Source organism: Tsukamurella paurometabola, from assembly GCF_900631615.1.
Classification (GTDB): domain Bacteria; phylum Actinomycetota; class Actinomycetes; order Mycobacteriales; family Mycobacteriaceae; genus Tsukamurella; species Tsukamurella paurometabola_A.
This window is the reverse complement of sequence record NZ_LR131273.1, coordinates 2,297,471-2,409,489: the sequence shown is the minus strand read 5'-3', so window position 1 is coordinate 2,409,489 and position 112,019 is coordinate 2,297,471. Positions and strand designations below refer to the sequence as shown.

The 112,019-nt window shown below is 71.5% G+C and carries 107 protein-coding genes, 1 tRNA gene and 3 pseudogenes (2 of these 111 running past the window's edge); 54 read left to right on the top strand and 57 right to left on the bottom strand.

The annotated features are described in order from the left end of the window. The 3 genes from ELY19_RS11940 to ELY19_RS11930 form a co-directional block, all read right to left on the bottom strand. Positions 1-785: the 5' portion of a GGDEF domain-containing protein gene (locus ELY19_RS11940; protein WP_126196394.1), read on the bottom strand. The gene continues 508 nt to the left of window position 1, outside the view; only the first 785 of its 1,293 coding nucleotides appear in the window; the start codon lies at positions 783-785; its stop codon lies off the left edge, out of view. A gap of 3 nt (positions 786-788) precedes the next feature. After that, positions 789-861: transfer RNA gene (locus ELY19_RS11935), tRNA-Lys, on the bottom strand. A gap of 52 nt (positions 862-913) precedes the next feature. Next, positions 914-1,330, bottom strand: a complete 417-nt coding sequence (locus ELY19_RS11930; RefSeq protein WP_126196393.1) for a VOC family protein — start codon at positions 1,328-1,330, stop codon at positions 914-916. Between the two features lie 108 nt (positions 1,331-1,438). On the opposite strand from ELY19_RS11930, the gene ELY19_RS23815 reads away from it, so the two are divergent. Continuing rightward, complete coding sequence (locus ELY19_RS23815) at positions 1,439-2,734, top strand: glycosyltransferase (protein ID WP_126198814.1); 1,296 nt, start codon at positions 1,439-1,441, stop codon at positions 2,732-2,734. Here ELY19_RS23815 and ELY19_RS11920 read toward each other — a convergent pair. From ELY19_RS11920 to ELY19_RS11895, 6 genes and pseudogenes are all read right to left on the bottom strand, one after another. Further along, positions 2,715-3,245: pseudogene (locus tag ELY19_RS11920) on the bottom strand (TetR family transcriptional regulator); the annotation flags it as partial. The gene ELY19_RS23815 and the pseudogene ELY19_RS11920 sit on opposite strands and share 20 nt — an antisense overlap. Then, positions 3,196-4,728 (bottom strand): MFS transporter, encoded by a 1,533-nt coding sequence (locus ELY19_RS11915; RefSeq protein WP_126196391.1) that lies wholly within the window; start codon positions 4,726-4,728, stop codon positions 3,196-3,198. The pseudogene ELY19_RS11920 and the gene ELY19_RS11915, both read right to left, overlap by 50 nt. Positions 4,729-4,817: 89 nt before the next feature. Further along, positions 4,818-5,888: an ABC transporter ATP-binding protein gene (locus tag ELY19_RS11910; protein ID WP_126196390.1), complete on the bottom strand. Its 1,071-nt coding sequence runs from the start codon at positions 5,886-5,888 to the stop codon at positions 4,818-4,820. A 45-nt stretch (positions 5,889-5,933) separates the two neighbouring features. Next, positions 5,934-7,250, bottom strand: a complete 1,317-nt coding sequence (locus ELY19_RS11905) for an ABC transporter substrate-binding protein (protein WP_126196389.1) — start codon at positions 7,248-7,250, stop codon at positions 5,934-5,936. A gap of 38 nt (positions 7,251-7,288) precedes the next feature. Continuing rightward, a complete protein-coding gene (locus tag ELY19_RS11900) occupies positions 7,289-8,092 on the bottom strand; it encodes a carbohydrate ABC transporter permease (RefSeq protein ID WP_227967319.1) in 804 nt (267 codons plus the stop codon). A 26-nt stretch (positions 8,093-8,118) separates the two neighbouring features. Next, complete coding sequence (locus ELY19_RS11895) at positions 8,119-9,051, bottom strand: carbohydrate ABC transporter permease (protein ID WP_126196387.1); 933 nt, start codon at positions 9,049-9,051, stop codon at positions 8,119-8,121. Between the two features lie 192 nt (positions 9,052-9,243). On the opposite strand from ELY19_RS11895, the gene ELY19_RS11890 reads away from it, so the two are divergent. The 8 genes from ELY19_RS11890 to phoU all read left to right on the top strand — a co-directional run bounded on the left by ELY19_RS11890 (position 9,244) and on the right by phoU (position 16,449). Then, on the top strand, positions 9,244-9,525 hold the full coding sequence (locus ELY19_RS11890; RefSeq protein ID WP_126196386.1) for a hypothetical protein: 282 nt from the start codon (positions 9,244-9,246) through the stop codon (positions 9,523-9,525). After that, on the top strand, positions 9,522-10,484 hold the full coding sequence (locus tag ELY19_RS11885) for an ABC transporter ATP-binding protein (protein ID WP_126196385.1): 963 nt from the start codon (positions 9,522-9,524) through the stop codon (positions 10,482-10,484). The genes ELY19_RS11890 and ELY19_RS11885 overlap by 4 nt, the downstream gene beginning before the upstream one ends. Beyond that, a complete protein-coding gene (locus ELY19_RS11880) occupies positions 10,481-11,311 on the top strand; it encodes an ABC transporter permease (RefSeq protein WP_126196384.1) in 831 nt (276 codons plus the stop codon). The genes ELY19_RS11885 and ELY19_RS11880 overlap by 4 nt, the downstream gene beginning before the upstream one ends. Continuing rightward, complete coding sequence (locus tag ELY19_RS11875) at positions 11,308-12,519, top strand: sensor histidine kinase (RefSeq protein ID WP_227966775.1); 1,212 nt, start codon at positions 11,308-11,310, stop codon at positions 12,517-12,519. Before ELY19_RS11880 ends, ELY19_RS11875 begins: the two co-directional genes overlap by 4 nt. Next, positions 12,516-13,154: a response regulator transcription factor gene (locus ELY19_RS11870; RefSeq protein WP_126196383.1), complete on the top strand. Its 639-nt coding sequence runs from the start codon at positions 12,516-12,518 to the stop codon at positions 13,152-13,154. The genes ELY19_RS11875 and ELY19_RS11870 overlap by 4 nt, the downstream gene beginning before the upstream one ends. Before the next feature lie 157 nt (positions 13,155-13,311). After that, on the top strand, positions 13,312-14,298 hold the full coding sequence (locus ELY19_RS11865; RefSeq protein ID WP_126196382.1) for an acyl-ACP desaturase: 987 nt from the start codon (positions 13,312-13,314) through the stop codon (positions 14,296-14,298). A gap of 223 nt (positions 14,299-14,521) precedes the next feature. Then, complete coding sequence (dusB, locus tag ELY19_RS11860) at positions 14,522-15,721, top strand: tRNA dihydrouridine synthase DusB (RefSeq protein ID WP_126196381.1); 1,200 nt, start codon at positions 14,522-14,524, stop codon at positions 15,719-15,721. Between the two features lie 65 nt (positions 15,722-15,786). Further along, complete coding sequence (gene phoU / locus ELY19_RS11855; RefSeq protein ID WP_126196380.1) at positions 15,787-16,449, top strand: phosphate signaling complex protein PhoU; 663 nt, start codon at positions 15,787-15,789, stop codon at positions 16,447-16,449. A 63-nt stretch (positions 16,450-16,512) separates the two neighbouring features. On the opposite strand, the gene ELY19_RS11850 is transcribed toward phoU, so the two are convergent. From ELY19_RS11850 to ELY19_RS11820, 7 genes are all read right to left on the bottom strand, one after another. Then, entirely contained in the window at positions 16,513-17,649 is a 1,137-nt protein-coding gene (locus ELY19_RS11850) for an FHA domain-containing protein (RefSeq protein ID WP_126196379.1), read from the bottom strand. A 49-nt stretch (positions 17,650-17,698) separates the two neighbouring features. After that, complete coding sequence (pstB, locus tag ELY19_RS11845) at positions 17,699-18,475, bottom strand: phosphate ABC transporter ATP-binding protein PstB (protein WP_126196378.1); 777 nt, start codon at positions 18,473-18,475, stop codon at positions 17,699-17,701. 14 nt (positions 18,476-18,489) lie between these two features. Continuing rightward, positions 18,490-19,404 carry a phosphate ABC transporter permease PstA gene (gene pstA, locus ELY19_RS11840; protein WP_126196377.1) on the bottom strand — a complete coding sequence of 305 codons (915 nt, stop codon included), beginning with the start codon at positions 19,402-19,404 and terminating at the stop codon, positions 18,490-18,492. Continuing rightward, a complete protein-coding gene (gene pstC / locus ELY19_RS11835) occupies positions 19,401-20,309 on the bottom strand; it encodes a phosphate ABC transporter permease subunit PstC (RefSeq protein WP_227967317.1) in 909 nt (302 codons plus the stop codon). The genes pstA and pstC overlap by 4 nt, the downstream gene beginning before the upstream one ends. 219 nt (positions 20,310-20,528) lie before the next feature. Next, the gene (gene pstS / locus ELY19_RS11830) at positions 20,529-21,614 is read right to left on the bottom strand and encodes a phosphate ABC transporter substrate-binding protein PstS (RefSeq protein ID WP_126198812.1); all 1,086 of its coding nucleotides are present in this window, start codon (positions 21,612-21,614) and stop codon (positions 20,529-20,531) included. A gap of 168 nt (positions 21,615-21,782) precedes the next feature. After that, positions 21,783-22,688 carry a mycothiol synthase gene (gene mshD / locus ELY19_RS11825; RefSeq protein WP_126196375.1) on the bottom strand — a complete coding sequence of 302 codons (906 nt, stop codon included), beginning with the start codon at positions 22,686-22,688 and terminating at the stop codon, positions 21,783-21,785. Then, positions 22,688-23,422: a winged helix-turn-helix domain-containing protein gene (locus ELY19_RS11820; protein ID WP_126196374.1), complete on the bottom strand. Its 735-nt coding sequence runs from the start codon at positions 23,420-23,422 to the stop codon at positions 22,688-22,690. The genes mshD and ELY19_RS11820 overlap by 1 nt, the downstream gene beginning before the upstream one ends. Positions 23,423-23,531: 109 nt before the next feature. Here ELY19_RS11820 and ELY19_RS11815 point away from each other — a divergent pair, with 109 nt between their 5' ends. From ELY19_RS11815 to ELY19_RS11775, 11 genes and pseudogenes are all read left to right on the top strand, one after another. Further along, a complete protein-coding gene (locus ELY19_RS11815) occupies positions 23,532-24,347 on the top strand; it encodes an LmeA family phospholipid-binding protein (protein WP_126196373.1) in 816 nt (271 codons plus the stop codon). Positions 24,348-24,419: 72 nt separating this feature from the next. Further along, entirely contained in the window at positions 24,420-24,503 is an 84-nt protein-coding gene (locus ELY19_RS24125; RefSeq protein ID WP_369123335.1) for a putative leader peptide, read from the top strand. Between the two features lie 132 nt (positions 24,504-24,635). Then, on the top strand, positions 24,636-25,469 hold the full coding sequence (locus ELY19_RS11810) for a sulfurtransferase (protein ID WP_126196372.1): 834 nt from the start codon (positions 24,636-24,638) through the stop codon (positions 25,467-25,469). A 6-nt stretch (positions 25,470-25,475) separates the two neighbouring features. After that, positions 25,476-25,781, top strand: coding sequence for a DUF1416 domain-containing protein (locus tag ELY19_RS11805; RefSeq protein WP_126196371.1), 306 nt, complete (start codon positions 25,476-25,478; stop codon positions 25,779-25,781). A 164-nt stretch (positions 25,782-25,945) separates the two neighbouring features. Then, positions 25,946-26,989, top strand: coding sequence for an alpha/beta fold hydrolase (locus ELY19_RS11800; RefSeq protein ID WP_126196370.1), 1,044 nt, complete (start codon positions 25,946-25,948; stop codon positions 26,987-26,989). 83 nt (positions 26,990-27,072) lie between these two features. Next, complete coding sequence (locus tag ELY19_RS11795; protein ID WP_126196369.1) at positions 27,073-27,606, top strand: methylated-DNA--[protein]-cysteine S-methyltransferase; 534 nt, start codon at positions 27,073-27,075, stop codon at positions 27,604-27,606. After that, the gene (locus ELY19_RS11790; protein WP_126196368.1) at positions 27,603-28,073 is read left to right on the top strand and encodes an RNA polymerase sigma factor; all 471 of its coding nucleotides are present in this window, start codon (positions 27,603-27,605) and stop codon (positions 28,071-28,073) included. Before ELY19_RS11795 ends, ELY19_RS11790 begins: the two co-directional genes overlap by 4 nt. Further along, positions 28,070-28,669: a methylated-DNA--[protein]-cysteine S-methyltransferase gene (locus tag ELY19_RS11785; protein WP_126196367.1), complete on the top strand. Its 600-nt coding sequence runs from the start codon at positions 28,070-28,072 to the stop codon at positions 28,667-28,669. The genes ELY19_RS11790 and ELY19_RS11785 overlap by 4 nt, the downstream gene beginning before the upstream one ends. Next, on the top strand, positions 28,666-29,373 hold the full coding sequence (locus tag ELY19_RS11780; RefSeq protein WP_126196366.1) for a 2OG-Fe(II) oxygenase: 708 nt from the start codon (positions 28,666-28,668) through the stop codon (positions 29,371-29,373). The genes ELY19_RS11785 and ELY19_RS11780 overlap by 4 nt, the downstream gene beginning before the upstream one ends. After that, positions 29,370-29,531: pseudogene (locus tag ELY19_RS23625) on the top strand (hypothetical protein); the annotation flags it as partial. The gene ELY19_RS11780 and the pseudogene ELY19_RS23625, both read left to right, overlap by 4 nt. A gap of 162 nt (positions 29,532-29,693) precedes the next feature. Continuing rightward, positions 29,694-30,347, top strand: coding sequence for an alpha-ketoglutarate-dependent dioxygenase AlkB family protein (locus ELY19_RS11775; protein ID WP_197716050.1), 654 nt, complete (start codon positions 29,694-29,696; stop codon positions 30,345-30,347). A gap of 12 nt (positions 30,348-30,359) precedes the next feature. Here ELY19_RS11775 and ELY19_RS11770 read toward each other — a convergent pair whose 3' ends face one another. Continuing rightward, positions 30,360-31,001 carry a TetR/AcrR family transcriptional regulator gene (locus ELY19_RS11770; protein ID WP_126196364.1) on the bottom strand — a complete coding sequence of 214 codons (642 nt, stop codon included), beginning with the start codon at positions 30,999-31,001 and terminating at the stop codon, positions 30,360-30,362. A 144-nt stretch (positions 31,002-31,145) separates the two neighbouring features. Between ELY19_RS11770 and ELY19_RS11765 the strand changes: the two genes are divergently transcribed. Further along, on the top strand, positions 31,146-32,747 hold the full coding sequence (locus tag ELY19_RS11765; protein WP_227966773.1) for an MFS transporter: 1,602 nt from the start codon (positions 31,146-31,148) through the stop codon (positions 32,745-32,747). Positions 32,748-32,771: 24 nt separating this feature from the next. Here ELY19_RS11765 and ELY19_RS11760 read toward each other — a convergent pair whose 3' ends face one another. Genes ELY19_RS11760 through ELY19_RS11740 form a run of 5 tightly spaced genes read right to left on the bottom strand, consistent with a single transcriptional unit; the run spans position 32,772 to position 36,945 of the window. Continuing rightward, positions 32,772-33,395: a nucleoside/nucleotide kinase family protein gene (locus ELY19_RS11760; protein WP_126196363.1), complete on the bottom strand. Its 624-nt coding sequence runs from the start codon at positions 33,393-33,395 to the stop codon at positions 32,772-32,774. Further along, a complete protein-coding gene (locus tag ELY19_RS11755) occupies positions 33,377-34,204 on the bottom strand; it encodes a PfkB family carbohydrate kinase (RefSeq protein WP_164711586.1) in 828 nt (275 codons plus the stop codon). Before ELY19_RS11755 ends, ELY19_RS11760 begins: the two co-directional genes overlap by 19 nt. Further along, a complete protein-coding gene (locus ELY19_RS11750) occupies positions 34,194-34,988 on the bottom strand; it encodes an ATP-binding cassette domain-containing protein (protein ID WP_126196361.1) in 795 nt (264 codons plus the stop codon). The genes ELY19_RS11755 and ELY19_RS11750 overlap by 11 nt, the downstream gene beginning before the upstream one ends. Then, complete coding sequence (locus ELY19_RS11745) at positions 34,985-35,974, bottom strand: ABC transporter permease (RefSeq protein WP_126196360.1); 990 nt, start codon at positions 35,972-35,974, stop codon at positions 34,985-34,987. Before ELY19_RS11745 ends, ELY19_RS11750 begins: the two co-directional genes overlap by 4 nt. Further along, positions 35,941-36,945 (bottom strand): substrate-binding domain-containing protein, encoded by a 1,005-nt coding sequence (locus tag ELY19_RS11740; RefSeq protein ID WP_126196359.1) that lies wholly within the window; start codon positions 36,943-36,945, stop codon positions 35,941-35,943. The genes ELY19_RS11745 and ELY19_RS11740 overlap by 34 nt, the downstream gene beginning before the upstream one ends. A 133-nt stretch (positions 36,946-37,078) precedes the next feature. Between ELY19_RS11740 and ELY19_RS11735 the strand changes: the two genes are divergently transcribed. Together ELY19_RS11735 and ELY19_RS11730 are read left to right on the top strand one after the other, a co-directional pair. Next, positions 37,079-38,098 carry a LacI family DNA-binding transcriptional regulator gene (locus tag ELY19_RS11735; RefSeq protein WP_126196358.1) on the top strand — a complete coding sequence of 340 codons (1,020 nt, stop codon included), beginning with the start codon at positions 37,079-37,081 and terminating at the stop codon, positions 38,096-38,098. A gap of 115 nt (positions 38,099-38,213) precedes the next feature. Beyond that, a complete protein-coding gene (locus ELY19_RS11730; RefSeq protein ID WP_126196357.1) occupies positions 38,214-38,858 on the top strand; it encodes a heme-binding beta-barrel domain-containing protein in 645 nt (214 codons plus the stop codon). 226 nt (positions 38,859-39,084) lie between these two features. Here ELY19_RS11730 and ELY19_RS11725 read toward each other — a convergent pair whose 3' ends face one another. Then, on the bottom strand, positions 39,085-39,771 hold the full coding sequence (locus ELY19_RS11725) for a DUF899 family protein (RefSeq protein ID WP_126196356.1): 687 nt from the start codon (positions 39,769-39,771) through the stop codon (positions 39,085-39,087). 55 nt (positions 39,772-39,826) lie between these two features. Between ELY19_RS11725 and ELY19_RS11720 the strand changes: the two genes are divergently transcribed. Beyond that, positions 39,827-40,423, top strand: a complete 597-nt coding sequence (locus ELY19_RS11720; protein ID WP_227966771.1) for a TetR/AcrR family transcriptional regulator — start codon at positions 39,827-39,829, stop codon at positions 40,421-40,423. Positions 40,424-40,480: 57 nt separating this feature from the next. Here the strand turns inward: ELY19_RS11720 and cydC are convergent, their stop codons facing one another. Genes cydC through ELY19_RS11700 form a run of 4 tightly spaced genes read right to left on the bottom strand, consistent with a single transcriptional unit; the run spans position 40,481 to position 46,176 of the window. Beyond that, positions 40,481-42,046 (bottom strand): thiol reductant ABC exporter subunit CydC, encoded by a 1,566-nt coding sequence (cydC, locus tag ELY19_RS11715; protein WP_227966769.1) that lies wholly within the window; start codon positions 42,044-42,046, stop codon positions 40,481-40,483. Then, the gene (gene cydD, locus ELY19_RS11710; RefSeq protein WP_227966768.1) at positions 42,039-43,643 is read right to left on the bottom strand and encodes a thiol reductant ABC exporter subunit CydD; all 1,605 of its coding nucleotides are present in this window, start codon (positions 43,641-43,643) and stop codon (positions 42,039-42,041) included. Before cydD ends, cydC begins: the two co-directional genes overlap by 8 nt. After that, on the bottom strand, positions 43,636-44,670 hold the full coding sequence (cydB, locus tag ELY19_RS11705; RefSeq protein ID WP_126196355.1) for a cytochrome d ubiquinol oxidase subunit II: 1,035 nt from the start codon (positions 44,668-44,670) through the stop codon (positions 43,636-43,638). Before cydB ends, cydD begins: the two co-directional genes overlap by 8 nt. A gap of 9 nt (positions 44,671-44,679) precedes the next feature. Next, positions 44,680-46,176: a cytochrome ubiquinol oxidase subunit I gene (locus tag ELY19_RS11700; protein WP_126196354.1), complete on the bottom strand. Its 1,497-nt coding sequence runs from the start codon at positions 46,174-46,176 to the stop codon at positions 44,680-44,682. A gap of 329 nt (positions 46,177-46,505) precedes the next feature. Between ELY19_RS11700 and ELY19_RS11695 the strand changes: the two genes are divergently transcribed. After that, positions 46,506-47,156 (top strand): chymotrypsin family serine protease, encoded by a 651-nt coding sequence (locus tag ELY19_RS11695; RefSeq protein WP_126196353.1) that lies wholly within the window; start codon positions 46,506-46,508, stop codon positions 47,154-47,156. Between the two features lie 28 nt (positions 47,157-47,184). Here ELY19_RS11695 and ELY19_RS11690 read toward each other — a convergent pair whose 3' ends face one another. Together ELY19_RS11690 and ELY19_RS11685 are read right to left on the bottom strand one after the other, a co-directional pair. Further along, positions 47,185-48,555: an amino acid permease gene (locus ELY19_RS11690; RefSeq protein ID WP_126196352.1), complete on the bottom strand. Its 1,371-nt coding sequence runs from the start codon at positions 48,553-48,555 to the stop codon at positions 47,185-47,187. Between the two features lie 60 nt (positions 48,556-48,615). After that, entirely contained in the window at positions 48,616-49,479 is an 864-nt protein-coding gene (locus ELY19_RS11685) for an aminodeoxychorismate lyase (protein ID WP_126196351.1), read from the bottom strand. Positions 49,480-49,571: 92 nt separating this feature from the next. On the opposite strand from ELY19_RS11685, the gene ygfZ reads away from it, so the two are divergent. The 3 genes from ygfZ to ELY19_RS11670 all read left to right on the top strand — a co-directional run bounded on the left by ygfZ (position 49,572) and on the right by ELY19_RS11670 (position 51,559). Continuing rightward, positions 49,572-50,588, top strand: coding sequence for a CAF17-like 4Fe-4S cluster assembly/insertion protein YgfZ (gene ygfZ, locus ELY19_RS11680; protein ID WP_126198807.1), 1,017 nt, complete (start codon positions 49,572-49,574; stop codon positions 50,586-50,588). Beyond that, the gene (locus tag ELY19_RS11675) at positions 50,585-51,223 is read left to right on the top strand and encodes an MOSC domain-containing protein (RefSeq protein WP_126196350.1); all 639 of its coding nucleotides are present in this window, start codon (positions 50,585-50,587) and stop codon (positions 51,221-51,223) included. Before ygfZ ends, ELY19_RS11675 begins: the two co-directional genes overlap by 4 nt. Before the next feature lie 135 nt (positions 51,224-51,358). Further along, a complete protein-coding gene (locus tag ELY19_RS11670) occupies positions 51,359-51,559 on the top strand; it encodes a DUF3073 domain-containing protein (RefSeq protein ID WP_126196349.1) in 201 nt (66 codons plus the stop codon). Positions 51,560-51,631: 72 nt separating this feature from the next. Here the strand turns inward: ELY19_RS11670 and purM are convergent, their stop codons facing one another. Continuing rightward, on the bottom strand, positions 51,632-52,708 hold the full coding sequence (purM, locus tag ELY19_RS11665) for a phosphoribosylformylglycinamidine cyclo-ligase (protein ID WP_126196348.1): 1,077 nt from the start codon (positions 52,706-52,708) through the stop codon (positions 51,632-51,634). Positions 52,709-52,806: 98 nt separating this feature from the next. Next, on the bottom strand, positions 52,807-54,372 hold the full coding sequence (gene purF, locus ELY19_RS11660; RefSeq protein WP_126196347.1) for an amidophosphoribosyltransferase: 1,566 nt from the start codon (positions 54,370-54,372) through the stop codon (positions 52,807-52,809). Between the two features lie 131 nt (positions 54,373-54,503). On the opposite strand from purF, the gene ELY19_RS11655 reads away from it, so the two are divergent. Continuing rightward, positions 54,504-55,037, top strand: coding sequence for a frataxin family protein (locus tag ELY19_RS11655; protein WP_126196346.1), 534 nt, complete (start codon positions 54,504-54,506; stop codon positions 55,035-55,037). Then, positions 55,037-55,417, top strand: a complete 381-nt coding sequence (locus ELY19_RS11650) for a sterol carrier family protein (RefSeq protein WP_126196345.1) — start codon at positions 55,037-55,039, stop codon at positions 55,415-55,417. Before ELY19_RS11655 ends, ELY19_RS11650 begins: the two co-directional genes overlap by 1 nt. Before the next feature lie 2 nt (positions 55,418-55,419). Here ELY19_RS11650 and ELY19_RS11645 read toward each other — a convergent pair whose 3' ends face one another. Then, on the bottom strand, positions 55,420-56,121 hold the full coding sequence (locus ELY19_RS11645) for a hypothetical protein (protein ID WP_126196344.1): 702 nt from the start codon (positions 56,119-56,121) through the stop codon (positions 55,420-55,422). A 206-nt stretch (positions 56,122-56,327) separates the two neighbouring features. Here ELY19_RS11645 and ELY19_RS11640 point away from each other — a divergent pair, with 206 nt between their 5' ends. Further along, a complete protein-coding gene (locus ELY19_RS11640; RefSeq protein ID WP_126196343.1) occupies positions 56,328-57,836 on the top strand; it encodes a glutamate-cysteine ligase family protein in 1,509 nt (502 codons plus the stop codon). Between the two features lie 16 nt (positions 57,837-57,852). Here the strand turns inward: ELY19_RS11640 and ELY19_RS11635 are convergent, their stop codons facing one another. Both ELY19_RS11635 and ELY19_RS11630 read right to left on the bottom strand, forming a co-directional pair. Then, positions 57,853-58,392, bottom strand: a complete 540-nt coding sequence (locus tag ELY19_RS11635) for a DUF4334 domain-containing protein (RefSeq protein ID WP_126196342.1) — start codon at positions 58,390-58,392, stop codon at positions 57,853-57,855. Between the two features lie 37 nt (positions 58,393-58,429). Beyond that, on the bottom strand, positions 58,430-59,776 hold the full coding sequence (locus ELY19_RS11630; RefSeq protein ID WP_126196341.1) for a TIGR01777 family oxidoreductase: 1,347 nt from the start codon (positions 59,774-59,776) through the stop codon (positions 58,430-58,432). A 95-nt stretch (positions 59,777-59,871) separates the two neighbouring features. Between ELY19_RS11630 and ELY19_RS11625 the strand changes: the two genes are divergently transcribed. From ELY19_RS11625 to ELY19_RS11595, 7 genes are all read left to right on the top strand, one after another. Further along, positions 59,872-61,134 (top strand): NAD(P)/FAD-dependent oxidoreductase, encoded by a 1,263-nt coding sequence (locus ELY19_RS11625; RefSeq protein ID WP_126196340.1) that lies wholly within the window; start codon positions 59,872-59,874, stop codon positions 61,132-61,134. 14 nt (positions 61,135-61,148) lie between these two features. Beyond that, positions 61,149-61,871, top strand: a complete 723-nt coding sequence (locus ELY19_RS11620; RefSeq protein WP_126198806.1) for a DUF1365 domain-containing protein — start codon at positions 61,149-61,151, stop codon at positions 61,869-61,871. Next, the gene (locus ELY19_RS11615; protein WP_197716019.1) at positions 61,868-63,154 is read left to right on the top strand and encodes a class I SAM-dependent methyltransferase; all 1,287 of its coding nucleotides are present in this window, start codon (positions 61,868-61,870) and stop codon (positions 63,152-63,154) included. The genes ELY19_RS11620 and ELY19_RS11615 overlap by 4 nt, the downstream gene beginning before the upstream one ends. Further along, complete coding sequence (locus ELY19_RS11610) at positions 63,151-63,942, top strand: DUF1295 domain-containing protein (protein ID WP_126196339.1); 792 nt, start codon at positions 63,151-63,153, stop codon at positions 63,940-63,942. Before ELY19_RS11615 ends, ELY19_RS11610 begins: the two co-directional genes overlap by 4 nt. After that, on the top strand, positions 63,939-64,535 hold the full coding sequence (locus ELY19_RS11605) for a lipocalin family protein (protein WP_126196338.1): 597 nt from the start codon (positions 63,939-63,941) through the stop codon (positions 64,533-64,535). Before ELY19_RS11610 ends, ELY19_RS11605 begins: the two co-directional genes overlap by 4 nt. A gap of 80 nt (positions 64,536-64,615) precedes the next feature. Further along, positions 64,616-65,182, top strand: coding sequence for an ECF RNA polymerase sigma factor SigK (sigK, locus tag ELY19_RS11600; RefSeq protein ID WP_126196337.1), 567 nt, complete (start codon positions 64,616-64,618; stop codon positions 65,180-65,182). Next, positions 65,179-65,934, top strand: a complete 756-nt coding sequence (locus ELY19_RS11595) for an anti-sigma factor (RefSeq protein WP_126196336.1) — start codon at positions 65,179-65,181, stop codon at positions 65,932-65,934. The genes sigK and ELY19_RS11595 overlap by 4 nt, the downstream gene beginning before the upstream one ends. A gap of 11 nt (positions 65,935-65,945) precedes the next feature. Here ELY19_RS11595 and ELY19_RS11590 read toward each other — a convergent pair whose 3' ends face one another. Then, on the bottom strand, positions 65,946-66,773 hold the full coding sequence (locus tag ELY19_RS11590) for an SAM-dependent methyltransferase (protein ID WP_126196335.1): 828 nt from the start codon (positions 66,771-66,773) through the stop codon (positions 65,946-65,948). Positions 66,774-66,845: 72 nt separating this feature from the next. Here ELY19_RS11590 and ELY19_RS11585 point away from each other — a divergent pair, with 72 nt between their 5' ends. Next, positions 66,846-68,165, top strand: a complete 1,320-nt coding sequence (locus tag ELY19_RS11585) for a diguanylate cyclase domain-containing protein (protein ID WP_126196334.1) — start codon at positions 66,846-66,848, stop codon at positions 68,163-68,165. Here ELY19_RS11585 and ELY19_RS11580 read toward each other — a convergent pair. The 5 genes from ELY19_RS11580 to ELY19_RS11560 all read right to left on the bottom strand — a co-directional run bounded on the left by ELY19_RS11580 (position 68,135) and on the right by ELY19_RS11560 (position 75,648). Next, the gene (locus tag ELY19_RS11580; protein ID WP_126196333.1) at positions 68,135-69,532 is read right to left on the bottom strand and encodes an amino acid permease; all 1,398 of its coding nucleotides are present in this window, start codon (positions 69,530-69,532) and stop codon (positions 68,135-68,137) included. The two genes, ELY19_RS11585 and ELY19_RS11580, sit on opposite strands and share 31 nt — an antisense overlap. Continuing rightward, the gene (purL, locus tag ELY19_RS11575) at positions 69,532-71,811 is read right to left on the bottom strand and encodes a phosphoribosylformylglycinamidine synthase subunit PurL (RefSeq protein WP_126196332.1); all 2,280 of its coding nucleotides are present in this window, start codon (positions 71,809-71,811) and stop codon (positions 69,532-69,534) included. Before purL ends, ELY19_RS11580 begins: the two co-directional genes overlap by 1 nt. Before the next feature lie 22 nt (positions 71,812-71,833). After that, positions 71,834-73,666, bottom strand: coding sequence for an adenylyl-sulfate kinase (cysC, locus tag ELY19_RS11570; RefSeq protein ID WP_126196331.1), 1,833 nt, complete (start codon positions 73,664-73,666; stop codon positions 71,834-71,836). A gap of 61 nt (positions 73,667-73,727) precedes the next feature. Further along, positions 73,728-74,660, bottom strand: a complete 933-nt coding sequence (gene cysD / locus ELY19_RS11565) for a sulfate adenylyltransferase subunit CysD (protein WP_126196330.1) — start codon at positions 74,658-74,660, stop codon at positions 73,728-73,730. A gap of 67 nt (positions 74,661-74,727) precedes the next feature. Then, positions 74,728-75,648, bottom strand: a complete 921-nt coding sequence (locus tag ELY19_RS11560; RefSeq protein ID WP_126196329.1) for a helix-turn-helix domain-containing protein — start codon at positions 75,646-75,648, stop codon at positions 74,728-74,730. 92 nt (positions 75,649-75,740) lie between these two features. On the opposite strand from ELY19_RS11560, the gene ELY19_RS11555 reads away from it, so the two are divergent. Genes ELY19_RS11555 through ELY19_RS11540 form a run of 4 tightly spaced genes read left to right on the top strand, consistent with a single transcriptional unit; the run spans position 75,741 to position 79,404 of the window. After that, positions 75,741-76,907, top strand: a complete 1,167-nt coding sequence (locus ELY19_RS11555; RefSeq protein WP_126196328.1) for a hypothetical protein — start codon at positions 75,741-75,743, stop codon at positions 76,905-76,907. Then, positions 76,907-77,692, top strand: a complete 786-nt coding sequence (locus ELY19_RS11550; RefSeq protein WP_126196327.1) for an SDR family oxidoreductase — start codon at positions 76,907-76,909, stop codon at positions 77,690-77,692. The genes ELY19_RS11555 and ELY19_RS11550 overlap by 1 nt, the downstream gene beginning before the upstream one ends. Beyond that, positions 77,685-78,854 (top strand): sulfotransferase family protein, encoded by a 1,170-nt coding sequence (locus ELY19_RS11545; RefSeq protein WP_126196326.1) that lies wholly within the window; start codon positions 77,685-77,687, stop codon positions 78,852-78,854. Before ELY19_RS11550 ends, ELY19_RS11545 begins: the two co-directional genes overlap by 8 nt. 31 nt (positions 78,855-78,885) lie before the next feature. Then, positions 78,886-79,404 carry a SecDF P1 head subdomain-containing protein gene (locus tag ELY19_RS11540; RefSeq protein WP_126196325.1) on the top strand — a complete coding sequence of 173 codons (519 nt, stop codon included), beginning with the start codon at positions 78,886-78,888 and terminating at the stop codon, positions 79,402-79,404. A gap of 40 nt (positions 79,405-79,444) precedes the next feature. Here the strand turns inward: ELY19_RS11540 and ELY19_RS11535 are convergent, their stop codons facing one another. Then, complete coding sequence (locus ELY19_RS11535) at positions 79,445-80,785, bottom strand: cation:dicarboxylate symporter family transporter (protein ID WP_227966764.1); 1,341 nt, start codon at positions 80,783-80,785, stop codon at positions 79,445-79,447. 101 nt (positions 80,786-80,886) lie between these two features. On the opposite strand from ELY19_RS11535, the gene ELY19_RS11530 reads away from it, so the two are divergent. Both ELY19_RS11530 and ELY19_RS11525 read left to right on the top strand, forming a co-directional pair. Further along, positions 80,887-82,440: a sensor histidine kinase gene (locus ELY19_RS11530; protein WP_227966762.1), complete on the top strand. Its 1,554-nt coding sequence runs from the start codon at positions 80,887-80,889 to the stop codon at positions 82,438-82,440. Continuing rightward, entirely contained in the window at positions 82,437-83,123 is a 687-nt protein-coding gene (locus ELY19_RS11525) for a response regulator (protein WP_126196323.1), read from the top strand. Before ELY19_RS11530 ends, ELY19_RS11525 begins: the two co-directional genes overlap by 4 nt. A 1-nt stretch (position 83,124) precedes the next feature. On the opposite strand, the gene ELY19_RS11520 is transcribed toward ELY19_RS11525, so the two are convergent. The 7 genes from ELY19_RS11520 to ELY19_RS11490 all read right to left on the bottom strand — a co-directional run bounded on the left by ELY19_RS11520 (position 83,125) and on the right by ELY19_RS11490 (position 92,096). After that, a complete protein-coding gene (locus ELY19_RS11520) occupies positions 83,125-84,663 on the bottom strand; it encodes an ABC transporter substrate-binding protein (protein WP_126196322.1) in 1,539 nt (512 codons plus the stop codon). Then, positions 84,660-86,213, bottom strand: coding sequence for an ATP-binding cassette domain-containing protein (locus ELY19_RS11515; protein WP_126196321.1), 1,554 nt, complete (start codon positions 86,211-86,213; stop codon positions 84,660-84,662). The genes ELY19_RS11520 and ELY19_RS11515 overlap by 4 nt, the downstream gene beginning before the upstream one ends. Further along, positions 86,210-87,001 (bottom strand): ABC transporter permease, encoded by a 792-nt coding sequence (locus ELY19_RS11510; protein WP_126196320.1) that lies wholly within the window; start codon positions 86,999-87,001, stop codon positions 86,210-86,212. Before ELY19_RS11510 ends, ELY19_RS11515 begins: the two co-directional genes overlap by 4 nt. Then, positions 86,998-87,936: an ABC transporter permease gene (locus tag ELY19_RS11505; protein ID WP_227966760.1), complete on the bottom strand. Its 939-nt coding sequence runs from the start codon at positions 87,934-87,936 to the stop codon at positions 86,998-87,000. The genes ELY19_RS11510 and ELY19_RS11505 overlap by 4 nt, the downstream gene beginning before the upstream one ends. Before the next feature lie 87 nt (positions 87,937-88,023). Continuing rightward, positions 88,024-89,901, bottom strand: coding sequence for an SDR family oxidoreductase (locus ELY19_RS11500; RefSeq protein ID WP_126196319.1), 1,878 nt, complete (start codon positions 89,899-89,901; stop codon positions 88,024-88,026). A gap of 79 nt (positions 89,902-89,980) precedes the next feature. Then, positions 89,981-91,018, bottom strand: a complete 1,038-nt coding sequence (locus ELY19_RS11495) for a proline racemase family protein (protein ID WP_227966753.1) — start codon at positions 91,016-91,018, stop codon at positions 89,981-89,983. Further along, positions 91,005-92,096: an alcohol dehydrogenase family protein gene (locus ELY19_RS11490; RefSeq protein ID WP_126198801.1), complete on the bottom strand. Its 1,092-nt coding sequence runs from the start codon at positions 92,094-92,096 to the stop codon at positions 91,005-91,007. Before ELY19_RS11490 ends, ELY19_RS11495 begins: the two co-directional genes overlap by 14 nt. Before the next feature lie 188 nt (positions 92,097-92,284). Between ELY19_RS11490 and dinB the strand changes: the two genes are divergently transcribed. Beyond that, a complete protein-coding gene (dinB, locus tag ELY19_RS11485) occupies positions 92,285-93,496 on the top strand; it encodes a DNA polymerase IV (RefSeq protein WP_126196318.1) in 1,212 nt (403 codons plus the stop codon). Positions 93,497-93,502: 6 nt separating this feature from the next. Here dinB and ELY19_RS11480 read toward each other — a convergent pair whose 3' ends face one another. Then, on the bottom strand, positions 93,503-94,975 hold the full coding sequence (locus tag ELY19_RS11480; RefSeq protein WP_126196317.1) for an amino acid permease: 1,473 nt from the start codon (positions 94,973-94,975) through the stop codon (positions 93,503-93,505). Between the two features lie 1,898 nt (positions 94,976-96,873). On the opposite strand from ELY19_RS11480, the gene ELY19_RS11475 reads away from it, so the two are divergent. Next, on the top strand, positions 96,874-97,617 hold the full coding sequence (locus tag ELY19_RS11475; protein WP_126196316.1) for an MspA family porin: 744 nt from the start codon (positions 96,874-96,876) through the stop codon (positions 97,615-97,617). A gap of 57 nt (positions 97,618-97,674) precedes the next feature. Here the strand turns inward: ELY19_RS11475 and ELY19_RS23810 are convergent. Next, positions 97,675-98,307, bottom strand: a pseudogene (locus ELY19_RS23810) (transposase family protein); the annotation flags it as partial. 146 nt (positions 98,308-98,453) lie between these two features. Here ELY19_RS23810 and ELY19_RS11465 point away from each other — a divergent pair. Genes ELY19_RS11465 through ELY19_RS11455 form a run of 3 tightly spaced genes read left to right on the top strand, consistent with a single transcriptional unit; the run spans position 98,454 to position 101,737 of the window. Then, positions 98,454-99,914, top strand: coding sequence for an MFS transporter (locus tag ELY19_RS11465; protein ID WP_126196315.1), 1,461 nt, complete (start codon positions 98,454-98,456; stop codon positions 99,912-99,914). Between the two features lie 9 nt (positions 99,915-99,923). After that, complete coding sequence (locus ELY19_RS11460) at positions 99,924-100,694, top strand: SDR family oxidoreductase (protein WP_126196314.1); 771 nt, start codon at positions 99,924-99,926, stop codon at positions 100,692-100,694. Then, the gene (locus tag ELY19_RS11455; protein WP_126196313.1) at positions 100,691-101,737 is read left to right on the top strand and encodes a zinc-binding dehydrogenase; all 1,047 of its coding nucleotides are present in this window, start codon (positions 100,691-100,693) and stop codon (positions 101,735-101,737) included. Before ELY19_RS11460 ends, ELY19_RS11455 begins: the two co-directional genes overlap by 4 nt. A 10-nt stretch (positions 101,738-101,747) precedes the next feature. Here the strand turns inward: ELY19_RS11455 and ELY19_RS11450 are convergent, their stop codons facing one another. From ELY19_RS11450 to purS, 3 genes are read right to left on the bottom strand one after another with little or no spacing between them, the layout of a single operon-like run. Beyond that, positions 101,748-103,025, bottom strand: a complete 1,278-nt coding sequence (locus ELY19_RS11450) for a M18 family aminopeptidase (RefSeq protein WP_126196312.1) — start codon at positions 103,023-103,025, stop codon at positions 101,748-101,750. Beyond that, positions 103,025-103,699 (bottom strand): phosphoribosylformylglycinamidine synthase subunit PurQ, encoded by a 675-nt coding sequence (purQ, locus tag ELY19_RS11445; protein WP_126196311.1) that lies wholly within the window; start codon positions 103,697-103,699, stop codon positions 103,025-103,027. Before purQ ends, ELY19_RS11450 begins: the two co-directional genes overlap by 1 nt. Further along, the gene (gene purS, locus ELY19_RS11440; RefSeq protein ID WP_068522811.1) at positions 103,696-103,935 is read right to left on the bottom strand and encodes a phosphoribosylformylglycinamidine synthase subunit PurS; all 240 of its coding nucleotides are present in this window, start codon (positions 103,933-103,935) and stop codon (positions 103,696-103,698) included. Before purS ends, purQ begins: the two co-directional genes overlap by 4 nt. 81 nt (positions 103,936-104,016) lie before the next feature. Between purS and ELY19_RS11435 the strand changes: the two genes are divergently transcribed. Both ELY19_RS11435 and ELY19_RS11430 read left to right on the top strand, forming a co-directional pair. Continuing rightward, complete coding sequence (locus tag ELY19_RS11435; RefSeq protein ID WP_126196310.1) at positions 104,017-104,664, top strand: MBL fold metallo-hydrolase; 648 nt, start codon at positions 104,017-104,019, stop codon at positions 104,662-104,664. A gap of 90 nt (positions 104,665-104,754) precedes the next feature. Next, positions 104,755-106,119: an SLC13 family permease gene (locus ELY19_RS11430; protein ID WP_126196309.1), complete on the top strand. Its 1,365-nt coding sequence runs from the start codon at positions 104,755-104,757 to the stop codon at positions 106,117-106,119. 20 nt (positions 106,120-106,139) lie between these two features. Here ELY19_RS11430 and ELY19_RS11425 read toward each other — a convergent pair whose 3' ends face one another. After that, a complete protein-coding gene (locus tag ELY19_RS11425) occupies positions 106,140-106,838 on the bottom strand; it encodes a DUF2334 domain-containing protein (protein WP_126196308.1) in 699 nt (232 codons plus the stop codon). A 67-nt stretch (positions 106,839-106,905) separates the two neighbouring features. Next, on the bottom strand, positions 106,906-107,397 hold the full coding sequence (locus ELY19_RS11420; protein ID WP_126196307.1) for a glutathione peroxidase: 492 nt from the start codon (positions 107,395-107,397) through the stop codon (positions 106,906-106,908). A gap of 80 nt (positions 107,398-107,477) precedes the next feature. Here ELY19_RS11420 and ELY19_RS11415 point away from each other — a divergent pair, with 80 nt between their 5' ends. Next, positions 107,478-107,972 carry a MarR family winged helix-turn-helix transcriptional regulator gene (locus ELY19_RS11415; RefSeq protein ID WP_126196306.1) on the top strand — a complete coding sequence of 165 codons (495 nt, stop codon included), beginning with the start codon at positions 107,478-107,480 and terminating at the stop codon, positions 107,970-107,972. Continuing rightward, on the top strand, positions 107,969-109,576 hold the full coding sequence (locus tag ELY19_RS11410; protein ID WP_126196305.1) for a DHA2 family efflux MFS transporter permease subunit: 1,608 nt from the start codon (positions 107,969-107,971) through the stop codon (positions 109,574-109,576). The genes ELY19_RS11415 and ELY19_RS11410 overlap by 4 nt, the downstream gene beginning before the upstream one ends. 67 nt (positions 109,577-109,643) lie before the next feature. Here the strand turns inward: ELY19_RS11410 and ELY19_RS11405 are convergent, their stop codons facing one another. Next, the gene (locus ELY19_RS11405) at positions 109,644-110,141 is read right to left on the bottom strand and encodes a hypothetical protein (RefSeq protein WP_068522818.1); all 498 of its coding nucleotides are present in this window, start codon (positions 110,139-110,141) and stop codon (positions 109,644-109,646) included. 9 nt (positions 110,142-110,150) lie between these two features. Beyond that, a protein-coding gene (locus tag ELY19_RS11400; protein WP_126196304.1) for a S9 family peptidase crosses the window boundary here: on the bottom strand, positions 110,151-112,019 show its 3' portion. It continues 246 nt past the right edge of the window; only the last 1,869 of its 2,115 coding nucleotides appear in the window; its start codon lies off the right edge, out of view; the stop codon is at positions 110,151-110,153.

The window sequence follows — 112,019 nt, the reverse complement described above, 5'->3', positions numbered from 1 at the left end:
ATCCGGGTCATCGCGCGACGTCCCATCTCGACGAACACCTGGATCACCAGCGGCAGGCCCACGACCGTCGAGATCGCGGGCGCCGTGTAGATGAACAGGTCCATCTGGGTGCGCCCCTCCACCAGGATCGCGTGCTGGGTGAACGCCGCGATCAACAGGAGGGTGTACGCGCAGTGCAGGAGGAGGATCCGCCACCCGAGGAGGAACGCGGCGTACATGCCGAGCATGGCCAGGTGGATCGTGCCGCAGATGCGTGCTTCCGGGGCGCTCAGCATCGACAGTGTGACGCCGATGACGATGTCGGAGAGGACGAGGAAGCCGATCGCCCCGCGCAGGCTCGGCCACGGGCGAACGAGCCACCAGGCGCCGAGCGCCACCCCGGCGGAATTGGCGACGAAGTGCACGACGTGGGCCACCGTGCCCTCGGGCCCGACCGGATTGAACTGCATGACGATGCCGAGGGGCACCATCGAGAAGGCCAGCCCGGCGACGACGATCCCGAACATGGTGTGCCCGCCCTCCCGCCCGACGGACTGCGTGGCGAACGCGAACTCCGAGCGACCGGCGTTCGCCCAGGCGTGCGCGTCGGTCAGCACCGTCCAACCGCGACGGACGGTTCGACGGATCGTGCGGCCCGGCGAGCGGCGCGACGGGGCGCCGTGCGGTTCCGTGGCATCTGCGGCCAGTTCGACCCCCTCGCTCGGTGCTGTCCTGCGCTCGCCCGCTCGGTCCCGGTGGCCGACGCGGCTCGACAGCAACGCCGCGGCGGCGGGGAGGAGACACAAGGGTGGGCCCCGTGGGACTCGAACCCACAACCAACGGATTAAAAGTCCGGAGCTCTGCCAATTGAGCTAGAGGCCCTAGCGCCGGTCAGTCTAACCGCCCGACCGGCGCATCCGCCCGCAGGGCGGGATCAGGAGGCCGCGGCGTTGACCATCCAGTGCACGCCGAAGCCGTCGACGCACATGCCGAAGGTGTCGCCCCACGGTGCCTGCACGAACGGGACGGTGACGGAGCCGCTCGCGGAGAGCTTCTCCCACCAGCCGGTGAGCTTGGCCAGGTCGTCGCCCGACAGGGACACGGAGACGTCGTCCCCGACGTTCCGCGGCATCCCCGCCGGGGTGTCGGCGCACATGAGGGTGAAGCCGTCCGGTGTGGTGAGCTGGCCGTGCATCACCTTGGTGACCTCGGACGGGTCGACGCCCATCTCGGGCGGCATGCCCTCGAAGGTGGAGATCTCGAGCTCGCCACCGAAGACGTCCCGGTAGAACTCGAGTGCCTCGCGGGCGTTGTCGGAGAAGCTGATGTAGGGGTTCAGGCGTACGGTCATGCCGCGATTGTGCTCCCACCGACCGACGAGTTCACACAGTTCGCCGAACCGCCCCCGCTCGTTCACCCCGCCGTCCGTCCTCCCATGCACGCTGGCGGCATGCAGCCGATGCACATCGTCCAGCTGGCGAACTTCTACGGGCCCCGCTCCGGCGGCCTGCGCACCGCCGTCGACCAGCTGGGCGCCGGCTACGTCGCCCGCGGGCACGCCGTCACGCTCGTGGTCGCGGGCCGCGCGCACGACGACGAGGTGCTCGACTCGGGTGTCCGCCGCATCACCGTGCCCGGCCGCAAGTTCTTCCGGGTGGAGGGCTACCGGGCGGCGAGCCCGGTGCTGATCCGTCGCCTGCTCCCGACCCTCGGCGCCCACAGCCTCGAGGTCTCCGACCGGCTCACGCTGCGCGGCATGGGCCCCTGGGCGAAGGCGCACGGCATCGGGTCGATCATGATCAGCCACGAGCGCCTGGACCGGATGATCGAGCTGGGCGCACCGTCGGGCCTGGCGACGTGGGCCGCCGACGTGGCGAACCTCGGGACGGCCCGCAGTTACGACACCGTCGTGTGCACCACGGCGTTCGCCGGTGAGGAATTCGCCCGCGTCCACGCGCCGAACGTCGAGACGGTCCCCCTGGGGGTGGACCTGGCGACCTTCCGCCCGGACCGCGCCACGGCGCAGGCGCGTCGGCGCTGGGCCACCGGGGCCGGGAGCGGAGCGGGCGGGCCGCAGGAGCGTCCCGCCGACGTCCTCCTCGTGCAGTCCTGCCGGCTGTCGATGGAGAAGCACCCCGGGCGCGGGATCGAGGTGGTCCGGGCCCTCGTGGCCGACGGTGTGCGGGCCCGCCTCGTCGTCGCGGGCGACGGTGCGATGGCGGACGAGCTGCGCCGCCAGGCGCGCGGTCTCCCGGTCACGTTCACCGGTCACGTCACGGACCGCGACGACCTGGCCGATCTGCTCGCGGCGGCGGACGTCGCGATCTGCCCCGGCCCGCACGAGACCTTCGGCCTCAGCGCGATGGAGGCCCTCGCATCCGGCACGCCGATCGTGGTGTCGCGCAGCAGCGCCCTCGCCGACGTGACGCGGGCGGATTGCGGGCTGCCGGCCGCGGACACGGGCGCGGCGTTCGCGGCGGCGGTGCGCGCGGTGCTCGGCGGCGATCACCGCGCCGCCGCCCGGGCGTGCGCCGAACAGTACACCTGGGACAGCGCCGTCGAGACGATGCTCAGCCTGCACCGGGCGACGGCGGATCGCCGGCGGTTCCTGCGAGACCGTCCCGCAGCGCACCCCATCGCCCTGCCTCCGCGGTCGGCGAGACGGGCAGCCCGGCCTCGAACAGGTCCGCGACGGCTCGCATGGACTCCGGCATCACCGCCACCGTCGACGGATCGTCGCGAGCGAGCGCGGTGATCGCCCCCACCACGGCACCGACCGCGGCGCGCACGGAGAGCCGGTCGATGGGGCCGGTCGCCCGCTCGATGATGGCGTCCTCCATCGCCGCCATCGTGGCCTCGAGGTCGCGCGCCTGCGCCGCGCGCAGCGCGGGCGAGGAATAGAGCAGCCGGCCGCGTTCGACCTCCGTCGCGCGGGTCTCGGGGTCGAGCGCCTCGAACTGATCGGCACCGCCCCGCAGGATCTGTGCGGGCAGGTTCTCGGTGGGATCGATCGGCGGGACGTTCGCGAGCAGGATCGCGTCGTAGTCGTCCTCGAGGATCAGCGCCTCCTTGGTCGCGAAGTACCGGAAGAAGGTGGCCGGCGATACCTCCGCCGCCGCCGCGATCTGCGCGACGGTGGTCGCCTCGAAGCCCTGCTCGCGGAAGAGGTCGTAGGCCACCCGGCGCAGTGTGAGGCGGGTCTTGAGCTTCTTGCGCTCACGCAGGCCGAGCTGCTGCGGCACCGCGTTCCGCCTCGTCTCGCTCATCCCCCGATTCTGCCGGAATCAGGCGGCACAGCGCCAACACCACGACGGACAGCACGAGGCCGACGACGGCGCCCACGGCGAGCCCGTGCGCGTACGCCGCCAGCACCCCGTCGATCGCGCCGGGGTCCGCCGCACGCACCGCGGGAACGCCCACGACGGGGTTGTCCCGGGCGAGCCGCTCCAGCGGCCCCGGCAGCCCGACGACGCCGAGACGCTCCCCGTAGGCGGCGGTGACCACCGACCCGAAGACGGCGACACCGAGCGCCGAGGAGATCTGCCGGATCGACTGCATGAGCGCCGAGCCCGCACCCGCGTCGTCGGCGTCGAGGTCGCCCATCGCCAGCGACATCACGAGCGGCATCACCCCGCCGAGCCCGAGGCCGAGCAGCACCGTCGTCACGGTGTAGACGGCGAGCGGCCCCTCCGGGAACGCCGCCTGGACGGCGAAGGTGAGCGCGAGCAGGCCGATCGAGCCGGCGGCCACCGCTCGCCGTCCGAATCGGCGGACCAGCACCGGGCCACCGCGGGCGCCCACGATCAGGCCCGCGATCACGGGCAGTAGCCGGAGCCCGATTCCCAGCGAATCCGCCTGGAACAGCACGGAGAAGACCTGCGCGAGCTGGAACACCGAGCTCGCGAGGAGCAGCATCGTCGCGGACGCCAGGACGGTGCCGGCGAGGAAGCCCTTCCGCCGCAGCAGGGTCAGCCGCACCAGCGGACGTTCGGCGGTCAGCTCCCGCCACCCGAACAGGGCCAGCGCCGCCACGGCGACGCCCAGGAGTACCAGGAAACGTCCGGACGTCCACCCCGACGCACCGGCCTCGGTGAACGCCCAGACCAGTGCTCCGAAGCCGGCGACGCAGGTCACGACCCCGATGACATCGAGACCGGCGGGGCGTTCGGCCTTGGACTCGGGGATCATCCGGTGTACCGCCACCGCCGCGACGACCGCGATCGGCACGTTGATCAGGAACACCGAGCCCCACCAGAAGTGCTGCAGGAGTACCCCTCCCAGGATCGGCCCGAGGGGCATCCCGGCGGCGGAGGAGGCCATCCAGACGCCCATGGCGCGCTCCCGGGCGGCCTTGTCCGGGAACAGCGTGGGGAGCACGCCCATCGACAGCGGCATGGCCGCGGCGGCGCACACGCCGAGCAGCACTCGCCCGGCGACCAGCAGCTCCGTCGATCCCGCGAACGCGCACAGGGCCGATGCCGCACCGAAACCGAGGAGCGCGAGGCTCAGCACGCGGACCCGGCCGATGCGGTCGCCGAGAGCGCCCATCGGAATCATCAACGCGCCCAGCGCGAGCGGGTACGCGGTGGTGATCCATTGCAGCGCCGTGGTGGATGCGCCGAGCTCCCGCGCGAGCGACGGCAGTGCGACCGTGAGGACCATCGTGTCGAGGCCGATCACGAGCATCGCGAGCGCGAGCACCGTGAGCGCCGCCCACGGCGATCGCGCACGGTTCCGGTTCTGCGGCATGACGCCACCTCCAAGTAGAGAGTCAATCTAATTTGAGAGTGACTCTCAGAACTTGGTTTGTCAAGGGCCCCGACCGGCACCGGCCGTGGTCAGCGGAGCCGGTCGCCCGACTCCGCGTGGAAGAACAGCGCCTGCTCCGGCGCCGGGACCAGCCCCGTCTCCTCACCGGCCCGCAGCGACGTCGCCCGGTCGGCACGGGCCACCACGGGCTTGTCCTGCCCCTCGACGCTCACGTAGACGAGCGCCTCGGCGCCCAGCTCCTCCACCAGCGCGACGGTGCCCTTCGCCGCGCCCGGCGTGCCGGTGGGGACGATCTCGAGCCCCTCGGGCCGGAGGCCGACAGTCACCGTCGCACCGGAGTCCACGGTGCGCGGCACCGGCACCGTCGCGCCCGCGACGTCGGCGCCCGCGTCGGTCCGCGGCACCGTGAGCAGGTTCATGCCGGGCGATCCGAGGAAGCCCGCGACGAAGGTGTTGACCGGATCGTCGTAGAGCTCGCGCGGCGGCGCGACCTGTTGCAGCAGGCCGTCCTTGAGCACCGCGACCCGGTCGCCCATGGTCATCGCCTCCACCTGGTCGTGCGTCACGTAGAGGGTGGTGACGCCGAGCCGCCGCTGCAGCGCGGAGATCTGTGAGCGGGTCGAGACGCGCAGCCGCGCATCGAGGTTCGACAGCGGCTCGTCCATCGCGAAGACCTTGGGGTGACGCACGATGGCGCGGCCCATCGCGACGCGCTGGCGCTGCCCGCCCGAGAGGCGTGCGGGCTTGCGGTCGAGCAGCGGCTCCAACTCCAGCATCGCCGCGGCCTCGGCCACCTGCTTCGCCGTGTCCTCTTTGGAGACACCGGCGTTGCGCAGCGCGAAGCCCATGTTCTGCGCCACCGTCATGTTCGGGTAGAGCGCGTAGTTCTGGAAGACCATGGCCACGTCGCGCTTCTTCGGCGAGACCGCCGTGACGTCCACGTCGTCGATGAGGATCCGGCCCTCGGTGACCGCCTCGAGCCCGGCCAGGGCCCGCAGGCTCGTCGACTTCCCGCAGCCCGACGGGCCGACCAGCACGACGAACTCGCCGTCGGCGATGTCCAGGTCGAGCGAGCTGACCGAGGGCCGCTCGGCGCCCGGGTACTGGACGGACGCACCGTCGAAACGCACCGTTGCCATGGTCTTCCTTGACTCCTAGTTCCTACGAAACCGACTGCGCGCGGACTACTTCGGCAGCTTGGGCTTGATCTGCGAATCGATCTTGCCCTGGATGGTCTTCTGCAGGGCGCCGAGCACGGCCGCCGCATCACCGCCCGTCGCGATCTGCTGCAGCGCGCGGCCGATGTCCTCGCCACCGCCGGGCACGAAGACGCGGGCGTTGTCCTGGCTGCGGGTGAGCGGCAGCTGCTTGACGGCGGTGCCGAAGTTCGGGTTCTTCTCGATGAAGGCCTTCATCGACGGCTCGTCGACCGCGGCCTTGCGCACCGGCATGTAGCCGGTCGCCTGCGAGAACTTCGAGGTGTTCGCGGTATTGGTGAGGAACTCGATGAACTTCACCGCGGCGGCCTTACGCTCCGCCGAGATGCCCTCGGCGACCGCGACACCCGCGCCGCCGGTGGGGCACGACTTGCCCGCCGGACCGGGCAGGAATGCGGTGCCCAGCTCGAACTTGGCGGTGGTGGTGATCGTCTTGAGCGAGCCCGTGGACTGCAGGGTGACGGCCGCCAGGCCGGCGCCGAAGTCGTTCTCGGGCGTGGTGACCAGGCGGCCCCACTTGCCGATCACGTCCTTGAGCTGGTTCACCGCGGCGATCGTCTCGGGGCTGGTGAACTTCAGGTCCCAGCCGTCGGAGTAGGCGCCGCCCTTGGACCAGTTCCAGCCCTCGAAGACCCAGTCGATGTAGTTCTCGCCGTCGGCGATGACGATGGCCTTCTTGTCGCCGCCGATCGCCTCCTGGATGCGGGGCGCCCACTGCGCGAACTCGTCCCAGTCCTTGGGGCCGCGGTCCTCGAGGCCCGCCTTCTTCCACACGTCCTTGTTGTAGTAGAACAGCGGCGTCGAGCGGGCGAACGGCACCGCGTAGTGCTTGCCGTCGAACGTCGTGTCGGCGAGCAGGGAGTCGACGTACTCCTCGGGCTTGAGGCCCGCGCCCGCGAAGAGGTCGTCGAGCGGCGCGATCTGCTTGTTGAGCGCGAAGTTGAACCAGGTGACGTCCGAGACGACGACGATGTCGGCCTTCTCGCCGCCGGTCAGCGAGGTCTGGAACTTCTGCGCCACCTGCTCGTAGTTCTTGCCGCCGTCGAGCAGCTCCACCTTGATGCCGGGGTTGGCCTTCTGGAACTCGTCGATCAGCGCCTGCTCGGTGGCCTTGGAGCTGCCCGGGTGGTTCGACAGGAAGCGCAGCGTGATGTCGCCGCCGCCCCCGCCGCCGCCCGAGTTCGACGAGCCGCCGCCCGAACCCGAGCCCGCGCACGCCGCCGCCACCGCCGCGGTCGCCGCGAGGCCGGTGACGAGGAATCCGCGCCGTGTGAAGTCGCCCATGAGTTTCTCCCTTGGTGTTTCTTCTGTGGTGGTCCCGGTCAGCCCTTGACGGCGCCGGAGGTGAGGCCCTTGATCATCTGCCGCTGCAGGATCAGGAAGACGATGAGCATCGGCAGCGCCGTGAGCAGGGTGGCCGCCATGACCGGCCCCCAGTTCACCCCCTGCTCGGTGTTCTGCAAGAGGGTGAGGCCGACGGGCAGCGGTGCCACAGCGGCGTTGTCCGACATCAGGAACGGCCAGAGGTATTCGTTCCACTCGTTCACCAGGGTGATGACCGCGAAGGCCACCATCGTCGGGATCGAGACGGGCAGGATCACCCGGAACAGCAGCCGCAGGTGGCCCGCGCCGTCCATGCGCGCCGCCTCCACGATCTCCTTGGGCAGCGAGAGGAAGTGGTTGCGCATGAGGAAGGTGCCGAAGGCGACGCCCGCGAGCGGCAGGATGATGCCGACGAAGGTGTTGCGGTAGTCCGCCATGAGCGCGTAGTTCGAGATCACCGTGATCTGGTTGGGCACCATGAGCGCCGCGATCACCACGAGGAAGATCACCTTCTTGAACGGGAAGCGCAGGAAGACCAGCGCGTAGGCGGTGCTCACGCCGAGCACGAACTTGATGCCGCCGGTGACGAGGGTGATGATCGCCGAGTTCCGCAGGTACTGCCAGTACGGGATCTCCTGCGTCACATAGCTGTAGTTCTCCGGGTACCAGGACGGCGGCCACCACGTCGCGGGCGAGACGAAGATGTCCGGCCGGTCCTTGAACGAGGTGATCACGATGAAGTACACGGGCACGGCGACGAGCAGCAGCGTGCCGAGCATGCCGAGGTAGCCGAGCACCTTCATTCCGGTGTTGCCCGTGGGCGATCCGCTCACTTGTCGTCCCCCCGGTCCATCATCCGCACCTGCACCACGGTCACGATCAGGAGCACGAGGAACATGATCGTGGCGATGGTGGCGCCGTAACCGGCGCGCTGGTTCCGGAAGGTCTGCCAATAGATGTCGAAGACCATCGTCGTGGTGCCGCCCTGCGGCCCGCCGGCGGGGAACATGATGTTGATGATGTCGAAGACCTGGAGGCTGTTGAGCAGCACGGTGATCGACAGGAAGTACGTGGCCGGCCGCAGTTGCGGCAGCGTGACGCGCCAGAACTTGCGCCACGCGGGCGTCCCGTCGATCGCGGCGGCCTCGTCGAGGTCCTTGTTGAGGCCCTGCAGCGCAGCGAGGTAGATGACGAAGGTGTAGCCCAGGTTCTTCCAGATGTAGGTGAAGGTCACCAGGAACAGGGCCCACGCGGGATCCTGGTAGAAGTCCGGGCTTTCGATGCCGAACCACGCCAGGATCGACGCGGCCGCGCCGAACTGCGGGTTGAAGACGAAGTAGAAGGCCGCGCCGATCGCCGCACCGGAGATCACGAACGGGGCGAACACCGCGGACCGGACCAGGTTGCGACCCTTCAGGTTCTGGTCCAGCAGCATGGCCAGGGCCAGGCCCAGCACCATCGAGAAGACCACCGCGCTCACGGTGAAGATCAGTGTGACGGTGACGACCTGCCAGCTCTCCGCCTTGGTGAAGAACTCGCGGTAGTTGTCCAGCCCGATCCACTTCGCCGGATCCACGCCGGCGAGCGACCACTCCTGGAAGCTCAGCCGGACGTTGTCGATCAGCGGTCGGTACGTGAAGACGGCCAGCAACGCCAGATTGGGCACCACGAACAACAGGAACAGCAGATTGTCCTTGGGCACCAGGTTGGCGGCCAGCCCCGTCTTGGGTGATGGCTCCACCCGTTCGGTCGTGGCGGTCACTGCCGTAGCGTGCTGTACTTCCCCGTCCTGCGGACGAAAACCGGGAAAAGATTCGGTAACGAATTCGTGATCGCACGGGGCCGACGCCGTCCGCCGACATGACAGATGTCACGGCGCATCGATGACGCCCGGCGGAAAACCCCTGACTGCGCGCACTACTGCGGCGCCCGGATCGCGGCGACGCTGGATCACATGAACGCCAACGATCTCCACACCGCCCACCGCCCCGACCATCCGACCGCGGCACCGTCGACCGGAGGACTGCACGACCTCTTCGTCGACTCCTGCCGGCTCGGGCCGGCCCCGACCCGGGCCCGCGAGGGCGCCGTCGTCGTCACGACGGTGCTCCTCATCGCCCTCGTCGTGGTGCTCGTGCAGCCACCGGTCCTCCTCGCGTCGATCCTCGCCGGACTCGCCGCGCTGCACCTCGCGATCCGCTGGGTGCTCGGCATGCGGAAGTGGGACCGTCGATGAGCGCCCCGGTCGATCCCACCGCCGACCCCGTCATCGCGGCCACCGGCCTGCGCCGCACCTACGGCACCGGCGCGAGCGCCTTCGAGGCCGTCCGCGGCATCGACCTGACGGTGCACCCCGGCGAGGTCTTCGCGCTGCTCGGCACCAACGGCGCCGGGAAGACCTCGACGCTCGACCTGCTCGAGGGCCTCGCCCAGCCCAGCGCCGGGGAGCTCGCCGTCTTCGGTCTCGACCCGCACGCGGACCGGGGCCGGGTCCGCCCGCTCTGCGGCATCATGCTGCAGTCCGGCGGGCTGCCCGCCGAGCTGACGGTGCGCGAGACGCTCGAGATGTGGCGCGGCACCTGCAGCAATCCCACGACCGCCGACGCCGTCCTCGACCGGGTGAACCTGCGCGAGCGGGCCGACGTGCGGGTACGCGCCCTCTCCGGTGGCGAGCAGCGTCGCGTCGACCTGGCGTGCGCCCTGATCGGGCAGCCGCGCCTGCTGTTCCTCGACGAGCCGACGACGGGCCTCGACCCCGAGAGCCGTCGGTCCACGTGGCGCCTGCTCGATGAGCTCAAGCGCGACGGCGTCACGATGGTCCTCACCACGCACTACCTCGATGAGGCCGAGGCGCTCGCCGATCGCATCGCGATCATGCACCGCGGCGAGATCGCCCGGCTGGGCACGCTCCGCGAGATCGTCGGCGGGCACCCCGCCGAGATCGCCTTCGACGATCCCGGCGTCCCCCTGCCCGCGCTCACGGGCGACTGGACCGCCGGGGCCGACGGTGCCGGCCGCGTCGCGCTGCGCACCCATCGCCTGCAGGACGATCTGCACGCGCTGCTCGACTGGGCCGCCGACCGCGGCCTCGCCCTGTCCGGGCTGCAGGCCCGGCATCCCTCCCTCGAGTCCGTCTTCCTCACCGTCGCGAGCACGGACGAGACCCCCGCCGATCCGATCGGAGCCCCCGCATGACCGCCGACACCGCCGCCCCCGCGGCCGCGCCCACCGTCGGGTACGGCCGGCACCCCCTGCGCGCCCTCGCGCACGCCGAGTTCCTGCAGTTCCGGCGCAACAAGACGCTGCTGTTCATGGGCACCGTCTTCCCCATCGGGACACCGCTGCTCCTGTTCTTCCTCGCCCGGGGCGACGCTGCGCCGAAGCCGCTGGGCGTGGCGATCACGATGGAGATGTTCGCCGTGTTCGCGCTGCTGTTCGTGCAGTACTACTCGGTGCTGTCGATGGTCACGACCCGGCGCTCCGAGGGCGTGCTCAAGCGGCTGCGCACGGGCGAGTCCTCGGACCTGCAGATCCTCACCGCCCCCGCGGTGCCGGGTATCGCCCTCACCCTGCTCGGCGCGGTGATCGTCGCCGGCGCGGTGTACGGGTCCGGCGGCCCCCTGCCCGTGAACGCCCTGCTCATGCTCTTCGCCCTCGCCGCGGGCCTCGTGATCTTCACCCTGCTGGCCCTCGCGACCAGCGCGATGACCAAGAACGCCGAGGCAGCGCAGATCACGTCCATGCCGGTGATGGTGCTGTCCATGGTCGGCATGGCGAACATCCGCCAGATCCTCCCGGACCGGCTCGCGCTGCTCGCCGACTGGACGCCGTTCGCGGCGATCTCCGACCTCATCCGGCTCGGCCAGGCGGGGATCGCCCCCGGTGCCGCGGAGGACGCCGCGCCCCTCGGCTTCGGCGCCACCTTCGGCGAGACGGGCCGCCCGCTTGTCACACTGGCGGTATGGACCGTGATCGCTCTGATTCTGGCGAGGAAGTGGTTCCGCTGGGACGATCGCGGGTGACGGCCGACGCCGGCCCCGCCGCGGCGGTGGAGCCGCCGGCACGGACGCGGTTGATCCCCGCGCCCGTGCGCCGGGCGGTGGCGTGGTGGCGCGCCATGCCGGGGGTGGAGCGGTACCGGCTCTACACCCGGCTCGTCCTGCAGAGCGTCATGGTGGGGGTCGTCGCGGCGCTCCTGATCAGCGGAGCCCGCACCTGGCCGACGGTCCTCATCATCCTCGCCGGGCTGGCTGCCGTCGCGGGGATCGAGGCGCAACCCGACCTGGCGATCCGTGCCACCGAACGGCAGCGCCGACTGGCCTGGCGGTTCGCGGTCTGCGGCATCACCGCGGTCTGGGTGGCCGCCGTCGCCGCCGCCCGGGTGGGCGGCGCGGTCGACGAGCGGGAGGCCGCGGTCACGGCCTCGATGGTCTTCCTCATGGCGTCCGCGGGCGTCATCCCGTTCCTGCGGCGCCGCTGGCTCGTCCTGGTACCGGTCGCGATCCTCACCCCTGCCCTCGCGCGCGGGCCCGAGGCCCTGCCGATCGGCCTGCTGCTGCTCGCGGTGGGGGCGGCCTTCATGTGGACCTCGCGCAGCACCGTGTGGGGCATGCAGATCCTCACCGAACTGGAGAACGGCAAGCGGCTCGCCGCCGAGCTCGAGGTCGCGGAGGAGCGGCTGCGCTTCTCCCGCGACCTGCACGACGTCGTGGGCCGGGCGTTCTCCGCCATCTCCGTCAAGAGCGAACTGGCCGCCACGCTCGCCCGGGCCGGAGCCGTGGACCGCGCCGCGGGCGAGATGGACGAGGTGAAGGCCCTCGCGGTCTCCTCGATGGAGGACGCCCGCGCCCTGGTCCGCGGCTACCGCGGCATCGACCTCGCCACCGAGCTGGCCGGCGCCCGCTCCCTCCTCTCCGCCGCGGGCTGCACGCTCCGCATGATCGGCGCGCCGGAGGACGTCCCGCCGGCGTTGCACGAGGCCGCCGCCTGGGTCGTCCGCGAGGGCACCACCAACATCGTCAAACACTCGGCGGCGTCGCAGGCCGTGCTCACGCTGCGCCCGTCGGGCATGGTCCTGCGCAACGACGGTGCGCGCGTACGCTCCGGGGGCGAGGGCGCACCGTCGGGCATCGACGGGCTGCGCGCGCGGCTCCGGGCCGTGGGCGCGGACCTCGACGCCGCCCACGACGGCGACGAGTTCGTCCTCACCGCGACCTGGGAGGCGGCATGACGGACGCAACGTCGATCGAGGTGATGATCGCCGACGACGAGCACCTGATCCGCACGGCCGTCGCCGCCCTGCTCGACCTCGAGCCGGACATCACGGTGGCCGCGGAGGCGGCCTCCGGCACCGAGCTGATCGCCCTCTGGGAGCGCCGCGCGGCGGAGGGTCGCGCGCCCGCGGTCGCGGTGATCGACCTGCAGATGCCCGGACCCGACGGGATCGACACCGCAGCGGAGCTGCTGCGGCGCACGCCCGGTGCCGCCACGCTCATCGTCACCAGCCACGGCCGCCCCGGGTACCTCAAGCGCGCCCTCGCCACCGGGGTCCGCGGATTCCTGCCGAAGACGGCGCCCGCCGCCACGTTGGCGCAGGTCATCCGCACCGTCCACGACGGCGGCCGGTACGTCGATCCCGAACTCGCGGCGGAGGCGATCAGCGCCGGCGACTCCCCGCTCACCGCGCGTGAGGCCGACGTGCTGGAGTTCGCGGTCGACGGGGCCTCGGTCGACGAGATCGCGAAACGCGCGCACCTGAGCGCGGGCACCACGCGGAACTACCTGTCCTCGGCGATGGCGAAGCTGGGCACCGCGAACCGGTACGAGGCGGCGGTGCGGGCGCGCGAACTCGGCTGGATCCTGTGACCCTCGCCACGGTGTAACGTTCCCGGGGCCTGCGGCGATGGACGAGGGTGCGCGCCATACTCGAAAGCGTCACTTTCCGCAGCGGACGTTGAGTCCGCGGTCCGAAGTGCGTAGACTTTCGGGATAATCTGGAACTGATCCAAACGTCGAAAGAGGAATGATGTCGACCCGCCAACTGACCCAGCTGGAGCTTCTGAAGGAGCTCTCCGGTGTCGCCGAGGACAACGTCAACCGCCATCTCTCGATGACGAAGGACTGGAACCCCCACGACTACATCCCCTGGTCGGACGGCAAGAACTACGCCGCACTCGGCGGGTCGGACTACGACCCCGAGGAGAGCCAGCTCGACGACGTGGCCAAGGCCGCCATGATCACCAACCTCCTCACCGAGGACAACCTCCCCACCTACCACCGGGAGATCGCCGCCAACTTCTCCATGGACGACGCCTGGGGCCACTGGGTCGGCCGCTGGACCGCCGAGGAGAACCGCCACGGCATCGCCATGCGCGACTACCTCGTCGTCACCCGCGGCGTCGACCCGGTCAAGCTCGAGCAGGCCCGCATGATCCACATGACCAACGGCTGGGACCCGCAGGGCAAGGTGGCGGCGCACACCGAAGAGAAGATGACGATGCTCCACTCGGTGGCGTACGTGACCTTCCAGGAGCTCGCCACCCGCGTCAGCCACCGCAACACCGGCAAGGTCTGCGCGGATCCGATCGCCGACAAGATGCTCCAGCGCATCGCCGCCGACGAGAACCTGCACATGATCTTCTACCGCAACATCTCCGCCGCCGGCCTCGACCTGGTCCCCGACCAGGCCATCCGCTCGATCACCGACACCATCAAGCACTTCGAGATGCCCGGCGCCGGCATGCCCGACTTCCGCCGCAACGGCGTCCTCATGGCCAAGCACGGCATCTACGACCTGCGCCAGCACAAGGACGAGGTCGTCATGCCCGTCCTGCGCAAGTGGAAGATCTTCGAGCGCACCGACTTCGGCCCCGAGGGCGAGAAGACCCGCGAGGAGCTCGCCACCTTCCTCGACGAACTCGAAGCCGCCGCCGTGAAGTTCGAGGAGATGCGCGACCGCTCCCTGGCCCGCGAGGCCGCGAAGCGCGAGAAGGCCGGCCTGGCCGTCTAGGCACCCGACGCACACGGAACCCGCTGCGCCCTCCGGGCACGGCGGGTTCCGTCGTTCCGCCCACGCGCCGCGTCCGCGGACCGTTCCGCGTACCGGGCGCGACTATGCGCACGCGCCGCGTGCGCACCGGCGCGGTACGTGCGCGGGTGCGGGTTTGCCCTGGCACGACAGGGCCGCGATCATGGAGGGCGGCGAGACGCCGCACGAGCACGGGAGAGAATCGATGACCACAGCCACGACGCAGCCCAAACTGCGCATCGGCCGGTTCGAGCTGGACTCCCCCGTCGTGCTCGCGCCGATGGCGGGCGTCACCAACGTGGCCTTCCGCAGCCTGTGCCGCGAGCTGGAACGGGAGCGGTCGGGCACCGTCGCCGGGCTGTACGTGTGCGAGATGGTCACCGCCCGCGCGCTCGTCGAGCGGCACCCGGTCACGATGCACATGACCACCTTCGCCCCCGACGAGGACCCGCGCAGCCTGCAGCTGTACACCGTCGACGCGAAGTGGACCTACGAGGCCGCCCGGATGATCGCCGAGGAGGGCCTCGCCGACCACCTCGACATGAACTTCGGCTGCCCCGTCCCCAAGGTCACCCGCCGCGGCGGCGGTTCCGCGCTGCCCTACAAGCGCAACCTGTTCGCGAGCATCGTCGACGCCGCTGTCCGCGGCATCGCCGACGGCTCCCCCGCGGGCGCCCCGGAGATCCCCGTCACCGTGAAGTTCCGCGTGGGCATCGACGACGAGCACCACACCCACCTCGACGCCGGCCGGATCGCCGCCGAACAGGGCGCGGTCGCCGTCGCGCTGCACGCCCGCACGGCCGCGCAGCGCTACTCGGGCCAGGCCGACTGGGACGAGATCACCCGGCTCAAGGAGCATGTGCACCACCACTTCGGCGACACCGTTCCCGTGCTGGGCAACGGCGACATCTTCGCCGCGGAGGACGCCGTGACGATGATGGAGCGCACCGGCTGCGACGGCGTCGTCGTGGGCCGCGGCTGTCTGGGCCGGCCGTGGCTGTTCTCGGAGCTCTCCGCCGCGCTCAACGGCACCCCGATGCCGACGCCGCCGCACCTCGGCGAGGTCACCGACATCATGTACCGCCACGGCGAGCTGCTGGCCGCGCACCACGGCGAGGACAAGGGCATGCGGGAGATCCGCAAGCACGTCGCCTGGTACCTCCGCGGCTTCCCCGCCGGCGGCGAACTGCGCACGCGCCTCGCCACGGTCAAGACCCTCGCCGACCTGCGCGCACTGCTCGACACGTTGCCTCACGACGTGCCCTTCCCCAAGGACGCCGAGGGTCCCCGCGGCCGGCAGGGCACGCCCGGCAAGGTCGTGCTGCCCGACGGTTGGCTCGACGACCCGTGGGAGACCGGCGCCGCGGCGATGCCGGGCGCCGAGGAGGAGACCAGCGGCGGTTAACCGTCGTTCACCCGTCGTTCATCCAACGCTGCGGTGATGTACGAAATGGCGCATATACTGCGCACATGCGTAATGCGTACATCCAGCAGATGGCTGCTTTCAACGACATCCTCGGTGATATCTGCGACAAGTCGGGTATCGCCATGGAGAAGGCGACCAACTCGCTGCTCCAGGCCGACCTCGCACTCGCCGAGGAGGTCATCACCGAACACGACGAGATCGTCCGGCTGAGCCGCCGCGCCGAGGAGGAGGCGTTCTCGCTCCTCGCGCTGCAGGCGCCCGTCGCCAGCGATCTGCGCGTCGTGGTCTCCGGCTTCCAGATCGTCGCCGACGTCGACCGGATGGGCGCGCTGGCGCTGCACGTCGCGAAGGTCACCCGCCGCCGGTTCCCGAACAAGACCCTCCCCGAGGAGGTCAACGGCTACTTCGCCGAGATGGGCCGCCTCGCGGTCGAGCTGGCGAACTCCGCGCGCGAGGTCCTGGTCACCCAGGACCCGAAGCAGGCCGCGGAGATCGAGGAGCAGGACGACGCGATGGACGACCTGCACCGCCACCTGTTCACCGTCCTCATGGACCGCGGGTGGAAGCACGGCGTCGCCGCCGCCGTCGACGTGACGCTGCTGGGCCGCTACTACGAGCGCTTCGCCGACCACGCCGTGGAGATCGGCCGCCGCGTGATCTTCCAGGCCACCGGCAGCCCCGAGCCCACCGCGGACATCTCCAAGTAGCGCACGTCCGAACGGCCGCCCTCCGGGGCGGCCGTTCCGCTGTCCCGGACCGCCCGGGCCGAGTCAGGAACCGACGCCGTCCTGGAGCTGCAGCATCCGGCCGCCGAGGTGGATGTCGGAGCCCACGCCCAACGGCACGGGCTGCCCCGGCGGCAGGCGGAGCGGCTGCGCCGCGCCCGGGGGCCGCACCCACGTGCCGTTCGCCGAGCCCACATCGACGGCGAGCACCTGCCAGCCGTCGATGCGGATCTCCAGGTGCGCGCGCGACAGTGCGCCCGTACGGTCCGGCAGTACGACGGGCGCGAGCCGCCCGCCGCCCGGCGGGCGCCCCGCGCGCTGCGCCACGAACGCGGCCGGGTCGCGGCCGATCACCATGTCGTTCTCCACGACGAAGGCGGTGCCGTCGTCGGCGACCAGCAGTCCGAGGGGCGGGCGGGGGCCGGTCTCCAGCGGCAGCCGGCGGTCGACGAGCGCGCCGCACCGCGTGCAGTAGGCGGCGACCGGCGCGTTGAGGTGCCCGAAGGCGCAGCGCCGCCCCTCCACCAGCGGCCCCGCGGCCACGGCCGCACTCACGTCGCCGACCTCCACGTCGTACTCCGTGGCGGCGAACAGGGGGCTCACGCCGGTCGGTTCCTCGTTGGTCGGCGCATCCGCGGGGAAGACGTCGGTCGCGATCTCCCCCTCCGCCTCGGGCCGCAGCGAGGCCTCGGACCACAGCACGACACCCGCGCCCGGCACGGCGCCGTCGTCGAGGCGCAGGGCGGCCGGCCCGCACACCGGGGCGGGCGGGGGCGGCGGCCCGACGGTGACGGTGACGACCGAGCCCGGTGCGAGGGGGGCGACGCGCTCGGCGAAGTCGGCGCCGGCGTGCAGGACGTGCTCGGGCGCGGCGGCCGTCGCGGACCCGAAGATCGCGACGGTGATGGACCGCTCCTCGTCGGCGCCCGCGACGCCCCGGAGCAGGGCGCGCGCCGTGCCGTCCCCGAACTCGACCACGGCGAAGGCCGGACCGGTGCGGCCGCGCAGGACCGGGGCGCGGTCACCGTCGGCCTCGAGGGCGGCGCGCAGCTCCGCGACCGCGGCGGGGCCGCCGACGGCCGGCGCGTCCACGAACAGGACCGCCTCGCCGACCCGCGCGACCACGCGGTCGCCGGGCAGCACGGTGCTGTACCGGTCGCCGGTCGGGGGCTGCGATGTCATCCCCATAGGATACGGCCGATATCCGACGACACCGCGACGGTGTGACCCGTCAGCCGAAGCGGCCCGAGATGTAGTCCTCGGTGGCCTGCTCGTCCGGGTTGGAGAACATCTTCTCCGTCGGGTTGATCTCGATGAGCCGGCCGGGCTTGCCGGTGGCCTCGAGGTTGAAGAAGGCGGTCTGGTCGGAGACGCGGGCCGCCTGCTGCATGTTGTGCGTGACGATGACGATCGTGTACTTCTGCTTGAGCTCGCCGATCAGGTCCTCGATGGCGAGCGTCGAGATCGGATCGAGCGCCGAGCAGGGCTCGTCCATGAGCAGCACGTCGGGGCTGACGGCGATCGCGCGGGCGATGCACAGGCGCTGCTGCTGACCGCCGGAGAGGCCGCCGCCCGGCTTGTTCAGGCGGTCCTTGACCTCGCCCCACAGGTTCGCGCCGCGCAGCGACTGCTCGGCCACCTCGTCGAGCTTGGACTTGCTGCGGATGCCCTGCAGCTTGAGCCCCGCCACCACGTTGTCGCGGATCGACATGGTCGGGAACGGATTGGGCCGCTGGAAGACCATGCCGATGGTCTTCCGCACGCCCACCGGGTCCACGCCGGCACCGTAGATGTCGGCACCGTCGAGCGTGATGTGCCCGTCGACGCGGGCGCCCGGGGTCACCTCGTGCATGCGGTTGATCGACCGGAGCACCGTCGACTTACCGCAGCCGGACGGCCCGATGAACGCGGTGACGGAGTTCGGCGGCACCGTCAGGGAGACGTCCTGCACCGCGTGGAACGCGCCGTAGTAGATGTTCAGGTCCTTGATGTCCAGGCGCTTCGCCATGTCGGTTCTCCTTGTTACTTCGTCTTGGGGGCGAGCAGCCGGGACATGAGGGCGGCGAGGCCGCTCGCGATGCCCACGAGGATCACCAGGGTGAGGGCGGCGCCCCACGCCCGGTACTCGCCGACGGCGCCGGGGTTGTTGCGGTACTGGTCGTAGATGAACAGCGGCAGCGACGACATGTTGCCGTTGAACAGGTCGTAGTTCATCCGGTCGCTGATGCCGACGAGCAGCAGCACGGGCGCGGTCTCGCCGACCACGCGGGCGATGGCGAGGAAGACACCGGACACCATGCCGGACGCGGCGGTCGGCAGCACGATCCGCACGATGGTCTTCCACTTCGGGACGCCGAGCGCGTAGGACGCCTCGCGGAGTTCGTTCGGCACCAGCTTGAGCATCTCCTCGGTGGAGCGCACCACGACCGGCACCATGAGCAGGATCAGCGCGAGGCTCACCGCGAACGCGGACTGCGGCATGCCGAAGGTCGTGATCCACACGCCGAAGATGAAGAGCGTGGCGACGATCGACGGGATGCCGGCGAGCACGTCGACCATGAAGGTGGTCACCTTGCCCAGGCGGGTGCCCTCGGCGTACTCGACGAGGTAGATGCCCACCATGACGCCGATCGGCACCGAGAACAGCGTCGCGACGCCGGCCTGCACGAGCGTGCCGTAGAGCGCGTGGCGGATGCCGCCCGCGTAGGAGTCGGGGGCCACGCGGACCATCGACTTGGTCCACCACTCGGGGCTGACGATCGCGGGGACGCCGTTCGCGATCACCATGTACAGCAGGGAGACCAGGGGCGCCAGCGCCAGCAGGAAGCATGCGCCGAAGACGATCGCGGCGGCGTTGTTCTTGATCCGGCGCGCGGCCGACGTGCGGTGGAAGACGGTGCCGCTCTTGGCGACGTCGTCGAGCTCGGTGGCGGTCATCCGTTCACCCGTCCCCCGCCGATCCAGCGCGCGATCGCGTTCACGATGAACGTGAGCACGAACAGCACGAGGCCGGCGGCGATGTAGGCGCCGCGCTGGTCGACGTTGTCGAACTCAGCGGCGGCGGAAGCGATCTTCGAAGCGAAGGTGTAGCCGCTGTCGAACAGCGACCAGATGGAGGTCTTGGTGGCGGCGAACAGGATGATGAGCACCGCGATGGTCTCGCCCAGGGCGCGGCCGAGGGCCAGCATCGAGCCGGCGACGATGCCCGACCTGCCGTAGGGGAAGACCGTGAGGCGGATGACCTCCCACTTGGTGGCGCCCAGGGCCAGCGCGGCCTCCTGGTGCGCGACGGGGGTCTGTCGCAGCGCCTCGCGCGTGATCGACGTGATGATCGGCAGGATCATGATCGCGAGCACGATGCCGGCGGTGAACACCGTCGAGCCGAGGGACAGCTCGACGTTGCCGGTCTTGAACAGGAAGAACCAGCCGAGGTTCTCGTTGAGCCACTGCTGCAGCGGCACCAGGAACGGTGCGAGCACGAAGATGCCCCACAGGCCGTAGATGATCGACGGGACCGCGGCCAGCAGGTCGATCACGGCGCTCAGCGGCCGGGAGAGCCGCGGCGGGACGTACTGCACGAGGAACGTCGCGATGCCGACGGCCACCGGCACGGCGAGGATCAGCGCCATCACCGAGGAGAGGACCGTGATCTTGAGCAGCTCGAGGATGCCGAACCGCATGTTGGACGGGTTCGTCTGCCACTCGGAGCTGGTGAGGAAGTTGACGTTGTTCTTGGTGAGCGCCGGGACCGCCTGCACCACGAGCTGCAGGAAGATCAGCCCGATCACGACCACGAGCAGCAGGCCCGAGGCGTACGCCGCCCACTTGAAGATCTTCTCCATGCGGTCGTGACCGCCGGCGAAGGTGGTGCGCGTGGTACCCGCGGCGGTGGCCGCCACGGCACTCGCCGCGCCGTCCGCGTCGCGGTCCGTCGAATCCTCAGTCGCCATGTTTCCCCGTTGTTCCGCCACGCGAAGTCGTCCTTCCGGCTGAGCCGGACGTCGTGCGAGTGCCATTGTGCCTGGCCGCTCGCACGACGCCCGGTGCTTCAGCTGTGTCTCTTACTGGATCGAGTCGATCGACTCGGTGAGCGTGGTGCGGAAGGACTCGGGGATCGGGGCGTAGCCCTGGCCCTCGAGCTGGTCCTGCGCCTGCTTGCTGGCGGCGACCTTGAGGAAGGTCTTCAGGCCCTTGCCGACCTCGGCGTCCGCGTACTTGGAGCACACGATCTCGTAGGTCGCGAGCACGATCGGGTAGGCGCCGGCCGTCGACGGCTTGTAGAAGCCCTCGGTGTCGATGACGAGGTCCTTGCTGCCGGGGGTCTTGAACTTGGCGGCCTCGATGGTCTTGCCGACCGACTCGTTCGACAGCTTCACGGCCTCGGGGCCGGCCGAGGTGATGATGTTCGCGACCTGCAGCTTCTGCGCCTTGGCGAAGCTCCACTCGGCGTAGGTGATGGTGCCCTCGGCCTTGTTCACGGTCGCGGCGACGGCGGCGTTGCCGCTCGCGCCCTGGCCGGTGCCGCCCTTGAAGGCCTTGCCCTTCTTGTCGGCGGACCACTCGGCCGGCGCGGCGGACGCGAGGTACTTCTGGAAGTTCTCGGTGGTGCCCGACTCGTCGGAGCGGAAGACCACGGTGATCGGGAGGTCGGGCAGCGTGGCGCCCTTGTTCTCGTCGGCGATCTCGGGGGCGTTCCACTTGGTGATCGCGCCGCTGAAGATCTTCGCCAGGGTCGGCGCCGACAGGTTCACCGACACGTCGCCGGGCAGCTTGTAGGCCACGGCGATGGGGCCGAAGACGAGGGGGAGGTTCAGGGCCGGCGCACCGCACTTCTCCTCGGCCTTCTTGGCCTGGTCGGCGTTGAGCGGCGAGTCGGAGCCGCCGAAGTTGGTCAGGCCGGAGGTGAACTCGGTGATGCCCTGGCCGGAGCCGTTGCCGCTGTAGTCGACGTTGGCGCCGGTGCAGTCCTGCGCGAAGGTGTTCTTGAAGACGGTCATGGCGTTCGCCTGCGCCGTCGAGCCGCTGCCCTTGAGCTGCAGCTTGCCGTCGCACTGCACGCCGGAGCCGCCACCGGCTGAGCTGCCGGCGGCCTCGCTCGACTCCTCGCCGCCGCACGCGCTGAGGGTCAGGGACAGGGCGGCCACCATGGCAAGGGCCGATACGGATCCACGCTTGAAGTTCACCGAGATTCCTCCGGGTTCGAGTCAGGACTGATCACCCCGGCAGTGCGGGTGTCATCCAGCAACATAGGGAGGCCGGGTGTCCGAATCGGGTGTCCCGGGTGAACGGACGGGAAACTCGCCCGGTCGAGTGGATTACCGTAGCGCGTACGCGACGTGTCTTTCGCGTTCCTCAAAACCTAGGCCGGTATAGGTGCGCAGCGCCGCGGTGTTGTCGCCCTCGACGTACAGCTCCACCTCCGCGAGGCCCCGTCCGGCGAGGTACTCGATCCCGACGGCCGTCAGCAGCCGCCCCAGCCCGCGCCCCTGGCCGGCGGGGTCGACCGCCACGATGTACACCTCGCCGAGACCGGCGGCGGGGTCCGCGACCTTGGTCCAGTGGAAGCCCACCAGCCGGCCGTCGGCGACCTCCGGTCCGCTCCCGGTGCCGGATTCGTCCACGGCCAGGAACAGCCCCGCCGGGTCGAACCAGTCGGCGGAGGTCCGCTCGTCGACCTGCGCGTGGCTCCAGCCGCCCTGTTCGGGGTGCCAGGAGAAGGCGGCGTTGTTCACCGCGAGGAGCGCGTCGTCGTCGGCCGGCCCGGCGTACGTGCGCACGGTGACGCCCTCCGGCGCCGGCGGGGCCGGATCCGGGCCGGCGAGCGGGCGACGCAGGTTGAGCAGGGTGCGCACGGCCGTGAGGCCGAGGTCCGCGGCGAGGGCGCGGGCGGCGGGCAGGTCCCCGTGCGCCCAGACGGTGCCGCCGTCCCCAGCGAGGTCCAGTGCCGCGGAGACGAGCGCACGCCCCAGGCCCCGTCGGCGCGACGACGGTGCCACGACCGCCTCGGCCGCGCCGGGGCCGCCCGCGGGCGGGACGACGATGCCCGCGTAGCCGGCGGGCGCGCCGTCGGCGCCCGGCGCGATGACGTGCGGGCCGTCGCCCGTGACGCCGAGGCGGAACTGCTCGGAGAGGGGGCCGATGCCGTCGGCCTCCGCGGCTGCGGCGGCGAGGGCCAGCACGGCCTCCGGGTCGGCGACCGGGCCGCGCACCACGTCGACCATCAGGCCTCCTCGAGATCCTCGTCGGTCGGTTCCATGTCCTCGACGGGGCGCTCCCCCTTGCCGCGCACGGGCCGCACCGCCTTGTAGCCCACGTTACGGACCGTGCCGATCATGCCCTCGTGCTCGGCGCCCAGCTTGGCGCGCAGGCGCCGGACGTGCACGTCGACGGTGCGGGTGCCGCCGAAGAAGTCGTAACCCCACACCTCCTGCAGCAGCTGGGCGCGGGTGAAGACGCGGCCCACGTTCTGCGCGAGGAACTTGAGCAGCTCGAACTCCTTGTAGGTGAGGTCGAGCGGCTTGCCGCGCAGGCGCGCGGTGTAGGTGCCCTCGTCGATGACGAGCTCGCCGAGCGTCACCTTGTCCGCGACCTCGTCCTCGCCGCCGGCGTCGCGGCGCGCCACGACGAGCCGGAGTCGGGCGTCGATCTCGGCGGGCCCGATCGTCGGCAGGAGGAAGTCGTCCAGCCCCCAGTCCGCGTTGGCGGCGACCAGGCCGCCCTCGGTGAGCACCGCGACCACGGCCATCCGGCCCCCGCCCGTGCTGCCGAGCAGCCGGCACAGCCCGCGCGCGGTCACCAGGTCCGAGCGCGCGTCCACGAGCGCGACCTCCGCCGGGCCGACATCCAGCAGGGAGGAGACGTCCGCGGGCAGCGTCCGCACCGTGTGCGGCAGCAGCGACAGCGACGGCAGCACCGTGTCCGGCTCCCGGTCGGATGTGAGCAGGATCAGATCCACATGCCCTCCCCACAGTGCGCGGCGGTCTCGATGAAAAGGTCGAATGTCAGAATAGCGGTGGTCAGAACGCCGCGCGTGACGGCGTCGGAGTGGACGAGAGGGTGCGAGCGTGGCGCAGGGGCAGGGACGGGCGTGGATCAGGCGGGTTCTGATCGGCCTGGCGGCCCTTCTCACGGTCGCGCTGCTGGCCGAACTCGGCTCCGCGGCAACGGCGGAGTACCGCCTGTCGCGCGAGCTGCGGGCGGGCGCGGGCCTGTCCGACGATCCCGAGGTGACGATCGGCGGCTTCCCCTACCTGACCTCGGGCGGCGAGCATCCGAAGCTGACGATCGCGGTGCCCGCGACGGTGCGCGACCGCAACGCCCGGCTCGAGGCGGAGATGGCCGACGTCGAGATCCCCGGCGGCCTGTTGCCGACGTTCGCCCCGGACACCCCGATCGCGGCGGGCCACATCGAGTCGCGGGTGCGGCTGGACCAGAAGACGGTCGGCCGGTACATGGACATCGTCGACCTGCAGGTGCACACGCCCGCCCCGAAGCGGCCCGGCGCGGGCAGCCCCGCGGACGGCTACGTGAAGGCCTCGACGGGCATCGTGCTCACCGGCACCGTGCCGCTGCCGACCCCCGCCGATCCGAGGCGCACGGTACTGGTCTCGGTCGCGGCGGACTTCGCGGCCGAGGGCGACGCGATCTCCGTGCGCGCCACCGGCATCTACTCGGGCCCCGAGGACCACGCGAAGGCCGATCTGCTCCCGGGCGAGGACCGGGCGGTCCTCGCCGCGTTCACGCGGGTACTGCCGCGGATGGCGCTGCCCTTCGGTATCGCGCCGACCGGCGCGCGGGCGGAGAACGCCGACGTCGTGCTGCTCGGGGAGGCCGACGGGGTCACCGTCACACCCGGGGCCTTCTACCGACCGCTCCCCTGACGCTCGGCGCGCGTCGAACCGGCCCGCGACCCTCCCGTGACGCACGGGCGCGGGTTGGGTATTCTCGGTCTCATGCGCAACCGCTGTGAGCTGCTGCTCACCCGCCGACTGGCGGTCGATCTGTGCCGTATGGCCGGTTGTTGCTGTCTGGGCTAGTCCCGCCTCTCTCCGGGCCGGGTGCCCTCGTCATCGGTGCATCCCCATGCCCTCCCAGCGCATCCGCGCACCCTTCGAAGTAGCGATTTCGCTCTCACTTCACGTCCATAGGAATCAACGAAAGGGATCCTCATGGCTCGCTCCGACGTCCTGGTCTCCGCAGACTGGGCTGAGCAGAACCTCGACACCCCGGGTGTCGTCTTCGTCGAGGTCGACGAGGACACCAGCGCCTACGACGACGGCCACATCGCCGGCGCCGTGAAGCTGGACTGGAAGAAGGACCTCCAGGACCAGGTCCGTCGCGACTTCGTCGACGCCGAGCAGTTCGGCAAGCTGCTGTCCGAGCGCGGCATCGGCAACGACGACACCGTCGTGCTCTACGGCGGCAACAACAACTGGTTCGCCGCCTACGCCTACTGGTACTTCAAGCTGTACGGCCACCAGGACGTCAAGCTGCTCGACGGTGGCCGTAAGAAGTGGGAGCTCGACGCGCGCCCGCTGTCGACCGATGCCGTCTCGCGCCCCGCGACCACCTACGTCGCGAAGCCCGCCGACAACTCGATCCGCGCCTTCCGCGACGAGGTCGTCGAGGCCATCAACGTCAAGAACCTCGTGGATGTCCGTTCGCCCGACGAGTTCTCGGGCAAGATCCTGGCGCCGGCGCACCTCCCGCAGGAGCAGAGCCAGCGTCCGGGCCACATCCCCGGCGCGATCAACGTGCCGTGGAGCAAGGCCGCCAACGAGGACGGCACCTTCAAGTCCGACGAGGACCTCGCCGCGCTGTACGCGGAGGCGGGCCTCGACGGCGAGAAGGAGACCATCGCCTACTGCCGCATCGGTGAGCGCTCGTCGCACACCTGGTTCGTGCTGCAGGAGCTGCTGGGCCACAAGAATGTCAAGAACTACGACGGCAGCTGGACCGAGTACGGTTCGCTGGTCGGCGTGCCCGTCGAGCTGGGAGCGTAAGAGAATATGTGTGGAGCACCGAAGCAGGGCCAGGTCCTGCCCGCAGGAGTCGACGTCGAGAAGGAGACCGTGCTGACCGGTCAGGTCCTCGACGGTGCCGGTAACCCCGTCGCGGGCGCGTTCGTGCGCCTGCTCGACGGCACCGGCGAGTTCACCGCCGAGGTCGTGGCCTCGGGCACCGGCGACTACCGCTTCTTCGCGGCGCCGGGCACCTGGACGCTGCGCGCGCTGTCCTCCGTGGGCAACGGCGACATCCAGGTCTCGCCCGAGTCGAACGGCGTCTACAACCAGGACATCACCGTCTCGAAGTAGCCCCCTTCCCGATTGAACGCTGTTCTGGAGAGTAAAACCCCAGGTGGGAATCTCCGGAACAGCGTTCAATTCGTTTCCGGGGTCGTTGCGTCCGTTCCCGAGTAGCGTCGACATCAGTACCGAATCGGTATTACATCGCGAATCCGCTACCCGAGGAGTCCCCCGTGCCCGCTCCCACCGACGCCGAGTACTTCGAGCTCGGCGACCTCACCCTGCAGTCCGGCCACACCCTGCGCGGCGCCCGCCTCGCGTACAAGACCTTCGGCACCCTGAACGCCGACAAGTCGAACGTGATCGTCTACCCCACCTGGTACTCCGGCTGGCACACCGACAACGAGTGGCTCGTCGGCACGGACAAGGCCCTGAACCCGGACGAGTACTTCATCGTCATCCCCAACATGCTGGGCAACGGCCTGTCGACGTCCCCGTCCAACGCCGCATCGCCCTACGACCACGCCCGCTTCCCGCTGGTCACCTTCTACGACCAGGTCGAGGCCCAGCACCGGCTTCTCACCGAGAAGTGGGGCATCTCGACGATCGCGCTGGTCACCGGCTGGTCGATGGGCGCGGGCCAGACCTACCAGTGGGCGGTGAGCCACCCCGAGATGGTGCAGCGGGCCGCCCCGTTCTGCGGCTCCAGCCGCACCGCGCCGCACAACCAGGTGTTCCTCGAGTCGCTGCGCGAGGCGCTGCGGGCCGACGCCGCGTGGGCCGACGGCGACTACGACCCCGCGCGCCCGCCGATCAAGGGCCTGCGCGCGTTCGCGCGGATCTACTCGGGATGGGGCTTCTCGCAGGCCTTCTACTGGCACGAGACGTGGCGCGAGCTGGGCTTCACCTCGCTCGACGACTTCCTCTACGGCTTCTGGGAGCAGTTCTTCCGCGACGGCCGCGATCCCAACAACCTCATCGCGATGATCGGCACGTGGCACGCGGGGAACGTCGGCAACACTCCCGGGTTCGACGGTGACCACCGGGCCGCGCTCCGCTCCATCCGGTGCCCGCTGCTCGCGATGCCCGCGGAGAAGGACCTGTACTTCCCGCCGGAGGACGAGGCCTGGGCCTCGCAGTTCATCGAGCACGGCGAGGTGCGGGTGATCCCCGGTGTGTGGGGCCACTTCGCGGGCGGCGGCGCCAACCCCGTCGACACCGCGTTCATCGACGCCGGGCTGCGGGAGCTCCTCGCCCGGCCCGGGCGCACCGGGTAGCCGTTCGAATCCTCTCACGATCCGCGTCTCACGTTCCGCCCGCCCGCGGCGTCTACAGGGCAGGATCGAGACGAGGAGAGATCATGAGCACCAGGCACATCGTGGCGGAGACCGCCCTCGGCGAGCTGACGCTCGTCGCCGCGGGCGGCGCCGTGACCGGCGTCTACTTCCGCCACCACGTCCGCCGGCCGGCGGAGTCGTCGTTCGGGGAGCGGGTGGCCTCGGACGTCCTGCTCGACGAGGCGGCGCGGCAGGTCCGTGCCTACCTCGCCGGCGAACGCCGAGACTTCGAGCTGCCGCTCGCCACCGCCGGCGACGACGTCCAGGAGGCCGTCTGGACCGCGCTGCGCGAGATCCCGTACGGCACGACCACGACGTACGGCGCCCTGGCGGAGCGGCTCGGCTTCGTCACGTCGGCGTGGGGCGTCGGGCGGGCCGTCGGCGCGAATCCGCTGTGCGTCCTCGTCCCCTGCCACCGCGTGGTGGGCTCGACCGGCACGCTCACCGGCTACGCGGGCGGCCTGCGCCGCAAGCGGTTCCTGCTCGACCTCGAGGCCGCCGCCGACGGCGAGCCGTGGCTGCCCGGTATGGGCGCGCACCACGCGGGGGCCGCGTGAAGCCACCGTTCGAGCGCCTCGTCGACGCGCATGCCGGCACGGTGCTGCGCGTCTGCCGCGCGATCCTCGGCCCGCACGACGCCGAGGACGCGTGGTCGGAGACCTTCCTCTCCGCGTTGTGCGCCTATCCGGACCTGCCGGAGTCCGCGAACGTCGAGGCCTGGCTCGTCACCATCGCGCACCGCAAGGCGATCGACCAGGTGCGGGCGGCGCAGCGCCGGGCCGTCCCCGTCGAGGCCGTTCCGGAGCGCCCCGTCGCCGCCGCCCTGCCCGACGGTGACCTCTGGGTCGCCGTCGCGGCCCTCCCGGACAAGCAACGGCAGGCCGTCGCCTACCGCTACGCGGCGGACCTGCCCTACGCCGAGATCGCCGAGATCCTCGGCGGCACCGTCGAAGCGGCGCGCCGCGCGGCCGCCGACGGCCTCAAGAAACTCCGTGCCACGCGCACGAGGGAGGAACTCTCATGAGCGAGAAGATCACCGAAACACTCTCCGCCCCCGCCGATACCGACGCCCTCGCCCGGCTCCGCGACCGGCTCACGGCGAGCGCCGAGGCCGATGGACTGCTCGACATCGCCTACACCACCGTCGATTCGCCTGTCGGCGGCCTGCTCCTCGCGGCGACCGAGCGCGGCCTGCTCCGAGTGGCCTACGCCCGCGAGGATCACGATGCGGTGCTGGAGGCGCTGGCACAGAAGGTCAGTCCCCGGGTGCTGCGCGCGCCGCGGCGGCTCGATGCGGCGGCCCGCGAGCTCGACGAGTACTTCGCCGGCACGCGCACCGCTTTCGATCTTCCGCTGGATCACGCTCTGTCGCACGGCTTCCGGCAATTGGTGCAGAGCCGGCTGCCCGATATCGGCTACGGCACCACGCTGAGCTACAAGCAGGTGGCCGAGCTCGTCGGGAGCCCGGCGGCGGTCCGCGCCGTCGGCACCGCGTGCGCCACGAACCCGCTGCCGGTCGTGGTCCCGTGCCACCGCGTGGTGAAGTCCGACGGCGGCATCGGGCAGTACGTCGGCGGCGTGGAGGCGAAAGCCGTCCTGCTGGAACTGGAGTCGGCATGAGCACCACCCGGGATCTGGATCACGCCGACTGGGACGCGATCGCGGCCGAGCTGGACGCCGTCGGCGGGGCGCTGCTCCCCCGCCTGCTGTCGGACGAGCGCACGAGAGAACTGCGGGAGCTGTACCCGCGGGACGAGCTCTTCCGCAGCACGATCGACATGGATCGGTACCGGTTCGGCGCCGGCGAGTACCGCTACTTCGCGAGGCCCTACCCGGAGCCGATCGAGGAGCTCAAGCACGCGCTCTACCCCCGCCTGCTGCCCATCGCACGAGCCTGGTGGGAGCGGCTGGGGCGGGAGGCGCCGTGGCCCGACGACCTCGACGAGTGGCTCGCGCTGTGCCACGCGGCCGGCCAGCGGAAGTCGACGGCGATCCTGCTCAAGTACGGCGCCGGCGACTGGAACGCGCTGCACCGGGATCTGTACGGCGACCTGGTCTTCCCACTGCAGGTGGTGATCGCACTGAACGATCCGGGGGTCGACCACACCGGCGGCGAGTTCCTGCTCGTCGAGCAGCGGCCGCGCGCGCAGTCCCGCGGCACGTCGTTCACGCTGCCGCGCGGGCACGGCTTCGTCTTCACCACCCGCGACCGCCCGGTCCGCTCGACCCGGGGCTGGTCCGCGGCGCCGGTGCGGCACGGCGTCTCGACGGTGCGCTCCGGCTCGCGCCACACGCTGGCCCTCGTCTTCCACGACGCGGCATGAGCTACCGGCTGCTGGACGCATCGGGGCGCACCTACGCCTCCGCGGTGCGCGGCGCGTGGGGCGGGCACCGTCGGTCACGGATCTACGGCCGCCTCGACTGCCCGTCCGCGCTCCGCGCGATCGCCAGGGGCGGGTACGCGGCGCAGCGCGTCTTCTTCGCCGACGAGCGGACGGCCGTCGCGGCGGGTTTCCGCCCCTGTGCGGTGTGCTGCCCCGATCGGTACGCCGCCTGGAAGGCTGGAGCCCGACCGCCCGACGGGCACGACGAGAGGAGGTGGACCGTGGTCGCACGACCGCCCGAGGCGGATGGAGGTCCGACGCTGTTCCCGCCCGACCGGCGCCCCGTGACGCTCGCTCCCGGTGCGCATCTCGTCCGCGGCTGGCTCGACCTGCGGCAGCAGGAATGGATCGTCCGGCGATTCCGCGAGTGGACGGCGGGTCCGGTGCCGATCCGTGCCGCGACGGTGCGCGGTCACCCGATGTCGGTGCGGACGGTGTGCCTGGGCTGGCACTGGCAGCCGTACCGGTACACCCGCGTCGCCACCGATGTGAACGGCGCGCGGGTGCTGCCGTTCCCGGACTGGCTGGTGCGGGCCGGGCGGCGCGCCCTCGCCGACACCGGGCACGACGCCGGCGAGGTTGCGCGGTACACACCCGATACCGCGCTCGTGAACTTCTACGACGCGGCGGCGCGGATGGGGATGCACCAGGACAAGGACGAGGTGTCCCGCGCGCCGGTGGTCTCCCTGTCGATCGGCGACACCTGCACCTTCCGGCTCGGCAACACGGAGAACCGGAACCGCCCGTACACCGACGTCACGCTCGAATCGGGAGACCTCGTGGTCTTCGGCGGCCCGTCCCGGCTCGCCTTCCACGGCGTCACCGCGGTGCACGCCGGAACCGCGCCGCCGGGCTGCGGCCTCGACGCGGGCCGGATCAACCTCACGCTCCGCGAGACCGGCCTGACCGACTGACGCCCGCCGCCGTCACGCCCCGCCGTCCCCCGGGAGCGGCAGGGCGCAGATCCGCTCGGCCTCGCCGGCGTCGACACCGAACGCGCCCAGGAGGGTGCGGGTCATGGCGTCGGCGGCGGTGGCGTCGTCCCGGTCGGGTTCGTCGGCGAGGAGCTGCCCCAGCATGAGCATCGCGCCCGCCGTCGCGGCGAGCGCCAGATCCGGATCGGCCACCGCGAAGCGCCCCCGCTCGATGCCGTCGAGGAGGTCTCGACGGGGGAACTGCATCAGCTCCCCGCGGACGCTGAGCATCGGCGCACCCGAACGCAGCAGGATGCCGCTGAGCTGCGGGAGCCGGCGATGCATCCGCCCGACCAGACGCAGGCACGCTGCGAACCGTTCGACCGGATCGGTGACCTCCGCGGTGAGCTCGTCGAGGCCGGCCACGATCTCCTGCGCGGCCGTCGCGGTCGCCGCGGCGAACAGCTCGTCCTTGGTGGCGAAGTGGTTGTAGAACGACCCCAGCCCCACGTCCGCGAGGTCGGTGATGACGGACACCGCGACGTCCGTGCGGCCCTCGGCGAGCAGTTGCTGCCCCGCCGCGACCAGCGCCGCGCGCGTCCTCACCTTTCGCTGCTCGAGACGGCTGGGCGGCGCCGCACCCGTGTCACTCATCGTCCCTCCTCGACACTCACTCATGACGATTGCGTCATTTCTGATGTCTCATGCGCCACAAGTCTTGCACACACCGCTCGAAGCATGTGATGATTTCTTCAGTTATGAACTGATCGTCACGTCAATCGTTCGGAGGAAGCCCCCGTGACCACCCATTCACCCGCCGACGGCGCACGTCCCGGCGACCGCGCCGGGACCACCGGCGTCCTGTTCTCCATGTGCCTGGCACTCGTTCTCGTCGTCGCATCGGTGTCCGCGATCAACCTGGCGATGCCCGAGCTCGCGATCACCCTGGGCGCGAGCAACGCGCAGCTGACGTGGATCGCCGACGCGTACACGGTGGCGCTCGCCGCGCTCGTGCTCCCCCTCGGCGCCCTCGGCGACCGGGTCGGCCGCCGCAACGTCCTGGTCGTCGGCACGGTCGTCTTCGCGATCGGCTCGCTGTTCGCGGGCCTGGCGGACTCCGCCGATCAGCTGATCGGCTGGCGGATCGTGATGGGCCTGGGAGCGGCGATGATCATGCCCGGCACCCTGTCGACCATCACCGCGACCTTCCCCGCGGAGCAGCGGGCCCGCGGCGTCGCCGTCTGGTCGGGCTTCGCCTCCGCGGGAGCCATTCTCGGCCTGGTCGGCGCCGGCGCCATGCTGGAGGTGTGGTCGTGGCGCTCGACCTTCCACGTCAGCGCGGCGACCGCCGTCGCCGCCGGGATCGCCGCACTCCTCCTGGCCCGGAACACCCGCGAGGAGGAGGCGCACCGCCCCGACCTCCTCGGTGCCCTCTTCACCACGGTCGGCATCGGGACGCTCGTCTTCGCGATCATCGAGGGCAACGAGACGAGCTGGACCGAACCGATCGTCCTCGCGTCGCTGGCCGTCTGCGTCGTCGCCTTCGCCGGCTACGCGATCGCGGGGCTGCGCACCGAGCACCCCCTCCTCGACCCGCGCCTGTTCCGCATCTCCGGGTTCCGGGCGGGAGGCGTGGTCGTGGTCGTGCAGTTCATGGCACTGTTCGGATTCCTGTTCGTCGGCCTGCAGTACCTGCAGCTCATCCTCGGCTACAGCCCGTTGGTCAGCGCGGTGGCACTGATCCCCGTGGCGGTGGTGGTCGTTCCCGTCTCCCTCGCCACGCCGATGATCGTCGACCGCATCGGTATGAACACGACCATGGGCCTGGCGCTCGCGCTCCTCGCTGCGGGATTCGTCACCGTCTCCCGCATGGACACCGACTCCGGGTACCTCCCCTTCCTGTGCGGATTGATGATCGCGGGGGTGGGCATCGGACTGGCCAGCTCGACCGGCACCACCGCCATCGTCGGTTCCCTGCCGATCGAGAAGCAGGGCGTGGCCTCCGCCATGAACGACACCACCCGCGAGGTCGGATCGGCGATCGGCATCGCCCTCATGGGCGCGGTGTACAGCTCGACGTACACGGCGAACCTGCCCGATCTCGACGGCCTTCCGCCGGAGGCCGCCGAGGCTGCGCGCGAGTCGGCCGCGGGCGGCCTGGCCGTGGCCGACCGGCTCGGTGCCGCCGGGACCCGGCTCGCGGACGCCGTGCGGGCCGCCTTCATGGACGGCCTGTCGAGCTCGATGATCGTGGTCGCGGTCATCGTGGCCGTCGCGGCGGTCACCTCGGTCCTGTTCGCGCCGCGCAAATCCGCAGCCCCGGTGCCCGCAGGCCCGATCGCCGCAGGCCCGGCCGGCGCGGTGTCGGTCGCCGCGCCGGCGCAGGACGCGCTCACGTGATCCGGGGCGAGGACGCCCGCGCGGCTACGTCCCGTCGACGATGCGGTCCGCGCGGGGGGCGGTCGCCTCGATGAGGCGGGCGTTGGTCTCGTCGGTGCCGTCGGCCCGCGCGCGGGCCTCCTCCGGGCTACGGCCGAACCGCATGTGCCGCGCGACGAGTCGGTCCCGGCGGAGTGCGGGATCGATCCGTAGGAACCACACCTCGTCGAGGGCCGCCCGCGCGTGGGGCCAGGCGCCGCTGTCCGCCAGGAGGTAGTTGCCCTCGGTGACCACGAGCGGGACGCCGGGAGGGACCTCGATCGCGCCGGCGAGGGACGCCTCGAGCGCGCGGTCGAACCGCGGGGCGTAGACGGTGCCGTCGGCCGCCCGCAGGCGGTGCAGCAGTTCGGCGAAACCGGCGTCGTCGAAGGTGTCGATCGCGCCCTTGCGCTCCCAGCTCCCGTGCCGGCGCAGGACGGCGTCGTCGAGGTGGAAGCCGTCCATGGGGACCAGCACCGCGTCGGCCCCGAGCGCGGCCACGAGGCCCTCGGCCGTCGTGGACTTCCCGGAGGCGGGCGCCCCGGCGATCCCGAGGAGCGCACGGCCCGGCCGCGCGATCAGTTCCCGTGCGCGAGTCAGCAGCTCCGCCGTCACAGCGTCTCCAGCCACGCCCTCACCCCCGGGTACCGGCACTTCGCGGAGGCGTGTCCCGCCGCGAATCGCAGTGCGTCGTCGACCGCGTCGCCCCGCGCGATCGCGAGGGCGTACGCGCCGTGCAGCACGTCGCCCGCACCGAGCGTATCGACCACCTCCACCGCGGGGACGTCGACGGTGCCGTGGACGCCGTGGTCGCGGTACCGGATCGGCCCGGCCCCGTCGGTCACGGCGACGACCGGCGGCGCCGCGACGCCGCCGGGAAGGTCGAAGTCGGCGGAGCAGACGGCGTGCCCGGCGAGCGGCAGCAGGTCGGCGAAGACGGGGCGCCACCGCCCGGCGTCGAGGACCGTGGGCACGGCCGCGGCGACGGCGCTGCCGATCGCGGACTGAGCCGCAGCCGGTCCGTGCCCGTCGAGCAGCACCACGTCGTGCCCGTCGGCGCGAATCGGCGGGACCACGACGGGATAGCCGGAACCGTCGAAGGAGACCACCTGCCGATCGCCGCTCGGTGCATGGACGGTGACGGCCGAGACGGGCGGCGCGAAACCCGGTGGCGCGAGATCGATGAGATCGACGCCGCAGGCGGCGAGGTCATCGCGGACGAGGCGGCCGAGCGCCGAGTCGCCGACCGGCGCGGCGAGCACGGCGCGCCCGCCCAGCGCGGCGAAGGTCGCCGCGGCGTTGAGCGCCGGGCCGCCGCCGGCGACGTCCTGCCGGAGCGCGGTCGCCTTGCCGTTGCGGGGCGGCACCTCGGCGACGCGCGAGATGACGTCGACGGTGGCGAGCCCCACGAACAGGCCCCGGGGCCCGCTACGGCCCACCGGCCGCCTCCTCATCGGTCGGCGCGAGCGCACCCGTCATCAGCGCGACGACCTCGGACATGCTGCGCTGCTTCGGATCCACGACGGCGGCGCGGCGGCCGAGTCGATGCACGTGGATGCGGTCCGCGACCTCGAAGACGTGCGGCATGTCGTGGCTGATGAGGATCACGGGGGTGCCGCGATCGCGGATCTGCCGGATGAGGTCGATGACCTGGCCGGACTCGCGGACGCCGAGGGCGGCGGTCGGCTCGTCCATGATGATCACCTTCTTGCCGAAGGCGGCCGCCCGCACCACCGCGACGCCCTGTCGCTGGCCGCCCGACAGGGTCTCCACGGCCTGGGTCGGGGAGGTGATGCCGATCTTCAGGTCGGCGAGGTGTTCGGCGGCGGCGTCGCGCATGGCCCGGCGGTCGAGTTGCCGGAACACCGAGCCGAGGACGCCGGGCTTGCGGATCTCGCGCCCCAGGTAGACGTTGGCCGCGATGTCCAGGGCGGGAATCACGGCGAGGTCCTGGTAGACCGTCTCGATGCCCGCGTTGCGGGCGTCCAGGGTGCTGCGGAAGTGCACGGGCGCACCGTCGAGCAGGATCTCGCCCTCGCTCGGGACGAGCGCCCCCGAGAGGGCCTTGATGAGGCTGGACTTGCCGGCGCCGTTGTCGCCGATGACCGCGAGCACCTCGCCCGCCCGCAGCTCGAAGTCCGCCCCGGCGATCGCGCGGACCTGTCCGTAGTTCTTCACCAGGCCGCGGGCCTGCAGCACCGGCGTGCGCTCGGCGGTGGTCACTGGAGCCTCCTGCGCGAGATCTGGTCCAGCGCGACGGCGGCGATGACGAGGACGCCCGTCGCGATGTTCTGGTACAGGTTGTCGATCCCCACCAGGGTGAGGCCGTTGCGCAGCACGCCCACGATGAGCGCGCCGACCAGCGTGCCCAGCACGGAGCCGCGCCCGCCGAACAGGCTGATGCCGCCGATGACGACGGCGGTGATGGTGTCGAGGTTCGCCGTCTGGAAAGCGTTGGGATCCGCCGTGGGGATGCGGCCCAGCGCGGCCCACGCGGCGATCGCGGCGATCACCCCGGACGCCAGGTAGACGCCGAAGACGGTTTTCGCGGTCTTGATGCCGGCCAGCGACGCCGAGACCGGGTTGCCGCCCACGGCGTAGACGTGCCGGCCCGTGGCCGTGCGGTTGAGCACGTACCAGGCCGCCGCGTACACCGCGAGGAGCACGAGCAGGCCCAGTGTGAGCGGGAACCCCGCGACGTCGAAGCCCTTGCCCAAGAAGGTGAGCGGTCCGTCCGCGACCCGATAGGTCTGGGACCCCGCGTACAGCTGCGTCGCGGCCGCGACGATGGTGAACATGCCGAGCGTGACGATGAACGGCGGGAGTTTGAGGAGCGTCACCAACGCACCGTTGACGGCCCCGATGAGCAGGCAGACGCCGAGTGCGGCCACCATCGCGAGGACCGGGTCCGTACCCGCCACCTTCGCCAGGACGACGGTGCCGAGCACGCACGTGGCGCCGATCGACAGGTCGATGCCCGCTGTGAGGATGATCAGCGACTGCGCGACGGCCAGGATCCCGATCACCATGGACTGCTGCAGGATCAGCGAGATGTTGTACCCCGTCGCGAACTGCGGCGTGAGGATGAAGAAGACGACGCAGGCGACCACCAGCGCGGCGAGCGGTCCGGCGAGGGGCTCCCGCAGGACGCCCGCCAGGGTGGGGCGGCTCAGGCTCACGCCCGGCCCCAGCAGTTCTGCGCGCCCCACGCGGTGTCCTTGGACTCGAGTCCGGCGACCGGCTTGTCCGTGACCAGCTGCGAGCCGGTGTTGTGGAAGCCGGTGGGCTTCGTGCCGTCCTTGGCGAAGGCGACGACGGCGTCGACGCCCTGTTCCGCCATCTTGGCGGGGAACTGCAGGACGGTGGCCCCGATGATCCCCTTCTTCACGTTGTCCACGCCGGTGCAGCTGCCGTCGATCGAGCCGATGGTCAGCTGCGCGGCCTTGCCCGCCTTCTTCGCCGCCTCGTAGCCGCCGGCGGCGGCGGGCTCGTTGATCGTGTAGAGCGCGTTGGCGTCCGGTACGCGCTGGAGCAGGTTCTCCATCGCGGTCTGCGCCTTGGTCTGGTCGCCGTTGGTGTTCTCCTTGCCCACCACCTCGGGGGCGTTCTCGGCGAGCCCGATGCCCTGCAGGAAGCCCCGGTGCCGGAATTCGGACACGGTGCTGCCCGCGGTCCCGTCGAGCATGAGGAGCTTGGCGGGCCGGCCCGCCAGCGCCCCCTTGACCCACGCTCCCTGCAGGCGTCCGGCCTCCGTGTTGTCGGTGGCGAAGGTGGCGTCGACGGCGCTCTCGGGATCGGTCGCGGTGTCGAGGGCGATGACGACGACGCCCGCGTCCCGGGCCTTCTTGATGGCGGCCAGGATGCCGGTGGACGAGTTCGGCGTGATGAGGATGCCCTTGACGCCCTGGCTGACCAGGTTCTCGATCGCGGCGACCTGGCCCTCGTTGTCCCCGTCGAACTTGCCGGCGAGCGCGACCAGGCTCGCACCCTTCGCGTCCGCCTGCTTCTCGGCGGCCTCGCGGATCTTGACGAAGAACGGGTTGGTGTCGGTCTTGGTGATCAGGCCGACCTTCACGTCGCCCGACGAGCCGCCGTCGCGGTTGCACGCGGCCACCGACGTGAGGCCGACCGTGAGGGCGCAGCACACCGCCGCGACCCGCAGGCTCTTCCGATTCGACATGAGGACTCCGTTCGACTGTGTTGTGGATCACATGGGTAGCGAATGGTTGCGACGCTATACCTGCTGTTGAAGGGCGCGCAAGGGTTTGCGCAAACGCTTGCGCACCCGATTCGCCGGCGGGCAGACTGGGCGGATGGGGAACATGGCCGACGTCGCCGCCGCCGCCGGCGTGTCGATCAGCACCGTCTCCCACGTCATCAACGAGACGCGGCACGTCGACCCGCGCACGCGCGACGCCGTGCTCGCGGCGATCGCGTCCACCGGTTACCGGCGGAACGCGCTCGCAGCCGCGCTCGCGACGTCGCGGTCCGGCGTGCTCGCCCTGAGCATCGCCGCCGGGCGCAATCCCTACTTCGGTCCGCTCATGCGCGCGATCGAGTCGCGGGCCAGCGAGCTCGGCTACACGCTGATGATGGGCGACTCCCACGACGACACCGAGATCGAGCACCGGCTCGTCGGGTCGCTCCTCGACCGCCGGGTCGACGGGCTGATCATGGCGCCGTCGCCCGGCTCCGAGCGGCGGACCATCCCGACCGTGCAGGCCGCGGGGACACCGCTGGTGCTCATCGACCGGCTCTCCCCCGCCGACGTCGATCAGGTGGCCTCCGAGGGCGCAGAACCCGTCGTCCGGCTGACCACGCACCTCGCGGACCTCGGGCACCGGCGCATCGGCGTCCTCACCGGCCGGCCCGGCATCCAGTCCACCGAGGAGCGGATCGAGGGTTTCACGCGCGCGATGGCCGCCGCGGGCCTGCGCGCCGCGCCGCGCCACGTGCGCTGCGGGGACTCGCGCGCCGACGAGGCCCACGTCCAGACCCTCGCGATGTTCCGCGCCCGGGCGCCGCGCCCCACGGGGCTGGTGGTCCTCAACAACGAGATGACGGTCGGCGCGATGCGCGCCCTGCGGGACCTCGACCTGCGAGTCCCCGAGGACGTCGCCCTCGTCGCCTACGACGACTTCGAATGGTCTGACCTGTTCTCCCCGGGACTCACCGCGGCCGCCCAGAACGTCGAGGCCATCGGCCGGCGGAGCGTCGATCTGCTCGTCGAACGCATCGCGGGATTCGACGGTGCGCGGCGGGTCGAGAGATTGCCCACAGCCTTCCACCACCGGGACTCGTGCGGTTGCGAGCGCCCGCGAGCCGGGGGTTAGTATCGAGCCATGGTCATCTTCTTCGAGATCCTCATGGCGGTGGCGTCGGTCGCGATCTTCGCGTTCGCGATCTTCGTGATGTACCGCGTCCTCACCGACGGGCAGTAAGCCCGCCGTGAGCGACGAGGCCACCCCCGACGCCCCCACCTCCGGTTCCGGCCAGGAGGCACTGGACGCGGCGATCGAGCGCGCCGAGACGACCTCGTCGCGCAACATCTCGAATCTTCCCGGGCTACCGCTCGCCGATGACACGGCGAACCTGCGGCAGGGCCCGGACCTGCACGCCGGGCTGCTCGGCCTGCTCCCGCTCGTCGGCGTCTGGCGCGGCGAGGGCGAGGGCCACGACGAGTCGGGCGACTACCACTTCGGCCAGCAGGTCATCGTGAGCCACGACGGCCAGAACTTCCTGTCCTGGGAGTCGCGGTCGTGGAAGCTCGACGACAAGGGCGAGTTCTCCGAACCCGACCTCCGCGAGGCCGGGTTCTGGCGCATCGGCGAGGACGACGAGATCGAGTTCGTCGTCACCCACGCCAGCGGCATCGTCGAGCTGTACTACGGCAAGCCGGTCTCGCAGACCGCATGGGAGCTCGAGGCCGACGTGGTGATCCGCTCCAAGACCTCGCCGCTCGCCGGCGCCGCGAAGCGGCTCTACGGCCTCGTCGAGCAGGGCGGCGCCCTGGCCTACGTCGAGGAGCGCGTGGACGCCGACGGCGAGCTCATCCCCCGGCTGAGCGCCAAGCTCAACCGCTACGCGGGCTAGACCCGGCCGCCGCGGGAGCACATCAACGCAACAGGCCCCGGGGGCGTGAACATCACGCTCTCCCGGGGCCCGCCGTATTCCAGGTGGGTGGCCGCCTAGCGGTCAGCCACCTCCTTGATCCTGAAATTCACCATTTCTCGGATCACCTCCTTTCCGTTGACGCCTTCGACGCTACGCCCGCCCGCACGCGCGGGCAACGGAATTATTCGGAGGGCGAACGCGCAGGTCAGGAGGCGTTCTCGCCGTACCAGTCGGCGAACTGCTTCGAGGACGCCCAGCGCGAGTAGGTCGGACCCTGGGGCCAGCCGTCGGGCACCTCCTGCCACTCCTCCTGACGGCCGTACGGCAGCACGTCGAGCAGGCCGAAGGTGTAGGAGACCTGCTCCGCGCCGCGGCTGAACGTCTGCCACTGGTGGTAGACCTTGTCGCCGTCGCGGACGAAGGTGTTGTACGCGAAGCCCCCGCCGGGAGGCGCCCCCACGTCGGTCCCGAAATCCGAGCCGGCGCACGAGTACCACGTCATCGTGTTCCCGACGCGCTTCTTGTAGGCCAGGATCTCGTCCATCGGCCCGTTGGTGATGACGACCATCCGCGCGTCCCAGTTGCCGAGGAACTCCGTGCGCGCGTAGTGCGCCGTGACGCCCGTGCAGCCGGGGCACTGCCACTCGTTCCCGTCCGTCCACATGTGGTGATAGGTGATGAGCTGGCTCCTGCCGTCGAAGACCTCGGCGAGGGTGACGGTGCTGCCGTCCTCGGCGGTGAGCCGGTACTCGGGCAACTCGACGGCGGGGAGGGCGCGACGCTGCGCGGCGATGGCGTCCAGCTCGCGCGTGGCGGCCTTCTCGCGGATCCGCAGGGCCTCCACCTCCTTCTGCCAGGTCTCACGGTCGACGACGGGCGGGATGGCGGTCATGGCGACTCCTCTTGATGTTCACAGCGTCCACATCTGCTATGTTCACACCGTACACTTGAAGGACGGGGGACACAAGGGCATGGCGTACCACCACGGGGACCTGGCACAAGCGCTGGTCGACGCCGGACTCGAGGTCACCCGCGCCGGCGGGCCGGCGGCGCTGACCATCCGCGAGGTCACCCGCCGTGTCGGCGTGAGCCCGAACGCCGCGTACCGCCACTTCCCGGACCGGCTCGCGCTCCTGCGGGCGGTGAGCGCCGCCATCGAGCAGCGCATGGCGGACGCGATGCCCGTGAGCCCCGAGCAGGGACCGGCCGAGCGGCTGCGGGCCGTCGGGCTCGGCTACATCGCCTTCGCCCTGGCCGAGCCCGGCTGGTTCTCGGTCTGCTTCTTCGGCGACGAGGTGCCGGACCCGGAGTCGCTCAACGACATTCCGCCCTACGTCGCCCTCTCGGAGGCCCTCGACCTCATGGTGCACGCTGGCCTGCTGCGGCCCGAGGCCCGACGGTCCGCCACCTGGTCCTGCTGGTCGATGGTCCACGGCTTCGCGGAGATGGCGCTGCGCGGCCCGCTGCACCACCTCCCCGGCGATCAGCAGTGGCCGCTCGCCGAAGCCGCCGTCGACGCCGCGATCCGGGGCGTCATCGCCTGAGCGCTCACGATGTCGAGCCGTGAAGGCGCGGACGGTTCACCGTGCACCTCCTACCGCTCAGACCCCCACATCGTGAAGTCGAACGCCGTGCGGCGGCGCGGCGTGCCCCGCGACGACGACGGTGCGGCCGGGGAACAGCCCGTCCGGATCGAGGATCTCGGCGAGAAGACGGGCCGCGTCCGCATCGTCCAGGTGCTCGGTCGGCTCGTCGAGCAGCACCACGCGCACGGGGCTGAGCAGGGCGCGGGCGAGGAGGAGCCGGCGGCGCTGGCCGCCCGACAGCGACTCGGCGCCGTCCTCGAGCGTGGTGTCGACGCCCTCGGGGAGCCCGTCCACCCACTCCCCCAGGCCCGCCCGGCGCAGGGCCGCGACGATCTCGGCGTCGGTGGCGTCGCCGCGCGCCACGCGGCAGTTCTCGGCCACCGTCGTGGCGAAGACGTGACCCGCTTCACCGAAGAAGCCGACGGTCGCGGGCAGGTCCGCACACGCGCGCGCGGGCACCCCGTCGACCAGGACCTCGCCGCCGCGGTCGTCGAGACCGGCCAGTGCCAGGAGGAGCGTCGTCTTACCCGCGCCGGATGCGCCGCGCAGGACGAGCCGGTCGCCGGGCTCGAGCGTCAGCGCACCCAGCCTCAGCGTCGGGTGCGGGGCCACCGGCACCGTGCCGGCGGACACCGCGGGCAGAGTCAGCAGCGGGGCGATCCGGCCCGCGGCGTCGGCGGAGCGCACGTACTGCCGCGCCGCATCGGGAAGCACGGAGACGGCCTCGAAGGCACTGAGCGGCAGCAGGATGAGGATCCCGAGGGTGGTCGCGGCCGCCGAATCGATCCGCGCGACGGCGACCAGCAGCGCGGCGATCACCGCGACACCGATGGCGAGCGGGACCGCGGCGTCCGCGAGCGCGCCCGTGCGGGCGGCGCGGTCCACGGCGGACCGTCGCGCCTCCTCGGCCCGAGCGGCACGGCCGCGCACCTCGTCGAGGCGGCCCGCGACGGCGAGCTCCCCGGCGTGGTCGAGGACGGCGGAGGCGGCGGCGCCGAAGGCCTCGCTGCCCGCGGCCTCCGCGGCCGCACGATCGCGGGTGGCGCGGGCGGTGAGCCACGGCGCGACGAGGCCCGCCAGAAGCAGGCAGCCCGCGAGCGCGGCCCCGGCGCGCGGATCGAGGAACCACATCCAGGCCGTCGCCGCGGCCGACGTCGTCGCCGCGACCGCGGCCGGGATCACGGTGCGTACCAGTGCATCGCCCACCGCGTCGACGTCGGCGCCGGTCCTGGCGAGGAGCTCGCCGTCGGAGAGGCGCACCGACTCCGCGGGCGCGGCGCCGGCGAGGCGCAGGTACAGCGTCGCCCGCAGCTCGGTGAGTCCCCGCAGCGCGACCCGGTGACTCGCGAGCCGCTCGACGTACCGCATGAGCCCGCGGGTGATGCCCAACCCGCGCACCGCCGTCACGGCCAGCGACAGGGCCAGCACGGGCGGCATGGTCCAGGCCTTGGTGATGAGCCAGGCCGAGAGCCCCGCGAGCGCGAGCGCGCTGCCCGCCGTGAGCGCGCCCGCGCCCACGGCACCGAGCGCCGCGAGGGGCCGGGCCCGCATGGCGCGCAGGCAGATCAGCAGGTCACGCACGCTCCACCTCCAGCACCTCGTCGGCGGCGGCCAGGACCTGCGGGTCGTGCGCCGCGACCACGACGGTCGCGCCGGCGTCCGCGCGGGCACGCAGGGCGGTGAGTACGCGGGCGGCCAGCTCGTCGTCGAGATGCGCGGTGGGCTCGTCGAAGAGCAGTACCGCGCGCCCGAGTGCGAGGGTCCGGGCGAGCGCCAGACGCTGCCGCTGCCCGGCCGAGAGCCCGTCGCCGCCGGTGCCGACGGGCCGGTCCCAGCCGCGCTCGGCGACCACCTCATCGAGCCCGGTCGCGGTGAGCACCTCCGGCACGGTCCCCGGTGCGGGGGCGCCCAGCATCGTGAAGTTGTGTTCGAGCGTGCCCGGCTCGAGGTACGGGTGCTGCGGGCACCAGGCCACGCGCGCCCACCAGTCGGGGCCGCCCGCCAGCGGCGCGCCGGCGACGGTGACCCGTCCGGCGTCCGGCACCGTGAGCCCCGCGAGCACGGTGAGCAGCGTGGACTTGCCGGAGCCGTTGGGCCCGGTGAGCACGGTCAGCCGTCCGGGGGCGAAGGCGCCGTCGAAGCCCGACGGTGCCGCGCCGTCCCGCCCGTCGACGGTGACGTCGCGGGCGACGAGCACGCCGGGGTGCGCCGTGCCGCGCGAGGGCTCCGTCGCGGGGGCGTCGAGGAGGGCGAAGACGCGACCGGTGGCCTCGATCCCCTGCTCGGCGGCGTGGAAGCCCGCGCCGACGGCGCGCAGCGGCCGGTACACCTCCGGGGCGAGGATGAGCGCGAAAACGCCTGCGAACAGTGTCATCTCGCCGTAGACCAGGCGCAGGCCGATGCTCACCGCGACGAGCGCGACGCACAGCGTGGCGAGCAGTTCCAGCGCGAAGGAGGAGAGGAAGGCGATGCGGAGGGCGCCCATGGTCTCGGTCTCGTTGCGCGCGCCGAGCTCACGGACCGTGCGCTCGGGGCCGCGCTCGCGGCCGAGGGCCCGGAGCGTGGGCAGGCCGGCGACGAGGTCCAGCAGCCGGGCCGAGAGCCGCGACATCGCCTGCAGGCGGCGCCGCGTGCGGTCACGGGTGAGCAGGCCGATGAGCACCATGAAGATCGGCAGCAGCGGCAGCGTGCCGAGCGCGATCGCGCCGGACACCCAGTCCGCGAGGAACATCGCGACGATCAGGACCGGCGTGGCGATGGCGCTCAGGGCGAGGGCGGGGACGTACCCGGTGAGATACGGCGGCAGGTCGTCGAGGCCGCGGGTGAGCGCGGTTCGCAGCTCCTCGCGGTCGACGGGGGCCCGCCCCGGCCCGACGGCCGCCAGCGCGGCGGCGCGCAGTTCGGAGACCACGCGGTCGGCCGCACGACGCTCGATGCGCGAGCGCAGGTGGCTCACCGCGACCCGGGCCACCACCGCACCGACGGCGAGTGCCAGCGGCGCGGTCACGTCCGCGTTCCCGGTCACGAGCCGCGCGAGCGCCGTCGCGAGCGCGAAGGCGAGCACGATCACCGCGGCGGTCTCCGCGACGCCGCAGGCGATCACGGTGGCCATCAGCCCGCGCGAGCTGCGGGCGTACCGCAGCAACCGCGGGTCGACCGGCGCCCGCGTGTCAGGCACGAGGGCTCAGGCCGATCGACGGCGGGATCTGGGCGACGGAGATCCGCTTGCGGAACACCCAGTACGTCCAGGCCTGGTAGACCATCACCAGCGGCAGGAGCACGACCAGGCACCAGGACATCACGACCAGGGTGTAGTGCGAGGAGGCGGCGGCCTCGATCGTGATCGAGCGGGCCGGGTCGGTCGCGTTCAGCACGTTGGGGAACAGCGCACCGAACAGCAGCACGCTCACGCCGATCACGGCCACCGCGGTCGCGAAGAAGGCCGCCAGCTCGCGCCCGACGCGGACCAGCGGGCCCGCCGCGACGAGGCCCGCGGCGGCCAGCGCCACCATCGCCCACGTCCACGGCTCGCCGTGCCCGAGCTGCGTCCACACCGCGAAGACGGCGCCGATCGCGGTGACGGGCAGCCACATCCGGCCCGCGAGCGTCCGGGCGTCCATCCGCACGTCACCGTCGGACTTGAGGGCCACGAAGATCGCACCGTGCAGGAGGAACAGGCCGAGGGTCGCGATGCCGCCGAGCAGCCCGTAGGGATTGAGCAGATCCCACACCTCGCTGGTCATGTCGCCGCTCTCGTCGAGGTCGACGCCGTGCACGATGTTCGCGAAGATCAGCCCCCACGCGAAGGCGGGGATCCAGGAGCCGAGCCCGATCCCGACGTCCGCCCAACCGCGCCAGCGCGGTTCGTCGATCTTGCCGCGCCACTCGATGGCGCAGACGCGGGTGATGAGGCCCACGAGGATCGCGAGGAGCACGAGGTAGAAGCCGGAGAAGACCTCGGCGTACCAGACGGGGAAGGCGGCGAACATCGCGGCGCCCGCCGTGATGAGCCACACCTCGTTGCCGTCCCAGACGGGGCCGATCGTGTTGAGCAGCACGCGGCGCCGCTCCTCGGCGTCCGGGTGGGAGCGCTTGCGGCCCAGGATCGGCATGAGCATGCCGACACCGAAGTCGAAGCCCTCCAGCACGAAGTAGCCGGTGAACAGGAAGCCGATGGCGAGGAACCAGTAGTCGGGCAGAGTCATCACGGCCTCCTAGTACGCGAAGGACAGGTGGTCCGACGGTGCCTTCCGGCCCGGCTCCGCGCCCTCCGGCGCGTCGCCGGTCGGCGGGTCGTCGTGCGGCGGGTCGAGCGGGCTGTGCAGATTCGGCCCCTTGATGACGTACCGCCGCAGCAGGAAGAACCACAGCAGGTAGAGCGTGCCGTAGACCGCCGCGAAGGTCACGATCGAGAAGGCCATCATCGTCGCCGAGTGACCGGAGACGGCCTGCCCGACGGTGAGCCGGATCGCCGAGTCGCCGTTCGGGTTGGGCGCCACCACCCAGGGCTGGCGGCCCATCTCCGTGAACACCCAGCCGGAGGTGTTGGCGAGGAAGGGCGTGGGCAGCGCGATGAGGCAGATCCGGCTGAACCACTTCTGGTTCGGGACGCGGCCCCGGCGCGTGACCCACAGGCCGGCGAGCGCGAGCACGCCCGAGCCGACCGACCAGCCCATCATGGCGCGGAAGGCCCAGTACGAGACGAAGAGGTTGGGCCGGTAGTCGCCGGGACCGAACTTCTCCACGGCCTCGGCCTGCAGCTCGGTGACGCCCTTGAGGGTCGAGTTGGGATCGCCGTTGGCGAGGAAGGAGGTCACGTACGGCACCTGCAGCACGTGCGTCACCGACTCGCAGTTGTTGTGCGTGCCGATGGTGAGCAGCGAGAAGCTGGCACCGGTCTCGGTGTGGCAGAGCGATTCCGCGGAGGCCATTTTCATGGGCTGCTGCTCGAACATGAGCTTGGCCTGCGCGTCACCGGTGATGCCGAGGCCGACGGCCGAGACGATCATGACGCCGAGACCGAAGCGGGTCACCGGGCGCATCGACTGCGCCAGCTCGATCGCGTCCGGGTCGCCCTTGCGCATGCCGCGCACCATCCACCAGCCGCCGATCGCGGCCACGAAGGTACCGGCGGTGAGCCACGCACCGAAGACGGTGTGCGGGAACGCGGCGAGGGTCGTCGAGTTGGTGAGCACCTCCCAGATGCTCGTGAGCTCGGCCCGGTTCTTCTCCGGGTTGAAGGTGGCGCCCACGGGATGCTGCATCCACGAGTTCGCGGCGATGATGAAGAACGCGGACGCGTTCACGCCGAGCGCGACCAGCCAGATACAGCCCAGGTGAACGAGTTTCGGCAGCCGGGTCCAACCGAAGATCCACAGGCCGAGGAACGTCGACTCCATGAAGAAGGCGACGAGCCCCTCGAGGGCGAGCGGCGCCCCGAAGACGTCGCCGACGAACTTGCTGTACTCGCTCCACGCCATGCCGAACTGGAACTCCTGGACGATGCCGGTGGCGACGCCCAGTGCGAAGTTGATGAGGAAGAGCTTGCCGAAGAAGTTGGTGGCCTTGAGCCAGGCCTGCTTCCCGGTCACCAGCCAGATGGTCTGCATCGTGGCGACCATCGGCGCGAGGCCGATGGTCAGCGGGACCAGGATGAAGTGCATCACCGTGGTCATGCCGAACTGCCACCGAGCTATGTCCAACGCGGTCATGCGTGCTCCCTGGGCCGAGGGGTCGGGTCGGCGCCGTCGCCGACCCTCCTACTACGTTCAGTAGTAATTACTACCGATGGTAGTAGAGATCGCCGTCGATCCCAAGTGGTGAGACACAGCACACGTCGTGGGCCGTGGACCAACCCGTCGTGTCCACCGTAGGCCCGAGGTCGGCCCGCTGCACCCGATCGGCGACGACTCGGACCGGCGGATCCCGGCGGGACCGCGGGTCCGGGCGGCGCCTTTACCGCGCGCCAAGAATCACGATGGCACCGTCCGCGAGCATTCGGATCGGCGCAGACCCGTGCGCCCCCACCGAGAGGACGTTCGTGAACCCGCTCCGCACGCTGCTCGCCGCCCTCGTCACGACCCTGTCCGTCCTGACGGCACTCCCGGTCGTCGCGCACGCGGAACGGACCCTCGCCCCGGGCGACACGATCGACACCGACGCCGGCAGCTGCTCGATCGGCTACTTCGCGACCGACTCGTCCGGCGGCCTGTACATCGTCACCGCCGGACACTGCTCCGACCACACGGACTCGCCGGTGGCGGCGCACGGCATCGAGATCGGCACCGTGGTCGCCGGCTACGACGAGTGCCAGGGTGAGGGCGGAGCCTGCGAGTTCGGGAAGTACGGCATCACCATCATCCGCCTCCACCGCGGCACCGACATCACGCTCCGACACTGGTGGACCTCGGCCGGCGACGCCGCCGTCGGCGACACGGTGTGCATCAGCGGCGGCGGCGACCGGACGACGCGGTGCGGAGCCGCCGCGACGGCGAACGCGTCGTTCACCGACGTCCGCGGGATCGAGTCCGTCCCGGGCGACAGCGGATCCGGCGCCTGGGGCGCTCCGGACTACCGGCTCGTGGGCCTCGTGATCTCGCACGGCGAGGGCACCACGCAGATCCAGCCCGTCTCCGACGCCCAGGCGAAGGCCCGGCGCCTCGGGTACGACCTGTCGATCCTCGTCCGGTAGCACCGGCCGCCGCGCGGCCGGTCGCCGGTCACGCCACGCGGCCGTCGACCCGCTTCTGGTGCACCACGCTGGCGGCGACCACGATCACCGCCAGCGCCGTCGACAGGCCCACGGCGCTGCGCTGGCTCGGGTCGACGATCATCGCGACGATCACGAAGACGATGAACGCGATCACCGCGTACGTCGCCCACGGGAAGAACCACATCTGCAGCGGCGAGCGTTCCGTCGCGCGGCGCCGCAGGGCGATCTGGCTGACCGCGATCACCAGGTAGACGAAGAGCGCCACCGCGCCCGTCGTCGCCAGGAGGTAACCGAACAGCTTCTCGGGCAGGACGTAGTTGCCGATCACCGCGAGGAAGCCGAGGATCATCGACGCGAGGACGGCGACGGCGGGCACGCCCCGCGTGGTGGTCCGCCCGGCGGCGCGGGGCGCATCGCCCCGGCTCGCGAGCGAGTACAGCATCCGCGAGGCCGTGTAGAGCGCGCTGTTGAGGCACGACGCGACGGCCACGAGGACCACCACGTCCATGATCCCCGCGGCGGCCGGGATGTTCATGCCCTGGAGCACCGCCTGGTACGACCCCGTCGCCGAGTCGAGCGTGTTCCACGGGACCAGCGCCACCACCACGAAGATCGAGCCCAGGTAGAACAGGCAGATCCGCCAGACCACGGAGTTCACGGCCTTGGTGATGCCCTTGGCCGGCTCCGGCGACTCGGCGGCGGCGATCGTCACGATCTCCGAGCCCATGAACGTGAACATCGTGGTGAGCATCGCCGCGATCACGGCACCGGCGCCGTTCGGCATGAAGCCGCCCGTGTCCCACAGGTGATGCACGCCCGAGACGCCGGAGCCCGGCAGCAGGCCGAAGATCGCGAGCGCGCCCAGCACCAGGAACGCGGCGATCGCCAGCACCTTGATGAGCGCGAACCAGAACTCGAACTCGCCGTAGTTGCCCACGGAGAACAGGTTGGTCACGGTGAGCAGCACCACCACGAGCAGCGCCCACGACCACTGCGGTCCGCCCACCGTCTTCGCCAGGATCACCGCCGCGGCGGTCGCCTCGACCGGAATCACCAGCACCCAGAACAGCCAGTACAGCCACCCGATGCTGCAGCCCGCCCAGCGGCCGAGCGCCTTCTCCGCGTACGTGGAGAAGGAACCGGTGTCGGGGTGGGCCGTCGCCATCTCGCCGAGCATCCGCATCACGAGGATCACCAGGAGCCCGGCGAGGCCGTACGAGATCAACACCGCGGGGCCCGCGAGTTTGATCGCGTTCGCCGAGCCCACGAACAGGCCCGCACCGATGACACCGGCGATCGAGATCATCGTGATGTGCCGGGGTTTGAGGCTGGTGTCCAGCTGATCGCCCTCGGGGCCGGTGTCCGTCCGCGTACTCATCCCGCGACGCTATGCCCGTCGGGGCCCGTCCGCACGCCGTGCCGGGATTGTCCGAAAGCGCTACGGGGTGTTCTCGATCCCCGCGTCGATCAGGGAACGGACCGTCCCGTCCATCGGCGCATCGGGCAGGGGGCGCCCGTCCAGCGTGTGCACCCGGGCACACAGGGTGATCGACGAGACCAGCCACACCCCGTCGTTCATGACCAGGTCCACCGGGAAGAGGGGCTCGACGGCGGTCGCGACGCCCTTGTCCTCCGCGGCGTCGAACAGGGCGCGCGCCGTGGTGCCGGGCAGGATGCCCTGCTCCGCCGGCGGGGTGACGAGGGTGCGGCCGCGGGCGATCACGACCGTCGCACGCGGCGCCTCCAGCACACGGCCCTCACTGGAGGTGAAGATCACGTCGTCGGCCCCCTGCTCCTGCGCGTACCGCGCGGCCGCCATGTTCACGGCGTAGGACAGCGTCTTGGCGCCGAGGAGGAGCCACGGCGCGTCGGTACCGAGCCCCGTCGAGTAGCCACGGTTGAGAGTGATGGCCGAGACGCCCTCGGTGCGGGCACGCCTCGCCCGCTCGGGCAACGGCGACACGGTGACGTAGGCGGTGGGCGTGCCGGGATCGGACTCGCGCCCCCGGGTGTAGACGAGCCGCAACGCCCCCTCGGCGCCGCCCGCCTCTTCGCCGTACAGCATCGCGGCGCGCTGCATCGCCGCCCACCAGGCGCCGTCGTTCGGTGCGGGGAGACCGAGGGCTGCGGCCGACCGGGCCAACCGATCGAGATGCGCCCGCCCCTTCAGCGGCGCGCCGTCACGGACCAGCACGGTCTCGAAGCAGCCGTCGCCGCGGACCGCGCCGAGGTCGTCGGCGTACAGCAGGGGCGCGTCGGGAGCGCGCACGGAACCGTCCAGAGTGACCACCACGGAAGCCATGGCGGAAACAGTATTCGACGCCGGAGAGGGCCGCGCGGCCAGCGGGGTAAGCTCGGGGAGTGTCGACTGAAGAACATTCCACGTCCGGCATCATGAACCCGGAGGGCACGCCGGATACCGGTGTGACCTGGCACTTCGGGGATCCTTTCGGCGAGCAACGGGCGGCCGAGCGCAGCGCGGCGGTGGTCGACCGCTCGCACCGCCGCGTCATCACCCTGACCGGCCCCGAGCGCCTGTCCTGGTTGCACTCGATCACCAGCCAGCACCTGACGCACCTGCCGGACCGGACCGCCACGCAGAACCTCAATCTCGACGGCAGCGGGCGGGTCCTCGACCACTTCCACCTCATCGACGTGGACGGCACGACGTACCTCGACACCGAGCCCGCCGCGCTCGCCCCGAAGGAGGCGCCGCTCAGCCCGGACCTGGCGACCTACCTCCAGCGCATGGTCTTCCGCTCCGACGTGCAGGTGCAGGCCCGCGACGACCTCGCGGTGCTCACCGTGATCGGGCCGGACGCCGGGACCGTCGCCGCGCAGGTCGAGGGGGTCCGCCGCAGCGAACCGGGCGAGGTGAACCTCATCGTGCCGCGCGAGCGCCTGCGCGCGGACTTCGACGCCCTCGTCGCCGCGGGCGCACGCCCCGCGGGCACCTGGGCCTACGAGGCCCGACGGGTCGCCGCCGCCCGCGCGCGGCAGGGGATCGACACCGACGAGCGGACCATCCCGCACGAGGTGGACTGGATCGCCACCGCGGTGCACCTCGACAAGGGCTGCTACCGCGGGCAGGAGACGGTCGCGCGGGTGCAGAACCTGGGCCGGCCGCCGCGCCGCCTGGTGCTGCTGCACCTCGACGGCTCCGCCGACGCGCGGCCCGCGACGGGCGACCCCGTCACGCTGGACGGCCGCACCGTCGGGCGGCTCGGCACCGTCGTCGAGCACGCCGACTACGGGCCCATCGCGCTCGCGCTGGTCAAACGGTCCGTCCCCGACGACGCGAAGCTCGACGCCGGCGGCGCGGCCGCCGCGATCGACACGGACGTCACGCCCGCCACGGACGCCGGCGAGCAGGCCGGACGGTCCGCCGTCGACCGGTTGCGCGGCCGATGACGGCCGGGCGGGTCCTCGCGGTGTGCGTCGTCGCCGAGGAGCGGCGGCTCGACCCGCGCAAGCCCGATCAGCGCACCGCCATCGACAAGCGGCCCGCCGACGGCCCCGTCGACGTGGGTCCGCTCGGCCCGCTCACCGACCACGTGTGCGACACCCGCCACCACGGCGGCGCGGAGCAGGCCGTGTACGCGTACTCCGAGCACGAGGCGCGCCGCTGGGCCGACGAGCTCGGCCGCGAACTGCCCGCGGGCTGGTTCGGCGAGAACCTGCGGCTCGACGGGGACACCACCGACCTCGTGGTGGGGACGCGACTGCGCGTGGGCGCGACACTCGAGCTCGAGGCGACCATCCCGCGCACCCCGTGCCGCACCTTCGCGTTGTGGTCGGGCGAGGAGGACTGGCTGGCGCGGTTCATGGCGCGCGGCGACTCCGGCGCCTACTTCCGCGTCGTCGCTCCGGGGCCCGTGGCGGCCGGGGATGCGGTCGTCGCCCTGCACGTACCGGAGCACGGCGCGACGGTCCGCGACCTCTTCCGCGCGACGCGGCCCGACCGGTTGCGCGCCCTCCTCAGTGCCGATGACCTGCTGCCGAAGGTCGAACGGGACGCGACGAGGGCCCTCAAACGCGCCGACTGACACCCGGGCGGCAGCACCATCGGCGGGAGCACGCTAAACTGGGCACCAGGAAGAATTAGTAAACGGAGAAAGGGGCCGCCACCCGCCGGGCAATCCGGTAGCTGGCCGCCCCTTCATTGCGCAAGGGGGTCCCCCATGGGCCGCGGCCGGGCAAAGGCGAAGCAGACGAAGGTTGCACGCGAGCTCAAGTACAGCTCGCCCAGCACTGACCTGAAAAGGCTGCAGGACGAGCTGGCGGGTGGCGGGAACGACGAGGCCGATGCTCTCGCCTCGCACCCCGAGTGGAGCGACATCGCGGGTGACCCGTACCGCGAGGATGAGTGGCGCCGCGCCTGACGCGGCCGTACCTCCCCGTTCGTACCCGCCGTTGGGCACCGTGACCCCCGGGTCACGGTGCCTACGGCGTTCCTAGAACTTCGGGTGCGAACCGCTGAGCACAGCTCCGGCGGAGGCCCCGTCGGCCTTCTTGATGGTCCCCAGCACCCAGCTGTCGATGTGGCGTGCCGTGAGCACGGCGAGTGCGCGGTCCACGTCCTCGGGCGCGACGATCGCGACCATGCCGACGCCCATGTTGAAGGTCTTCTCCATCTCGCCCTGCTCCACGCGCCCGCGCTGGGCGATCAGGGCGAACACGGCCGACGGGCTCCACGTGTTGCGGTCCAGCTCGGCGACGAGTCCGTCCGGGATCACGCGCCCCAGGTTGGCGGCCAGCCCGCCCCCGGTGACGTGGCAGAAGGTGCGCACCTGCGTCTCCTGCGCCAGCCGCAGGCAGTCGAGGGCGTAGATGGCGGTGGGCTCGAGCAGTTCCTCGCCGAGCGTGCGGCCGAACTCCTCGACGTAGCCGCCCAGGTCCATGTGCCCCCAGTCGAGCAGCACCTTGCGGGCCAGGCTGTAGCCGTTGCTGTGCAGGCCGGAGCTCTTCATGGCGATCACGACGTCGCCGGCGCGCACATTGTCCGGGCCGAGCACCTCGTCGGCCTCGACGACGCCGACACCCGTCGCGGAGAGGTCGTACTCGCCCTCGGCCATGAGGCCGGGATGCTCGGCGGTCTCGCCGCCCAGCAGCGCGCAACCGGCGCGGACGCAGCCCTCGGCGATGCCGCCGACCAGCTCGGCGACGGTCTCGGGGACCACCTTGCCGACGGCGATGTAGTCCTGCAGGAACAGGGGCTCGGCGCCGGTCACGACGAGGTCGTCGACCACCATCGCGACGAGGTCGATGCCCACGGTGTCGTGCTTGCCGAGGGCCTGGGCGACGGCGATCTTGGTGCCGACGCCGTCGGTCGACGCGGCGAGCACGGGCTCACGGTACTTCTTCAGCGCGAACAGGCCGGCGAAGCCGCCCAGTCCGCCGAGGACCTCGGGGCGGGTGGCGCGCTTGGCGTGCGGCTTGAACAGTTCGACGGCCCGGTCACCGGCCTCGATGTCGACTCCGGCAGCGGCGTACGAGGCACCCTGCGGCGGGTGGGTGTTGGAATCCGTCACGGATGCATAGGCTACCGGACCGCGAGGCCCTGGGCCTCCGCCGGACCGGACGGCTCGCGCCCGGGCGGACCCCGCCGGCGCCCGCGACGGGACCGGGGTCAGGGACGACGCAGCGCGGACGCGTTGTCGTTGTCGGCCTGCAGCGGGTCGCCCTCCGTGCCCGCCTTGAGCATGTTCTCCAGGACGGCCTTGCCCATCGACGTCGACTCGGGCAGCGGGATGGGGTACACCCCGTCGAAGCAGGCCCGGCACATGGACTCGCCGGCGTGCTCGGTGGCGGCCGTCATCTCCTCGAGCGAGATGTAGCCCAGGGAGTCGGCGCCGATCGCGGCGCGGACCGACTCGACCATCGCCTCCACCGAGTCGGCGCCGCCGCCGTTGGCGATGAGCTCGGCCGGCGACGCGAAATCGATGCCGTAGAAGCACGGCCACTTGACCGGCGACGACGCGATGCGGACGTGGATCTCGGCGGCGCCGGCCTCGCGGAGCATCCGGATGAGGGCACGCTGCGTGTTGCCGCGGACGATCGAATCGTCGACCACGACGAGTCGCTTGCCGCGGATCACCTCGCGCAGCGGATTCAGCTTGAGCCGGATGCCCAGCTGGCGGATGGTCTGGCTGGGCTGGATGAAGGTGCGGCCGACGTAGGCGTTCTTCATCAGGCCCTGGCCGTACGGGATGCCCGATTCCTGGGCGTAGCCGACGGCCGCGGGGGTGCCCGACTCGGGCACGGGGATCACGAGGTCGCCGTCGGCGGGGTGCTCGCGGGCGAGGCGGCGACCGATGTCGACGCGGGTCGAGTGCACCGACCGGCCGTGGATCACCGAATCCGGGCGGGCCAGGTAGACGTACTCGAAGATGCAGGTCTTGGGGGTGGGCTCGGCGAATCGCGTGGAACGCACGCCGTCCTCGTCGATCGCCAGCAGCTCGCCCGGCTCGATGTCGCGGACGAAGGAGGCGCCGACGATGTCGAACGCGGCGGTCTCGGAGGCGACGACCCAGCCGCGGTCCAGCCGGCCCAGCGACAGCGGTCGCACGCCGTGCGGGTCGCGCGCCGCGTACAGCGTGTGCTCGTCCATGAAGGTCAGGCAGAAGGCGCCCTTCACCGTGGGCAGCAGCTCCATCGCCGCCTGCTCCAGGGTGCGGTCCGCGGCGGCGTGCGCGAGCAGCGCCGTGAGGACGTCGGAGTCGGAGGTCGCGGCCTTGCTGGGGCGGCCGCCCGCGACCCCGAGCTCGACGGCGCGCTCGGCGAGCTCGGCGGTGTTGACCAGGTTGCCGTTGTGGCCGAGCGCGACGCCGTTCCCCGCGCTGGTGGTGCGGAAGATCGGCTGGCTGTTCTCCCAGGTGGTGGAGCCGGTGGTCGAGTAGCGGCAGTGCCCGATCGCGACGTGGCCGGGCATCGAGCTCAGCGTCTGCTCGTCGAAGACCTGGCTGACCAGCCCGAGGTCCTTGAAGACCAGCACCTGCTGCCCGTCGCCGACGGCGATGCCGGCGGCCTCCTGGCCGCGGTGCTGCAGGGCGTAGAGGCCGTAGTAGGTGAGTTTGGCGACATCCTCGCCCGTCGCCCAGACGCCGAAGACGCCGCACTCCTCCCTGGGCTCCTGCTCCTCGCCGTCATCGAGCGGGGCGCTGGTGTTGACGACGCTGAGCGGAAGCTGCTGCACGGCTGACTCCTGGGGCTGGGGGCGTGGCCTGAACCGATTGTAGGACCGATCCGCCAGCGGAAACGAATCGCCGAGTAGGTTTCTTCCCGGAGCGACGGGGGCGCGGGCCCGCTGCTGGGAGGGGAAGACGCGTGGACCGATCATCGATACGGAGGACGACGGGGTTCCTCGCGGCGCTGGTCATCGTCGGCGGCGGGGTTCCGGGCTGCGCGACGACGGTGGCGGGAACCCCGGTGGCGGGCCAGGCGACGACCGGTGCCCCCACATTCTCGCCCGGGCCGGAGACGCCCCTCGAAGCACCGTCGAACGCTGCGCCGAACCCGGCTCGCCTCGCCGGCATCTGGACCGGCACCTACGTCTGCAACCAGGGCGCGACCGCGCTCTCGTTGACGCTCGCCGACCCCGCGTCCGGCCCGTCCCGGTTCGACTTCAGCGCGACGCCCGGCAACCCCGGGGTGCCGAGCGGCGCGTACACGATCACGATGTCGCTCGACGGTGCGGACCTCGTGCTGACTCCGCTCGCGTGGGTGAACCGGCCGGGGAACTACGAGATGGTGGGGCTGCGGGTGACGGGGCCGATCGACTCGGCGACGACACTCCTGGCCGGGTCCGTCACCTACCCGGGCTGCACGACGTTCGAGGTCCGCAGGAAGGGAGCTCAGTGATGGCGAAGACGATCGATCCCGCGGAGATGCGGGCTTCCGTGCTGGCGGTCCGCGAGTGGATCACCGACGACGACGCACCCGCTCCCCCGCGCGCCGCGGTCGCCGCCGCCGTCCGGTCGACGGCCCGCACCCTGGCGCAGGACGCGCCGGGCGGGTCCGTCGAGGTGCGGGTGCCGCCGTTCGTCGCGGTGCAGTGCATCGAGGGCCCGCGGCACACCCGGGGGACGCCGCCGAACGTCGTGGAATGCGCGCCGCGCGTGTGGTTGCGGCTCGCGACGGGCCTGCTGAGCGTCGACGAAGCGACGGAAGCCGCCGACCTGACGGCCAGCGGCTCCCGCGCGGGTGAGATCGCCCGCTTCCTGCCGATCCTGCGGCTGTAGCCCTACTTCGCGGTGCGCACCTTGTTCGTCGCCGCGGTGAGCGCCTGGGTGAACCCGGCGCGGTCGGCCCGCGCGTTCTCGCTCACCGCGGTCGAGACCAGGAGCACCGTGTAGCCGCGGACCTCCTCGCCGCCGATGATCTGCTCCTGCACGAAACGCGACGTCTCGCCGTCGACGGTGGCGGTGCCCGTGGCCCGGGTGAGCACGGCGCGCGCGCTCTTGGGGGCTCCCGGCAGCGCGATCGGCGTGGACGTCGCGTTCATCACCACGCGGTCGGACGAACCGGGCTTGGGGGTCATCTCGATGCGGATGTTCTCGCAGCCGGCGGGGATGCGCAGCGCGTTCTCCAGGGTGCCGGTCGTCGACAGCGTCTCCGACAGGGAAGCCCGCTTCGCCTCGTTCACCGCCACCACGATCGGCATGCCGGCCGCGCGGTTGAGCGCGCCCCGATCGAGGGCGGGAGCGCAGTGCGCCGGGGTGACCCGGGCGCCGGCCAGCCCGTCGCCGACGGCCGTGGTGATCTCGGAGATGTCCTTCGGGGTCACCTTCTCCACCTGGTAGCCGGCCGGGAACTCGCCCTGCGCGAGAAGCAGCTGCGCGGGCGGCGTCGTCGGCTTCGCGGGTGCGGCGGTCGCGACCGCCGCCGGAGCGGCGACGGCGGAAGCGGCGGCGAGGGCCAGGGCGGTGCGGCGGACGGCGCGCATGAGGGTCTCCTATCGCTGGTCGTGATCGATGTCGAGGATAGTTCATCGCATGTACTGGCCGGTGAACTCCCGACGACCGGGACGTAACGGCACACATCGCACGCCGTCCACGGCGGCGCCCGGCGTGGCGGCGGGGAGCACCGTACGCCGTCCCGATGACTCGATTCGCCCCCGCGCCCCGCGCCGCTTCTGCAAAGCTGCGACCCATGGGTGCCGATGTCGATGCCAGGGTGTTCACGCGCGAGGACCGCATGCGGTTCCGCCGCCAGGTCCAGCGCGGGACGGACGCGATCGCCCGCATGCTGGCCGAGGGCCTGTTCACCGACGACGGCGCGCCGCCGGAGCCGCTGCTCGGCATGGAGGTGGAGCTGAACCTCGTCGACGACGAGATGCAGCCGGCCATGGCGAACGCGGAGGCGCTCGACGCCATCGCCGACCCCGACTTCCAGACCGAGCTCGGCCAGTTCAACATCGAGATCAACGTCGCGCCGCGGCCGTTCGTCGACCAGAGCACGGAGAACCTCGAGGACTCCCTCCGGGAGTCGCTGAACCGGGCCGACGAGCGCGCCCGCGCGGCGGGATCGAACCTGGTCATGATCGGCATGCTGCCGACACTCGAGGAGGAGCACTTCGGCAAGCAGTGGTTCTCCGCGAACCCGCGCTACGACCTGCTCAACGAGCAGGTCTTCGCCGCGCGGGGCGAGGACATCGAGATCGACATCGAGGGGGCCCCGCTGCCCGGCGCGGTCGTCGGGGAGCGCCTCGACATCACCTCGGACACGATCCTCCCCGAGGCGGCGTGCACCTCGCTGCAGTTGCACCTGCGGGTGGCTCCCGAGGACTTCGCGGCGCACTGGAACGCGGCGCAGGCCATCGCGGGCGTGCAGGTGGCGATCGCGGCGAACTCGCCCTTCCTCGCCGGCAAGGCGCTGTGGCACGAGACCCGCATCCCACTGTTCGAGCAGGCCACCGATACCCGGCCCATCGAGCTGCGCAATCAGGGTGTGCGGCCGCGGGTCTGGTTCGGCGAGCGGTGGATCACGTCCACCTTCGACCTGTTCGAGGAGAACACCCGCTACTTCCCGGCGCTGCTGCCGGTGTGCAGCGACGTCGATCCGCTCGAGGTGGTCTCCCGCGGCGAATCCCCCGAGTTGCCCGAGCTGCGCATGCACAACGGCACCGTCTACCGCTGGAACCGCCCCGTGTACGACGTGGTCGACGGGCACGCGCACCTGCGGGTGGAGAACCGGGTGCTGCCCGCGGGCCCGACGGTGGTGGACACGATGGCGAACGCCGCGTTCTACTACGGTGTGGTCCGCTCGCTGGTCGAAGCCGACCGCCCCATCTGGACCCAGATGAGCTTCGACGCGGCGACCGAGAACCTGCACTCCGGCGCCCGCGACGCCTTCGATGCCGGCCTGTACTGGCCGAACGTCGGCTGGATCCGCCCCGACGAACTGGTGCTGCGACGTCTGCTGCCGCTCATGGACGCGGGCCTCAAGGCGTACGGCGTCGGTTCGAAGTCGCGCGAACGGTACATGCAGGTGCTCGAGGGGCGCTGCATCCAGCGGCAGACCGGCTCGTCGTGGCAGCGGCAGGCCGTCGCGAACCGCGAGGCCGCGGGCGAGTCCCGTGAGCAGGCCCTGCGCGGCATGCTCGCCGACTACGTCCAGCTCATGCACGAGGGGAACCCCGTGCACACCTGGGAGGCGTGAGCGCGCCGCGCAGCGGTCAGCGGCGCAGCACGAAGAAGAACGGCGGCACGTCGCGCAGGTCCATGACGCCCAGCAGAGTGGCCCCGTCGACGCGCCGGAAGTGATCGTTGATGGGCAGCGCGTCGTAGCTCATCGTGGCGGTGACGACGCCGCGGTGCTCCATCATCCGCAGCCGCGCACGGGGTTTCGTCGTGCGCACCAGGCGCAGTCCGCGGCGGGCCAGCGGCGCGGTCGCGGTGAGCAGTCCGCGTGGCAGCCGCATCGACGCCCCGAGCGGCATGGCGGCGGGGTTCACCGGGAACGGGCCGCGCGGGCCGTCGAAGACGAGCGGCTGCACGTCGTTCGCGGAGGCGAAGCGCTTGCCGTGCCAGCCGTAGAGCTCGAGGAGGCCGTCCATGGGGTGGCCGGTGTCCAGGCCCTCACCGCGCCAGTCGCCGAGGATGTCGGCCACCTGCACGGCGGGCAGTGCGTCGTAGAGCGCGAAGGCCTCGGTGGCGGTGCCCGCGGCCTGCAGCCGGTCCAGTTCCGCCGCGGGCGATCCGGGGTTCGGGCTCATCGGTCCTCCTCGTCCGCTCCTCGTTCCGACGGTACGCTCACCCGCCGAGCAGGTGCGCGAGCGCATCGTCCACGCCCGGGTAGCGGAAGGCGTGGCCGCGCCGCTCCAGCTCGGCGGGGCGTACCCGCTGGGAGGCGAAGGCGAGGTCGTCGGCGCCCTCCCTGCCCAGGAGGAGCGCGGGCCCGAAGGCGGGGACGGGGAGCAGCGTGGGCCGGTGCACGGCCCGGCCGAGGGCACGGGTGTACGCCGCGTTGCGGACCACGCCCGGCGCGACCGCGTTGACGGCCCCCGACAGGCCGGTGTCCCACAGGGCGCGGTGGTAGACGTCGACGAGGTCGTCGATGCTCACCCACGGCTGCCACTGGCGGCCGTCGCCGAGCCTGCCGCCGAGACCCGCACGGAACAGCGGCAGCAGCAGCTCGAGGGTCCCGCCCTGCGGCGCCTGGACGATTCCCGTACGCACGGTGACCACGCGGGTCCCGTCGCCCGCCCCGTCGTGCGCGGCGTCCTCCCAGCGGCGCACCACGTCGGCGAGGAAGTCGGGCTCTGTGGGGGCCGCCGACTGCTCGGTGAGGATCTCGTCGCCGCGGTCGCGCCCGTACCAGCCCACGGCGGACGCGCTGACGAACACCGGCACCCCCGCCTGCGCGGCGGCGCGGGCCAGCAGCCGCGTCGGCTCGATCCGGCTCGCCGCGATGCGCTCCTTGTGCGCCGCGGTGAACCGGCCGGCGATGCTCGCGCCGGCGAGGTGGATGACGGCGTCCACGCCCTCCAGGGCGGCGGGGTCCGGCGCGGCGGGGTCCCAACGGCGTTCGTCGGGCGACTGCGGCTCGCCGCGGACCAGCCGGAGCACTCGGTGCCCACCGGTACCGAGGAACGCCGCGAGATCGGTCCCGACGAGGCCGGACGCGCCGGTGACCGCCACCGTGGACGGTGCCAGGCCCGCGTCGGCGGCCCGACGGTGCGCCGCCAGGTCCCCGGCGAGGCGCCGGTACCGGAAGGCGATGACCTCGGAGAGCAGGCGCTCGGGAACGGGTGTCTGCACCTCGTCCGTCACCCGGGTCCGGTCGGCGCCGACGGGTTCGAAGCCGTGCACGTGCCGCCACGGGAACAGGCCGGCGGGCAGCGTCCGGACGCCGTCCGCCGTGACCTCGTCGACGAATCTCCGCCCCGGGACGTATCCCTCCGGATCGTGCGCGGCGCGCCAGCGCAGTCCCCCGGGCAGGTCGATCACCGTCACGCCGTCCGCGAGCGACGTGGCCTGCGAGCGGAGCCGCATCGGCAGCCAGGGTGCCTGCAGCCGGGCGAACGCCCCGGGCCGCGAGAACCACTCGAAGACCTGGTCGATGGGGGCGTCGATGACGGCGGATCCGTGAATTCCCATGGCCCCACGCTAGCCCCGGGCCCCCGCGAGCACACCGTGGGAAATCTCTCCGCCCGCGATCCCATCCGGGGGCGCCGCGGCTCCGAATGAGGGGCATGAACGACGCGAACAGACGTTTCGCCGTGATCGGCAGCGGGGTCAGTGGGCTGGTGGCGGCGCACGAGCTGAGCCGGACGGCACGGGTCACCCTGTACGAGCGCGACACCCGTCTCGGCGGCCACGCGCACACGCACACGGTCGATCTCGGGTGGGAGACCCCGGTGCGGGTGGACTCGGCGTTCCTCGTGCACAACGACCGCACCTATCCCGTCCTGTGCCGCCTGTTCGAGGAGCTCGGGGTCGCGACCCGCGATGCCGAGATGAGCATGTCGATCCGCGACGACGTGCGCGGCGTCGAGTTCGCCGGCGGCAAGGGGATCCGCGGCCTCGTGCCGACGCGGCGGCACCTCACCGACGCCGGCCACCTGCGGCTGCTCGCCGAGGTGCCGCGCTTCCACCGGCGCGCGCGGCGGCACCTGGACGACGGTGCGCCCGACGTCCCGCTCGGCGAGTTCGTCCGGCGCGAGGGCTTCGGCGATCGACTGGTGGAGGGCTTCCTCCGCCCGCTCGTCGCGGCGGTGTGGTCGTGCCCGCCCGACGGCGTGGACGCCTATCCGGCCCGGTACCTGTTCCGGTTCCTCGCGAACCACGGCATGCTCTCGGTCGGGCACTCGCTGCAGTGGCGCACCGTCGTCGGCGGGTCCGCGCGGTACGTCGAGGCGGTCGCGGCGGGCATCGCCGACGTGCGGGCCGGCACCGGTGTCCGCGCTCTCGTCCGTACGGGGCGGGGCGTGCGGATCGTCGACGACACCGGTACCGCGGAGGAGTTCGACGGTGCCGTCGTCGCCGTCCACCCGCACCAGGCGCTCGCGCTCCTGGACGCGCCGACGCCCCTGGAGCGCGCGCTCCTGGGCGCCATCGCCTACACACCGAATCCCGCACTGCTGCATACCGACACGTCGCTGTTGCCGCGCACTGGGAACGCCCGCGGTTCGTGGAACTACCTCGCCACGAGCGACGGCAGCCGGGTCTGCGTCACCTACGACGTGACCCGCCTCATGGGGTTGCCGCGGGGCGGCGAGACCGCCCTGGTGACCCTCGGCGGCGAGGGCCTCGTCGACCCCGCGCGCGTCCTCGCCGAGCTGCCCTACGAGCACCCCGCGTTCACGGTCGAATCGGTCGCCGCGGCCGAGCGTCTGGACGGGATCTCCGGTCCGGGGCTCGCTTTCGCCGGCGCGTACCACGGCTGGGGGTTCCACGAGGACGGGGCGGCCTCGGGGCTGCGCGCCGCCCGCCGCGTCGCCGGGGGTGCGCCGTGACCCGGTCGCCCGCCATGTACGACACCGAGATCGGGCACCTGCGGCGCTCGCCCGTCGAGTACGGCTTCCGCCACCGGAGCGCGAGCTGGTTCATCGATGTCGACGCCCCGCCGCGGGTTCCCCGGTGGTTGCGCCCGCTGGTGTCGTTCCGGGCCGCCGACCACCTGTCCCCCGTCGCCGACGGTGCCGACACCCTCCGCGGCCGGGTGGAGCGGACCCTCCGCGAACACGGCACCGAGGCCCCGGGCGGGGCGATCACGGCGCTCCTGAACGCACGCTGCCTGGGCTACGTGTTCGACCCGCTGACGGTGTTCTGGTGTCACGACGCGACCGGTGACGTACGGGTGATCGTCGCCGAGGTGCACAACACCTACAGCGGCCGCCACGCGTACGTGCTGGGGCCCGAGGCACAGTCCGGCGCGTCGGTGGCGAAGGCCTTCTACGTCTCCCCGTTCCACCCCGTGGACGGCGTGTACCGGCTCCGGATGCCCGAGCCGGACGGCGAGCTCTCCATCGACGTGGTGCTCGAGCGACCGGGCCGCGCCCCCTTCACCGCCCAGTGGCGCGGCACCCGCAGGACCGCCACGCCGGGGCGGATCCTGCTGGCGCAGTTGCGTGCCCCGCTCGCACCACTCGTCGTCGCCGCCCGGATCCGCCGGCACGGCATCCGCCTGTGGGCCTCCGGCCTGCCGCTCGTCCCCCGCTCCGACTCCACCGACCAGAAAGCGCACCCGTGACCGTCGACCTCGCACCCCACAGTTCCCGCACCGGCCACCTCGGCGTTCCCGTCCCCACCGGGCTCCGCGCCCGCGTCCTCGGCCGCGCGGCGCGCGCCCTGCTCGTCCGGGCCGCGGCGCGCAGCGGTGTCGTCCTCACGACCGCGGCCGCCCCGGTCGCCGCTGGCCCGGCGATCGTCCTGCGCGCCCCCGATGCCGTGCACCGCAGGATCGGTACCGCCCGGCTCATCGGCTTCGGCGAGTCCTACGTCGCCGGGGAGTGGGACTCCCCGGACCTGGTCGCGGCGCTCACCGCGCTGGCCACGCGGATGCCCGAGCTGGTGCCGCCGTGGCTGCAGATCCTGCGGGGGCTCGCCGCCACGACCCGGCCCGACACCGAGGTCGGCACGCCCGATCACGCGCGGGACAACGTCTCCCACCACTACGACCTGTCGAACGAGCTGTTCGCGCGGTTCCTCGACCCGACGCTCACCTATTCGAGCGCGCTGTTCTCCCCCGCCGAGATCGCGGACGGCGAGCCCGGCGTGACCCGCGCCGGCGCCGCCGGCGAACCCCGCTGGGAGGCACTGGAGGGTGCGCAGCACGCCAAGATCGACCGACTCCTCGACGCCGCCGGTGTCGGCCCCGGCACCCGCCTGCTCGAGATCGGGACCGGGTGGGGCGAGCTCTGTCTGCGCGCGGCGGCGCGAGGCGCCGTCGTGCGCTCGGTGACGCTGTCGACGGAGCAGCGCGCCCTCGCGCTGGAACGGGTCACGGCGGCCGGGCTGTCCGACCGGGTGCGGATCGACCTGCTCGACTACCGCCGCGTCGACGGCGTGTACGACGCCGTGGTGTCCGTCGAGATGATCGAGGCCGTCGGCGCCGCGCACTGGGGCGAGTACTTCGCGACGCTGGCGCGGCTCGTCGCGCCGCGCGGCCGGATCGCGCTGCAGGCCATCACGATGCCGCACGACCGGATGCTCGCCACGCTGCGCACGTACACGTGGATCCAGAAGTACGTCTTCCCCGGCGGGATGCTCCCGTCCACCGAGGCGATCGCCGCGGCCGCCCGGACGGCGGGCCTCACCGTCCGCTCCCGGCACCGGTTCGGCACGCACTACGCGCAGACGCTGCGCCTGTGGCGCGAGCGCTTCCTCGCCGCCCCGGACAACCTGCCGCCGCCCGCGGACGATCCGGAGTTCCGGCGGCTGTGGGAGTTCTACCTCGCCTACAGCGAGGCCGGGTTCCGGTCGGGGTACCTCGACGTGCAGCAGATCGTGCTCACACCGGAGGTGCTCCGATGAGCGGATTCCCGATGGTGACCGTCGCCTCGATCGCGGCCCTCGCCGTCGTCCAGGCGATCACCTTCCTCGTCGGCCGCCGGATCGGCCGGTACAACGTGGTCGACGTCGCGTGGGGCGCGGGCATCGTCGCCGTCGCCTGGATCGCGGTGGCACTGGGCGGCGGCGACCGTGGCCGCGCTCTCCTCGTGGCCGCGCTCGTCTCGGTCTGGGGCCTGCGCCTGTCGTGGCACATGTGGGTGAAATCCGCGGGCAAGGGCGAGGATCCGCGCTACACGGACATGCTCGACCGGGCGGGCGGCGGCACAGCGACGGTGATCCGCAAGGTCTTCGCCGTCCAGGGCGCGGCCCAGTGGTTCGTCGCGCTCCCCGTGCAGGTCTCGGGCACCGCCGGGCCGACCACGGGGCCGTGGACCGCCGTCCTGGTGGCGGGTCTCGTCCTCGCCCTGGCCGGGATCGGCTTCGAGGCCGTCGGCGATCACCAGTTGCGGACCTTCAAGGCGGATCCCGCGCACCGCGGGCGGATCATGGACCGCGGCCTGTGGGCGTGGACCCGGCACCCCAACTACTTCGGCGACGCCTGCACGTGGTGGGGGATCTGGCTGATCGCGGCGAGCGCGTGGCCGGGTGTGCTCACCGTGCTCTCCCCCGTCCTCATGACCTACTTCCTGGTGTACGCCACCGGCGCCCGGCTGCTGGAGCGGTTCATGCACGACCGTCCCGGATGGGACGCGTACGCCGCCCGCACGTCCTTCTTCGTCCCCCGACCTCCCCGAGGAGAGAACCGATGATCCGCACCGCCCGCTCCACCGCCCTCGCCTGCGCCACCGCCCTCGTCGCCGCGGGCGCCACCGCGGCACCCGCCGCCGCGGCACCCCTCGGCCCGGTCACGAAGGTCGACGTCGCGCGCTACGTCGGCACCTGGCACCAGCTCGCCGCGATGCCCGCGCCGTTCAGCGTCCAGTGCGCGCGCGACACCACGGCGACGTACCGCGTCCTCGACGCGACCAACGTCTCCGTCCACAACACGTGCACCACCTGGACCGGGGCGACCTCGTCGATCCGGGGCAACGCCCGCGTCACCGACCCCCGCACCACGGCGCAGCTCCACGTCTCCTTCCCCGGCGTGCCGACCCAGGACGGCCTCGACGGCCCGCCCAACTACGTGGTCGCGGCGCTGGCACCGGACTACTCCTGGGCGTTCGTCGGCGATCCGGCGCGACGCAGCGCCTTCGTGCTGTCCCGGACGCCGGCGGTGCCCGCCGCCCGGTGGGCGCAGCTCCGGGCCACGGCGGAGCGCCTCGGCTACCACCCCTGCACGATCCTCAGCACACCCACCACCGGCGGACTCGAGCGGATCGCGCCACTGTGTGCGCTCCCCTGACGGCGCCCCGTCCCGCGCTCCGTAGCCGGTCCGTGGTGCCGGGAACCGGTAACGTACCGCGGGACGAAGGAGGCACGCGGATGACACGTGCGCGAACCGAGGCCGACGACCTGCTCGTCCGCACCGCCGCAGGCGATGTGGGCGCCTTCCGCGAGCTGTACGAGCGCACCGGCCGACTGGTCTTCGGTACGGCCCTGCGGGTCATCGGGGACCGCGGCTACGGCGAGGAGATCACCCAGGAGGTGTACCTCGAGGCGTGGCGCAAGGCCACCGAGTTCGATGCGGCCCGCGGCTCGGCCGAGTCCTGGCTGGTGACCATCGCGCACCGCCGCTCCGTCGACCGGGTGCGCTCCGAGCGGTCCCGCGGCGAGCGCGAGAACAGCTTCGCCCACGCGAGCTACCAGCGGCCCCACGACGTGGTCGCGGAGACGAGCGAGCAGCGTGCGGACTCGGGCGCCGTGGTCGACTGCCTCGACACCCTGAGCACGCCGCAGCGCGACGCCCTCACCCTCGCCTACTACGGGGGACACACCTACCGCGAGGTCTCGGAGCGCCTCGACGCCCCGCTCGCCACGGTCAAGAGCCGCATCCGCGACGGCATCGCGCGGCTGCGCCGCTGCCTCGAACCGCTCGGGGTCCCGTCATGAGCGACGCACCCGCGGGGACCGGCAACGGCGACGCACTCCTCGACGACGCCGAGGTCTACGCCATCCACGCCCTCGCCCCCGAGGAACGCGCGACCGTCGAGGCGGTGCGCGGGGCGGCGGCCGCCGATGTGCGCGCCGAGTTCGACGCCCGGGTCGACGCGGTGCGCGAGACCATGGCGGCTCAGGCCGCCCAGCACGGGGTCGAGCCGCCCGCGGAGGTCTTCGACCGGGTCCTGGCGCACGTCGTCGACGATCCCGGCGTCACGCCGATCCGCCGGCGCACCCGACCGTCGCGCACGGCGCTGCGCGCGGCCGCCGCGGCCGCGGTCGTGGTGGTCGCCCTCGCGGCCGGCGTCGTCCTCGGGCGCTCCGTCCTCGCCGGGCGGGAGGGTCCGGCACCGTCGGAGACCGAGATCGTGCTGGCGGCTCCCGACGCCCGGACCGCGCAGGCGCGCGTCGGCGACGCGACCATCTCGTTCATCTACTCGCGCGAACGCAACGCGGGCGTGGTCCTGATGAACGACGTGCCGCCGCCGCAGGACGGCACCGTGTACCAGATGTGGCTGATGGATCCGGGCGGCGGCGCCCGCTCGCGCGGCACGATGACACAGGCCGACGTGCGGCCGACGACGACGGCCGCGGTCACGTCGATCGACGGCGCGGAGTCCTTCGGGATCTCGATCGAGCGCCCCGGCGGTGCGGCGACCCCGTCGGACCGGATCGTGACGACCCTGCCGATCGCGCCGCGCTGACCCGGGAGGGGTCAGCCGACCCTGCCGACGCCGACGTAGCCGTAGTCGCAGCGCAGTTGCGCCTCGGTGAGGGGGAACTCCGGGCGCCACCGGCCGTACCGCACGAGGCCGGGCTCGAGGATCTCGGTGCCGTCGAACCACGAGAGGATCTCGGCGCGCGGGCGCAGGTGCAGCGGGGTCGAGGTGTGCTCGTACCGCCGTCGCACCCAGTGCAGCTCGGCCGCGATCTCGGGGTGCGTGGAATCGTCGGAGACCTGCGACAGCGCGATCATGCTGCCCGGCGCCAGCGCCGACCGGTACCGGCGCAGCAGGCCGCCGGGGTCGTCCTCGTCCCCGACGAAGACGAAGGTGCCGACGGCGAGCAACCCGACGGGCCGGTCGAAGTCCAGAAGGCCGCGGGTCACGGGGTGCTCGAGCACCGCACCGACGTTCCGGACGTCGAGTTTGAGGGCCGCCGCGCGGGGATCGTCGCCGACGAGCTGGCGCGCGAGTTCGAAGGCGATCGGCTCCCGGAGGACGAAGACGGTGCGGGCCGACGGGTGGACGATCTGCGCGAGCTGGTGCACCGTGCCACCGGCGGTGATGCCCGATCCGAGGTCGAGGAACTGGTCGATGCCCGTGTTCGCCATGGTCTGCACCGCGCGCCTCGCGAAGGTCCGGGTGAGGCGCGCGCCGAGCGCCCAGTGCGGCGCCTCGCGGGCGATCTCCTCGCCGGCGTCGCGGTCGACGGGGAGGTAGCTGGTGCCGCCGAGGAAGTAGTCGTACAGCCGTGATCCGTTGGGCCGGTCCATGTCCAGCGGGGAGGTCGACGGCACGCCGGCCGAGTCAGGGTTCGTCATTGCAACGTCGAATCTAATCGAACCTCCCGTTCCGCGTAGACTGGCGGAACAGACGGGCGAGCGAGGAGGAGCATGACCGAGTCCTCCTCACCGCTGGGATTCCTCGCGCGCGGAGAATCCGTCGTCGCGGTCCTCGTGGACGAGTTCCTCGTGTCCATCGCGGACGACGTCTACCTCCCACTGCCCGCGGCCGTGGTCCGGGCGGACCTGCTGACGGCCTTCCAGTCCGTGATCGCCGCGCTCGGCGCCGACGACTTCGACCCGGCCGTGGGCCGGGACGTGGGGCGGCTGCTGGTCGCGCTGCAGATCACCGTGCCCGCGGGTGCCGCGGCGGGTGGCCGAGCCATCGCGACCCTGCCGGACGCTCTGGTCCGGGAACCGTCGGCCGAGGTTCGGCGCCGCACCGCCCTGATCCTCGCGGAGTACACCGCCGGCTACGCCGAGGCGCTCACCCGCCGGATCATCGACGGACAGGCCGTCGTGCACCGGGCGGCGCAGCTGGCCCGCCGGTCCGCCGAGGAGGGCGAGCGGCAGGCGCAGGCCCGGCTGCGGGTCATGTTCGAGCACGCCCGTTCCCCGGTGTTCGTCGCGGACGAGCGGGGCCGCGTCCTCGAGGCGAACGCGGCGATGACCCGCATGATGGAGGCGAACCCCACGCTCCTCGGCGACTCGGGCCACGACGTGCGGCCACTGCTCGCGGACGACCCCGCAGACGTGGCCCGCGTCCTCCGGGAGCTCGCCGACGCCGACGACGAGGGGGTCACCCGGTTCCTCGAGCACCGGCGCCTGCACTTCCTCGGCGACTCCAGTGCGGGCCGGTGGGCCCTGAGCCGGGTACCCGCCGAGGGGGATCGGCCGGCGCTGCTCGTGGGCGTCGGGCACGACGTCACGGAGCTGCGCGCGACCCACGCGCAGCTGAGCCATCTCGCGCATCACGACGCCCTGACGGGGCTGCCCAACCGGCGGCGGCTCCGCGAGGATCTCGCCGAACGGCCCGCCGGGCCCGCCGGCTTCTGCCTCGTCGACCTCGACGGCTTCAAGGCGATCAACGACCGGCTCGGGCACGCCGCCGGCGACCGGCTGCTGGTCGCGACCGCCACGCGGATCCGTACCGCGCTCACCGGCGTCGGCACGCTGTACCGGGTGGGCGGCGACGAATTCGCGGTCCTCGTCTCGCCGCCGTTCCGCCCGGGTGACGCGGCGCAGCTCGTGCACCGCGCCCTGACGACACCCGTCGAGGTGCCGGCGACCGACGGGGCCGAGGCGCGGGCGGTACGGATCGGTGCGAGCGTCGGCACCACCACGACCGCCGACGCCGGCAGCTCCGTCGAGGCGCTCATCACCGCGGCGGACGCGGGCCTCTACCGCTCCAAGGACGCGCGGCGGGCCTGAGTGCGCGCGTGGACCGTGCCCGCGATCCACAGCAGCGCGACGACCAGCGCCGTCGAGAGCACCTGGTCCCGGACACCGTCGTTCGCGAGGGCCAGCACGACGATCCCCAGCAGCACCACGAGGACCGCCCACGAGAGGTACGGGTAGCCCCACATCCGCAGCGGCAGGGGCGTGCCGTCGCGGTCGGCGCGGCGGCGCAGCACGATCTGCGAGGCGATCGTCGCGAGCCACGTCACGATGAGCGTCGAGCCGACGACCGCCAGCAGCCGGTCCAGCACCTCGGAGCCCCACACGTACGTGGCGGGCACGGCGAGGAAGCCGATGAGCGAGCTGGCGTACACCGCGAGCACGGGCACGCCTGAGGAGTTCGCGCGCCCGAAGGCCGCGGGCGCCATGCGCCGCTCTGCCAGCGAGTAGAGCATCCGCGAGCTGCCGTACAGGTTGGCGTTGAGCGAGCTGAGCAGCGCGACCACGATGACCACGCCGAGCGTGGTGCCGACCGCAGGCAGCCCGGCGGCGCGCAGCACTGCGACGAACGGCTCGTTCGCGACGCCCGGGTCGTCCCAGGGCAGGGCCAGCAGGATCACGGCGACGCTGCCGACGTAGAACACCAGGATCCGCCAGACCGTCGCGCGGATCGCCCGCCCGACGGTCCGCTCGGGGTCCCGGGTCTCGGCCGCGGCGACGGCCACGATCTCGATGCCGCCGAAGGCGAACGCCACCACCAGGAGCGCGGCGACGACGCCGCTGATCCCGTGGGGCGCGAAGTCCGTGAGGTTGCCCAGCCCGGGCGACGGCGCGCTCGTCCAGCCGAGCAGGTAGCCCACGCCGATGACCAGGAAGAGGGCGACGAACGCGACCTTGATCAGGGAGAACCAGAACTCGAACTCACCGAAACCGCGGACCCCGGCCAGATTCAGCCCGGTCAGCGCGACCATGAAGACCAGCGCCCACACCCACACCGGCGGGCCGCCGGGCAGCAGCCCGTTCAGGATGGCCGCCGCGGCCACGGCCTCCGCGGCCACCACGAGGCACAGCTGCACCCACCACAGCCAGCCGACGGCGAAGCCGGCGCCGGGCCCCAGTGCCCGGCCCGCGTAGTAGGAGAAGGCGCCCGGGTTGGGGTCCGCGGCCACCATCTCGCCGAGCATCCGCATGACGGCGATGACGACGAGTCCCGCGACGGCGTAGGCGATGAGCACCGCCGGGCCGGCCAGGGCGATGCCCTTACCGGCGCCGACGAACAGCCCCGCGCCGATCGCGGAGCCGAGGCTCATCATGATCAGGTGCCGGGCGCGCAGGCCGGCGTGCAGGCCGGGATCGGCCGGCGCGGCCGGCGCGGTGCTCTCTCCGGACGGTGCCGCCATCAGGCGAACAACGCCGGCAGGGTGCCCTCGTGCGCCGCTCGCAGGTCGGCCAGCGTCACGCTGAACCGGCCCTGGACCTCGACGGAGTCGCTGCCCTGGTCGACGACGCCGATGCGCACGGCCGGGAGCTCGCGGGCCGCGCACATGGCGGCGAAGCGGGTCTCCTCCGTACGGGGCACGGCCACCAGCACGCGGCCCGTCGACTCGGAGAAGAGATGCACGAACGCGCCTGCAACATCCTGGGAGCCCTCGGGGAGCAGCAGGCGGCAGCCCGTCTCGCCCGCGAGGGCCGCCTCGACCACGGCCTGCCAGAGGCCGCCCTCGGAGAGGTCGTGCGCGGCGGAGACGAGGCCGTCGCGCGAGGCGGCGGTGAGCACGTCGGCGAGCAGCTTCTCGCGCTGCAGGTCCACGCGCGGCGGGACGCCGCCGAGGTGGTCGTGCTCGACCTGCGCCCAGATGGAACCGTCGAACTCGTCGTGCGTGTCGCCGAGCAGGTACAGCGTCTCGCCGGGCTCGGTGCCGAGGCCCGTCGGGATGCGGCGGCGCACGTCGTCGATGACGCCGAGCACGCCGATCACCGGGGTCGGGAGGATCGCGGTGCTGCCGGTCTGGTTGTAGAAGCTGACGTTGCCGCCGGTCACGGGGATGCCGAGGGCGACGCAGCCGTCGGCGATGCCGTGCACGGCCTGTTGGAACTGCCACATGACGCCCGGGTCCTCCGGCGAGCCGAAGTTGAGGCAGTCGGTGACGGCCTTCGGGGTGGCGCCGGTGACGGCGACGTTCCGGTACGCCTCGGCGAGCGCGAGCTGGCCGCCGACGTACGGGTCGAGGTAGGTGTAGCGGCCCGAGGCGTCGGTCGACAGCGCGATGCCGCGCTGCGTGGTCTCGTCGATGCGGATGACGCCGCCGTCGGCGTTCTCGGCGAGCACGGTGTTGCCGCGGACGTAGCGGTCGTACTGCTCGGTGATGAACTTGCGCGAGCACAGCGCGGGCGACGCGAGGAGCTTCAGCGCGGTGGCGCGCAGCTCCTCGTCGCTCTGCGGGCGCGCGAGGTTCGCGGTGGTGTCGGCGATGAGCGCGTCCATGAACGCGGGACGCTCGACGGGCCGCTGGTAGACCGGGCCGTCGTGGGCGATGGTCCGGGCGGGGGCGTCGACGACGGTCTCGCCGTGCCAGTCGATGACGAGGTGCTCGCCGTCGGTCACCTCACCGATGACGGTGGCGAGGACGTCCCACTTCGCACACACCTCCATGAAGGCGTCCACGTTCTCCGGCGCCACCACGGCGCACATCCGCTCCTGCGACTCGGAGGACAGGATCTCCGCGGCACTCATCCCCTGGGCGCGGCACGCCACCTGGTCGAGGTCGACGTACATGCCGCCGTCGCCGGCCGCGGCCAGCTCGGACGTGGCGCACGACAGTCCGGCGCCGCCGAGGTCCTGGATGCCGACGACGAGCCGCTCGCGGTAGAGGTCGAGGCAGCACTCGATGAGCACCTTCTCCATGAACGGGTCGCCCACCTGCACCGACGGCAGCTTCTTCGGCTTCTCGTCGGCGTCGAAGCTCTCCGACGCGAGCACGGAGACGCCGCCGATGCCGTCGAGGCCGGTGCGGGCGCCGAACAGGATGATCTTGTTGCCCTTGCCGGAGGCGAAGGCCAGGTGCAGATCCTCGGTGCGCAGCACACCCGCGCACAGCGCGTTGACCAGCGGGTTGCCGGCGTACGAGGCGTCGAAGACGGTCTCGCCGCCCACGTTGGGCAGGCCGAGGGAGTTGCCGTAGCCGCCGACGCCGCGCACGACACCGTCGAGCACGCGGCGGGTGTCGGGCGCGTCGGCCGGGCCGAAGCGGAGCTGGTCCATCACGGCGATCGGGCGGGCGCCCATGGCCATGATGTCGCGGACGATGCCGCCCACGCCGGTGGCCGCACCCTGGTAGGGCTCCACGTACGACGGGTGGTTGTGCGACTCGACCTTGAAGGTCACGGCCCAGCCGTCGCCGATGTCCACGACGCCCGCGTTCTCGCCGATCCCCGCGAGCATCGTCGAGCGCATCTCGTCCGTGGTGGTCTCGCCGAAGTAGCGCAGGTGCACCTTGGAACTCTTGTAGGAGCAGTGCTCCGACCACATCACCGAGTACATGGCGAGCTCGGCGTCCGTGGGGCGGCGGCCGAGGATCTCGCGGATCCGCTGGTACTCGTCGTCCTTGAGTCCGAGCTCGCGGTACGGCTGGTCGACATCGGGCGTGGAGGCGGCGTGGGAGACCGTGTCTACGTGCACCCGCCCAGTTTAGACGGGTGATTCACGGCCGGAGTTTCAGCCAGCGGTCGAGCACCACCAGGGCCTGATCCGCGGGCTCGCCGTCGGCGGGCCGGAGCACCAGTTCGGGCCGGTCCGGCGCCTCGTAGGGCGCGTTGACGCCGGTGAAGTCGGCGATCTCGCCCGCCCGGGCCCGCGCGTACATCCCCTTGGGGTCGCGCTGTTCGCACAGCTCGACGGGGGTGTCGACGAACACCTCGAGGAAGGGCAGGCCCGCCTCCTCGTGCTGGGCCCGGATCCGGTCGCGGTCGGAGCGATAGGGGCTGATGAGCGACGCGATCGCCACCGTCCCGGCGTCGGCCAGCAGCTGCGCGACCGCGCCCACGCGGCGCACGTTCTCCGCGCGGTCCTCCGGGGTGAAACCGAGGTCGGCGTTGAGGCCGTGCCGCAGGTTGTCGCCGTCGAGCCGGTACGCGGGCACGCCCCGCGCGACCAGGAGCCGCTCGAGCTCGCACGCCACCGTCGACTTCCCGGACGCCGAGAGACCGGTCAGCCAGACGGTGCCGCCGCGCGTCGCCCGGTCCTCGCGGCGCACGGCCGCGCCGTGCCAGACCACGGCGCTGGAGCGCAGCGTGGGACCGGTGATCATTCCCGCGGCGACGGTCTCGTCGGTCTGCGGGTGCACCAGCACGAAGCTGCCGAGGGTGCGGCCCCGCCGGTACTGGTCGAACAGCACGGGCCGGCGGGCGGCGAGCTGGACGCGGCCGATGTCGTTGAGCCCGAGCGCGGCGGCGTCCCGGTCGCGATGCAGGGAGCTGGTGTCCAGCCGGTAGTCCAGCGCTTCCACCCGCACGAGGTCGGAGCTGTGGGCGTGCAGCATCAGGTACTCGGCGCCGGCGGTGAGCTTCGCGGTGTCGGAGAACCAGCACACGGTGGTGTCCAGGTCGGTCGCGGACTGCGGCCGGTTCGCGGGCCGGCACAGCACGTCGCCGCGGCCCACGTCGAGATGGTCGGCGAGCCGGACGCACGCGGCCTCCCCCGCCTCCAGCCGGTCGGCCTTCGCGCCCCCGGGCCGGTACAGCTCGGCCACCGTCGTGGTGAAGCCCGACGGGAGCGCGACCACGTCGTCGCCGACCGCGAACGCACCGGAGGCGACGGTGCCGGCCACACCCCGGAAGTCGCTGTCGCGGGGGCGGATCACGTACTGCACGGGCAGGCGCGCGTCGATGAGGTTCCGATCGCTGACCACGTGCACGTTCTCTAGGTGGTAGAGCAGCGAGGGTCCGTCGTACCAGGGGGTGTCGGCGGATCGCTCGGTGACGTTGTCGCCCAGCAGCGCCGAGACCGGGATGGCCTCCACGTCGTGCACCTCGAGCTTGGCCGCGAACTCGGCGAACTCGGCACGGATGGCGTCGAAGCGGGCGCGGTCGAAGCCGACCAGGTCCATCTTGTTGACGCACAGCACGACGTGCTCGACGCCGAGGAGCGAGGTGAGGAAGGCATGCCGGCGGGACTGCCGCGTGAGGCCGTGCCGGGCGTCGACGAGGATCAAAGCCACGTCGGCGGTCGAGGCACCGGTGACCATGTTGCGGGTGTACTGCTCGTGCCCGGGGGTGTCGGCGAGGATGAACTTGCGGGTGGCGGTGGCGAAGTAGCGGTGGGCCACGTCGATCGTGATGCCCTGCTCGCGTTCGGCGCGCAGGCCGTCGGTGAGCAGCGCCAGGTCGACGCCCTCCTCGCCGCGCGCGGCGGTGGTGGCGGCGACGGCGCTGAGCTGGTCCTCCAGCACGGCCTTGGATTCGAAGAGCAACCGCCCGATGAGCGTGGACTTGCCGTCGTCCACGCTGCCGGCGGTCGCGATGCGCAGGATCTCCATCAGCAGTGGCCCTCTCCGGTCTCCGCGACCACCGAGCCGCTCACCAGCATTCGCGCGCTCATCAGAAGTAGCCCTCCTTCTTCCTGTCCTCCATGCCGGCCTCCGAGATCCGGTCGTCGGCGCGGGTCGCGCCGCGCTCGGTGATCCGGGTGGTGGCGACCTCGGCGACGACGGCCTCCGCAGTGGTGGCGCCCGATTCCACGGCGCCGGTGCACGTCGCGTCGCCGACGGTGCGGAACCGGACCGTCCGGCGCTCGGGTGTCTCGCCGGGCAGGGGCGCGACGAGGGGCCCGGTGGAGAGCAGCATTCCGTCGCGTTCGATCACCTCGCGCTCGTGCGCGTAGTACAGCGACGGCAGCGCGATCGCCTCGGCCGCGATGTACTGCCAGATGTCGAGCTCGGTCCAGTTGGAGAGCGGGAAGACGCGGATGTGCTCGCCCGTCCGATGCCGGCCGTTGAAGATGTTCCACAGCTCGGGGCGCTGCGCGCGGGGGTCCCACTGCCCGAAGCGGTCGCGGAAGCTGAAGATCCGCTCCTTGGCGCGCGCCTTGTCCTCGTCGCGGCGCGCCCCGCCGAAGGCAGCGTCGAAGCGGTGCTCGCCGATCGTGCGCAGCAGCGTCGCGGTCTGCAGCCGGTTGCGGGTGGCACCCGGGCCGGTGGGCTCGACGACGGCCCCCGAGTCGATGTCGTCCTGCACGCTGCCCACCAGGAGCCGCAGCCCGCGCTCGGCGGCGAGCCGGTCGCGGAAGGCGAGGACCTCGTCGAAGTTGTGCCCGGTGTCGATGTGCAGCACCGGGAACGGGATCGCGGCGGGCCAGAAGGCCTTGGCCGCGAGGTGCACCATGACCACCGAGTCCTTGCCGCCCGAGAACAGCAGCACGGGCCGCTCGAAGGTGGCGGCCACCTCCCGGAAGACGTACACCGCCTCCGCCTCGAGGACGCGCAGATGTTCCGCGGCGACCGTTGTCTCCAGCACACCCCACCTCCGGTTCATATTTGGACCTCGTTGGTCCATTCTTGTTCCGGAGATTAGAACGCGTTCTCGTCGGCTGTCAACAGCCTCACCGCCCCGGCTTGCGGCCCCCGATGCGGACCGTGATGCGGTCGGCCGCGGCGACGAGCGCGGCCGCCCGCTCGGCGATCCCCCGCTCGTCCAGCTCGGCGCTCACGTACAGGCTCGCCACCATCGCCTGCGCGCCGTCGCCGTCGTAGACCGGCGCGGAGATCACGCTGACGTTCTGCGACGCCCCCTCCGCGCGGGCCTCGTCCCGCAGGTGGACGCGGTCTCCGATGCCGGCCACCACCTCACCGAGCAGCGCCCGCAGTTCCGCCGGGATGTCGCCGGGCACGCCCGCCATCAGCCGATACAGCTGCTGCCCCGCCGGGGTGAGCAGCTCGACGAGGTAGCCGTCGGCGCGGCAGGTCTCGATGACCCGCGCGAGCCGGTCACCGTCGGCGCGGACGTGGTCGCGGGCGAGCCACCGCTCCAGCCGGCCGGTGCGGTCCCAGAGCACGTACATGAGCCCGATGGGCGGCGTGAACGGATAGCTGTCGCCCACCTTCACCATCGCGGGACGCCCCGGGTCGACGGCCACGTCGAGCACCGTCACCCGGTCGCCGACGACACCCGAGAGCGAGACCGGGTGACCGAAGGCCTCCCACAGCCCGGTGAGTACGTCGCCGCCCGCGGGATCGGCCCGCAGGGAGGTCCGGGCGGCGCGCCCGAGCGGGATCAGTGCGGGACCGAGGCGGTAGGTCTTGTCCCGGTCGTCGCGGATCAGATACCCGGATTCGACCAGCGTGGTGGCGATGCCGAGGCATGTCGGCTTGCTCAGTCCGACGCGCCGCGCGAGCTCCGAGATGCCGAACCGCTCCCGCTCGTGGCGGGCCAGGAACTCGAGCACCGCCACCACGCGCGCGGTCGGGGGCGAGGTCCGGCCGGCCGCCCCGGCCCGCTCCGCCGATTCCGCCGCTTCCGTCATCGCCACTCCTTGACACTCATCCGCGCCTGCGCCTACGGTCTGGAACAGGTTCTACCGCATTGGTTCATATTTGTACCACTTTCGGAGGTGGGATGTACAGCGATCCGCTCGTCGCGGCGATCACCGAGGCCGAGGGCCTCGTCGCCGCGGCACCGCACATCGAGACCGAGGCCGACCTGCTGGAAGGGCTGCAGTACCTCGCGCAGGGCGTGGCGGCCTGCGTCCACGGCGCCTTCGGATTCGATAAGGACCACCCGTTCCTGCTCAGCGGCACCGGCCCGTTCACCAAGATGGGCCTGGACAACCCGGACACGCTGTATTTCGGCGCGCGGGTCGACGGTGCGCACGAGTACGTCGTCACGGGCCGCCGCGGCACCACCTGCGACATCAGCTTCCAGGTGCTCGGCGGCGGCGAATACACCGACGACAACGTTCCGGCCAGCGCGGTGGCGTTCGACGACCGGGAGCTGACCGTCGACGCCGAAGGCCGGTTCGAGGTGCGGTTCGGGCCCGGCGAGCCCGTGGCGGGCTCGTACTACCGGCTACCGCCCGGCAAGGCGCAGCTGGTGATCCGCGAGGTCTTCGACGACTGGGCGGCGCACCGCAGCACCTTCGCCATCGCGCGTGCCGACACCGCCGGCACGGCCCCGCCACCCCCGACCCCGGAGCTCATGGCGAAGCGCTACGCCGCCGCGGGCAAGCAGCTGGTCAATCGCGTGAAGACCTGGCTGCAGTTCCCGAAGTGGTTCTACGATCCACTCCCGGTGAACACGTTGACGGCACCGCGCCTCACTCCCGGCGGCCTCGCCACGCAGTTCTCCTCCGTGGGCCACTACGACCTCGCCGACGACCAGGCGCTGGTCATCACGGTGCCCCGTGGTGACGCGCCGTACCTCGGCTTCCAACTCGGCAGCCTCTGGTACATCTCGCTCGACTACATCCACCACCAGACCTCACTCAACGGCTCCCAGGCCCAGGTCGATCCGGACGGCATGATCCGGATCGTGGTGTCGAAGAACGATCCCGGCGTCACGAACTGGATCGAGACGCTCGGTCATCGGCGCGGCTATCTCCAGTTCCGCTGGCAGCGCACCGCGTCCCCGATCACGGCCGCCGACGGCCCGACGGCACAGGTGGTTCCGCTCGCGGACCTCGCGCAACACCTCCCCCACCACGCGTCCAACCGCATCGACGACGCCGCCCGGCGCGCCCGGATCGCGAAGCGGGCCCGTCTCATCGGCGAAAGGATGGTCGGTTGATGGCCGGGCCCACGGCCGGTCTCGGCCTGGACGGCAGGGTCGTCGTCATCGCGGGGGCCGGGCCGGCGCTCGGCGCGACCCTCGCCCGCCGGTTCGCCGACGAGGCCGCGCACGTCGTCCTCGTCGCACGGAACGCGGAACGACTGGAGGCGATGGCCGCCGAGATCACCGGTGCCGTCGCGATTCCCGCGGACATCACGGACGGGGACTCGCTGTCCGCAGTGGCGACACAGGTGCAGGAGCGGTTCGGCCGGGTCGACGCGGTGGTGAACAACGCCTTCACCTACCCGTCGATGCAGCGCCTGGTGAAGACCGATCCCGCGCACATCCTGCAGAGCGTCGACCTCATGGCGCTCGGCGCACTGCGCACCGTGCTCGCCTTCCGCGAGTCTCTGGCCGCAACCGAAGGCGCTGTGGTCAACGTCAATTCGATGGTGATCCGCCACTCCGACCTGCGCTACGGCGGCTACAAGGCCGGGAAGACGGCGCAGCTCGCCCTCGCGCAGTCCCTCGCCACCGAGCTCGGCCCCGAGGGCATCCGGATCAATTCCGTGGTGCCGGGCTGGATCTGGGGCGACACGCTCAGGGCTTACTTCGAGTACCGCGCGAGCACCAAGGGCGTCACGGTGGAGGAGGACTACGCCGATGCGGCGAAGAACTCCGACCTGCGGCGCCTGCCCACCGAGGACGAGGTGGCCTCCGCCGTCCTGTTCCTCGCCTCCCCCCGCGCGTCCGGCATCACCGGCCAGACGCTCGACGTCAACTGCGGAGAGTTCCATGTCTGACAGCAACAAGGTCGCCGGCACCCGGCGGGTCGGAACAGCCGACGACCTCCACGAATCGGCCATGCGGCGCACCGGCCTGCGCGACTTCGGCGACCCGTCGGACGGTTACCGCGAGGCCCTGCAGGTCCTTCTCGATTCCTACCGCGAGGAGGCCGCGCTCACGGAGCTGGGCTCGAAGCTCTCCCGGGTCTTCCTCCGCGGCGCGCTCTCGGCCCGGCTCATCAGCGAGGCGGCGTTCGCGGCGAACCCGGCCCACGCGGAGATCGCCGTCGAGCGGCCGATCTTCGTGACCGGCCTCCCGCGCTCGGGGACCACCGCGCTGCACCGCCTGCTCGACGCCGACCCCGGCAACCAGGGCCTGCAGATGTGGCTGGCGGAGGTACCGCAGCCGCGGCCCCCGCGCGCGACCTGGGCGGAGAACCCCGTCTACCGGCTCCTCGACGAGCAGTACGCGCAGCACCACACCGAGCACCCGGAATTCATGGGGCTGCACTACATGTCGGCCTCGGAGGTCGAGGAGTGCTGGCAGTTGCTGCGCCAGTCGGTGCACTCCGTCTCGTACGAGTGCCTCGCGCACGTCCCGTCGTACGCCGCGTGGCTGGCCGAGCGGGACTGGACGCCCGCGTACCGCCGGCACAAGCGCAACCTGCAGCTGATCGGGATGAACGACCCCGGCAAGCGGTGGGTGCTCAAGAATCCGAGCCACCTGTTCGCTCTCGACGCGGTGTTCGAGGTGTACCCGGACGCCCTCATCGTGCAGTGCCACCGTCCCGCCGAGACGATCATCGCCTCCGTCTGCTCCTTGGCACAGCACGCCACGGAGGGCTGGTCGACGGCGTTCACCGGCGCGACGATCGGCGCGGACCAGCTGGACACCTGGGCGCGCGGGCTCGCGGCCTTCGACGAGGCCCGCGCGCGGCACACCGCCGCCGGACGCGGCGATCGGTTCGTGGACGTGGACTACCGCGACCTCGTGGCCGACCCGCTCGGCACCGTCGGGAACATCTACTCCACGTTCGGCCTGGACCTGACCGACGATGCGCGGCAGTCGATGTCCGCGATGCACGACACCAGCCGCTCCGGTGCCCGGCGCCCCAACCACACCTATGCGCTGGAGGACTACGGACTCACGGAGGATGCGGTTCGCGCGCGCTTCCATTGAGCACCGGGAGGCGGGAGCGTAGCCTCGCGGCATGGGGTTCAGGAGCATCAAAGTACTCGGTGTCAGCGCGATGATCACCGCGACGACGGCCGTGACCGCCTGCCAGGGCGTCGCCGCCGGCGCGCCGGTGGCGGTGCCGCAGGTGCCGCAGATCCGCCTGGTCACCAACGTACTCCCGACGACCCCGGCGCAGTGCGGATCCGGGAGCCCCGCCGCCACGGAGCCCGCCCGGATGTGCAACACCGCAGGCGATCTCCTGTACGAGGTGGATCCGTCGGTGACGCGTTTCCCGGTCAAGCGCGCGAGCGCCGGTGTGCCGCAGAATCAGAAGCAATGGGTGGTCACGTTCGAACTCGCCGATGCCGACGCCACAGCGTTCGCCGACCTCACCGCGCGCACGATGGGCAAGCAGGTCGCGATCGCCGTCGGTGGCCGGGTCCTTTCCGCCCCGGTGGTCAACGAACCGATCAGAGGCGGGCAGGTGCAGGTCACCGGCCGGTTCGACGAGCGGTCGGCGAAGGATCTGGCGCAGCGGCTGCAGCCGTCCTGACCGCGAGCGGTCCGGACGGCTGCCGACGGGACGGGTCCGGTCAGTGCGCGGCGACCGCCTTCGCGTCGCTCGGCTCCTCGGCGCCGTGGTCGTCGACCATCGTCGCCTCGTCGAACGGGTCCTGCTTGTCGAGCACGCGCTGGGTCTGCGCCAGGTCGACCGTCGAGGTCCACTTGCCGATGAGCAGCGTGGCGATCGCGTTGCCGGAGAAGTTGGTCAGCGCGCGGGCCTCCGACATGAACCGGTCGATGCCCACGATGACCGGGACGCCGTCGAGCAGGTCGGGGCGGTGGGTCTGCAGGCCCGCCGCCAGCGTGGCGAGCCCCGCTCCGGTGACGCCCGCGGCGCCCTTCGAGGCGATCATCATGAACAGCAGCAGGGAGAACTGCTCGCCGATCGAGAACGGCGCGCCCATCGCGTCGGCGATGAACAGGGACGCCATGGTGAGGTAGATCGCGGTGCCGTCGAGGTTGAAGGAGTAACCGGTGGGCACCACGATGCCCACGGTCGACTTCTCGACGCCCGCGTGCTCCATCTTGGCGATGAGGCGCGGCAGCGCCGACTCGCTGGAGCTGGTGGCGACGATGAGCAGGTACTCGCGCGCCAGGTACCGCGCCAGCTTGAACACGGACAGCCCGGTGACGAACCGCAGCAGCAGACCGAGGATCACGAAGACGAAGATCGCGCAGGTCACGTAGAAGGCGATCATGAGCCAGGCGAGTTGCTTCACCGCTTCGAAGCCGGTGGCCCCGACCACCGCTGCGATGGCACCGAACGCGCCGACCGGCGCCAGCCACAGCACCATGACGAGGACGCGGAAGACCAGCTTCTGCACGAGGCCGATGCCGCGCAGGATCGGCTCGCCGGCGGTGCCCATCGCCTGCAGGCCGAAGCCCACGAGGAGTGCCACCAACAGCGCCTGCAGCACGCTGCCCGACGTGAGGGAGGAGAACAGGGTGTCGGGCACGATGCCGCGGATGAAGTCCCAGGTGCCGCCCGCCTCGTGCGCCTGATCGGCGTACTTGGCGCCGCCGCCCGACTCCGCGGGCAGGTTCAGGCCGGTACCGGGCTTGAGCAGATTCCCCACCAGCAGTCCGACTCCCAGCGCGAACGTCGACATGACCACGAAATAGCCCATCGCCATCCCGCCGATCTTGCCGACCGACGCCGCAGCGCGGACCGAACCGATGCCGAGCACGATGGTGCAGAAGATCACCGGGGCGATCATCATCTTGATGAGGTCGACGAAGATGTCGCCGAGGGGTTTGAGGCCCTTGCCGAACTCGGGGGCCACCAGGCCCACGATCACGCCGGCCACCACGGCGATGATCACCGCGATGTAGAGCCAGCGCGTCCGGTCGCGTTTTCCTTGAGCCGCCACGGCGTCCTCCTTGATCGATGGGGCTATTGCGAGTCTGGATAGATCCTGCGAGAACTGTGACCTGCAGCACAGCTTGTGTTCATTGTGTAAACGTCGTACCTGTGAGGAACAGAGCACGCAGCGTCGCCGCGCAGTCCTTCCTGGCCCAGGTGGCGATCCTGCTGACCATCGCCGTGGGCGCGTCGTGGCTGGTCGTGACGCAGGCGCGGGACGACGGTGACCGCACCGCCCGGGCGCAGACCCGCGCCGCCGCGGTGGCGCTGGCCGCATCCCCGTCGACGGTGGCGGCGCTCGCCGCCCCCGACGGCCCGGCGGTGATGCAACCCGTCGCGGAACGGACCGGGTCGCTCGGCGGTCTCGACTTCGTCGTGGTGATGCGGCCCGACCGCACCCGGCTGAGCCACGCCGACCCGGCCCTGATCGGCGGCAAATTCACCGGCACCATCGACCGGGCGCTCGCCGGCGAGACCTTCACGGAGACCTACGCCGGCAGCCTCGGGCCGTCCATCCGCACCGTCACCCCCGTGTACGACGCCTCCGGCGCTCTCGTCGGGCTGGTGTCCGCCGGCGTGACACGGGCGCGGCTGGGCGATCAGGTCCGTGACGCGCTGCCCCGGATCCTCGCCGTCGTGGCCGCGGCGCTGCTCCTGCTCGTCGCGGTGTCCGCGCTCGCGCAGCGTCGGCTGCGCCGGCAGACCCTCGGGCTCTCCGCCGATGACCTGCGTGGCCTGTACGAGCACCACGACGCGGTGCTGCACACCCTCTCCGAGGGCCTGATCGTCTTCGACACCGCCGCGCCCGACGGTCCCGCCAGGGTGGTCAACGACGAGGCCCGCCGGCTCCTGGAACTGCCGGACGGCGACGTCGGGCAGGGCGACCTGCCGCCCTCGCTGCGCGGTGCGGCCGATCTCGCGGACGAGCTCCACGTGACCGGCAACCGTGTGCTCCTGGTGAACCGCCGCCCCGTCACGGGCCCGACCGGCCCGCTCGGCACCGTCCTCACCGTGCGCGACCGCACCGAGCTGCAGACCGTCCTCGGCGAGCTCGACACCGCCCGGTCCCTCGCCGACGCCCTGAGCGCCCAGGCGCACGAGCACGCCAACCGGTTGCACTCCGTGGTCACGATGATCGAGCTGGGGGAGGACGAGGCCGCGGCGGACCTGGCTGTCGCCGACCGCTCCGCGTCCCAGGAGCTCGTCGACCGGCTCGCCGGGGACCCCGCGCCGTCGGCGGTCGCGCTGCTGGTGGCGAAGACCGCCGCGGCGGCGGCACTCGACGTCGAGCTCACCGTGGCCGAGGGCACCGACCTCGCCCGTGCCCCACTGACCGACGTCCAGTTGCTGACGCTGCTGGGCAACCTGGTGGACAACGCGATCGACGCCGCTGGTCCGGGCGGCTGGGTGGAGGTCGCCGCGGCACACCCGGACGGCGACTGGGAGCTGCGGGTCGCCGACAGCGGGCCGGGCATGTCCACCGACGAATTCACCCGCGCCCGGGAGCGCGGCTACTCGACCAAGGACCGCAGTGGCCGCCTGTACGGCGGCGGCCTGGGCCTGGCCCTGGTCGATCAGGTCGTCCGGCAGGCGGATGGCACGATCGAGGCGGAGCGCGCACCCTCGACGGTGACGGTGCGGCTACCGGGAGGAGAGCGATGACGATCCGGGTGCTGGTGGTCGACGACGAGCCGCAGATCGCCCGCGCACACGCCGAATACGTCCGGCGCATCGACGGTTTCGAGGTCGCGGGGGTCGCGGGCACGGCGGGCGCCGCCCTCGGCGAGGTGCGGCGGTCCGCGGTCGCCGGCCCGCCCGTCGACCTGGTGCTCGCCGACGTGGGCCTCCCGGACCGCAGCGGCCTCGACCTGGCGGCGGATCTCGCCGGCGTGCGGCCGCGGCCCGACGTCATGGTGATCACCTCGGCCCGCGACATGGAGACCGTCCGCGGCGCGATGGCCAGCGGCGCGATCCTGTACCTCATCAAACCCTTCACGTTCGCGGCCTTCGCGGACCGGCTGCGCCGCTACCTCTCCTTCCGCGAGGCGCTGGGCGGCGGCGACGTGGGCCAGCGCGAGGTGGACGCCGCCTTCGCCGCGCTGCGCGAGGCGCCCGCGGAGACGACGGCGCCGAAGGGGCTGGCACCGTCGACCCTGGAGGCCGTCACCGGCGCGCTGCGGCACGCCGAGGGCCCGATCGGCGCCGCGGAGGTGGCGTCCCGGACGGGCATGTCGCGGGTCACGGCCTGGCGTTACCTCGAGCGCCTGGCCGACGACCGACTCTGCGAGCGGGTCACCGAGTACGGCGGCCGCGGCCGCCCGGAGGTGCGCTACCGCTGGCTGTGAGTCAGCGGATCGTGACGCCGTGCAGATCCACGTACTTGTAGAGGTTCCAGTCGAGGCCCTTGACCCGCGCGGGCGAGACGTAGGTGGCCGGTGAGACCACGAGGTCGATGATGAACTGCTGATCCAGCAGGTACTCGGTGTACTCGCGCAAGACAGCGGGCCTGCCCTGCCCGTCCTCCGCCAGGCGTGCGACCAGTGCGGTGTACTCGGGGGACGCGAGGCCGGACAGGTTGCCCTTCGGTTTGAACGGCGCGGCCCCGGCCGCCAGGGTCAGCGGATCGGACTGGCCGAAGCCGTGCGGACCCACCCACAGCTCATGCCGCCCGGATTTGAGGAACGGCGAGAAGGACGCCTGCTCCCGCGGATCCAGGTCGACCGTCACTCCGACCTCCGCGAGATCGTTCTGCACGATCGCGGCGATCGACGGTGCGGCCGCCAGGCCGGTCGGATAGCTCACCGTGAGCCGGCGGGGCCCGCCCGCTTCGGCGAGCAGGGCACGCGCCCGGGCGGGGTCCTTCGAATACCGCGCGGCGGCCGCGGCGTCGTACCCGGGCGAACTCTGCGCCCATGGGGCCGCGCTCGGCCGGGCCGCGCCGGCGAACACCTCCGCCGCGATGCGTTCGCGGTCCACGGCGTACGAGATCGCCTGCCGAACACGCTTGTCCGCCAACGCGGGCGCGGCTACGTTGGCACCGACGTAGTAGGCCGCGTCGGCGACATCTCCGGTCGTGATGCGGTAGAGCGACCGATCCCGGAATTGGCGCAAGGCGCGGGGCGCGGCGTCGAGCACCAGATCCGACTGACCCGCGCGGACCGACGTGAGAAGCGCGCCCGGGTCGCGGACCACCCGCAGGGTGACCCCGTCGAGGCGGGCGGGGCCGCGCCAGTAGCCGTCGAACCGGCGGAACCGCGCGGTCGCCGCGACCTCGCGGCCCTCGAACCGGAAGGGGCCCGTGCCCACGAAGTCGGTGCCCGCACGCAGTCCCGCGGCGGACTCCGAGTCCACGAGGAGCATGAATTCGAGCAGGTCGAAGACATTCGGTGGTGGCGCCGCGAAGCGCAGCACGGCGGTGTGCGGGTCGGGGGTGTCGACGGCGATCACCGCCTTGGCCGCCGCCTGCAGCTGCGAGCCAGCGGCGTCGGAGGCGTACACGGAGATCGCGTACGCCACGTCTTCGGACGTGAGGACTCGGCCGGTGTGGAACCGAACGTCGTCGCGCAGGTGCAGCGTCAGGCTCAGTCCGTCGGGGGCCGTATCCCAGGAGCGCGCCACCGCGGGCATGGGCGTGCGGGTGCGGCGGTCGTACCGGATCAGCGTGTCCCACACCAGCAGCCCGATCGCCATTGTGGTGACGGATTGGCTGTGGATCGACTTCGGGTCGATGTCTGTGAGGGAGCCCAGCACCAGCGTGCCTCCGTCCCGGCCGGGCGAAGCGTTCGCCTCCCGCGCCTGCTGCACGGCCGAGGTGCAGCCCGTGAGCGCACCCGCCCCGATGCCGATCGCGCCGAGCAGGACCGAACGCCTCGACACACCGCTCATGGACGCTCCCTCCGACGGTCCCGCTGCGTCGGCGGGTCAGGCACCGGCACGGCTGCGACCAGGTCTCGCGCGTAGTCGGACCGGGGCGAGGCGAGCACGGATCTCGCCGGCCCCTCCTCGACGACCCGGCCGCGCCGCAGGACCACGGCGCGATCCGCGACCTCACCCATCACCGCGAGGTCGTGCGTGATGAACACGGCGGCGAACCCGAACTCGGAGCGCAACTCCCGGAACAGGTCCAGCACGCCCGCCTGTACGGAGACGTCGAGGGCACTCGTGGGCTCGTCCGCGACGAGGAACTCCGGCGACGACGCCAACGCCCGCGCGAACGCAACCCGCTGTCGCTGCCCGCCACTGAGTTCGGCGGGCCGGCGACGCAGCACGGCGGACGGGAGGCGCACCGCGTCGATCAGGTCGGCGGCCCGCTCCCGGAGGATCCGGCGATCCCGCTCGCCCGCGATGTGCAACGGCTCCACCACGATCCGCCCCACATCCCACCGCGGGTCGAGCGAGGCGTACGGGTCCTGATGGATCACCGCGAGCCGCGACGCGCGCACGTCGACGACCCCCGCTTCGGCCTGCTGGAGCCCGAGGAGCACCCGGCCCAGCGTGGTCTTCCCCGACCCCGATTCGCCGACGAGTCCGACCACCTCGCCGCTCCCCACCGTGAGGTCCACGCCGTCGAGGGCGACGGCACCGTCGAACCGGACTCGCAGTCCCTCGACGCGGGCGACGGGCTCGGGCGGCGGAACGTCCGGCGTGGGACCGGCCGCGGCGGGCAGGCGCGGGACCGCCGCCAGCAACTCGCGGGTGTACGCGGCGCGCGGACGGGCGAAGAGGTCATCGACCGGCGCCGCCTCGACGACCTCGCCCCGGCGCACGACGGTGACCGTGTCGGCGAGATCGGCGACGACACCGAGATTGTGCGAGATGAGCAGGACCGCGAGGCCCTTGCGGTCCCGCAGGTCGCGCAGGAGCGTGAGGATCTGCGCCTGGACCGTCACATCGAGTGCCGTCGTGGGCTCGTCGGCGATCAGCAGCGCGGGCTCGGCGGCGAGCGCCAGCGCGATGACGACGCGCTGCTTCTGCCCGCCGGAGAGCTGGTGCGGGTACCAGTCGGCACGGACGTCCGGCTCGGGGATACCGACGTCGGTGAGCAGTTCGACGGCCCGGCGGCGGCCCTCCGCGCGCCCGACGCGGCGATGCGCGCGGAGCACCTGGAGGATCTGTCGCCAGACGCGCTGCGACGGGTTGAGCGCGGATTGCGGTTCCTGGAAGACGAGGGCCGCGCGGGTGCCCCGCAGCTCCCGCAACTCCCGCTCGGTCCGCCCGATCACCTGCGCGCCACCGAGATCGACGCTGCCGGCGGCCGTCAGCCCCGGCGGCAGGAGCCCGAGGACGGCGAGCCCGGTCAGCGTCTTGCCCGATCCGGATTCGCCGACGAGCGCCGTGACCGAGCCCGCAGGAACGGTCAGGTCGAGGCGGTCGACGAGCACCCGCCCGTCGGGACCGGTGACGGTGAGACCACTGACGGTCAGGGGCGCGGTCATCGACGGGCCCCCGCGAAGCCGCGGGCGACGAGCAGCAGCGCGAGCGAGAGGGCGACGATCGCGAGGAGCGGCCCCCAGGCGTAGGCCGCGTTGGCATCCCAGTTGTTCACCGCGCCCGCCAGCACCGACCCCAGGGACGGCGTGGGCGGTCGGACGCCGACCCCCACGAAGCTCAGCCCGGACTCGACGAAGACGCCGAGGGAGAGGGCGAGGGCCACCTGAACAGCGAGCGGTTCCAGCGCGTTGGGCAGCACGTGCTTGGTGAGGACGGTGCCGCGCGACGCACCGGCGATGCGCGCCGCCTCGGCGTAGGCCGTGCCCCGCAGGCGCAGGACCTCCGCGCGGGTGAGCCGGAGGAAGACCGGCGCCTCGGCCACCGCGATCGCCAGGACGACGGTGACCGTTCCCGGACCGCGCAGCGCCGTGAGCAGGATCGCGAGGATCAGCGCGGGGAAAGCGAGGACCACGTCGGAGACCCGCGCGAGGATCGTGTCGGCGGCTCGGTTCACGGTGCTCGCCAGGCCCAGCACGACGCCCGTCACGGCCGCGATCGGGACCGCGCTGAGGACCACGATCAGGCTGGTCCGGATGCCGTAGAGCACCCGGCTCAGCACATCGCGGTTCAGGTCGTCGGTGCCCAGTGGGTGGCCGGGGCCGGGCGGCAGCAGGTTCGCGCCGGGGATCTGCCGGAGCGGGTCCTCGGAGGCCACCAGTGGCGCTGCGAACCCGAGCACGATGAGGAGTGACAGCAGCGCGGCCCCGACGAGCAGCGTCCGCGAGGCCCTCACGCCGTCCTCCTCGTCGGGTCGAGCACACGGTACGCGGCATCGGTGAGCAGCGCGATGAGGATGAACACGGTGACGGCCAGGAGCAGTACTGCCTGCACGACCGGGTAATCCCGTGCCGCGATGCCCTGCCCGAGTAGTTGCCCCAGGCCCGGCCACGCGAAGATCGCCTCGACCAGGACGGCCGACCCGAGCAACTGGCCGGCCTGGATACCGAGGACGGTGATGACGGACGGTAGGGCGTTCCGGGCGGCGCCGCGCACCAGGATCCGGCCCGCCGGAACGCCCGCAGCCCGGGCCGTGAGGACGTACGGCCGTGCCCATTCGGTGCGGAGCGCCTCCGAGAAGAACCGGGTGAGCGTCGACGCCACCGGGACGGCGAGGCACACCGCGGGCAGGATCAGGTACTGCAGCGTGATCCCCGGATCGGCGGCGTAGCCGTGCGGCGGCGTTCCTCCCGCCGGGAGCACGGGCCACACCACCGCGAAGAACTCGACGAGGAGGACGCCGGTCACGAAGGGCGGCACGGCGATACCGATCACCTCGAATCCGCCGATCACGGCGCGCACCCACTGGTGACGCGCCCCGACGGCCGCGAACGAGAGCACCCCGGCGACGAGCACCGCGAGCACGAGCGCCGTCCCGCCGAGAGCCGCGGTGTTGCGCAGCCCATCGGCCACGAGCCCGTCGATCCGGCCGCCGATCACAGAGGAACGCCCGAGGTCACCGGAGAGCGCGCCCCCGAGCCAGTGCAGGTACTGCGTGACCAGCGGCTGGTCGATGCCCAGCTCGTGGCGGAGGGCGGCGAGCGTGGCGGGCGAGGCGTCGGCGCCCGCCAGCGCGACCGCGGGGTCGCCGGGAACCGCGTGGAGCACCGCGAAGATCACGACCGACGCCAGGAACAAGGTGAGCGCCGCAACACCCACACGCCTGCCCACGGCCACCCATCCCACCGGCCCAGTCAACACCCCGGACCGCGCCCGGGCGAGCGTTGCGGTCGCGGTGAGCGGAAACCCCGACCGCCGTCAGCCGGTGACGCCCTTCGCGGCGGCCGAGTCGCGCGTGGTCAGGTAGTCCTGGTGCAGCATGCGCCGGGTGATCCGGGGCGTGAAGCTCCGGCCGAACGCGCCGACCACACCCAGCGGGGTGTTCACCCGGGTCGGCCGGTCGCGCATCGCCTTGATGATCATCCGCGCCGCCTTCTCCGGGCTGATCACGTGCGCGTCGTCGTAGGCCTCGGTCGGGGCGATCATCTCGGTCCGGACGAGCGGCATGTGGATGTTGGTGAACGTCACATGGTCCGAGAGCAGCTCGGTCGCGGCGATGTCGGTGAACGCGTCCAGCGCGGCCTTGCTGGCGACGTACGCCGCGAACCGCGGCCCGCGAGCGAGGACGCCGATGCTCGAGATGTTCACGACATGACCGAAGCCCCGCTCCCGCATGTGCGGCAGCAGCGCGAGGACCATGCGGACGGCGCCGAAGTAGTTGACGTCCATGGTGCGCTCGAAGTCGTGCATCCGGCCGGTGGAGGCCTTCACCGAGCGCCGGATGGACCGGCCGGCGTTGTTGATGAGGTAGTCGACGTGGCCGTGGTCGGCGAGGATCGCCGCCACCGTTTCGTCCACGGCGTCCCCGTCGGTCACGTCGCAGACGTAGGTCGACGCCTCGCCGCCGCTCGAGCGCACCTGCTCCGCCGTCGCCTCCAGCTCGGCGGCATTGCGCGCCAACAGGATCACGCGTGCGCCCTGCTCGCCGAGGGCGATCGCCGTCTGGCGCCCGATGCCCGACGACGCTCCGGTGATGACCACGTGGCGGCCGGCGATCGGGTCGCGCCGCCGCAGGCGGGCCGGGTCGAGTTGCTCACGCCAGTAGCCGAACAGCAGCGGCCCGTACTCCTTGAGGGGCGGCACCTCGATCCCGGTGCCCGCGAGCGCCCGGCGCGTGATCTCCGAGGTGTAGGTGGCGGTGAAGCCGAGGTTCTCGAAGGCCTTCGGCGGAATACCGGCCTGCTTGAGGAAAGTGTCGCGCACGACGCCGACCTTGCCCGCCCCGCTGACGCGGAGCGCGGGGTCCACCACGCGACGGGGCACCCGGCCCACCGCGCGGGGCGCGCCGGCGGGCCGGGCGATCGCGCGGTACAGGTCCAGGACGCTCTGCGGTTCGGGGTTCACCAGGTGGTACGTCCGACCCGTTCCATTGGGACGGAGCATGAGCTCGACCAGCGCCTCGGCGACGTAGTCGACCGGCACCACGTTGGTGTCGCCGGTGTCCGGCATCACCATCGGGACCATCGACGGCACGCGCCGGAGCGCGTCGAAGGCGGGGAAGAAGTAGTACGGCCCGTCGACCTTGTCCATCTCGCCGGTGCGCGAGTCGCCGACCACGATGGCCGGGCGGTACACGCGCCAGCGCAACCCCTCGGCCTCACGGACCAGCTTCTCCGACTCGAACTTGGTGCGGTGGTACGGCGAGGGGAAGCCCTGACCGAGGTCGAAATCGTTCTCGCCGAAGCTCCCCCGGTAGTCACCGGCGACGGCGACAGAGGACACGTGGTGCAGCTCCGCGCCCGCGGCCCGCGCCACCTCGATGACGGCTCGGGTGCCCTCGACGTTGACGCGGTCGTTCGCCGCGTCGCCGGCGGACAGGTCGTACACCGCGCCGAGGTGCAGGACCGCGTCGATCCCCTCCGGGGCGGCGGCGATGCCCAGTCCGGGCGCGGCGAGATCGCCGAGCAACGGCACGACGCGATCGTCGCCGTACCGGGCGCGCCACTCTCCGAGCTTCGCCGCGGACGAGGGCCGCACGAGGAGGTGGACCACCGCCTCGGGGTCGCGCTCCAGCAGCAGGGGGACGATCCGGCGGCCCAGGAAACCGGTGGCGCCGGTGATCAGGTAGGTACTCATGGGTGCGACTCCTCGGGGAGGCTCTCAGCAACTGACTTTGAAGTAACCTTACTCCATAGTCAGTTCAGCGCCAGCCCCTTCAGTCGACTGTGAGCAGGTTCTCCAAGTCGGATGCGTCGACGAGCGGATCCTCCAGGTCCACCACCAGCCGAGAGTGCGCGATCAGGCGCGCTCGACCCGTGATGGCGGAGTGCAACGCCGGGTAGTCGCCCACCCTCCCCGACGACCGGACCGTGCCGACGAACCGATTGCCGCGCGGGGAGATCGTCTCCAGCGACTGCCCCTCGGTGATCTCGCCGCGCCGGTGCATCAGCGCGAGGCGCGCGGATGTGCCCGTGCCCGTCGGGCTGCGGCACAGCACTCCGGGGTGGACGTACGTCGCCGAACGCGACTCGAACCGCCCGTCGCCGATCGTGCGGACGCCACCGGTGAAGTGGGCGAACGACAACGGGCCCACGTCGCCCAGGTCGGGATGTTCCTGCAGCAGGTCCGGACGCGCCGCCCGAACGAAGGCGTCGCCGAACGCGGTCAGCGCGATCTGCTCCTCGGACGCGAGCGTGAAGTCGTGGGCGCCGGCATCGATCATCGCGTAGTACGCGCCGCTCCACACCAGGTCGAACCCGACGGTGCCGTAGTACGGGACCTCGACGGAGAGCCCCTCCCGGGCGACGTACGCGGGCTCGCCCTGCGTCGTGATCGACTCCACGCGGCCGTCGTGGACCACGGCCTCGATCCGCGCCAGCCCGGCCGGCGACTCCAGGACCACGTTCTGCGCCCCCTCGCGCGCCGGAATCGCGCCGCTCTGCAGCAGCGCGGTCGCCGTGCAGATCGTGTTGGAGCCCGAGTACATCGGGTAGCCCATGGCCTCCATGATGATGTACCCGGCCTGCGCCTCGGGGCGGCTCGGCTCCACGATGAGGTCCACCGACATCGCCGGGTCGCCGTAGGGCTCCGAGAGCAGCAGCCGACGCAGCCCGTCGCCCTCATCCTGCAGGTAGCGGGCCTTCGCGCGCACCGTCGTTCCCGGGATCGGGCCGATGCCCGCGACGACGATCCGGCTGACGTCGCCACCCGACTGGGTGTCGATCAGCTCGAGCGAGCACTCACGCCGCAGCATGGGGCGCCCCCACGTCCGCCCAGTGCCGGTCGGGCACGACCACGAGGTTCCCCACGTAGGTCTTCGCCATGAACTCGCGCTGGGCGTCCCGGAGCCGCGACAGCCGGTAGGTGCCGTGCAGCAGCGGTCGGACGGCACCCGCCTCGATGTAGCCGACCAGACGGCGGAACGCCGTGCGGGTGCCCTGCGAGGAACCGTGCAGCTCGAGCTGTTTCAAGTACATCGTCCGCAGGTCGAGCTGAACCACGGCACCGCCGATGGCGCCGGCGGTCGTGTAGCGGCCCTCCGGGCGCAGTATCCGCAGCAGGTCGTTGAACATCGACCCCGCGACGAGATCGGCCACCACGTCCACGGGACCGTCGACCACCCGCTCGACCTCGCCGACGAGGTCCCCCTCGCCGCGCAGGACGGCCCGCTCCGCCCCGATGTCGAGCAGCGCCTGTTCCTTGCCCCGGCTCGTGATGGCGTAGGGGACCGCACCGCGCACCCGGGCCAGCTGGACGATCGCCGAGCCGACGCCGCCGGAAGCCCCGGTCACGACGACGTTCTCCCCGCCGGCCAGCCGCGCCCGGTCGAGCATCTGCTCCGCGGTGAGGTAGGCGCAGCAGAAGGTCGCGAGCTCGGCGTCCGCCATGTCGGTGACCACGGCGTGGGCGTTCTCCGCGGGGACGGTGACGAATTCGGCGTAGCCGCCGTCGCGACCGTGGCCGATGTAGTCGATGTCGGCCAGGCTCTCGTCCCCCTCGGGACGGTTGTAGAGGCTGAAGTCCACCATCACGCGCTGGCCCACCCGGCCCGCGTCGACCCCCTCGCCGACGGCGGCGATCCGCCCGACGATGTCGGCGCCCTGGATCCGCGGAAAGGTCAGGGTCGAGCGGCCGCGCCGCCACGTGGACACCGACCCGGGGTCGGTCTCGGTGCCGTAGGCGCCCTCGCGGACCCACACGTCGGTGTTGTTCATGCCGCACGCGTGGACGTCGATGAGCACCTCGCCGGGGGCGGGGCTGGGAACGGGTACGTCCTCGCGGTAGACGAGGTTGTCCAGGCCGCCGTGGGCGACCAACTGCACTGCCCTCATCGTCGCAGGAGCACCGGAACGATCTGCTGGCTCCATTCCACGATGCTAGTCACGATCGACGGTCCCGTCCTCCGTTTCGTGACGTCAGCTACCGATCAGGACGCGGGACGACCTCCTCCGGCCGGGTCGTCGGGTTCCGACCCGTCGGGCGGAGAACACTTGTCGGACCCCGGCGCGATACTGCGGTCATGAGCATGGAGGTGCGGGCCGAGGCGTCGATCCTGCATGCCGACCTCGACTCCTTCTACGCCTCGGTCGAGCAGCGCGACCACCCGTGGCTCCGGGGCCGCCCCGTGCTGGTGGGCTCGGGGGTCGTGCTGGCCGCGAGCTACGAGGCGAAGGCGAAGGGCGTGCGCTCCCCCATGCCGCACCGCGAGGCCCTGGCCCTCGCCCCGTTCGCGATCACCCAGCCGCCGCGCTTCGAGGCGTACATGGAGGCCAGCCGCCGCGTCTTCGCGATCTTCCGGGACACGACCCCGCTGGTCGAGGGATTGTCGGTCGACGAGGCCTTCCTCGACGTCGGCGGCCTCCACGCCATCCGCGGGACTCCCGCACAGATCGCCGCGCGGCTCCGCGAGCGGGTGCGCACCGAGGTCGGGCTGCCGATCACCGTCGGCGTGGCGCGCAGCAAGTTCCTCGCCAAGGTCGCCAGCGCCGTCGGCAAGCCCGACGGCCTGCTCGAGGTCCCGCCCGGCACGGAGCTGCAGTTCCTGCACCCGCTGCCGGTCCGGCGGCTGTGGGGCGTCGGCCCGAAGACCGAGGCCCGACTGCACGAGGTCGGGATCGCCACCGTCGGCCAGATCGCCGAGCTCGGCGAGCACCGTCTCGCCGCCTTCCTCGGCCGGGGCACCGCGCGGCATCTGTACGCGCTGTCGATGGCCCACGACCCGCGCCGCGTGGACACGGGTCGGCGACGCAAGTCCATCGGCGCGCAACGAGCGCTGGGCCGGAGGCGGAAGTCCGAGGCCGAGATCGAGGGCACCGCCCTCGCGATCGTCGACCGCCTCGGCGAACGCCTGCGAGCCGCGGGGCGGGTCACGCGGACCGTCGAACTACGGCTGCGGTTCGACGACTTCACGTCGGTGACCCGGTCGCGCTCCCTGCGCGAACCGACCGACCGGACGGAGGTCGTGCTCGCCACCGCGCGGGCCCTGCTCGACGAGGCGATGCCATTGGTCCGCGAGCGCGGATGCACCCTGATCGGGCTGTCGCTGGCGAACCTGGAGAACCACGGCGCAGTTCAGCTGGCGCTGCCCTTCGACGGCGGTGAGCACGACGCGGACCTGGACCTCGCGATGGACTCCCTGCGGAGCCGGTTCGGGCGTGCGGCGGTGACCCGCGGCTCGCTCCTGCACCGGCCGTTGGGCCCCGACGCGCCGATGCTCGCCGAGCAGGACTGAGGCGGCTCAGTGCTGCGCGGCGCGCCACTGCGCCGCGGCCCGCTTCTCCTCCTGGACCCGCGCGGCGAACGCCTGCCGGGCGGCGAGGTGCTCGGGGTTGCGGCGCAACACGAGATAGGCGACACCCACGATGAGGAACCAGATCGGCGTCACGAGCATCGCCTGCAGCGTGTCCGTCTCGCGCGTGAACGCCCACAGCAGGAACAGGAAGAAGGCGAAGACCACCCACGGCATGATCGTGCCGAGCGGCATCTTGAAGGCGCTCTCGGCGTGCGCCTGAGGACGCCGGGAGCGGTAGACGAGGTAGCTGGCCAGGATGATCGTCCAGACGAACATGAAGCACAGCGACGAGACCGTGGTGACCACGGTGAAGCCCGCCGACTTGTCCAGCCCGAAGGCGAGCAGTACGACCGACGACAGCAGCATCACGCCGGTGAGGAACAGCGCGTTCTGGGGCACCTTGCGGCCCGAGAGCTTGGCGAAGACCTTCGGTGCGTCGCCCTCGGTGGCGAGGCCGTACACCATGCGCGAGGTGGAGTAGATGCCCGAGTTCGCCGACGACATGGCCGAGGTGAGGACGACCGCGTTCACGAGGTGGGCGGCGGCGCCCAGCCCGGCGAGGGTGAAGAGCATGACGAACGGCGACTCGTCCTTGCTGAACCGGTCCCACGGCACCACGGACATGAGGATCACCAGCGAGCCGACGTAGAACAGCAGGATACGGATGGGGATGGCGTTGATCGCGCGGGGCAGGTTCTTCTCGGGGTTCTTGGTCTCGGCGGCCGCGGTGCCCACGAGTTCGATGCCGACGAACGCGAACACGGCGATCTGGAAGCCGGCGACGAAGCCCATGAACCCCTGGGGGAACACGCCGCCGTGCTCCCAGAGGTTGGCGAGCGAGGCGCGGGCACCGTCGTGCTCGAAGCCGGTGATGATGAGCACCGCGCCCACGACGATGAGCGCCACGATGGCGACGATCTTGATCATGGCGAACCAGAACTCGGTCTCACCGAACGCGCGGACCGTCGGCAGGTTGAGGCCGATGAGCAGCACGATCACGGCGACCGCGGGGATCCACGGCGGAATGTCCTTCGCCCAGAAGGTGATGTAGACCGACGCGATGACCACCACGTCGGCGACGGCGGTGACGACCCAGCAGAACCAGTAGGTCCATCCGGTGAAATGCGCGGCCCACGGGCCGAGGATGTCGCCCGCGAAGTCGGAGAAGTTGCGGTAGCCGGTGCGGCTGAGCAGCAGCTCGCCCATCGCGCGCATGACGAAGTACAGCATGAAGCCGATCACCATGTACACGAGGATCACCGACGGCCCGGCGACCGAGATCGTCTTGCCGGAACCCATGAACAGGCCGGTGCCGATGGCGCCGCCGATGGCGATGAGCTGGATGTGGCGGTTGCTCAGGGCTCGGGTGAGGTGCTCACCCTCCTCCGGGTCCGACGGTGCCGCAGGTGAGGTGGTCATGATTCGGGACACTAACCGATCCTGGTGACTCCTGGTTCACTCGGGAGCCGCGACGGTCCCTCCACCTCGTCGCAGCCGGCCCCAGTGAGTGCGTCGTGCAGAGCTTCGAGGTGTCGATCACGGGTGGAACCTCTCCGTATCCGGCTCGCATGCACTCGACTGTATCGAGAACGAGGGAGTGCGTGACGTTGTTGCGGACACGGGTCGCGTTACATCTTCGACCTGGGCGAACAGGTCAGCGGCCAAGGTGTTTCACGAACGATCGTTCGCGATGCTTTGCTGAGACGGACCGTAATGACGCTGCACTCATGCTATGACTGCAGCGACGCGCGGGGTCTATTGCTTCGGAACCATAGTACGCTGCGAAACAGCCATTTACCCCCGTTATATATAGCAACCACAGAAACAGGCAGGACGAAACCGTAGGCAATCCGTGCAGAAAATTCGTCTAAGTTGAATAACGCAATCGTCGCGCCAGTGATCGCCAGAACTCCTAGCGTCAGCATGAGAGCATTCAGTTTCCACTCCTGCTTGTATTCCTCTGCTGAGTATTTTTGTTCAGTTCCCCTTGCCATTCCTGTTTCCAATCTTGTTAGGTAGGTGTAATCGCTTACACGCTGACCGGCGGGGTCGTATCACGACTAAAGAGGAGGGTGGCATAGTCTGGAGAGTTAATAGCTCGCTCCCTGGTTTCAGCACTCTGTGACAGAAGGCGGATCGCACTCAACATCGTGTAGCTGTCCAAATGATAGCGAACGGGGTGTATGGTTAGGACCCCCTCCTTTGATCCGTAGCCGCCGCCGCCTACTGCGCGATGCCAAACCGCCTCGATCACAGGGTACGCGCCTCGAAGCGCCGGCCTCACATCTGCTATGTCATCCCATCTAACGCGCCGACTACCAACGGAAATGTCATTGAGCGTGAAAAAGAGTTCTGGATTACTGGTCTTGGCAATCTTCCTGATGCTATAAACGCCGACCGCAGTCCACGTTGCCCAGAACAACACATACAACCCCCCCTTGACTGTCCAGTTCCCGATCGATGCGGCAACCCCCAGAGCTCCGGCAAGCGACGCAAACACGGCGACAGCCATCGGGAACACGCGAGTTACGGAGATTGCCGACTGAATCTCCACCCTGGCTGAGGTAGGGCTACCACCAGGGGTGACCCTGGCGATACCACGTCGTCGGATTCGAATGTTCATGAGCGCAGAAAGAGATATGCATAATCCCGCAGCAAGCACGCTTGCCCCAGATAGATTTACGACTATCTCACGCCCCTTTAGCGAACTTATACTGGTGATCCATTTGGCGCACGACGCAAGTAATAAGACCGTCAGGCCTACTGTAAGAACGGCGGCAACAAACCATGCTCCGACCATCTTCCATTTCGGCCATTCGGCCGGCCATCGACTTGCAATTGAATTCATGATCGCGCCATTTCTTCTCGGGCTACCAGAACTTCAGTTTAGATGCCGCTTTTCCAATCCCTTTGCCCACAGCCTTACCGGCACTTAGTGCGGTATCGTACCCCTTGTCAACGAGGGTGGTTCCCACCCCTGATCCGATAACCGCCCCCACAGCGCCGATACCCGCGCCCGCCAGTGTTCCCACACCGGGGAAGAGCATGGTGCCGATTGCGGCACCTGTAGCGGCACCAGCAAGGCTACCCACGCCCTTTGTGACAGCCTTTCCGGTGTCTCCGGTTTGTTTTGCTTCCTGGTATGAGGCGTAGGCCGTTGTGGCACCCGTACGTCTGCGGCATCGAAGACACTCGTCGCGCTCTGCGCCGCCGCCGCAGCGGCCACGCTCGCCGCCGGCCCCGTCATCGCCGCACCGGCGCCGGCACCCAAGCCGACTCCCGCGGCGGCGGCCGCGAAGCCCGCCGCCCCGGCGGCGGTGACCCCGCCGCCCGCACCGCGGATGCGCGTCCCGGTCCCCGGGCAGATCCGCGAGGGCGAGTTCGCCGACACCAGTCGCGAACTGATCACCCGCGACGGATGGAAAGTCACCGTCAGCAAATTCGGAGAGAAGCTCGACTCCGTCCCGCCGCTCAACCGATCGCCCCAGAGCTTCGAAGGCTTCAGCTCCATAGGCGGCGAAGCGAAGATCGAAGCCGAACACCCCAACGACCCAAAGCGTAAGCCCACCAGCCGAATTAAGTCGGCAACACTGACCACGGGTACACAAATTGGCTGCGCTGTCACCGCCGACAGCTTGACCCTTGGCGGGTCACTGTCGAACGCGACCACCGCCTCGATCACGCCGACAGTCAGCGCGTCCGGCACCGTCACCGGACAAGGACAGGGCGGCTCCGGCGGCGGGCAAGGTGGCGGCAGCGTCTCCGGCACCGGAACCGGCAGCCTCTCCGGCACCCTCTCGGACACCGTCACCGAGACCGGCAACATCTCCGGAATCCTCAAGCCCGGCACCACCAAAGACATCCCCTACGCCAAGAAGGCCGTCGTCGGCCCCAACGCCCAAGTCATGTCCCGCGACATCCGCATCGCCGTCGACAACTGCATCGGCGGCGTCCAAGTCCGCACCTACGCCACCGTCGCCATCAGCACCGACGCCACCGACGACACCCTCACCACCTTCGGCAAACCCATCTTCCTCACCCGCCCCGAGCAGAACCGCTAGGCGGCACTGTCCCAGAAAGGGTCGGTTGTGGGACACCTGTCGGGCGGTGTTCGGTGCTCACGTCGACTCGTTGTTGAGGCTGGGGACGTTGTGAACGCGTAGCCGTTCGATCGGGGTCTGGCCGCCAATGCCGGAAATATGGTCGGTGGTGATCGTAGTAATTCAGCCAGGCCGGGTAGATCGGCGCGGGCCTCGTCGCCCGGGTAGAGCTCGGCGCAGCACACTCGGCGCCGAGAGTGCGGTAGGCCAGTCGAGTGTGATCGTCGACCGCGTGGTGCAGGTACCTGTAGCCGCGACCATGCTTCTTGTTGTAACGATTGCCGCCGGTTCGACCGAGCTCGCGGCGCCCTCCTCCGTCCGGGATCCTTCCGAGCTTCTTGATGTCAGCGTGGATATGAGATCACCTGGGGCGCTGTGCTCGTAGCGGTCGGCCGAGGCGCCCGAACGAGTAGTCCGGTGGCTTGATCGAGGTGCCGGAGCAGCGGCATCCGGCAGGGGCGCAGTACCGCCGCGACGGTCGAACGCGGCAGACGCAGATCCGCGTCGGGCCTCACCGCCGGTGAAACCGGAGCGCGATGCCCCGGCGTTCGCGCCAGCGGCTCGTCTGCCCTGGGCACGATGGAGACGGCCGGACCTGTCCTCCATCCCCGTCACGCCCTACACGCGGTAGCGATCGGCCCACCGCTTCGCGCCGATCACCGCGCTGCTGATCGCGACTAGAAGGTAGTCGCAATCCCCGAGTTTGTTCAGCTGGTTGTACACCGTTCGATCCAGTGTTAGCGTCGAGGCATCGGATGTGACGCCGGTCACGAGCCGATGGTTCGAAGGAGACGCCGTTGTCGACCACCACCACCTCGCCCGCGCAGGACCCCGAGTACGCCGCGAACCTCAAGCGCGCGACCCTGGCCTCCAGCATCGGCAGCGCCCTCGAGTACTTCGACTTCGCGCTGTACGGCCTGTCCACGGCCCTGATCTTCAACGTGCTGTTCTTCCCGCAGGGCGATCCGGCGATGGCGACGGTGGCCGCCTTCGCGACGTTCGGCGTCGGCTTCGCAGCCCGGCCGTTCGGCGGCCTGTTCTTCGGCCGCCTCGGCGACAAGGTCGGCCGCAAGGCGGTACTGGTCATCACGATCATGCTGATGGGCGGCGCCTCCACCCTGATCGGCCTGCTGCCCACCTACGAGTCGATCGGGATCTGGGCGCCCATCATGCTGGTGACGCTGCGGCTGCTCCAGGGCTTCGGCGCCGGCGCCGAGCAGGCCGGCTCGACGGTGCTCATGGCCGAGTACGCGCCGGTGAAACGCCGCGGATTCTTCTCCGCGCTGCCGTTCATCGGCATCCAGGCCGGCACGCTGCTCGCCGCGCTGGTGTTCACCCTCATCAGCATGCTGCCCGAGGACGCCATGCTCAGTTGGGGCTGGCGCGTGCCGTTCCTCTCCTCCTTCCTGCTGATCCTGCTCGCCGTCGCGATCCGGATGAAGCTGCAGGAGACTCCGACCTTCGTCGAGCTGGAGAAGCAGGAGCAGGTGGCGGACAAGCCCGTGCGCGAATTGTTCCGGCACGGCTTCCCGGGCGTGCTCGTCGGCATCGGCCTGCGCATGGCGGAGAACGGCGGCTCGTACATGTTCCAGGCACTGGCGCTGTCGTTCTTCGTCAGCGTCACCGGCCCGGGCGCCGACAAGGGAGTGCTCACCTGGGGTGTCACGCTCGGCTCCCTCATCGGCGTGTTCTCCGTCCCGTTCACCGGGCACCTCTCCGACCGGTTCGGCCGCCGGATCGTCTACCGCGCCGGGGCGCTGTTCCTACTCGCCTACGCGCTGCCCGCCTGGTGGGCGCTGACCCTGCAGAACCACGCCGTCGCGGTCGCGGTGATCGCGATCGGCATCGGCGTGGGCGTCAACTCGATGCTCGGCCCGCAGTGCGCACTCATCCCCGAGATGTTCGGCGCGCGGCACCGCTACCTGGGCGTCGCCATGGCCCGCGAGATCTCGGCCGTCCTCGCCGGCGGCGTGGCCGGTGTGCTCGGCGCGTACCTGATCAAGGTGACCGACGGGAACTGGCTCGTCCTGGGCCTGTACATGGTCACGCTCTGCACCATCACCGCCGCGAGCACCTTCCTCGTCCCCGAGACGGTGGGCCGCGACCTCACGCGCACCGACGACGCGGTCAAGGTCTCGGACGCGGAGGCCGGGGAGGGCTACGCCGTGCCCGGCACCGCCGCGCTGAGCACTCTCGACTTCCCCTCCCCCGCCGTGTCCACGCCCGCCGCGGCACCCGCACCGGCCGCCACGCACTGAAAGGCCACCATGCCCAGCGACACCTCCGCCTTCGACCTGACGGGCCGCACCGCGCTCGTCACCGGCAGCACCCGCGGCATCGGCCGACGGCTCGCGGAGGGCCTCTCCGCGGCGGGCGCCACCGTCCTCGTCCACGGCCGCGACGCGGACACGGCCCGTCGAGTCGCCGGGGAGATCGCGACCGGGAACCCCGTGCACGCCACGGCCTTCGACGTGACCGACGAGGCCGCCGTCGACGCCGCGATCGCCGCGATCGAAGCCGAGCACGGCACCCCGGACATCCTGGTGAACAACGCGGGCATGCAGATCCGGCACCCGCTCACCGAGTTCCCGGCCGCCGACTGGAGCGCGCTGATCGCCACCAACCTCACCAGCGCCTTCCTACTCGCGAAGCGGGTCGCGGCGGGCATGATCGCGCGCGGCAGCGGCCGGATCATCAACGTCGGCTCGGTGCAGTCGCAGCTCGCCCGCCCGAACATCACGCCCTACGCGGCGACCAAGGGCGGCATCGTCATGCTGACCAAGGGGCTCTGCGCCGAGCTCGCGCCGCACGGCATCACCGCCAACGCGATCGCCCCCGGCTACTTCGCGACGGAACTGACGCAGGCCCTCGTGGACGATGCCGAGTTCTCCGCGTGGGTGGCCGGCCGCACGCCGGCCGCACGCTGGGGCGACGTCGCGGACCTGGTCGGACCGCTCGTCTTCCTCGCCTCCGAGGCGTCCGCGTTCGTCAACGGACAGGTCCTGTACGTCGACGGCGGCATGACGGCCGTCGTATGAAGGAGAACACCGTGAATCTCGCCGTCGTCGCCCACGCCGCGAGCGACCTCCGCGTCGAGGAGCGCCCCGAGCCGGTCCCCGCCGACGATGAGGCCGTCATCGCGATCGACTACGGCGGCGTCTGCGGCTCCGACCTGCACTACTGGTTGCACGGCGCCGCCGGCACGTCGATCCTGCGCGCTCCCATGGTGCTCGGACACGAGGTGGTGGGCACCGTCGATCGGGCCGCGGCCGACGGTTCCGGGCCGGCAGCGGGCACGCCCGTCGCCGTGCACCCCGGCACGCCGCACGGGGTCGACGGGGTGCCGTACCCGGCGGACCGCCCGAACCTCGCGCCCGCGTCCACGTATCTCGGTTCGGCTGCCCACTTCCCGCACTGCGACGGTGCCTTCGCCCGCCGCGTCGCGCTGCCCACGCGGATGCTGCGTGCACTGCCCGCCGGGATCGATCCGCGGGACGCGGCCCTCATCGAGCCCGCCGCGGTCGCCTGGCACGGGCTCGCGCGGGCCGGCGACGTCGCGGGCAAGCGGGTCGCGGTGATCGGCGCGGGTCCGATCGGGCTGCTCGCGATCGCGGTGGCGCTGCACCACGGCGCCGCCGAGGTCGTGGCCACGGACATCGCGGCCGGTCCCCGGGAGCGCGCGCTGACGCTGGGCGCCGCTGCGGCGCTCGACGCCCGGGAGTCCGACGCGATCGCCGCACTGCACGCGGACGTGGTGATCGAGTCCTCCGGCACGGTGCCCGGCCTGCACGCCGCGGTCGACGCGGCGGCGCGCGGCGGCGTCGTCGTGCTGCTCGGGCTGCAGCAGGCGGGCGACATCGACTTCCCCGCGGCGCGGGCCATCACCCGCGAGCTGGACCTGCGCGGCGCGCTGCGGTTCAACGACGAGATCGACGACGTGATCGCCGCGCTCGCCGACGGCACGCTGGACGTGCACGGCGTGGTGACCCACGTGCTGCCCGCCGCCGACGCCGTGGAGGCCTTCGCCATCGCCCGCGACTCCGCCGCGTCCGGGAAGGTGCTGGTGGACTTCCGGGACTGATGGAGCCGGGTCAGGCGGGCGCGAGGAAGGCGGCGAGCGCCGCGGAGTAGTACCCGATGTCGGCGGAGCCCATGAGCTCACGCGCGCTGTGCATCGCGAGCTGCGGGGCGCCCACGTCGACCGTCGTCAGGCCCGTGCGGGCCGCGGTGATGGGGCCGATCGTCGACCCGCAGGGCAGGTCGGCGCGGTGCACGTACCGCTGCAACGGCACGCCGGCCTGCTCGGCGGCGAGCGCGAACAGGGCCTCGCCGTCGGAGTCCGACGCGTAACGCAGGTTCTGGTTCACCTTGAGCACCGGGCCGCCGTTCACGGCGATGTGGTGCGCGGGCTCGTGCCGGTCGGGGTAGTTCGGGTGCGTCGCGTGCGCCATGTCGCCGGACGCGACCGCGGACAGGCTCAGGGTGCGCAGGAAGTCCTCGCGGCTGAGGCTGTGCGACAGGCCGATCCGCTCCAGGACCGTGATGAGGAAGTCGGACGCGGCACCGCGATCGGAGCCCGAGCCCACCTCCTCGTGGTCGAACAGCGCCAGCACGGGCACGATCCCGTCGACCGGGGCGGTCGCGAGCAGCGCCTCGGTGCCCGCGTAGCAGGTGCCCTGGTTGTCGAGCCGGGGCGCGGAGACGAGGGCACCGTCGGCGCCGACGGTGCGCGACGGCGCCAGGTCGTGCGTCATCAGCTCGAAGCCCAGCACGTCCTCGGCGGCGTACCCCTCGGCGGCCGCCACGCGCGCCAGGAAGCCGCCGGCGCCGGAGGTGCCCCAGATCGCGTGCAGGTGCCGCTGCGGATCGAGCTCGACGCCCTTACGGTTCTCCGAGAGGTGGATCGCCAGCTGGGGCACGCGCAGCAGCGGTTCGTCGATGCGCACCAGCGTGTGCACCACCCGGCCGCCCTCGCGCACCGCGATCCGCCCGGAGATCCCGAGGTCGCGGTCGAGCCACGAGTTGAGCCACGCGCCGCCGTAGGGCTCCAGGAGCACCTGGGCGAGACCCGCCGACTCCGCGTCGTGGTGCTGCTTCACCCGCAGGTTCGGGCTGTCGGTGTGGCCGCCGACGATGCGGAACGCCGGCAGATCCCCGTGCTCGCAGTGCGAGGAATCGAACGCGATGATCGAGCCGCCGCGCACCACGAAGTACTTGCCGGGCCCCGGCCACACGTCGTGCTCGACGAGCTCGGTGTACCCGGCCTCGGCGAGGCGGCGGGCCACCGTCCGACAGACGTGGAACGGCGACGGCGAGGCGTCGACGAAGGCGCACAGGCCCTCGGCGGTCGCTCCGGCGGCGGCCGTCATCAGGCCGACAGGACCGCGTCCAGCGCGGAGTAGAAGATGCCCAGGCCGTCGTCCGACGGGCCCGTGAGAGCCTCGGTGGCGTGCTCCGGGTGCGGCATGAGGCCCACGACGCGGCCGTTGGCCGAGGCGATGCCCGCGATGCCGCGCATGGCGCCGTTCGGATTGCCGGCGGCGTAGCGGAAGGCCACGCGCCCCTCGCCCTCGAGCTCGTCGAGGGTGTGCTCGTCGGCAACGTAGCGGCCCTCGCCCGACTTGAGTGGCACCAGGATCTCGGCACCCGGCTCGTAGCGGGAGGTCCAGGCGGTGTTCGTGGCCTCGACGCGCAGCCACTCGTCGCGGCAGATGAAGTGCAGGCCCTCGTTGCGCACGAGCGCGCCGGGGAGCAGGCCCGCCTCGCAGAGGATCTGGAAGCCGTTGCAGATGCCGAGCACCGGCATGCCCTTGCCCGCGGCCTCGACGACCTCGGTCATCACCGGTGCGAGGGAGGCGATGGCGCCGGCGCGCAGGTAGTCGCCGTAGGAGAAGCCGCCCGGCACGACGACGGCGTCGACGCCCTGCAGGTCGTGGTCCTTGTGCCAGAGCGCGACGGCCTCGCCGCCCGCCCGCTCCACCGCGCGCGCCGCATCGACGTCGTCGAGCGTGCCGGGGAAGGTGATGACGCCGACCCGCGTCATGCGTCGACCCGGGTGACGGTGAAGTCCTCGATGACCGTGTTCGCGAGCACGTCGGCCGCGATCTTCTCGAGCTGGTCGTCGCTCAGATCGCCCTCGACCTCGAGCTCGAACCGCTTGCCCTGCCGCACATCCGCGACGCCGGCGAAGCCCAGGCGGTCGAGCGCGCCCACGATCGCCTTCCCCTGCGGGTCCAGGATCTCGGCCTTCGGCATCACGTCCACCACAATCCGCGCCACGTGCGGCTCCCTCTCGATTCGACCGCGCTCTCGGGTGTCGATCGCGCTGTACGGGTCAGTTTACCGGCGCATACTGGGCGCATGCGACTCACCCACTTCCGCCATTCGTGCGTCCTCGTGGAGATGTCCGAGACGCGGGTGCTCTTCGACCCCGGCACCTTCTCCCAGGGGTTCGAGGGGCTCACCGGTCTGGACGCGATCGTCGTGACGCACCAGCACCCCGATCACATCGACCCCGCCCGCATCGACGCTCTCGTCGACGCCAACCCCGGGGCACAGCTGTTCGCCGATCCGACCACCGCGGCCGCGCGCGGCGGCCGCTGGATCGCGGCGCTCCCCGGCCACGACTACGGCATCGGCAATCTCATCGCCCGCGGCGTCGGCGGCACGCACGCCGTGATCCACCCGGACATCCCGACGATCGACAACACGTCCGTCCTCCTCGGCGACGAGGAGCGGATCGGCCGCTTCTACCACCCCGGCGACGCGCTGTACGTGCCCGAGGACGTGCGCGTCGAGGTGCTCGGCCTGCCGGTGAACGCACCGTGGGCGAAGATCAGCGAGACCGTCGACTTCTTCCGCGCCGTCGCGCCCACCGCCGCCGTCCCGATCCACGACGCATTGCTCTCCGCCGCGGGTGCGGACGTCTACCTCGCCCGGCTCGCGGACATGCGTCCCGACGGTGCCGAGTTCGTCCCGTGGGGTGCCGAGGACACCCGCGAGTTCTGACGATCGACCTCCGATCCGGGCAGCACGCCCCGACACCCCCTCCCTCCGTGATATGACCTAGGTCACATCCTTCGGAAGGAGAACGTCACAGTGTCACCCGAGGTGATCGCGCTCGCCGTCCTCGTCGTCGTCTTCCTGATCGCGACCGTCCGCGGCGTCAACATGGGCGCGCTCGCCCTCGTCGCGGCGTTCGTCGTGGGCCTCGCCGTGTTCGGGGTCGACTCGAAGGAGGTCCTCAAAGGTTTTCCCGCCGAACTGTTCGTGATCCTGGTCGGCGTCACCTACCTGTTCGCCCTCGCGAAGAACAACGGCACCGTCGACTGGATCGTGCACGGGGCGGTGCGCGCGGTCCGTGGACGGGTGGCGCTGATCCCGTGGGCGATGTTCGCGGTGTGCGCGACGGTGACCGCCATCGGCGCGGTCAGCCCCGCGGCCGTCGCGATCGTCGCCCCGGTGGCCGCGGGCTTCGCTACGCGATATCGGATCCACCCCGTGCTCATGGGGATGATGGTGGTGCAGGGCGCCACGGCCGGAAGCTTCTCCCCCATCGGCATCTTCGGCTCCATCACCAACGGCGTCGTCGACGCCAACGACCTGCCCGGCAGTCCGCTGTTCCTGTTCGGATCGACCTTCCTCGCGTGCGTCGTGATCGCCGTCGTCGCCTTCGCCGCCTTCGGCGGGCGCGCACTGATCGCCCGCGGCGCCGATGCCGACGCCCTCGCCACGCTGGGCTCCGCCGCCGAGTCCGCCGCACACGCCGCCACCTCGGTCGCCCGGCCGACGACGGAACCGCACTCCGCAGCCGAGGTGCAGCGCCTCGGCGAGGATCACCCCGACGGCCGGGCCGACGACGCGACCCGGCTCGACGCACAGCGGATCGGCACCCTCGCCGGGCTGGTGGCGCTCATCGTCGGGGCACTCGGATTCGACCTCGACGTCGGCTTCACCGCGCTCGGGATCGCCGTCGTCCTCACCCTCGCCTTCCCGGATTCGGCGAAGGACGCGGTGGAGAAGATCAGCTGGAGCACAGTGCTGCTCATCGCCGGCATCGTCACCTACGTGGCGCTGCTGCAGAAGGAGGGCGTGGTCGATTGGCTGGGCGACGGGGTCGCGAAGGTCGGCTCGCCACTGGTGGCGGCGTTGCTGATCTGCCTCATCGGTGCCGTGGTCTCCGCGTTCGCCTCCACCACCGGCATCATCGGCGCACTCATCCCGCTCGCTGTGCCGTTCCTGCTCACCGATCAGGTGAGCGCCGTCGGGCTGATCGCCGCGCTGGCGATCTCGAGCTCCGTCGTCGACTGCAGCCCGTTCTCCACCAACGGCGCGTTGGTGGTCGCGAACACCGAGCCCGACCTCCGGGACATGGTGTTCCGGAGGCTCATGCAGTGGGGCATGTCCATCGTCGTGCTCGGACCGCTCATCGCGTGGGCCGTACTGGTCGCGCCCACGGCCTGACCGCCGCCCGGCCGAGAGGCTCAGGCCGCGGCTAGGGCCCGGGCGCGGTGTTCGTAGACGACCGGAGCGGCGCCGTGGTGCAGCGCGAGGTCGACCGCGTCGAGCATCGTGCGCGAGACGGTCGACGAGGCGAGCCGGCGGGCGTCGACCGCGAGACGGAGGGTGCCGCCCCGTCGTGCGATGCGGTTGGCCTGGGCCAGCAGGGCCCGGCACCACCAGGGCTCGGAGAGGAAGCCGTCGCCGATGCCGAGCACGCGGGCCTTCTCCTCCTCGCCGGTCACCAGGTCGGTGATCGCGGTGTAGCCCAGGTTCAGCCGGAACCCGGCCTCGGGCAGCGCGAGCACCGCTCCGGTGGACGCGTTCCAGCGCGGTGCCGCGAAGACGCGGGTGCGCAGGCCGACCGTCTCCAGCACGCGGTCGGCGGCGGCGAGCCGCAGCCCGGCCTCGTGCGCCCCCAGGGTGGAGAACTCGGCGCGCCGCCGCTTCGTCGCGGCCTGGTCGTAGCCGTTGAGGACGATGCCATCGCCCCCGGCGCGACGCTCCCGCAGGAAGGACTGGGTCGACGGGTCGTCGATCAGCTTGTACTTGCCCTTCAGGCGCGGCGCCACGAGCAGCGAGACGGGCACACCGCGGTCGTCCAACTGCGCCGTGAACCGCTCCGCGTCCGCGCGAGTGGCGTCGGAGAGGGCGGAGACGGAGACGTACAGCGGCGAACTCATGTCCGCAGTGTGCGCGCCCCAGGTGTCCCGTTCGGGGACGAGAGGTTGCGTGTCGCTGAACGCGCCGTCAGGCGGGCAGGACTGCCTCGATCGCGGAGACGACGGTGTCCGACTCCGGTTCGGTGCGGGGCCGGAAGCGCTGCACGCTCGTGTGATCCGGCGCGATGAGGAACTTCTCGAAGTTCCACTGGATGTCGCCGGCCTCCCCCTCTGCGTCGGCCGTCTTGGTCAGCTCGACGTACAGCGGGTTCCGGTTCTCGCCGTTGACGTCCGTCTTCTCCAGCAAGGGGAATGTGACGCCGTAGGTCGTCGAGCAGAAGGTGGCGATCTCCTCGGCGGTGCCGGGCTCCTGGCCCGCGAACTGGTTGCAGGGCACGCCGAGCACCGTCAGGCCGCGGTCCGCGTACCGCGTCGCAAGCGCCTCCAAGCCGGCGTACTGCGGGGTCAGGCCGCACTTGCTGGCGACGTTGACGACGAGGACGGCGCGGCCGGCGTAGTCGGCGAGCGAGGTGGCGGCACCGTCGAGCGTGGTGAGGGCGATGGAGTCGAGAGCGGTCATGGCCCGAGCCTACGCGGGATGTAACGCAGCACACATCTATCTCGATTGCGCAATGGTTGCGTCAGAGTTATCGTTTTCGGGTGCAAGCAACTTCCGGGGACGTGACTCCTGAGGACCTCACCGAGGTCTTCAGCGAGTTCATGGGCCGACTCATGTGCAACGTCACGCAGGAGAGCCTGGGCACGATGCTGTCGTCGGACATCACCGCGCACCAGTTCCACATCCTGCTGCAGCTCACGGCCGCCGAGGCTCCGCTCCCGATCAACCGGCTCGCCGATGATCTGGGGCTGTCGGTCGCCGCCACGGGCCGCAACGTGGAGAAGCTTGTCCAGCTCGAGATGGTGGATCGGCGTGAGGACGCCTCGGATCGCCGGATCAAGAACCTGACCATCACCGACCTCGGGCGAAAAACAGTTGCGTCCGCGATCAGCGACAAGCATCGTGAGGTGCTCGGTTTCGCGGAGCGGCTGCCCACCGAGCTCCGCACCCGCCTGCACGACGTGATGGTCGAGATCCTCGACGAGGGCCTGATCCCTCCGAACCCCTTCTTCACCGCAATGAAAGAGAACGCATGAGTACCGAGAACACGCTCGACAAGAGCGAGATCCCGCACGCGGGTGAGGGCCTCGACCGCCGCGTCCTGATGGTGGCCGGTGTGGTCGTCCTCGGGTCGATCATGGCCATCCTGGACATGACCATCGTGGCCGTCGCGCAGAACACCTTCCAGACGGAGTGGGGTGCATCGCCGGCCACCGTCGCCTGGACGATGACCGGGTACACGCTGGCCCTGGCCGCCGTGATCCCCGTGACCGGCTGGGCCGCCGACCGATTCGGCACCAAGCGGCTGTACATGACGGCCACGGCGCTGTTCGTGATCGGCTCCGCGCTCTGCGCGATCGCCGACTCGATCGAGATGTTGATCCTGTTCCGCGTGCTGCAGGGCCTCGGCGGCGGCATGCTCATGCCGCTCGGCATGATGATCCTGACCCGGGCCGCCGGCCCGGAGCGCCTCGGCCGCGTCATGGCCGTGCTCGGCATCCCGATGCTGCTCGGCCCCATCGGCGGCCCCATCCTCGGCGGCTGGCTGATCGAGTCGTTCTCGTGGCACTGGATCTTCCTGATCAACGTGCCGATCGGCGCGATCGCGATCATCTACGCCTGGTTCGTGCTCGACAAGGACCAGCCCGTCAAGGGCCAGAAGTTCGACGTCGTCGGTTTCGTCCTGCTCTCGCCCGGCCTCGCGCTGTTCCTGTTCGGCATCTCCTCGATCCCCGAGGCGCAGTCGGACTCGTCGATGTACACCGAGCGGGTCATCCCGGCGACCATCGTCGGCCTGGTGCTGATCATCGGCTTCGTGTTCTGGGCACTGCGCGCCAAGCTGCCCCTGCTGGACCTGCGGCTGTTCAAGAACCGGAACATGACCGTCGCCATGATCACCTTCGCGATGTTCGCGATGGCCTTCTTCGGCAGCTCGATCCTGTACGCGCAGTACTTCATCGGCATCCGCGGCGAGTCGACCCTGATGGCCGGCCTGTTGCTCGCGCCGCAGGGCCTGGGCGCGATGATGACGATGCCGATCGCGGGTGTGCTCACCGACAAGATGGGCCCCGGCAAGTTCGTGATGACCGGCCTCGGCCTCATCACGCTGGGCATGGTGGCGTTCACGCAGCTCACCGCGGAGACCCCCTACTGGATCCTGCTGGGCTCGCTGCTCATCCAGGGCCTCGGCATGGGTATGACGATGATGCCGACGATGTCGGCCGCGATCCGCACCCTGGCGCCCGAGTCCATCTCCCGCGGTTCCACGCTGACGAACATCGTCCAGCAGATCGCCGCGTCGATGGGTACCGCGATCTTCTCGGTGCTGTTCACCAACTGGCTCACCAACGCGGGCCCGGCCATGCAGACCCCGCAGGGCGAGAAGCACACCGGCGCGCTGGCCTTCGGCCTGAACTCGAGCCCCGAGGCCCGCGAGGGCGGCATCGCGATGTTCCAGGGCGAGACCGGCTTCGGCAAGTTCCTGCACGACAACCTGCCGTTCGCGGCGGAGGCCTTCGGGAACACGTACTTCGTGGCCGCGGTCCTGGTCGCGCTGTGCATCATCCCGGCGTTCTTCCTGCCCCGCACCCACGCGGCGGACACGGAGGCCGCCGAGCGGCAGATGGTCATGCCGCACTGATCCGCACCTGATCCGACGAGTGCCCGGTCCCCGATGGGGGCCGGGCACTTCTCGTTTCGTGGGAGTTCTACCGGGTGACGGTGAAGGTCACGCTGGGCAGCACGGTGAAGAGCCTCTCGACCGGCGCCATGTAGCGGCTGATCGCCGCGGCGTCGCCCCGGTCTCCCGCGGCGCAGCTGTAGGCGACGGTCTTCCGCGGTGCGGCCCGGCCCATCTCGTAGGTCAGCCGGCTCGTGGACGCTCCCGGGCAGGGCGTGCCCGTGGCCGGGGCGGGGATCGACGGGGCGGTCTGCACGAGCGCCCGCTGCGCCGCGTGGTCGAGGCGCTTCGTCTCCGTCCTCGCGGGTTTCGCCGTCCCGTCGACGGTGCCGTACCCGCCCACCTTCGCCGTCGCGACGCCGCCGCGCACGGTGATGACGTACTCGACGTGGTACTCCGGCGCCGTGGCCGGCCCGACGGAGGAGTAGGTCACCGTCGGGCCCGCGGCGCCCGGGGCCGCCTGGGCCGGAGCGGCGGCGACCAGCGGGAGCGCGGCGCAGGCGAGGCCCGCGAGGAGCTTCTTCATGACTGCAAGCTACTGCGCGGCGCCCAGCCTGTCGAGGACCCAGGCGTACTCGAAGGCGGTCTCGCGCCACTTCGCGTAGCGCCCGCTGACGCCGGCGTGCCCGGCGACCATCTCCGTCTTGAGCAGGATCTGCTCGCCGGACGTGCTGTGGTCGAGGAGCTTCGCCACCCACTTCGCGGGCTCGGTGGGGAGCACGCGGGTGTCGTTGAGCGAGGTCGTCGCGAGGATCGCCGGGTAGGGCTTCGCGGCGACGTTCTCGTACGGCGAGTAGTCGCGCATGTACCGGTACACCTCGGCGCTCTCCAGCGGATTGCCCCACTCGTCCCACTCCCCCACCGTGAGCGGCAGGCTCGGGTCGAGGATCGAGGTGAGCGGGTCCACGAAGGGCACGTCGGCGACGATGCCGGAGAACAGCTCCGGCGCGAGGTTCGCCACCGCGCCGACGAGTAGGCCGCCGGCGCTCCCACCCATCGCGACCAGTCGCCGCGGCTCCGCACGGCCGGTGTCCACGAGATGTCGTGCGACGTCGACGAAGTCGGTGAAGGTGTTCCGCTTCTCCAGCTGCTTGCCGTGGTCGTACCAGGCGCGGCCCATCTCGCCGCCGCCGCGCACGTGCGCCACGACGAAGACCACGCCCCGGTCCATGAGCGAGAGCCGGGCGACGGAGAACCAGGGATCGAGGGTGGCCTCGTAGGAGCCGTAGCCGTACAGCAGGGTGGGCGCGGGCCCGTCGCCGACGTCCTTGCGGCGCACCACGGAGACCGGTACCTCCGCGCCGTCGCGGGCGGTCACCCAGAGGCGCTCCGCCGTGTACAGCGCGGCGTCGTAGCCGGGGACGTTGGCCCGCTTGAGCACCGTCTGCTCCCCCGTCGCCGGGTTCAGCTCGAGGACGGTTCCCGGCGTCACGAAGGACTCGTACGCCAGGCGGAGCCGCGGCGCGTCCCACTCGGGATTCGCGGTCGGCCCCAGGTTCACGAGTTCCTCGCCCGGGTCCCACTCGGTGAACTCCGGTGCGGCCGTGGCCTCCGCGAGCGCGAGCCGCGGCAGGCCGCCCCGCCGGTACCCGAGGGCGAGCCGTCGGGCGTAGGCGTCCACGTACTCCAGCCGGACGTCGTCGCGATGCGGCACGAGCACCGTCCACTGCTCCGGCGCGTCGACGGGTGCCGATGCCAGTTCGAAGTTGAGGCCGGTGCGGTTGTGCAGGAACAGGAACCGATCCTCCCCGCCGAGCACCGCGTGCTCGACGGAGTACTCCACGTCCTCCTCCCGGGGGCGCAGCACGCGGAACTCGCCCGTCGGGTCGGTCGCGTCGAGCACGTGGGTCTCGGAACTCAGCGTCGAGGACGTCGCGATCATCAGGTACTTCTCACTGCGGGTCAGACCGATGCCCACCCCGAAGCGCTGATCGGGCTCGTGGAAGACCCGCACGTCATCGGAGCCCGAACCGATCTCGTGCCGCCAGATGCTGTCGGCGCGCCACGCGTCGTCGACGGTGGTGTAGAACAGGTGCCGCTCCCCGGCCTCGGTGATCGGTGCCCACGTGGCGCCGTAGAAGACGCCCTCGACGGTATCGGGCAGCAGCTCGCCCGTGGCGATGTCCTTGATCCGCAGCGTGAACCGCTCGTCGCCCGACGTGTCGAGCGAGTAGGCGAGCAGGGCACCGTCGGGCGAGACGGAGGCGGCGCCGACGGCGATGTACTCGTGTCCCTCCGCCTCGATGTTGAGGTCCAGGAGCACCTGCTCGCCGGGCAGCGGCTCGTCGGAGAGGACCGGCGGGGTCCAGTCGTCGGGTCCGGCGATCGGTGCGCGGCAGTGGATCCCGTACTGCTTGCCCTCGACGGTCCGCGCGTAGTACCAGTGGTCCTTGCGCCGCTGCGG

Excerpts from the sequence above, each read along its gene's own strand:
- ELY19_RS11930 (WP_126196393.1), bottom strand. The coding sequence starts at position 1,330 with ATGACCGTACGCCTGAACCCCTACATCAGCTTCTCCGACAACGCCCGC.
- ELY19_RS23815 (WP_126198814.1), top strand. The coding sequence starts at position 1,439 with ATGCACATCGTCCAGCTGGCGAACTTCTACGGGCCCCGCTCCGGCGGC.
- ELY19_RS11915 (WP_126196391.1), bottom strand. The coding sequence starts at position 4,728 with ATGCCGCAGAACCGGAACCGTGCGCGATCGCCGTGGGCGGCGCTCACG.
- ELY19_RS11910 (WP_126196390.1), bottom strand. The coding sequence starts at position 5,888 with ATGGCAACGGTGCGTTTCGACGGTGCGTCCGTCCAGTACCCGGGCGCC.
- ELY19_RS11905 (WP_126196389.1), bottom strand. The coding sequence starts at position 7,250 with ATGGGCGACTTCACACGGCGCGGATTCCTCGTCACCGGCCTCGCGGCG.
- ELY19_RS11900 (WP_227967319.1), bottom strand. The coding sequence starts at position 8,092 with ATGAAGGTGCTCGGCTACCTCGGCATGCTCGGCACGCTGCTGCTCGTC.
- ELY19_RS11890 (WP_126196386.1), top strand. The coding sequence starts at position 9,244 with ATGAACGCCAACGATCTCCACACCGCCCACCGCCCCGACCATCCGACC.
- ELY19_RS11885 (WP_126196385.1), top strand. The coding sequence starts at position 9,522 with ATGAGCGCCCCGGTCGATCCCACCGCCGACCCCGTCATCGCGGCCACC.
- ELY19_RS11880 (WP_126196384.1), top strand. The coding sequence starts at position 10,481 with ATGACCGCCGACACCGCCGCCCCCGCGGCCGCGCCCACCGTCGGGTAC.
- ELY19_RS11870 (WP_126196383.1), top strand. The coding sequence starts at position 12,516 with ATGACGGACGCAACGTCGATCGAGGTGATGATCGCCGACGACGAGCAC.
- ELY19_RS11865 (WP_126196382.1), top strand. The coding sequence starts at position 13,312 with ATGATGTCGACCCGCCAACTGACCCAGCTGGAGCTTCTGAAGGAGCTC.
- dusB (WP_126196381.1), top strand. The coding sequence starts at position 14,522 with ATGACCACAGCCACGACGCAGCCCAAACTGCGCATCGGCCGGTTCGAG.
- phoU (WP_126196380.1), top strand. The coding sequence starts at position 15,787 with ATGCGTAATGCGTACATCCAGCAGATGGCTGCTTTCAACGACATCCTC.
- ELY19_RS11850 (WP_126196379.1), bottom strand. The coding sequence starts at position 17,649 with ATGACATCGCAGCCCCCGACCGGCGACCGGTACAGCACCGTGCTGCCC.
- pstB (WP_126196378.1), bottom strand. The coding sequence starts at position 18,475 with ATGGCGAAGCGCCTGGACATCAAGGACCTGAACATCTACTACGGCGCG.
- pstA (WP_126196377.1), bottom strand. The coding sequence starts at position 19,404 with ATGACCGCCACCGAGCTCGACGACGTCGCCAAGAGCGGCACCGTCTTC.
- pstC (WP_227967317.1), bottom strand. The coding sequence starts at position 20,309 with ATGGAGAAGATCTTCAAGTGGGCGGCGTACGCCTCGGGCCTGCTGCTC.
- pstS (WP_126198812.1), bottom strand. The coding sequence starts at position 21,614 with ATGGTGGCCGCCCTGTCCCTGACCCTCAGCGCGTGCGGCGGCGAGGAG.
- mshD (WP_126196375.1), bottom strand. The coding sequence starts at position 22,688 with ATGGTCGACGTGGTGCGCGGCCCGGTCGCCGACCCGGAGGCCGTGCTG.
- ELY19_RS24125 (WP_369123335.1), top strand. The coding sequence starts at position 24,420 with ATGCGCAACCGCTGTGAGCTGCTGCTCACCCGCCGACTGGCGGTCGAT.
- ELY19_RS11810 (WP_126196372.1), top strand. The coding sequence starts at position 24,636 with ATGGCTCGCTCCGACGTCCTGGTCTCCGCAGACTGGGCTGAGCAGAAC.
- ELY19_RS11805 (WP_126196371.1), top strand. The coding sequence starts at position 25,476 with ATGTGTGGAGCACCGAAGCAGGGCCAGGTCCTGCCCGCAGGAGTCGAC.
- ELY19_RS11795 (WP_126196369.1), top strand. The coding sequence starts at position 27,073 with ATGAGCACCAGGCACATCGTGGCGGAGACCGCCCTCGGCGAGCTGACG.
- ELY19_RS11785 (WP_126196367.1), top strand. The coding sequence starts at position 28,070 with ATGAGCGAGAAGATCACCGAAACACTCTCCGCCCCCGCCGATACCGAC.
- ELY19_RS11780 (WP_126196366.1), top strand. The coding sequence starts at position 28,666 with ATGAGCACCACCCGGGATCTGGATCACGCCGACTGGGACGCGATCGCG.
- ELY19_RS11770 (WP_126196364.1), bottom strand. The coding sequence starts at position 31,001 with ATGAGTGACACGGGTGCGGCGCCGCCCAGCCGTCTCGAGCAGCGAAAG.
- ELY19_RS11740 (WP_126196359.1), bottom strand. The coding sequence starts at position 36,945 with ATGTCGAATCGGAAGAGCCTGCGGGTCGCGGCGGTGTGCTGCGCCCTC.
- ELY19_RS11735 (WP_126196358.1), top strand. The coding sequence starts at position 37,079 with ATGGGGAACATGGCCGACGTCGCCGCCGCCGCCGGCGTGTCGATCAGC.
- ELY19_RS11725 (WP_126196356.1), bottom strand. The coding sequence starts at position 39,771 with ATGACCGCCATCCCGCCCGTCGTCGACCGTGAGACCTGGCAGAAGGAG.
- cydB (WP_126196355.1), bottom strand. The coding sequence starts at position 44,670 with ATGACTCTGCCCGACTACTGGTTCCTCGCCATCGGCTTCCTGTTCACC.
- ELY19_RS11700 (WP_126196354.1), bottom strand. The coding sequence starts at position 46,176 with ATGACCGCGTTGGACATAGCTCGGTGGCAGTTCGGCATGACCACGGTG.
- ELY19_RS11690 (WP_126196352.1), bottom strand. The coding sequence starts at position 48,555 with ATGAGTACGCGGACGGACACCGGCCCCGAGGGCGATCAGCTGGACACC.
- ELY19_RS11685 (WP_126196351.1), bottom strand. The coding sequence starts at position 49,479 with ATGGCTTCCGTGGTGGTCACTCTGGACGGTTCCGTGCGCGCTCCCGAC.
- ygfZ (WP_126198807.1), top strand. The coding sequence starts at position 49,572 with ATGAACCCGGAGGGCACGCCGGATACCGGTGTGACCTGGCACTTCGGG.
- ELY19_RS11675 (WP_126196350.1), top strand. The coding sequence starts at position 50,585 with ATGACGGCCGGGCGGGTCCTCGCGGTGTGCGTCGTCGCCGAGGAGCGG.
- ELY19_RS11670 (WP_126196349.1), top strand. The coding sequence starts at position 51,359 with ATGGGCCGCGGCCGGGCAAAGGCGAAGCAGACGAAGGTTGCACGCGAG.
- ELY19_RS11650 (WP_126196345.1), top strand. The coding sequence starts at position 55,037 with ATGGCGAAGACGATCGATCCCGCGGAGATGCGGGCTTCCGTGCTGGCG.
- ELY19_RS11645 (WP_126196344.1), bottom strand. The coding sequence starts at position 56,121 with ATGCGCGCCGTCCGCCGCACCGCCCTGGCCCTCGCCGCCGCTTCCGCC.
- ELY19_RS11640 (WP_126196343.1), top strand. The coding sequence starts at position 56,328 with ATGGGTGCCGATGTCGATGCCAGGGTGTTCACGCGCGAGGACCGCATG.
- ELY19_RS11635 (WP_126196342.1), bottom strand. The coding sequence starts at position 58,392 with ATGAGCCCGAACCCCGGATCGCCCGCGGCGGAACTGGACCGGCTGCAG.
- ELY19_RS11630 (WP_126196341.1), bottom strand. The coding sequence starts at position 59,776 with ATGGGAATTCACGGATCCGCCGTCATCGACGCCCCCATCGACCAGGTC.
- ELY19_RS11625 (WP_126196340.1), top strand. The coding sequence starts at position 59,872 with ATGAACGACGCGAACAGACGTTTCGCCGTGATCGGCAGCGGGGTCAGT.
- ELY19_RS11620 (WP_126198806.1), top strand. The coding sequence starts at position 61,149 with ATGTACGACACCGAGATCGGGCACCTGCGGCGCTCGCCCGTCGAGTAC.
- ELY19_RS11610 (WP_126196339.1), top strand. The coding sequence starts at position 63,151 with ATGAGCGGATTCCCGATGGTGACCGTCGCCTCGATCGCGGCCCTCGCC.
- ELY19_RS11605 (WP_126196338.1), top strand. The coding sequence starts at position 63,939 with ATGATCCGCACCGCCCGCTCCACCGCCCTCGCCTGCGCCACCGCCCTC.
- sigK (WP_126196337.1), top strand. The coding sequence starts at position 64,616 with ATGACACGTGCGCGAACCGAGGCCGACGACCTGCTCGTCCGCACCGCC.
- ELY19_RS11595 (WP_126196336.1), top strand. The coding sequence starts at position 65,179 with ATGAGCGACGCACCCGCGGGGACCGGCAACGGCGACGCACTCCTCGAC.
- ELY19_RS11590 (WP_126196335.1), bottom strand. The coding sequence starts at position 66,773 with ATGACGAACCCTGACTCGGCCGGCGTGCCGTCGACCTCCCCGCTGGAC.
- ELY19_RS11585 (WP_126196334.1), top strand. The coding sequence starts at position 66,846 with ATGACCGAGTCCTCCTCACCGCTGGGATTCCTCGCGCGCGGAGAATCC.
- ELY19_RS11580 (WP_126196333.1), bottom strand. The coding sequence starts at position 69,532 with ATGGCGGCACCGTCCGGAGAGAGCACCGCGCCGGCCGCGCCGGCCGAT.
- cysC (WP_126196331.1), bottom strand. The coding sequence starts at position 73,666 with ATGGAGATCCTGCGCATCGCGACCGCCGGCAGCGTGGACGACGGCAAG.
- cysD (WP_126196330.1), bottom strand. The coding sequence starts at position 74,660 with ATGAACCGGAGGTGGGGTGTGCTGGAGACAACGGTCGCCGCGGAACAT.
- ELY19_RS11560 (WP_126196329.1), bottom strand. The coding sequence starts at position 75,648 with ATGACGGAAGCGGCGGAATCGGCGGAGCGGGCCGGGGCGGCCGGCCGG.
- ELY19_RS11555 (WP_126196328.1), top strand. The coding sequence starts at position 75,741 with ATGTACAGCGATCCGCTCGTCGCGGCGATCACCGAGGCCGAGGGCCTC.
- ELY19_RS11550 (WP_126196327.1), top strand. The coding sequence starts at position 76,907 with ATGGCCGGGCCCACGGCCGGTCTCGGCCTGGACGGCAGGGTCGTCGTC.
- ELY19_RS11545 (WP_126196326.1), top strand. The coding sequence starts at position 77,685 with ATGTCTGACAGCAACAAGGTCGCCGGCACCCGGCGGGTCGGAACAGCC.
- ELY19_RS11540 (WP_126196325.1), top strand. The coding sequence starts at position 78,886 with ATGGGGTTCAGGAGCATCAAAGTACTCGGTGTCAGCGCGATGATCACC.
- ELY19_RS11525 (WP_126196323.1), top strand. The coding sequence starts at position 82,437 with ATGACGATCCGGGTGCTGGTGGTCGACGACGAGCCGCAGATCGCCCGC.
- ELY19_RS11520 (WP_126196322.1), bottom strand. The coding sequence starts at position 84,663 with ATGAGCGGTGTGTCGAGGCGTTCGGTCCTGCTCGGCGCGATCGGCATC.
- ELY19_RS11515 (WP_126196321.1), bottom strand. The coding sequence starts at position 86,213 with ATGACCGCGCCCCTGACCGTCAGTGGTCTCACCGTCACCGGTCCCGAC.
- ELY19_RS11500 (WP_126196319.1), bottom strand. The coding sequence starts at position 89,901 with ATGAGTACCTACCTGATCACCGGCGCCACCGGTTTCCTGGGCCGCCGG.
- ELY19_RS11495 (WP_227966753.1), bottom strand. The coding sequence starts at position 91,018 with ATGCTGCGGCGTGAGTGCTCGCTCGAGCTGATCGACACCCAGTCGGGT.
- ELY19_RS11490 (WP_126198801.1), bottom strand. The coding sequence starts at position 92,096 with ATGAGGGCAGTGCAGTTGGTCGCCCACGGCGGCCTGGACAACCTCGTC.
- dinB (WP_126196318.1), top strand. The coding sequence starts at position 92,285 with ATGAGCATGGAGGTGCGGGCCGAGGCGTCGATCCTGCATGCCGACCTC.
- ELY19_RS11480 (WP_126196317.1), bottom strand. The coding sequence starts at position 94,975 with ATGACCACCTCACCTGCGGCACCGTCGGACCCGGAGGAGGGTGAGCAC.
- ELY19_RS11460 (WP_126196314.1), top strand. The coding sequence starts at position 99,924 with ATGCCCAGCGACACCTCCGCCTTCGACCTGACGGGCCGCACCGCGCTC.
- ELY19_RS11455 (WP_126196313.1), top strand. The coding sequence starts at position 100,691 with ATGAAGGAGAACACCGTGAATCTCGCCGTCGTCGCCCACGCCGCGAGC.
- ELY19_RS11450 (WP_126196312.1), bottom strand. The coding sequence starts at position 103,025 with ATGACGGCCGCCGCCGGAGCGACCGCCGAGGGCCTGTGCGCCTTCGTC.
- purQ (WP_126196311.1), bottom strand. The coding sequence starts at position 103,699 with ATGACGCGGGTCGGCGTCATCACCTTCCCCGGCACGCTCGACGACGTC.
- ELY19_RS11435 (WP_126196310.1), top strand. The coding sequence starts at position 104,017 with ATGCGACTCACCCACTTCCGCCATTCGTGCGTCCTCGTGGAGATGTCC.
- ELY19_RS11425 (WP_126196308.1), bottom strand. The coding sequence starts at position 106,838 with ATGAGTTCGCCGCTGTACGTCTCCGTCTCCGCCCTCTCCGACGCCACT.
- ELY19_RS11420 (WP_126196307.1), bottom strand. The coding sequence starts at position 107,397 with ATGACCGCTCTCGACTCCATCGCCCTCACCACGCTCGACGGTGCCGCC.
- ELY19_RS11410 (WP_126196305.1), top strand. The coding sequence starts at position 107,969 with ATGAGTACCGAGAACACGCTCGACAAGAGCGAGATCCCGCACGCGGGT.
- ELY19_RS11405 (WP_068522818.1), bottom strand. The coding sequence starts at position 110,141 with ATGAAGAAGCTCCTCGCGGGCCTCGCCTGCGCCGCGCTCCCGCTGGTC.